103 protein-coding genes and 3 riboswitches (2 of these 106 running past the window's edge) are annotated in these 114,783 nt (G+C 75.5%); of the genes, 60 read left to right on the top strand and 43 right to left on the bottom strand.

Annotated elements, in window-relative coordinates:
- Nucleotides 1-703, top strand: partial view of a CAP domain-containing protein gene (locus tag BJP59_RS00240; protein WP_194521846.1) — the 3' portion only. 323 nt of this gene lie to the left of the window's left edge; 703 of the gene's 1,026 nt are visible here — the last part of the coding sequence; the start codon falls outside the window, past its left edge; its stop codon occupies nt 701-703.
- Nucleotides 704-835: 132 nt separating this feature from the next.
- A complete protein-coding gene (locus BJP59_RS00245; protein WP_194521847.1) occupies nt 836-1,384 on the top strand; it encodes a DoxX family membrane protein in 549 nt (182 codons plus the stop codon).
- Nucleotides 1,385-1,411: 27 nt separating this feature from the next.
- Here BJP59_RS00245 and BJP59_RS00250 read toward each other — a convergent pair whose 3' ends face one another.
- The 3 genes from BJP59_RS00250 to BJP59_RS00260 all read right to left on the bottom strand — a co-directional run bounded on the left by BJP59_RS00250 (nt 1,412) and on the right by BJP59_RS00260 (nt 4,634).
- Nucleotides 1,412-1,990 carry a methylated-DNA--[protein]-cysteine S-methyltransferase gene (locus BJP59_RS00250; protein ID WP_194521848.1) on the bottom strand — a complete coding sequence of 193 codons (579 nt, stop codon included), beginning with the start codon at nt 1,988-1,990 and terminating at the stop codon, nt 1,412-1,414.
- Entirely contained in the window at nt 1,987-3,591 is a 1,605-nt protein-coding gene (locus BJP59_RS00255) for an AlkA N-terminal domain-containing protein (protein WP_194521849.1), read from the bottom strand. Before BJP59_RS00255 ends, BJP59_RS00250 begins: the two co-directional genes overlap by 4 nt.
- Nucleotides 3,592-3,656: 65 nt before the next feature.
- The gene (locus BJP59_RS00260; protein ID WP_194521850.1) at nt 3,657-4,634 is read right to left on the bottom strand and encodes an alpha/beta hydrolase; all 978 of its coding nucleotides are present in this window, start codon (nt 4,632-4,634) and stop codon (nt 3,657-3,659) included.
- Nucleotides 4,635-4,731: 97 nt separating this feature from the next.
- On the opposite strand from BJP59_RS00260, the gene BJP59_RS00265 reads away from it, so the two are divergent.
- Nucleotides 4,732-6,063 (top strand): 3-hydroxyisobutyryl-CoA hydrolase, encoded by a 1,332-nt coding sequence (locus tag BJP59_RS00265; protein WP_194521851.1) that lies wholly within the window; start codon nt 4,732-4,734, stop codon nt 6,061-6,063.
- On the opposite strand, the gene BJP59_RS00270 is transcribed toward BJP59_RS00265, so the two are convergent.
- Complete coding sequence (locus BJP59_RS00270; protein WP_194521852.1) at nt 6,047-7,516, bottom strand: LppM family (lipo)protein; 1,470 nt, start codon at nt 7,514-7,516, stop codon at nt 6,047-6,049. The two genes, BJP59_RS00265 and BJP59_RS00270, sit on opposite strands and share 17 nt — an antisense overlap.
- 295 nt (nt 7,517-7,811) lie before the next feature.
- On the opposite strand from BJP59_RS00270, the gene clpB reads away from it, so the two are divergent.
- The 10 genes from clpB to BJP59_RS00315 all read left to right on the top strand — a co-directional run bounded on the left by clpB (nt 7,812) and on the right by BJP59_RS00315 (nt 17,890).
- The gene (gene clpB / locus BJP59_RS00275; RefSeq protein WP_085386655.1) at nt 7,812-10,433 is read left to right on the top strand and encodes an ATP-dependent chaperone ClpB; all 2,622 of its coding nucleotides are present in this window, start codon (nt 7,812-7,814) and stop codon (nt 10,431-10,433) included.
- Between the two features lie 628 nt (nt 10,434-11,061).
- A complete protein-coding gene (locus BJP59_RS20100; protein ID WP_255541862.1) occupies nt 11,062-11,187 on the top strand; it encodes a hypothetical protein in 126 nt (41 codons plus the stop codon).
- 25 nt (nt 11,188-11,212) lie between these two features.
- Nucleotides 11,213-11,737, top strand: a complete 525-nt coding sequence (locus tag BJP59_RS00280; protein ID WP_194521853.1) for a hypothetical protein — start codon at nt 11,213-11,215, stop codon at nt 11,735-11,737.
- Complete coding sequence (locus BJP59_RS00285; RefSeq protein WP_194521854.1) at nt 11,701-12,228, top strand: hypothetical protein; 528 nt, start codon at nt 11,701-11,703, stop codon at nt 12,226-12,228. Before BJP59_RS00280 ends, BJP59_RS00285 begins: the two co-directional genes overlap by 37 nt.
- 50 nt (nt 12,229-12,278) lie before the next feature.
- Nucleotides 12,279-13,322 (top strand): peptidoglycan-binding protein, encoded by a 1,044-nt coding sequence (locus BJP59_RS00290; protein WP_194521855.1) that lies wholly within the window; start codon nt 12,279-12,281, stop codon nt 13,320-13,322.
- A 56-nt stretch (nt 13,323-13,378) separates the two neighbouring features.
- Nucleotides 13,379-14,020, top strand: a complete 642-nt coding sequence (locus BJP59_RS00295) for an ATP-binding cassette domain-containing protein (protein WP_228485201.1) — start codon at nt 13,379-13,381, stop codon at nt 14,018-14,020.
- Entirely contained in the window at nt 14,017-15,186 is a 1,170-nt protein-coding gene (locus BJP59_RS00300) for a hypothetical protein (protein ID WP_194521856.1), read from the top strand. Before BJP59_RS00295 ends, BJP59_RS00300 begins: the two co-directional genes overlap by 4 nt.
- A 99-nt stretch (nt 15,187-15,285) precedes the next feature.
- Entirely contained in the window at nt 15,286-16,269 is a 984-nt protein-coding gene (locus BJP59_RS00305; protein WP_083711277.1) for a diacylglycerol/lipid kinase family protein, read from the top strand.
- A gap of 62 nt (nt 16,270-16,331) precedes the next feature.
- Nucleotides 16,332-17,087 carry a UdgX family uracil-DNA binding protein gene (locus BJP59_RS00310; RefSeq protein ID WP_194521857.1) on the top strand — a complete coding sequence of 252 codons (756 nt, stop codon included), beginning with the start codon at nt 16,332-16,334 and terminating at the stop codon, nt 17,085-17,087.
- 74 nt (nt 17,088-17,161) lie between these two features.
- Nucleotides 17,162-17,890: a YqjF family protein gene (locus BJP59_RS00315; protein ID WP_194521858.1), complete on the top strand. Its 729-nt coding sequence runs from the start codon at nt 17,162-17,164 to the stop codon at nt 17,888-17,890.
- A gap of 2 nt (nt 17,891-17,892) precedes the next feature.
- On the opposite strand, the gene BJP59_RS00320 is transcribed toward BJP59_RS00315, so the two are convergent.
- From BJP59_RS00320 to BJP59_RS00335, 4 genes are all read right to left on the bottom strand, one after another.
- Complete coding sequence (locus tag BJP59_RS00320; protein ID WP_085386651.1) at nt 17,893-18,552, bottom strand: response regulator; 660 nt, start codon at nt 18,550-18,552, stop codon at nt 17,893-17,895.
- The gene (locus BJP59_RS00325) at nt 18,549-19,856 is read right to left on the bottom strand and encodes a sensor histidine kinase (RefSeq protein ID WP_194521859.1); all 1,308 of its coding nucleotides are present in this window, start codon (nt 19,854-19,856) and stop codon (nt 18,549-18,551) included. The genes BJP59_RS00320 and BJP59_RS00325 overlap by 4 nt, the downstream gene beginning before the upstream one ends.
- 144 nt (nt 19,857-20,000) lie before the next feature.
- A complete protein-coding gene (locus BJP59_RS00330; protein ID WP_194521860.1) occupies nt 20,001-20,894 on the bottom strand; it encodes a hypothetical protein in 894 nt (297 codons plus the stop codon).
- Nucleotides 20,894-21,607, bottom strand: coding sequence for an ABC transporter ATP-binding protein (locus BJP59_RS00335; protein ID WP_076403655.1), 714 nt, complete (start codon nt 21,605-21,607; stop codon nt 20,894-20,896). The genes BJP59_RS00330 and BJP59_RS00335 overlap by 1 nt, the downstream gene beginning before the upstream one ends.
- A 292-nt stretch (nt 21,608-21,899) precedes the next feature.
- Here BJP59_RS00335 and BJP59_RS00340 point away from each other — a divergent pair, with 292 nt between their 5' ends.
- Complete coding sequence (locus tag BJP59_RS00340) at nt 21,900-22,709, top strand: peptidoglycan-binding domain-containing protein (RefSeq protein ID WP_194521861.1); 810 nt, start codon at nt 21,900-21,902, stop codon at nt 22,707-22,709.
- Nucleotides 22,710-22,797: 88 nt separating this feature from the next.
- A complete protein-coding gene (locus BJP59_RS00345; RefSeq protein ID WP_194521862.1) occupies nt 22,798-23,469 on the top strand; it encodes a TetR/AcrR family transcriptional regulator in 672 nt (223 codons plus the stop codon).
- A gap of 21 nt (nt 23,470-23,490) precedes the next feature.
- Here BJP59_RS00345 and BJP59_RS00350 read toward each other — a convergent pair whose 3' ends face one another.
- The 5 genes from BJP59_RS00350 to BJP59_RS00370 form a co-directional block, all read right to left on the bottom strand.
- Complete coding sequence (locus BJP59_RS00350) at nt 23,491-24,153, bottom strand: DUF4190 domain-containing protein (protein ID WP_194521863.1); 663 nt, start codon at nt 24,151-24,153, stop codon at nt 23,491-23,493.
- A 170-nt stretch (nt 24,154-24,323) separates the two neighbouring features.
- Entirely contained in the window at nt 24,324-24,974 is a 651-nt protein-coding gene (locus BJP59_RS00355) for a DUF4190 domain-containing protein (protein WP_194521864.1), read from the bottom strand.
- A 76-nt stretch (nt 24,975-25,050) separates the two neighbouring features.
- Nucleotides 25,051-25,836, bottom strand: coding sequence for an exodeoxyribonuclease III (locus tag BJP59_RS00360; RefSeq protein ID WP_194521865.1), 786 nt, complete (start codon nt 25,834-25,836; stop codon nt 25,051-25,053).
- Nucleotides 25,837-25,895: 59 nt separating this feature from the next.
- Nucleotides 25,896-26,636, bottom strand: a complete 741-nt coding sequence (locus tag BJP59_RS00365) for a response regulator (RefSeq protein ID WP_228485202.1) — start codon at nt 26,634-26,636, stop codon at nt 25,896-25,898.
- Nucleotides 26,633-28,327 (bottom strand): sensor histidine kinase, encoded by a 1,695-nt coding sequence (locus BJP59_RS00370; RefSeq protein WP_228485203.1) that lies wholly within the window; start codon nt 28,325-28,327, stop codon nt 26,633-26,635. Before BJP59_RS00370 ends, BJP59_RS00365 begins: the two co-directional genes overlap by 4 nt.
- A 183-nt stretch (nt 28,328-28,510) precedes the next feature.
- On the opposite strand from BJP59_RS00370, the gene BJP59_RS00375 reads away from it, so the two are divergent.
- The 7 genes from BJP59_RS00375 to BJP59_RS00405 all read left to right on the top strand — a co-directional run bounded on the left by BJP59_RS00375 (nt 28,511) and on the right by BJP59_RS00405 (nt 38,332).
- Nucleotides 28,511-29,581, top strand: a complete 1,071-nt coding sequence (locus BJP59_RS00375) for a Bug family tripartite tricarboxylate transporter substrate binding protein (protein WP_194521866.1) — start codon at nt 28,511-28,513, stop codon at nt 29,579-29,581.
- Nucleotides 29,578-30,291, top strand: coding sequence for a tripartite tricarboxylate transporter TctB family protein (locus BJP59_RS00380; protein ID WP_194521867.1), 714 nt, complete (start codon nt 29,578-29,580; stop codon nt 30,289-30,291). Before BJP59_RS00375 ends, BJP59_RS00380 begins: the two co-directional genes overlap by 4 nt.
- A complete protein-coding gene (locus BJP59_RS00385) occupies nt 30,284-31,843 on the top strand; it encodes a tripartite tricarboxylate transporter permease (protein WP_043653871.1) in 1,560 nt (519 codons plus the stop codon). Before BJP59_RS00380 ends, BJP59_RS00385 begins: the two co-directional genes overlap by 8 nt.
- Nucleotides 31,843-32,241 carry a universal stress protein gene (locus tag BJP59_RS00390; RefSeq protein WP_061267146.1) on the top strand — a complete coding sequence of 133 codons (399 nt, stop codon included), beginning with the start codon at nt 31,843-31,845 and terminating at the stop codon, nt 32,239-32,241. Before BJP59_RS00385 ends, BJP59_RS00390 begins: the two co-directional genes overlap by 1 nt.
- Before the next feature lie 58 nt (nt 32,242-32,299).
- A complete protein-coding gene (locus BJP59_RS00395) occupies nt 32,300-33,064 on the top strand; it encodes an SDR family NAD(P)-dependent oxidoreductase (RefSeq protein ID WP_061267145.1) in 765 nt (254 codons plus the stop codon).
- Nucleotides 33,065-33,094: 30 nt separating this feature from the next.
- Nucleotides 33,095-33,682 (top strand): orotate phosphoribosyltransferase, encoded by a 588-nt coding sequence (pyrE, locus tag BJP59_RS00400; protein WP_021483023.1) that lies wholly within the window; start codon nt 33,095-33,097, stop codon nt 33,680-33,682.
- 231 nt (nt 33,683-33,913) lie between these two features.
- Entirely contained in the window at nt 33,914-38,332 is a 4,419-nt protein-coding gene (locus BJP59_RS00405) for an HtaA domain-containing protein (RefSeq protein WP_194521868.1), read from the top strand.
- A gap of 105 nt (nt 38,333-38,437) precedes the next feature.
- Here BJP59_RS00405 and BJP59_RS00410 read toward each other — a convergent pair whose 3' ends face one another.
- Together BJP59_RS00410 and BJP59_RS00415 are read right to left on the bottom strand one after the other, a co-directional pair.
- On the bottom strand, nt 38,438-39,211 hold the full coding sequence (locus BJP59_RS00410; protein WP_021482670.1) for an HAD-IIA family hydrolase: 774 nt from the start codon (nt 39,209-39,211) through the stop codon (nt 38,438-38,440).
- Between the two features lies 1 nt (nt 39,212).
- On the bottom strand, nt 39,213-39,920 hold the full coding sequence (locus BJP59_RS00415; protein ID WP_137280052.1) for a VTT domain-containing protein: 708 nt from the start codon (nt 39,918-39,920) through the stop codon (nt 39,213-39,215).
- A gap of 205 nt (nt 39,921-40,125) precedes the next feature.
- Between BJP59_RS00415 and BJP59_RS00420 the strand changes: the two genes are divergently transcribed.
- On the top strand, nt 40,126-40,842 hold the full coding sequence (locus tag BJP59_RS00420) for a TrmH family RNA methyltransferase (RefSeq protein WP_194521869.1): 717 nt from the start codon (nt 40,126-40,128) through the stop codon (nt 40,840-40,842).
- 109 nt (nt 40,843-40,951) lie between these two features.
- Nucleotides 40,952-41,974: a class II fructose-bisphosphate aldolase gene (gene fbaA, locus BJP59_RS00425; protein ID WP_021482032.1), complete on the top strand. Its 1,023-nt coding sequence runs from the start codon at nt 40,952-40,954 to the stop codon at nt 41,972-41,974.
- Nucleotides 41,975-42,099: 125 nt separating this feature from the next.
- Here the strand turns inward: fbaA and BJP59_RS00430 are convergent, their stop codons facing one another.
- Nucleotides 42,100-42,525 (bottom strand): STAS domain-containing protein, encoded by a 426-nt coding sequence (locus tag BJP59_RS00430; RefSeq protein ID WP_021482033.1) that lies wholly within the window; start codon nt 42,523-42,525, stop codon nt 42,100-42,102.
- Between the two features lie 139 nt (nt 42,526-42,664).
- Between BJP59_RS00430 and BJP59_RS00435 the strand changes: the two genes are divergently transcribed.
- On the top strand, nt 42,665-44,884 hold the full coding sequence (locus BJP59_RS00435) for a SpoIIE family protein phosphatase (RefSeq protein ID WP_086149270.1): 2,220 nt from the start codon (nt 42,665-42,667) through the stop codon (nt 44,882-44,884).
- A 15-nt stretch (nt 44,885-44,899) separates the two neighbouring features.
- Here BJP59_RS00435 and BJP59_RS00440 read toward each other — a convergent pair whose 3' ends face one another.
- Both BJP59_RS00440 and BJP59_RS00445 read right to left on the bottom strand, forming a co-directional pair.
- Complete coding sequence (locus BJP59_RS00440; protein WP_043653881.1) at nt 44,900-45,262, bottom strand: STAS domain-containing protein; 363 nt, start codon at nt 45,260-45,262, stop codon at nt 44,900-44,902.
- 72 nt (nt 45,263-45,334) lie between these two features.
- On the bottom strand, nt 45,335-45,769 hold the full coding sequence (locus tag BJP59_RS00445) for a DUF3151 domain-containing protein (protein WP_031316448.1): 435 nt from the start codon (nt 45,767-45,769) through the stop codon (nt 45,335-45,337).
- A 235-nt stretch (nt 45,770-46,004) separates the two neighbouring features.
- Between BJP59_RS00445 and BJP59_RS00450 the strand changes: the two genes are divergently transcribed.
- Both BJP59_RS00450 and purD read left to right on the top strand, forming a co-directional pair.
- Complete coding sequence (locus tag BJP59_RS00450; protein WP_021482868.1) at nt 46,005-47,291, top strand: adenylosuccinate synthase; 1,287 nt, start codon at nt 46,005-46,007, stop codon at nt 47,289-47,291.
- A 73-nt stretch (nt 47,292-47,364) separates the two neighbouring features.
- A complete protein-coding gene (gene purD, locus BJP59_RS00455) occupies nt 47,365-48,687 on the top strand; it encodes a phosphoribosylamine--glycine ligase (RefSeq protein ID WP_194521870.1) in 1,323 nt (440 codons plus the stop codon).
- Between the two features lie 20 nt (nt 48,688-48,707).
- Here purD and BJP59_RS00460 read toward each other — a convergent pair whose 3' ends face one another.
- The 3 genes from BJP59_RS00460 to BJP59_RS00470 all read right to left on the bottom strand — a co-directional run bounded on the left by BJP59_RS00460 (nt 48,708) and on the right by BJP59_RS00470 (nt 51,699).
- Nucleotides 48,708-49,943: a S1 family peptidase gene (locus BJP59_RS00460; protein WP_194521871.1), complete on the bottom strand. Its 1,236-nt coding sequence runs from the start codon at nt 49,941-49,943 to the stop codon at nt 48,708-48,710.
- Between the two features lie 248 nt (nt 49,944-50,191).
- Entirely contained in the window at nt 50,192-50,950 is a 759-nt protein-coding gene (locus BJP59_RS00465; protein WP_194521872.1) for an AAA family ATPase, read from the bottom strand.
- Nucleotides 50,926-51,699 carry a hypothetical protein gene (locus BJP59_RS00470; RefSeq protein WP_194521873.1) on the bottom strand — a complete coding sequence of 258 codons (774 nt, stop codon included), beginning with the start codon at nt 51,697-51,699 and terminating at the stop codon, nt 50,926-50,928. The genes BJP59_RS00465 and BJP59_RS00470 overlap by 25 nt, the downstream gene beginning before the upstream one ends.
- Nucleotides 51,700-51,795: 96 nt before the next feature.
- Here BJP59_RS00470 and BJP59_RS00475 point away from each other — a divergent pair, with 96 nt between their 5' ends.
- On the top strand, nt 51,796-52,710 hold the full coding sequence (locus BJP59_RS00475; RefSeq protein ID WP_228485468.1) for a phosphoribosylaminoimidazolesuccinocarboxamide synthase: 915 nt from the start codon (nt 51,796-51,798) through the stop codon (nt 52,708-52,710).
- Between the two features lie 18 nt (nt 52,711-52,728).
- Here BJP59_RS00475 and BJP59_RS00480 read toward each other — a convergent pair whose 3' ends face one another.
- Nucleotides 52,729-52,908, bottom strand: a complete 180-nt coding sequence (locus tag BJP59_RS00480; RefSeq protein WP_194521875.1) for a hypothetical protein — start codon at nt 52,906-52,908, stop codon at nt 52,729-52,731.
- A 367-nt stretch (nt 52,909-53,275) separates the two neighbouring features.
- Here BJP59_RS00480 and BJP59_RS00485 point away from each other — a divergent pair, with 367 nt between their 5' ends.
- From BJP59_RS00485 to BJP59_RS00510, 6 genes are all read left to right on the top strand, one after another.
- The gene (locus BJP59_RS00485; protein WP_228485204.1) at nt 53,276-53,647 is read left to right on the top strand and encodes a PadR family transcriptional regulator; all 372 of its coding nucleotides are present in this window, start codon (nt 53,276-53,278) and stop codon (nt 53,645-53,647) included.
- Nucleotides 53,644-54,264 (top strand): hypothetical protein, encoded by a 621-nt coding sequence (locus BJP59_RS00490; protein WP_194521876.1) that lies wholly within the window; start codon nt 53,644-53,646, stop codon nt 54,262-54,264. Before BJP59_RS00485 ends, BJP59_RS00490 begins: the two co-directional genes overlap by 4 nt.
- 177 nt (nt 54,265-54,441) lie before the next feature.
- The gene (gene purS / locus BJP59_RS00495; protein ID WP_021483374.1) at nt 54,442-54,729 is read left to right on the top strand and encodes a phosphoribosylformylglycinamidine synthase subunit PurS; all 288 of its coding nucleotides are present in this window, start codon (nt 54,442-54,444) and stop codon (nt 54,727-54,729) included.
- Nucleotides 54,729-55,448, top strand: a complete 720-nt coding sequence (gene purQ / locus BJP59_RS00500; RefSeq protein ID WP_034654359.1) for a phosphoribosylformylglycinamidine synthase subunit PurQ — start codon at nt 54,729-54,731, stop codon at nt 55,446-55,448. Before purS ends, purQ begins: the two co-directional genes overlap by 1 nt.
- The gene (locus BJP59_RS00505) at nt 55,445-56,602 is read left to right on the top strand and encodes a GNAT family N-acetyltransferase (RefSeq protein ID WP_228485205.1); all 1,158 of its coding nucleotides are present in this window, start codon (nt 55,445-55,447) and stop codon (nt 56,600-56,602) included. The genes purQ and BJP59_RS00505 overlap by 4 nt, the downstream gene beginning before the upstream one ends.
- A gap of 57 nt (nt 56,603-56,659) precedes the next feature.
- On the top strand, nt 56,660-56,974 hold the full coding sequence (locus BJP59_RS00510; protein WP_114553694.1) for a hypothetical protein: 315 nt from the start codon (nt 56,660-56,662) through the stop codon (nt 56,972-56,974).
- Here BJP59_RS00510 and BJP59_RS00515 read toward each other — a convergent pair.
- The 4 genes from BJP59_RS00515 to BJP59_RS00530 all read right to left on the bottom strand — a co-directional run bounded on the left by BJP59_RS00515 (nt 56,961) and on the right by BJP59_RS00530 (nt 60,558).
- Nucleotides 56,961-57,833, bottom strand: coding sequence for an LLM class flavin-dependent oxidoreductase (locus BJP59_RS00515; RefSeq protein WP_114553693.1), 873 nt, complete (start codon nt 57,831-57,833; stop codon nt 56,961-56,963). The two genes, BJP59_RS00510 and BJP59_RS00515, sit on opposite strands and share 14 nt — an antisense overlap.
- Nucleotides 57,834-57,862: 29 nt before the next feature.
- On the bottom strand, nt 57,863-58,870 hold the full coding sequence (locus BJP59_RS00520) for an MBL fold metallo-hydrolase (protein ID WP_194521877.1): 1,008 nt from the start codon (nt 58,868-58,870) through the stop codon (nt 57,863-57,865).
- A gap of 1 nt (nt 58,871) precedes the next feature.
- The gene (locus tag BJP59_RS00525; RefSeq protein WP_194521878.1) at nt 58,872-59,360 is read right to left on the bottom strand and encodes a DUF7832 domain-containing protein; all 489 of its coding nucleotides are present in this window, start codon (nt 59,358-59,360) and stop codon (nt 58,872-58,874) included.
- Nucleotides 59,361-59,505: 145 nt separating this feature from the next.
- A complete protein-coding gene (locus BJP59_RS00530) occupies nt 59,506-60,558 on the bottom strand; it encodes an LLM class flavin-dependent oxidoreductase (RefSeq protein ID WP_194521879.1) in 1,053 nt (350 codons plus the stop codon).
- A 71-nt stretch (nt 60,559-60,629) separates the two neighbouring features.
- Here BJP59_RS00530 and BJP59_RS20105 point away from each other — a divergent pair, with 71 nt between their 5' ends.
- Nucleotides 60,630-60,752: a hypothetical protein gene (locus tag BJP59_RS20105; protein ID WP_021483523.1), complete on the top strand. Its 123-nt coding sequence runs from the start codon at nt 60,630-60,632 to the stop codon at nt 60,750-60,752.
- Here the strand turns inward: BJP59_RS20105 and recD are convergent.
- From recD to BJP59_RS00560, 6 genes are all read right to left on the bottom strand, one after another.
- Entirely contained in the window at nt 60,728-62,776 is a 2,049-nt protein-coding gene (gene recD, locus BJP59_RS00535; RefSeq protein ID WP_194521880.1) for an exodeoxyribonuclease V subunit alpha, read from the bottom strand. The genes BJP59_RS20105 and recD overlap by 25 nt on opposite strands.
- A complete protein-coding gene (locus BJP59_RS00540) occupies nt 62,773-66,321 on the bottom strand; it encodes a UvrD-helicase domain-containing protein (protein ID WP_194521881.1) in 3,549 nt (1,182 codons plus the stop codon). Before BJP59_RS00540 ends, recD begins: the two co-directional genes overlap by 4 nt.
- A complete protein-coding gene (recC, locus tag BJP59_RS00545; protein WP_228485469.1) occupies nt 66,318-69,770 on the bottom strand; it encodes an exodeoxyribonuclease V subunit gamma in 3,453 nt (1,150 codons plus the stop codon). The genes BJP59_RS00540 and recC overlap by 4 nt, the downstream gene beginning before the upstream one ends.
- Nucleotides 69,771-70,466: 696 nt before the next feature.
- On the bottom strand, nt 70,467-71,189 hold the full coding sequence (locus BJP59_RS00550) for a class I SAM-dependent methyltransferase (RefSeq protein ID WP_021482693.1): 723 nt from the start codon (nt 71,187-71,189) through the stop codon (nt 70,467-70,469).
- A gap of 152 nt (nt 71,190-71,341) precedes the next feature.
- A complete protein-coding gene (locus tag BJP59_RS00555; protein ID WP_409141290.1) occupies nt 71,342-72,592 on the bottom strand; it encodes an O-succinylhomoserine sulfhydrylase in 1,251 nt (416 codons plus the stop codon).
- Nucleotides 72,589-73,080 (bottom strand): rhodanese-like domain-containing protein, encoded by a 492-nt coding sequence (locus BJP59_RS00560; RefSeq protein WP_085386624.1) that lies wholly within the window; start codon nt 73,078-73,080, stop codon nt 72,589-72,591. Before BJP59_RS00560 ends, BJP59_RS00555 begins: the two co-directional genes overlap by 4 nt.
- Before the next feature lie 301 nt (nt 73,081-73,381).
- Nucleotides 73,382-73,497: riboswitch (SAM riboswitch) on the top strand.
- Between the two features lie 33 nt (nt 73,498-73,530).
- Here BJP59_RS00560 and BJP59_RS00565 point away from each other — a divergent pair.
- Nucleotides 73,531-74,964 carry an aminotransferase class V-fold PLP-dependent enzyme gene (locus BJP59_RS00565; protein WP_194521883.1) on the top strand — a complete coding sequence of 478 codons (1,434 nt, stop codon included), beginning with the start codon at nt 73,531-73,533 and terminating at the stop codon, nt 74,962-74,964.
- Between the two features lie 112 nt (nt 74,965-75,076).
- Complete coding sequence (locus tag BJP59_RS00570) at nt 75,077-75,724, top strand: GNAT family N-acetyltransferase (RefSeq protein WP_009866994.1); 648 nt, start codon at nt 75,077-75,079, stop codon at nt 75,722-75,724.
- Nucleotides 75,725-75,853: 129 nt separating this feature from the next.
- Here the strand turns inward: BJP59_RS00570 and BJP59_RS00575 are convergent, their stop codons facing one another.
- Entirely contained in the window at nt 75,854-76,027 is a 174-nt protein-coding gene (locus tag BJP59_RS00575; protein WP_009866995.1) for a CsbD family protein, read from the bottom strand.
- A gap of 92 nt (nt 76,028-76,119) precedes the next feature.
- Here BJP59_RS00575 and BJP59_RS00580 point away from each other — a divergent pair, with 92 nt between their 5' ends.
- A complete protein-coding gene (locus BJP59_RS00580) occupies nt 76,120-76,710 on the top strand; it encodes a GNAT family N-acetyltransferase (RefSeq protein ID WP_194521884.1) in 591 nt (196 codons plus the stop codon).
- Between the two features lie 100 nt (nt 76,711-76,810).
- Here BJP59_RS00580 and BJP59_RS00585 read toward each other — a convergent pair whose 3' ends face one another.
- From BJP59_RS00585 to BJP59_RS00595, 3 genes are read right to left on the bottom strand one after another with little or no spacing between them, the layout of a single operon-like run.
- The gene (locus BJP59_RS00585) at nt 76,811-77,878 is read right to left on the bottom strand and encodes a MaoC/PaaZ C-terminal domain-containing protein (protein ID WP_194521885.1); all 1,068 of its coding nucleotides are present in this window, start codon (nt 77,876-77,878) and stop codon (nt 76,811-76,813) included.
- Nucleotides 77,875-79,251, bottom strand: coding sequence for a 3-oxoacyl-ACP reductase (locus BJP59_RS00590; RefSeq protein ID WP_194521886.1), 1,377 nt, complete (start codon nt 79,249-79,251; stop codon nt 77,875-77,877). The genes BJP59_RS00585 and BJP59_RS00590 overlap by 4 nt, the downstream gene beginning before the upstream one ends.
- Nucleotides 79,252-79,276: 25 nt before the next feature.
- Nucleotides 79,277-80,659 (bottom strand): acetyl-CoA C-acetyltransferase, encoded by a 1,383-nt coding sequence (locus BJP59_RS00595; RefSeq protein WP_043654485.1) that lies wholly within the window; start codon nt 80,657-80,659, stop codon nt 79,277-79,279.
- Between the two features lie 228 nt (nt 80,660-80,887).
- On the opposite strand from BJP59_RS00595, the gene BJP59_RS00600 reads away from it, so the two are divergent.
- Together BJP59_RS00600 and BJP59_RS00605 are read left to right on the top strand one after the other, a co-directional pair.
- Nucleotides 80,888-81,688, top strand: a complete 801-nt coding sequence (locus BJP59_RS00600) for a TetR/AcrR family transcriptional regulator (protein ID WP_228485206.1) — start codon at nt 80,888-80,890, stop codon at nt 81,686-81,688.
- The gene (locus BJP59_RS00605) at nt 81,685-83,817 is read left to right on the top strand and encodes an acyl-CoA dehydrogenase family protein (protein WP_043654482.1); all 2,133 of its coding nucleotides are present in this window, start codon (nt 81,685-81,687) and stop codon (nt 83,815-83,817) included. The genes BJP59_RS00600 and BJP59_RS00605 overlap by 4 nt, the downstream gene beginning before the upstream one ends.
- A 280-nt stretch (nt 83,818-84,097) precedes the next feature.
- Here BJP59_RS00605 and BJP59_RS19610 read toward each other — a convergent pair whose 3' ends face one another.
- The 4 genes from BJP59_RS19610 to BJP59_RS00625 all read right to left on the bottom strand — a co-directional run bounded on the left by BJP59_RS19610 (nt 84,098) and on the right by BJP59_RS00625 (nt 88,339).
- Nucleotides 84,098-85,216 (bottom strand): DUF2599 domain-containing protein, encoded by a 1,119-nt coding sequence (locus tag BJP59_RS19610; RefSeq protein WP_228485207.1) that lies wholly within the window; start codon nt 85,214-85,216, stop codon nt 84,098-84,100.
- Entirely contained in the window at nt 85,213-85,653 is a 441-nt protein-coding gene (locus BJP59_RS00615; protein WP_194521887.1) for an NUDIX hydrolase, read from the bottom strand. The genes BJP59_RS19610 and BJP59_RS00615 overlap by 4 nt, the downstream gene beginning before the upstream one ends.
- Before the next feature lie 23 nt (nt 85,654-85,676).
- Nucleotides 85,677-87,152 carry an APC family permease gene (locus BJP59_RS00620; RefSeq protein WP_228485208.1) on the bottom strand — a complete coding sequence of 492 codons (1,476 nt, stop codon included), beginning with the start codon at nt 87,150-87,152 and terminating at the stop codon, nt 85,677-85,679.
- 62 nt (nt 87,153-87,214) lie between these two features.
- The gene (locus tag BJP59_RS00625) at nt 87,215-88,339 is read right to left on the bottom strand and encodes an EamA family transporter (RefSeq protein WP_194521888.1); all 1,125 of its coding nucleotides are present in this window, start codon (nt 88,337-88,339) and stop codon (nt 87,215-87,217) included.
- Between the two features lie 91 nt (nt 88,340-88,430).
- Between BJP59_RS00625 and BJP59_RS00630 the strand changes: the two genes are divergently transcribed.
- The 3 genes from BJP59_RS00630 (at nt 88,431) to BJP59_RS00640 (ending at nt 90,386) form a co-directional block, all read left to right on the top strand.
- Nucleotides 88,431-89,384, top strand: a complete 954-nt coding sequence (locus BJP59_RS00630) for a LysR family transcriptional regulator (protein ID WP_194521889.1) — start codon at nt 88,431-88,433, stop codon at nt 89,382-89,384.
- Nucleotides 89,381-89,929 (top strand): hypothetical protein, encoded by a 549-nt coding sequence (locus BJP59_RS00635; protein ID WP_194521890.1) that lies wholly within the window; start codon nt 89,381-89,383, stop codon nt 89,927-89,929. Before BJP59_RS00630 ends, BJP59_RS00635 begins: the two co-directional genes overlap by 4 nt.
- 70 nt (nt 89,930-89,999) lie before the next feature.
- Complete coding sequence (locus BJP59_RS00640; protein WP_194521891.1) at nt 90,000-90,386, top strand: DUF1304 domain-containing protein; 387 nt, start codon at nt 90,000-90,002, stop codon at nt 90,384-90,386.
- A 52-nt stretch (nt 90,387-90,438) separates the two neighbouring features.
- On the opposite strand, the gene BJP59_RS00645 is transcribed toward BJP59_RS00640, so the two are convergent.
- Complete coding sequence (locus BJP59_RS00645) at nt 90,439-90,714, bottom strand: hypothetical protein (RefSeq protein WP_021482313.1); 276 nt, start codon at nt 90,712-90,714, stop codon at nt 90,439-90,441.
- A gap of 163 nt (nt 90,715-90,877) precedes the next feature.
- On the opposite strand from BJP59_RS00645, the gene purL reads away from it, so the two are divergent.
- Entirely contained in the window at nt 90,878-93,250 is a 2,373-nt protein-coding gene (purL, locus tag BJP59_RS00650; RefSeq protein ID WP_194521892.1) for a phosphoribosylformylglycinamidine synthase subunit PurL, read from the top strand.
- A gap of 234 nt (nt 93,251-93,484) precedes the next feature.
- The gene (locus tag BJP59_RS00655) at nt 93,485-94,492 is read left to right on the top strand and encodes an endonuclease/exonuclease/phosphatase family protein (RefSeq protein WP_194521893.1); all 1,008 of its coding nucleotides are present in this window, start codon (nt 93,485-93,487) and stop codon (nt 94,490-94,492) included.
- 84 nt (nt 94,493-94,576) lie between these two features.
- Here the strand turns inward: BJP59_RS00655 and BJP59_RS00660 are convergent, their stop codons facing one another.
- Both BJP59_RS00660 and BJP59_RS00665 read right to left on the bottom strand, forming a co-directional pair.
- A complete protein-coding gene (locus tag BJP59_RS00660; protein ID WP_194521894.1) occupies nt 94,577-97,285 on the bottom strand; it encodes an MMPL family transporter in 2,709 nt (902 codons plus the stop codon).
- A gap of 93 nt (nt 97,286-97,378) precedes the next feature.
- Complete coding sequence (locus BJP59_RS00665; protein ID WP_228485209.1) at nt 97,379-98,101, bottom strand: TetR/AcrR family transcriptional regulator; 723 nt, start codon at nt 98,099-98,101, stop codon at nt 97,379-97,381.
- Nucleotides 98,102-98,270: 169 nt separating this feature from the next.
- Nucleotides 98,271-98,378, top strand: a riboswitch (SAM riboswitch).
- Between the two features lie 345 nt (nt 98,379-98,723).
- Here BJP59_RS00665 and BJP59_RS00670 point away from each other — a divergent pair.
- The 15 genes from BJP59_RS00670 to BJP59_RS00740 form a co-directional block, all read left to right on the top strand.
- Nucleotides 98,724-99,878 carry an LLM class flavin-dependent oxidoreductase gene (locus BJP59_RS00670; RefSeq protein ID WP_043657610.1) on the top strand — a complete coding sequence of 385 codons (1,155 nt, stop codon included), beginning with the start codon at nt 98,724-98,726 and terminating at the stop codon, nt 99,876-99,878.
- Nucleotides 99,879-99,895: 17 nt separating this feature from the next.
- On the top strand, nt 99,896-101,293 hold the full coding sequence (locus BJP59_RS00675) for an NtaA/DmoA family FMN-dependent monooxygenase (protein ID WP_194521895.1): 1,398 nt from the start codon (nt 99,896-99,898) through the stop codon (nt 101,291-101,293).
- A gap of 59 nt (nt 101,294-101,352) precedes the next feature.
- Nucleotides 101,353-102,252, top strand: a complete 900-nt coding sequence (locus tag BJP59_RS00680) for a DUF1684 domain-containing protein (protein ID WP_194521896.1) — start codon at nt 101,353-101,355, stop codon at nt 102,250-102,252.
- Nucleotides 102,249-102,842, top strand: coding sequence for a GNAT family N-acetyltransferase (locus tag BJP59_RS00685; RefSeq protein WP_374990517.1), 594 nt, complete (start codon nt 102,249-102,251; stop codon nt 102,840-102,842). Before BJP59_RS00680 ends, BJP59_RS00685 begins: the two co-directional genes overlap by 4 nt.
- A complete protein-coding gene (locus BJP59_RS00690; RefSeq protein WP_194521897.1) occupies nt 102,839-103,930 on the top strand; it encodes an amino acid ABC transporter permease in 1,092 nt (363 codons plus the stop codon). Before BJP59_RS00685 ends, BJP59_RS00690 begins: the two co-directional genes overlap by 4 nt.
- Complete coding sequence (locus BJP59_RS00695) at nt 103,927-104,706, top strand: amino acid ABC transporter ATP-binding protein (protein WP_194521898.1); 780 nt, start codon at nt 103,927-103,929, stop codon at nt 104,704-104,706. Before BJP59_RS00690 ends, BJP59_RS00695 begins: the two co-directional genes overlap by 4 nt.
- Before the next feature lie 173 nt (nt 104,707-104,879).
- Complete coding sequence (locus BJP59_RS00700; protein ID WP_194521899.1) at nt 104,880-105,845, top strand: ABC transporter substrate-binding protein; 966 nt, start codon at nt 104,880-104,882, stop codon at nt 105,843-105,845.
- Between the two features lie 7 nt (nt 105,846-105,852).
- Nucleotides 105,853-107,046: an FAD-dependent oxidoreductase gene (locus tag BJP59_RS00705; protein ID WP_194521900.1), complete on the top strand. Its 1,194-nt coding sequence runs from the start codon at nt 105,853-105,855 to the stop codon at nt 107,044-107,046.
- The gene (locus BJP59_RS00710; protein ID WP_168944800.1) at nt 107,043-107,984 is read left to right on the top strand and encodes a nitroreductase family protein; all 942 of its coding nucleotides are present in this window, start codon (nt 107,043-107,045) and stop codon (nt 107,982-107,984) included. The genes BJP59_RS00705 and BJP59_RS00710 overlap by 4 nt, the downstream gene beginning before the upstream one ends.
- Before the next feature lie 60 nt (nt 107,985-108,044).
- On the top strand, nt 108,045-109,304 hold the full coding sequence (locus tag BJP59_RS00715; RefSeq protein ID WP_194521901.1) for an LLM class flavin-dependent oxidoreductase: 1,260 nt from the start codon (nt 108,045-108,047) through the stop codon (nt 109,302-109,304).
- A gap of 27 nt (nt 109,305-109,331) precedes the next feature.
- Nucleotides 109,332-109,742: a rhodanese-like domain-containing protein gene (locus BJP59_RS00720; RefSeq protein ID WP_194521902.1), complete on the top strand. Its 411-nt coding sequence runs from the start codon at nt 109,332-109,334 to the stop codon at nt 109,740-109,742.
- Between the two features lie 82 nt (nt 109,743-109,824).
- A complete protein-coding gene (locus tag BJP59_RS00725) occupies nt 109,825-110,937 on the top strand; it encodes an LLM class flavin-dependent oxidoreductase (protein WP_194521903.1) in 1,113 nt (370 codons plus the stop codon).
- Between the two features lie 134 nt (nt 110,938-111,071).
- The gene (locus BJP59_RS00730) at nt 111,072-112,169 is read left to right on the top strand and encodes an LLM class flavin-dependent oxidoreductase (RefSeq protein WP_144681951.1); all 1,098 of its coding nucleotides are present in this window, start codon (nt 111,072-111,074) and stop codon (nt 112,167-112,169) included.
- A gap of 179 nt (nt 112,170-112,348) precedes the next feature.
- Nucleotides 112,349-112,462, top strand: a riboswitch (SAM riboswitch).
- A gap of 104 nt (nt 112,463-112,566) precedes the next feature.
- Nucleotides 112,567-114,195, top strand: coding sequence for an ABC transporter substrate-binding protein (locus BJP59_RS00735; RefSeq protein WP_194521904.1), 1,629 nt, complete (start codon nt 112,567-112,569; stop codon nt 114,193-114,195).
- 70 nt (nt 114,196-114,265) lie between these two features.
- On the top strand, nt 114,266-114,783 hold the 5' portion of the coding sequence (locus BJP59_RS00740) for an ABC transporter permease (RefSeq protein WP_074805478.1). Its footprint extends 436 nt past the window's final position; 518 of the gene's 954 nt are visible here — the first part of the coding sequence; the start codon lies at nt 114,266-114,268; the stop codon falls past the right edge of the window.

Raw genomic sequence — 114,783 nt, forward strand, 5'->3', positions numbered from 1 at the left:
CGACGACCGCGCGTCGCGCACCCTGGCCGACGCGCGCGGCGACCTCCCCGCGGACGGCCCGACGGCGCCCGGTGCGCCCGGGGCCGACGACGCGCCGCCCGCGGCGACCGCGCCCGCGCCCGCGGCGACCGAGGAGCCTCCCGCCGACCCGGTGCCGACGCCCACGCCGGAGGACGTGCCGCCCGCCGAGGGCGCGGCGGACCCGGCCGGCCCGGACGGCGCGACCGCGTCGGGCCCGACGCCCGGCACCGGAACGGCCGACGGCGCCGCGCCGGCTGCCGGGACCGCCTCGGCCGCCGGGGCGGCGGCGCCCGGCGGAGCCGGTCCGGCGGCAATCACGGCGGAGGGTGCTGCGGTCGTCGAGCTGACGAACGCGGAGCGGGCCGCCGCCGGGTGCGAGCCGCTCGCCGTCGACGAGCGGCTCACCGCCGCGGCGCAGCTCCACAGCGAGGACATGGACGCGCAGGGGTACATGGACCACACGAGCCTCGACGGCCGCTCGCCGTGGGACCGGGCGCACGCGCAGGGCTACCCGAACCCGGGCGCCGAGAACGTGGCGAAGGGCTACCGGACCGCCCAGGACGTGGTGCGCGGGTGGATGGACTCGCCGGGCCACCGCGCGAACATCCTCGACTGCGGCCTGCGGGAGATCGGCGTCGGGCACGCGAACGGGGCCTGGACGCAGGTCTTCGGCTGGGGCTGATCCCCGCCCCTCTCTTCGGCGGCGCACCGCCCGTCCCGCGTCTCGCGGGAAAGGCCCACGCGCGGTGAATATCGCAGGTCCGCTATCTTATCGCCGGAAAGTGGAACGCTACTGCTCGACGAGGAGTTCAGAATGGCCCCCACCGGACCCGCCGCACCGACCCCGTCCACCGCCGCCCCCGTCGCGGAGGAGCCGCGGCGCGCCGCTGCCCGGCGGCTCCGCGAGGGGCTCTGCGAGCGCCTCGCCGCCTGGTCCGTGCCGGCCCTGCGGGTCGCCCTCGGCCTCGTCTTCCTCGTCTTCGGGGTGCTCAAGTTCTTCCCGGGCGCGAGCCCGGCGGAGCAGATCGTGCGCCGCACGGTCGAGGCGCTGACCTTCGGCCTCGTCGACGGCACCGCCGCCGTGGTCCTCACGGCGGTCGTCGAGACGGCGGTCGGGCTCGCGCTCCTCACCGGTCGCGCGCTGCGGGCCGGGCTCGGCGTGCTCGCCGTCACGCTGGCCGGCGTCCTCTCCCCGGTCGCGCTCTTCCCAGGCGACCTGTTCGGCGACGGCATGACCCTCATGGGTCAGTACGTGCTCAAGGACGTCGTGCTCGTCGCCGCCGCCGGGGTGGTGGCGGCGGCGACGCTCGGGGCCCGGTTCACGCTCGCGGCGGCGGAGCCGGCGCGCGCTCCGGCGGCGTGATGCCGGGGCGGGCCGTCCGCGGCGGGCTCAGCGCGCCGGTGCCGTGACGGTCGCCCGGGCCTCGCGGTCGAGGAGGCTGCGCTTGACGTCCAGTCCGTAGCGGAAGCCGCCGAGGCTGCCGTCCGTGCGCAGCACGCGGTGGCAGGGCACGAACAGGGCCGCCGCGTTCATCGCGCAGGCGCCCGCGGCGGCGCGCACGGCGGCGGGCCGCCCCGACAGCTCGGCGTACCGGGTGTAGGTCACCGGGTCGCCGGGCTCGACCGTGCGCAGCACGTCCCACGCGTGCGCGCGGTAGGGGCCCGAGGCCTGCCGCACCGGCACGGCGTCGATCGCGCGCACGTCGCCCGCGTAGTAGGCCCGGACGGCGGCGACGGTGGTCGCGACGGCGGGGTCGTCGTCGGGCACGGGGGAGACCGTCGCCGGGCGCAGGCCGGGGTGCACGAGCGCGACGAGGTCCGCGGGCTCGTCCGTCCAGCCGGACGCGAGGACCGCGCCGCCGGCGTCGACGACGACCGTGAACGGGCCGTCGGGCGTGGTGAGCGTCGTGGTGACGGCCGGGCTCGTGCCTGCCGTCGTGGTGGTGGTCGGAGCGGGTGCGGTGGTCACGGGGTCTCCTTCGCAGGGGTCGGGGCAGGCGCGGAGGCGCGCCACAGGTGCATCGCGGCGTACGAGCGCCACGGCGCCCAGCGCTCGGCGCGGGCGGCGAGCGCGCGGCGGTCGTCGGGCAGGCCGAGCGCGGCGGCACCGGCGCGGAGCGCGAGGTCGCCGTCGAGCAGGACGTCGGGGTCGTGCAGCACGCGCATCGCCACGTACCCGGAGGTCCACGGCCCGACGCCGGGCATCGCCTCGAGCGCCGCGCGCTGGGCCGCGGGGTCGTCGGCCGGGGAGAGGGCGAGCGACCCGTCGGCGAGGGCGTGCGCGACGCCGAGCACCGCGGCCGTGCGCCGGGCGGGGCCGCGCAGGTGGTCCGCGCCCCCGGCGGCGAGCTGCGCGGGGGTCGGGAACAGGCGTGTCGGGCCGAACCGCGACGCGAAGGGCGTCCCGAGCGCGACGGTGAGCCGCGACAGGTGCGTCCGCGCGGCCGCGACCGAGATCTGCTGCCCGACGAGCGCGCGCACGAGGATCTCGGCAGGGTCCACCGCTCCCGGGACGCGGATGCCCGGCACCGCGCGCACCGAGGCGGCGAGCGCGAGGTCCGCCGCGAGGGCCGCGTCCACGGCCGCCGGGTCGGCGTCGAGGTCGAACAGCCGCCGGACGCGTGCGATCGCGGCCGGCAGGTCGGCCACGGACGTCAGCTCGAGCTCCACGTGGAAGCGCGGCGCGCGCCGTCGGCTCCCGGGCGGCGGCCCGTAGGTGGCCCGGAACGCGCCCGGCCCGTGCGGCAGCGCGAGCGTCCGCGCGTAGGAGAGCAGCGGGCCGTCGAGGTCGACGACCTCGACGCCGTCGACGGCGCGCGCCGCGAGGAACGCGAACACGCCGCGCGCGTCGAACGGCTCGCGCAGGGGGAGGGTGAGGTCGAGCGCGGCGGTGGCGCCGCCGTCGTCCGCGGTGGACCCGGCGGGAGCGGCGGCGGGCGGGCGGCGCGGATCACCGGTCGACGGCGCCCGGTCGGGCCGGGCCCGACGCCGCAGCTCGCCCGGCGTCGTGTCGAAGACCTCGGTGATCGTGTCGTTGAACTGGCGCACGCTCCCGAAACCGGCGGCGAACGCGACGTCGGCGAGCCGCAGGTCCGTCCCCGTGAGCAGCGCCCGCGCCGTCTGGGCGCGCAGCGCGCGGGCGAGCGCGACCGGGCCGGCGCCGAGCTCCGCGACGAGCACGCGGTGCACGTGCCGGGCCGAGTACCCGAGGCGGGCGGCGAGGCCGTCGACGCCCTCGCGGTCCACGACGCCGTCCGCGACGAGCCGCATGGCCCGGGCCGAGAGGTCGTGCCCGAGGTCCCAGCTCGGCGTGCCCGGCACCGCCTCCGGGAGGCAGCGCTTGCACGCGCGGTAGCCGGCCTCGTGGGCGGCGGCCGAGGTGAGGTAGAAGGTGACGTTCTCGGGCTTCGGGGTCCGCGCCGGGCACGACGGCCGGCAGTAGATGCCGGTGCTGCTCACGGCGGTGATGAACTGCCCGTCGAAGCGGCGGTCGCGCGACGCGATGGCGCGGTAGCGCTCGGCGAACACGGGGTCCGTGGTCGCCGGGGGCGTCGCGAGGGTCGTCGTCATGACTCGATCCTCACCCGACGGAGCACGCCCTGGCTAGCGGGATTCGGACACGACGGTGGGCGCCGTCAGACCCGCGCGTCGAGCCAGTCGAGGACCTCGCGCAGGTACGTCGACCGGGCGGGCTCGGGGGAGAGCGCGAGGTCGTGCGCGCCGCCCTCGACCGTGACGACCGTGACGTCGTCGCCCAGCCGCTCGGCGCGCGACGTGATGTGCCCGACGTCGAGCACGCTGTCCGTCGTGAGCAGGGCGTCGTGCCAGCCCGACGCCGGGCCGCTGCGCGCGGACGCGAGCACGAGCACCGGGCAGTCGACGTGCAGCCCGCGCGCGACGCGGGCGTGGCCCCGGCGCACCGCGCGCAGGAACCCGGCGCGCACCGGGAACCCCTCGATCGGCTTCCACGCGAGGTCGAAGTCCCACTCGCCGCCCGTGCTCGCGTGCAGCGCCTCCGCCCAGTGCGGGTCGAGCGCGCCCACGACGAGCCGCGGCGCGACCCGCCCGACGACGTCGACCACCCACGTCACCGGGCCGCGGAACACCCACGGCTTGTTGAGGTCGAACCACGGGCTGTTGAGCACGAGCGCCGCGAGCCGGCCGGGCCGCGCGTCGGCCCACAGGCTCGCGAGGAGACCGCCGGTCGAGTGCCCGAGCACCACGAGCCGGTCGTGCCCCTCGGCGCGCACCGCGCGCGCCGCCGCGTCGAGGTCCTGCGCGTAGACGGCGAGGTCGGTGACGAAGTTCGGGTCGTCGTCGGGCCGCGACGGCGCGCCCGAGCCGCGGCCGATCGAGCGCCCGTAGCCGCGCAGGTCGACGGCGTAGAACCGGTACCCGCGCGCCTCGACCGCCTCCGCGACGTGCGTCTGGAAGAAGTAGTCGATGAACCCGTGCACGTACAGCACCGCGGGCCGGTCGCCCGCGGGCGCCGCGGCGTCGCGCCGCACCAGGGTCGCCACCGCGCCGTCCGGGAGGTCGAGGTCGCGCGCGACCCAGTCCCCGCCCAGCACGTCGGGCCGCCAGGGCCCGTCCGTCCGCGTCGCCTCGTCCACCGCCGCCTCCTCGCTGCCGCCGGCCCGACCCGTCTGCCGTGCCAGGGTCCCACGTCCTGCGTGCTCGCGGCCGCCGACGGGCGGTAGCGTGACGCGGATGACGAGCGAGATCCTCGCCCGCGTCGACGACGGCGTCGGGCACCTCACCCTGGACCGGCCCCGCGCGCTCAACGCGCTCGGGTACACGATGCTCGGCGAGATCGCCGACGTGCTGGACGAGTGGCGCGTCGACCCGACCGTGCGGCTCGTGCTGCTCGACGGCGCGGGCGACCGCGGCCTGTGCGCGGGCGGTGACATCCGCGAGCTCCACGCGTCGGTCGTCGCCGGGCGGCAGGCCGACGCGCGCCGGTACTTCCGGCGCGAGTACGCGGTCGACGCGGCGCTCGCGGAGCTGCCCGTGCCCGTCGTGACGATCATGGACGGCATCACCATGGGCGGCGGCGTCGGCCTCGCGGCCCACGCGCCGGTCCGCGTCGTCACCGAGCGCTCGCGCGTCGCGATGCCCGAGACGCGGATCGGCTTCACGCCCGACGTCGGCGGGTCGTGGCTCCTCGCCCGCGCGCCCGGGCGGCTGGGGGAGATGCTCGCGCTCGGTGCGGTGACGACGGACGCCGCCGACGCGATCCACGCCGGGCTCGCCGACCACTACGTGCCGAGCGAGCGGCTGCCCGTGCTCGGCGCGGACCTCGCCGCGCTCGCGAGCGCGGGCGTCGACCCGCTCGACGTCGAGGCCGTGCGCGACGTCGTGCGGCGGCACGCCCTCCCGGCGCCGGTGTCCGGGCTCGTCGCGCGCCGCGCCGCGATCGACGCCGCGTACGCCGCGGACACGGTGCCGGAGATCGTGGCCCGCCTGCGCGCGGCCGCCGCGGACGGCGACGAGCGTGCGGGCGCCGAGGCGGACGAGCTCGACCGGCTGTCGCCCACGGCGGTCACCGTCGCGCTCGCGGCCGTCCGCAGCGCGCGCGACCTGCCCGACCTCCGGGCAGCGCTCGCCCAGGAGTACGGGCTCGTCTGCTGGTTCGTCGACACGCAGCCCGACCTCGTCGAGGGGATCCGCGCGCAGGTGGTCGACAAGGACCGCGACCCGTCGTGGCGCCCCGCGACGCTCGCGGAGGTCGACCCCGCTCTCGGCGCCGAGGCGCTCGCCTACGTGCCCGCGGAGGCGCTGTGGGACGACGCCCTCGGCCCGCGGCTCGCGCGCCGCGCGGTCGAGGCCGTCGTGCGCCGCTTCAGCGAGGGGGAGCCGACGCCCGACGAGCTCGCCGCGGCGCACGACGACCTCGTCGTCGAGCTCGTGGAGCGGCACGAGGACGGGACCGCCGTCGTGCACCTCGCCGACACGTGCGGCGAGCACTTCCTCGACGGCTACTGGCCCGCGGTGCGGCTCGACGCCGTCGGCGACGTCGTCGAGGTCACCGTCGAGTCCTGAGCGGCCCCCGGACGCGCGACGGCCCGCCCCGGTCTCCCGGGGCGGGCCGTCGTGTCGTGCGGGGTGCGGACCGCTCAGTCGGTCGGCGGGCGCAGGCGCGTCGCGTCGTCGATCTCGTCGTCGGGACCGGCCTGCGCGCCCGGGCCGTCCTGGCCCGCGGGGCCCGGCTGCGGCGGGAGCGGCTGGGTCGGTGCCGGCGGCTGGTGCGGCGGCAGCGGCTGGGTCGCGCCCGGGGGACGGGCGGCTGGGCGGGCAGCGGCGTCGTCGGGGACGACTGGGGGTGCGGCGCGCCGGGGGGCGCGAACGGCGCGGCGCCCGGGTAGCCACCCTGCTGCGGCGGCGCCGGCGGCTGGCCGCCGTACGGGCCACCCTGCTGGCCCGGACCGGACGGCGTCCCGTAGCCCTGCGGCTGGCCGGGCTGGCCCGGGTGCTGGCCCTGCTGGCCGGGGTACTGGCCGGGCTGGCCGGGGTACTGACCCTGCTGGCCGGGGTGCTGGCCGGGCTGACCGGGGTACTGACCCTGCTGGCCGGGGTGCGCGCCGGGCTGGCCGTACTGGCCCGGGTACTGGCCCTGCTGGCCCTGCCCGGGGTACTGGCCCTGCTGGCCGGGGTGCTGGCCGGGCTGACCGGGGTACTGACCCTGCTGGCCGGGCTGGCCCGGGTACTGACCCGGCGCGCCGTAGACGCCCTGCTGTCCGGGCTGGCCGGGGTACCCGCCCTGCGGGAAGCCCGTGCCCTGGCCGTCCTGCGTGCCGGGCTTCGAGCGGAGCACGAGCCACAGCACGAGGCCGATGATGCCGAGCAGCACGAGGCCGCCGACCAGGAACCAGATCCACGCCGACGAGCCGGACCCGTCGGAGCTGTCGGTGTCGGGCGCGGTCGCGCCGTCGTCGGTCCCCTCGTCCGTGCCCTCGTCGGAGCCCGAGCCCGAGCCCGCGGAGCCGCCGGGCACGGCCGAGCCGCGCGCCGTCATCTCGTTGACCTCGCCGACCACCGGGGTCCACGTCACGGTGTTGCCGTCGACCTCGCCGTTGGACTCGGCCACCTCGCCGGGGAACGTGATGGCGATCTTGATGTCGAGACCCTCCATCATCTGCCGCGACATCTCGTCGGTCGCCGCGTCACCCGTGTCTGGGTTGAACTCCTCGCCCGTCATGTCCATCGAGCCGCTCACGACGTACTCGTCGCCCTCGCGGGTGACGGAGATCGAGTCGGCGGCGCCGGTGTCGAGCTGCGCGATCGGCTGGTCGGCGTAGGTGATCTTGGTGCCGGTGTAGCCGTCCTGCGCGTACGGCTCCTGCGTCGCGCCCTCCGGCATCTCGGACTCCATCTCGGAGCCCATCTGGTCCCAGAGCTCCTGGGGGTCCGAGCCCATCGACTCGGCGACCTCGTCCGAGAACGCCATGACGACGCTGCCGTCGAACGTGTCGTCCTCGTTGAGGGTGATGGCCATGTCCATCCTCATGCACCCCGTGAGGAACAGTGCGAGGGTGGCGAGGAGGGCACCGAGGCCGAGTCGTCTGCGCAAGGGTGAGGAGTTCACCCGCCCAGCATGTCGCGGATCGTCGCCCGGGGCGAGGGTCGATGCCGTTTTGAGACGGAATGCGGCCGGACTTCATCCGCTCCGGGGACGCGGGCGAGCGAGGAGAGGCCGCACGGGGGTGCCGATCGAAGTTGAGCGGAATACACTCAACTTAGGAGTCGTTCCACTGGTCAGACCATCTTTTCGAGCAGCACACGGAGCACCTATGGAAACGAAGTTCACCACGATGTCGCAGCAGGCGATCGGCGAGGCGATCCAGACCGCGTCGGCCGCCGGCAACCCCCAGCTCGAGCCGACCCACCTCCTGGCCGCGCTGCTCACACAGGAGGGCGGCGTCGCCGTCGGGCTCCTGGACGCCGTCGGCGCCGACAAGCAGGCCGTCGGGCAGAAGGTGCGCGCGGCGCTCGTCGCGCTGCCCACCGCGAGCGGCTCGGCCGTCGCGCAGCCGACGCCGTCGCGCGCCACGTCCGCGGCGCTCGACGCCGCCGCGAAGGAGGCCCAGGCGCTCGGCGACGAGTACGTCTCGACGGAGCACCTGCTCCTCGGCATCGCCGCCGGGTCGTCGCAGGCCGCGACGATCCTCCAGCAGGCCGGCGCGACCGCCGAGGCCCTGCGCTCCGCGCTGCCCGCCGTCCGCGGGAGCGCGCGCGTGACGAGCCCCAACCCCGAGGGCACCTACAAGGCGCTCGAGCAGTACGGGACCGACCTCACGGCGCGCGCCGCCGAGGGCAAGCTCGACCCCGTCATCGGGCGCGACTCCGAGATCCGGCGCGTCGTGCAGGTGCTCAGCCGCCGCACCAAGAACAACCCGGTGCTCATCGGCGAGCCGGGCGTCGGCAAGACCGCCGTCGTCGAGGGCCTCGCCCAGCGCATCGTCGCGGGCGACGTCCCGACCTCGCTCCAGGGCAAGCGCCTCGTGTCGCTCGACCTCGCGAGCATGGTCGCGGGCGCGAAGTACCGCGGCGAGTTCGAGGAGCGCCTCAAGGCCGTCCTGGAGGAGATCAAGTCCTCCGACGGCGAGGTCGTCACGTTCATCGACGAGCTGCACACGGTCGTCGGGGCGGGCGCGGGCGGCGAGGGCGCCATGGACGCGGGCAACATGCTCAAGCCCATGCTCGCGCGCGGCGAGCTGCGCCTCGTCGGCGCGACCACGCTCGACGAGTACCGCGAGTACATCGAGAAGGACCCGGCGCTCGAGCGCCGGTTCCAGCAGGTGTTCGTCGGCGAGCCCTCGGTGGAGGACACGGTCGCGATCCTGCGCGGGCTCAAGGAGCGGTACGAGGCCCACCACAAGGTGACGATCGCCGACTCCGCGCTCGTCGCGGCGGCGTCGCTCTCCGACCGGTACATCACCGGGCGCCAGCTCCCGGACAAGGCGATCGACCTCGTCGACGAGGCGGCGTCGCGCCTGCGCATGGAGCTCGACTCCTCGCCGATCGAGATCGACGAGCTGCAGCGCGCCGTCACGCGCCTCGAGATGGAGGAGGTCGTGCTGTCCGAGTCGACCGACCCCGCGTCGCTCGAACGCCTCGAGAAGCTGCGCGCCGACCTCGCGGACCGTCGCGAGGAGCTCGCGGCCCTCACCGCGCGGTGGGAGGCCGAGAAGGCGGGCCACAACCGCGTCGGCGACCTGCGCGCGAAGCTCGACGAGCTGCGCGTCCAGGTCGAGCGCGCGATCCGCGAGGGCGACCTCGAGACCGCGGGCCGCCTGCAGTACGGCGAGATCCCGCAGGTGCAGCGCGAGCTCGACGAGGCCGAGGCGGCCGAGCAGGCCGACGACGCGTTCGCCGCGTCCGGCCCCGAGGCAGCGCCGATGATCGCGGACAAGGTCGGCGCCGACGAGATCGCGGAGGTCGTGTCCGCGTGGACGGGCATCCCCGCCGGCCGCATGCTCCAGGGCGAGAGCGAGAAGCTCCTGCACATGGAGGAGGTCATCGGGGAGCGCCTGATCGGCCAGCAGGCCGCCGTCCGCTCGGTGTCCGACGCCGTCCGCCGCTCGCGCGCGGGCGTCGCCGACCCGGACCGCCCCACGGGCTCGTTCCTCTTCCTCGGCCCCACGGGCGTCGGCAAGACGGAGCTCGCGAAGTCGCTCGCCGACTTCCTCTTCGACGACGAGCGCGCCATGGTGCGCATCGACATGTCCGAGTACTCCGAGAAGCACTCGGTCGCCCGGCTCGTCGGCGCGCCCCCGGGGTACGTCGGCTACGAGGAGGGCGGCCAGCTCACCGAGGCCGTCCGGCGTCGGCCGTACTCGGTCGTGCTGCTCGACGAGGTCGAGAAGGCGCACCCCGAGGTCTTCGACATCCTCCTGCAGGTGCTCGACGACGGCCGTCTCACCGACGGCCAGGGCCGCACGGTCGACTTCCGCAACGTCATCCTCGTGCTGACGTCGAACCTCGGCTCGCAGTTCCTCGTGGACCCGATGCTCGACGACGCGGAGAAGCGCGAGGCCGTCATGAGCACGGTGCGGGCGTCCTTCAAGCCCGAGTTCCTCAACCGGCTCGACGACGTCATCGTGTTCGAGCCGCTGACGATCGAGGAGCTCGGCCGGATCGTCGACATCCAGGTCGCCGCGCTCGGCCGGCGCCTCGCGGACCGGCGCATCACGCTCGACGTGACGACGGCCGCCCGCGAGTGGCTCGCGCTCGAGGGCTTCGACCCGGCGTACGGGGCGCGCCCGCTGCGCCGCCTCGTGCAGCGCGAGATCGGCGACCGCCTCGCGCGGATGCTGCTCTCGGGCGACGTCGCCGACGGCGACGTCGTGCGGGTCGACCGCGACCCCGAGGGCGACGGTCTCGCCCTCGGCACGGAGATCCTCACAGCCTGATATCCCGCTCGGCTGCCCCCGCGCCACGTGCCGTCGTCGAACGGCTGGCACGTGGCCTGGGGCGGGGTCGTGCCCTGCCCGCCCTGCGGCAAGGGCCGCGCTCTCGAGCCTTGCGGAGCGGGTGCGGCCGGGTGCCCGGGACGACGTCCGTGGCCCCGCCCGGACCGGCGCCGTGAGGCATCCTGATCCTCGAATCGCTTTCACGCGGACCTGCGCACCGATCCGTCATCACGGTCACGATGCGTCACGTCCATGGCTTGCCAGAGGCGACCCCCGGGGAGTCGCGCCGTCCCAGGTAACGCTGCCCGTCCGCGTCCCCGGCGGCTCTTTGTTAGCACCTCAGATTTAGGTCTTGTGGCGCGCGCACTGGTGTGCAATCCTCGAGCCAGCCGCCCAGGGGGACGGCAAGACAGGGGAAATCGCGATGAAGCGAAGATTGGTCTCAGCCATCGCGGCGTCAGCCCTCGTGATCGGTGCAGTCGTGGCAGTGCCTGTCACAGCTGCGGCGACACCCGGGATCAACAGCTGCCACTTTCAGATCTACGACTGGGCGACATACACCGAGACCTTTCGTGGAAACTGTGGGCTGACGCGTGCGCGGTTCGACTATCGCACCACCAACGGTGGGGTGTTCCAGGACATCGCCTACTGGCACACATGGTCCAAGACGAGTCGTTACCCGTCGTCCTGGAGAGTCGCGAACTACGGCCAGGTGTGGGACCGCAATCAAACCAGCGGGTGGAAGGTGCCGTGATCGTATGACGGTGCCGGGACGATGGTTGTCGACCGTCGTCGCTGCGGTTGCTCTCCTGTCCGGCTGTTCCCAGAACGCCGGGCAGGAGGGCCCGTACGCAGCAGAGTTCGATGCTGCATACGAGGCATCGACGTCCGATTTCGAACGGGGCGTGCTGCGCGACGGAACCATCTCGGACGCGGAGATGGTCGAGGCTCGGAGCCGACTCGTCGCGTGCTTGGAAGACCGTGGCGTCCCGGTGGAAGCTCTCGGTGACCGGTATCGGCTCGGACCGTTCGAGGACGAAGCGGAGTCCCGAGGCGCGGACTCGATCCTCGCAGAGTGCGAGACCGGGACGACAGCGCTCATCGAGCCTCTCTATGCGGCTGTCCTCGGGAATCCTCAGGACGAGGACGTGACCACCGCCGTCGCAGAGTGCATGGTCCGGCACGGTGCGCGAGGGGCCGACTACTCCGCCGACGACGTCGTCCGTGAGATCGATGAGGGGGCTTTCGACGGGCTCGAGCCGGACGCATGGGAAGTGCGCTGCATGAGGAATCCGGATTCGTGAGAAGAGGTGCCCGCCGTGCCGCGGTATCGCTGCTCGTCGCGTGCGCCGTCGCGTCCGGGGGCGCGTGCACGGCTCGTCCGGCGGTTCCTCCCCTGACGCCCGAGGAGAGCCGTGAGCTCGAGGACGCCGCAGAAGCTGGGACGGTCGATCTGCCCGAGGGTTTTGCCTCTGACGGGGTCGTCCGAGATCGGGTGCTCGACGAGTCGCTCAACGATGTCCCGATCGGTTTCTCCCGCGAGTGGGGGCAGGCCTTGGGGAGGCCCGTGTTCGTTGTCTATGAGTTTGTCGGCTCGTGCGGGGGCGAGCCGGAACGCGGATGGACCTACGTCTTCGACGCCGACTCGGAACCGGAGTGCATTGTCGAGCCGACGCCCGATGAAGCTCTCGGGAAGGTCGTGGACCTTGCCGATCGCTCGGTCGGCTCGCGTGGTCCCGTCGTCGTGGTGATGGACCGCGACCGCTCGCTGGTCGTCGATCTCGCGAAAGACTGATCCAGGCAGGAACCTCTCGGAGTGCCTGGGTTCGAAGAAATGCAGGGGTGATGACGGTGAGCAAGAGTGACGGGCCCGGGGTCGCGGTGGCCACGATCATGCTGGGCGTGGTGACGCTTCTTGCGGGTGGCGTGGCCGCAGGTGTGGTACTGGCGCCGGATCGTGTCCCACAGGCCGTACGGTCACCGGAGGCGGTGGCTACGGCGCCGGTGTCGTCGCAGGTGTTCGACGACGTCCGGCGCGTCAAGGTGACGCCGCAGGTCGCGCAGGAGGCGCCGCTGCCGTTGTCGGACTCGGGGCGGGTGACGGCGTCGTCGTGCGTGCCGGGCGGGGTGATCGAGTCGGGGTCGAGCCCCGCGACGATCGACGACCGGCCGGTGCTGGCGCTGGCGACGTCGGTCCCGCTGTGGCGCGACCTCGCCCCGGGCGCGAAGGGCGACGACGTGCATGCGCTCCAGGCCGAGCTTGCGCGGATCGGGTTCCCTGTTCGTGCGGACGCGGAGTACGGGAACGCGACGAAGACGGCGGTGACGCGCCTGTTCAAGGATGCGGGAGTCGCGAAGCCGTCGGGTGACCTTCCGGCGGCGTCCGTGCTGTGGTTGCCGGCGCCGTCGGTGGCGGTGAAGGAGTGCGGGGCGCCGTTGGGCGCGGTCGCGGGCGACGAGCCGTTCGTGACCGTTGCGGGCGCGCTGTCGTCGTTGCGGCTCGCTGACTCGGTCAGGGACGGCGCCCCGGGCGCGCGGGTGGTGCAGTACGGAGAGCTGACCGCACCGGTGGGCGAGGGCGGCGTGGTGACGGACCCGACGTTCCTGGAGGAGGTGCAACGTGGCCCGGAGCTTGCGGCGTGGCAGCGTTCGGGGGGCTCGGAGCCGGTGACGCTGGAATACGTGCTGGCCGAGCCGCTGGACGTGGCAGTGGTGCCCCCGGGCGCGTTGTTCGCGCTGTCGGGCAGTTCGGGGTGTGTGGTGGGAGACGGTAAACCCCGGCCGGTGACGGTGGTGTCGTCGTCCCTGGGGCAGACGTTGGTGACGTTCGACGGCGCCGCGCCGTCCGTCGTCGACCTCACGCCGCAGGGGCAGTCATCGTGCGCGTGAGGCCGAGCAGAGCGGGCCGACTGAGCTCAGACACAGGAGCGCCGGGAGCCAAGTACGTGCGCACGTCCGGGTTGTCACACGCGTTCGACGGGACGGGCACCCTGTTCACGGGCTTGGACATGGTGCTGCGACCTGGGGAGGTCGTGGGGCTGGTCGGCCCGTCGGGCTCGGGCAAGTCCACGTTGCTCAGCCTGCTCGCAGACTGGGTGACGCCTCGGGCGGGCACGATCGAGCGGGTCGGGGTCGATCACACGGGGTGGGTGTTCCAGAATCCGCACGGGGTGGCAAGGCGCGCGGCCCTGGACCACGTGGTGCTGCCGTTGCTGGCGCGGGGGGCCCGGCGCCGCGATGCGGAGACCGAGGCGCTGGAAATCCTGGACCGGTTCGCGCTCGCGCCGGTCGCGGGCCGGCCCTTCCGCGCGCTGTCGGGCGGGGAGGCGCAGCGGCTCATGCTCGCACGTGCGGTGGCGATCGCTCCGGACCTGCTGCTCGTGGACGAACCGACCGCGCAGCTCGATCTCGCGACCGCCGCGACCGTGAACGGTGTCCTCGAGGGGATCGCGCAGCAGTCCTCGATCGTCGTCGTCGCGACGCACGACCCGAACACGCGCGACGCGTGCACGCGCATCGTCGACCTCGCGGACTACCAGGAGGAGACGTCCAGCCTCGCGGGGCAGCGGGCCGGAGGGGCGCGATGAGCACCACCCCGCCCGCAGCGACGGCTCCGCCCACGACCCTGCCTGCCTCCACGCCTGCTGGTATACCCGACCAGACCCCGCCGCGCCGTCGTCGGTCGATGCGGGCCGGGTCGACGATGTCCGAAGCGTGGCGCAACGTCCTGACCGGCACCACACGTGCGGCGCCGTACGCCGTCGTGCTGCTGCTCGCCGTCGGCGTGCTCGCCGCGGTGGATGTGCGTGCGGTGGTCGACGTCGTCCGCGGCGCGCAGGACTTCCGCGACGCCGGTGCGAGCGTGCAGGTGCTCGAGTCGCCCGAACACGTGGACGCGGTGCGGTGCGAGGCGCTGACCCAGATCGCCGGGGTGCGCGCCGCCGGTGCACTGCGTGCGGGCGAGCCGGTTCGTGCTCTGAACCTCCCGGGGTCAGAACTCTCCACCTACGAGATCACTCCCGGCCTGGCGCGCGTTCTCGACCCGTCGGCCACGACCGCCTCCGGCGTGTGGCTGGCGAGCGATCTCGCGGACGCGCTCGGCATCCGCGCCGACGACCAGGTCGCGACCAGCACGGGGACGGCCGTCGTCGCGGGCGTCTATTCCTACCCCGACGACGGCCGGGTCCGCACCCTCGGCTACACCTTGCTCACCCCGGTACCGGCCACCGGGCCCTTCGACGCGTGCTGGGCCGAGATCTGGCCCGCCGATGCGACCACGGCCGCCTACCTACGCACCGCTCTCGTGCCCGATCCGTCCGGTGAGATCAGGCCCACTCAGGGCCAGCTCAACGCTCGCCTCGGCACCAGCTACGACGCGCCGGCCCTGCTCGCCGAGCGCCTGACCCGGCACGCCCCGGTCGCCGCGCTCGCCGTCGGGATCGCCTTGGGCTACACCGCGATCCGCTCCCGTCGCCTCGAGCTCGCCGCCGCCCTGCACGCCCGCGTCCCACGACCCGCCCTCGCTTGGCAGGTTCTGCTCGAAACGCTCGCCTGGGCCATCGCCGCGACCATGATCGCCGCTACCACCCTGTGGTGGGTCGCCGCCTGGGACAACCCTGACCCTGGCATCGAGACCTGGGCCACGGGCGCTCGGTCCCTGGCCGCCGGCGCGGTCGGCACCTTCCTCGGCGCCCAGACCGCCGTCCTCACCACGCGAGAGAAACACCTCTTCCGCTACTTCAAGGAGCGCTAGGCGGCCGCAGCCCGTCCCACCGCCCCTGCTCCCGCTCGTCATCGAGCAGTCTCGGCCGGAGCCCGGGCGGACAGCGCGCCGCCAGGACATACTCGGTCCGTGCCGACCGACGAGACGACCTCTTCCGCGACCACCTCCGCGCAGCGGCGGCCCGACGACGTCCCGCGCCGCTCCGCGGTCATCGTCAACCCGAACCGCGTCGAGGGGCTCGACGCGCTGCGCGAGCTCATCGTCGCGCGCCTCACGGACGCCGGGTGGCCCGAGCCCGCGTGGCTCGAGACGACGGCCGAGGACCCGGGGACGGGCCAGGCGCGCCAGGCCGTCGAGGACGGCGCCGAGGTGGTCTTCGTGAGCGGCGGGGACGGCACGGTCCGCGCCGTCGTCGAGGGGCTCGCGGGCACCGACGCCGCGCTGGCGATCCTGCCGGGCGGCACGGGGAACCTGCTCGCCGCCAACCTCGGGGTCCCGTCGGACGCCGAGGAGGGCATCCGGCTCGTGCTGCGCGGCGGCCGGCGCACGATCGACGTCGGGGTGGCCGACGGGCAGACGTTCGCGATCATGGCCGGCATGGGCCTCGACGCCGCGATGATGCAGGACGCGCCGACGGCGCTCAAGGCCCGCGCGGGCTCGATCGCGTACGTCTTCTCCGCGCTCAAGCACCTGGCCGACGACGAGATGCACGTCGAGGTCACCGTCGACGGGCGGACGCGTCGGCGCCGGGCACGCACCGTGGTCATCGGGAACGTCGGGCGGCTCCAGGCCGGGACGAACCTCCTCCCGGACGCGGAACCCGACAACGGCCAGCTCGAGGTCGCGATCTTCGCGCCCCGGAACCTCAAGCACTGGGTCCAGCTCCTGTGGGGCGTGGTGCGCGGCAAGAGCCGGGTGCCGAGCCGCGAGGTCGTGCGGGGGCGTGAGGTGTCCGTCGTGTCCGACCGGCCGCAGCCCCGCCAGCTCGACGGCGACGTCATCGATCCGGACGAGCGCCTCGACGTCAGCGTGCGGCCGGACGCCCTGCACGTGTGCGTCTACCACCCCGAGGAGTCCGAGGACCTCACGCGCGGCGCTCCCGGCAACCGCTGAGCCTGTTCTGACCGGTGCGCCGACCTCGTGCGAGGGCGGGCGCGCGGGAGCACCGTAGGGCCATGAGCCCACGACCGCCCGAGCGTCCCGGCGCGCAGGAGTGGCTGCCCCGCGGCCGCGCCGTGCACGACGTCGAGGCGCTCGACCGGGCGGCGCACGACTGCCACGGGTGCGAGCTCTGGGCGGACGCGACGCAGGTCGTGTTCTCGCGCGGGCCGCACGACGCGCGGCTCGCCCTCGTCGGCGAGCAGCCCGGCGACCACGAGGACCGCGAGGGCGAGCCGTTCGTGGGCCCGGCCGGGCGCCTCCTCGACGACGCCCTCGACGCGGCCGGGCTCGCGGCCGACGACGTGTACCTGACGAACGCCGTCAAGCACTTCCGGTTCGAGCAGCGCGGCGGGCGCCGCCTGCACAAGAGCCCGGACGTCGCGCACGTCCGCGCGTGCCTGCCGTGGCTCACCGCCGAGGTCGCCGCCGTGGGGCCGCGCGTCGTCGTCGCGATGGGCGCGACCGCGGGGCGCGCCGTCCTGGGGCGGCCCGTGCGCGTGACCGCCGAGCGGGGACGGGTCCTCGACCTCGGCGACGCGGAGCCGGCGTCGCCGTTCTCCCCGGGCGCGCCCGGCGACGGTGGGCGCTCCGAGCCGTCCGACGGCGCCCGCCTGCCCCGGCCGACGGACGCGCCGCGCGTCGTCCTCACCACCCACCCGTCCGCGCTGCTGCGCGTACGCGACCGCGCCGAGCGCGAGGCGGCGTTCGCCGCGCTCGTCGACGACCTCCGCCTCGCGGCCGACGCGGCCGACGCGGCGGGAACGCGGTGAGCGCCCACCCGGCCCCGCCCGGTGCGGGGCCGGGCACGCCGCCGCACGGTGCGTCGCCGCACCCGGCACCGCGGGTGGTGGTGAACGCCCAGCGCTGGGAGGCCCTGACGTTCCTGCACTGGCCCGTCGACCCGGCCGTCGTGCAGGGGTGGCTCCCGCCCGGCCTCACCGTGCAGGAGGCGGGCGGGACGACGTGGCTCGGGGTGGTCCCGTTCCGCATGGCGGGCGTCCGCGTCCCGCCGCTGCCGCCGCTGGGCGCGTGGTCGGCGTTCCCCGAGCTCAACGTCCGCGTGTACGTGCGCGACCGTGCGGGCGCCGAGGGCGTGTGGTTCCTCGGCCTGTGGGCGACGTCGCGCGCGTTCGTCGCCGCGACACGCGCGGCCGGCGTCCCGTACCACCCGGCCCGCGCGGCGGTGCACGCGCGCGGCGACCGGGCCGGGGCGCCGTCCGCGGTGCGCTACCGGTTCTGGTCCGACGGCCGCGGGCCCCTGCGCGTGCCGCACGAGCACCCGGGGCTGCGCGACCTCTCCCTGCACGCCGAGGTGCGCGCGCACGAGGAGGTGGACGCGTCCTCGGGCCTCGTGCGGTGGCTCACGGCACGGTGGTCCGCGTACGGCGCGCGGGCCGGGCGGCTGTGGCGTTTCCCCGTGGTGCACGAGCCGTGGACCCTGCGGCGCGGCACCCTCGACGTCCTCGACACCGACCTGCTCGACCGCCTCGGGCTGCCGCCCGCCGACTCGCCGCTCGTGCACGTCGCCGCGCCGGTGCACGCCCGGTTCGCGGCCCCGCGGCCCGTGCGCTGAGGTCAGGCGGCCGGGTCGACGATCCCGTGCCGGAACGCCCACACGACGAGCTGCACGCGGTCGCGCGCGCCCGTCTTCGTCATGGCCCGGCTCAGGTGGGACTTCACGGTGCTCGGCTCGAGGAACAGCGCCGTCGCGATCTCCGCGTTCGACGACCCCCGGCACAGCAGCGCCACGATGTCGAGCTCGCGCGGCGTGAGGAGCGCGGCCGCGTCGTCGTCCCGCGACACCGGGGCACGACGCCGCGCGAACTCGCCGAGCACGCGGCGCGTGAGCGACTGGTCCACGAGGCCGTCGCCCGACGCGACGCGGCGGACGGCGTCCACGAGCACCTCCGGCTCCGCGTCCTTGAGCAGGAACCCGCTCGCCCCCGCCTCCAGCGCCCCGAACACGTAGTCGTCGAGGTCGAACGTGCTCACCACGAGGACGGGCACCGGGTCCGTGACGTCGGGCCCGGCGAGCGCGCGCGTCGCCGTGATGCCGTCGCCGCCGGGCATGCGCACGTCCATGCACACGACGTCGGGGCGCTCGCGGCGCGCGACCCGCACGGCGTCCGCGCCGTTCGACGCCTCGCCGACGACCTCCAGGCCCTCGCTCTCGAGGATGACGGTGAAACCGGCGCGGACGACGGCCTGGTCGTCCACCAGCACGACGCGTGTCACGAGGCCTCCTGGGCGGGGGTGCGAGGGTCGCGCGCGGGGGCGCGGGGGACGGTCAGCCGGACGAGCCACGCGCCGTCGGGCGTGCGCCGCGCGTCGAGCGTGCCGCCGAGCACGGCCGCGCGCTCGCGCATCCCGACGAGGCCGTGGCCCGGTCGCGCGTCCTGCGGGGGAGCGGCGCGACCGGCGGGGTTGCGCACGGTCACGACGACGGCCGCCGGGCTCCACGCGATCCGCACCGCGACCGGTCGCCCGGGTGCGTGCCGCCGCGCGTTCGCGAGCGCCTCCTGCAGCACGCGGTAGACGGCGATCTGCGCGGTGGGCGTGGGCTCCCAGGGCTCGCCCTCGGTCTCGACGGTGACCGTCGTGCCCGCCGCGCGGGCCGTCTCGAGGAGCGCGGGGAGGTCGGCGAGCGTCGGCTGCGGGGCCTCGCGCTCGTCGCCCTCGTCGTCGCGCCCGCGCAGGATGCCGACCACGAGGCGCAGGTCGTCGAGGGTCTCGCGGCCCTGCGACCGGATCCAGCGCACCGACTCCTTGGCGCGCTCCGGGTCGGCGTCGACGAGCCGTTCCGCCGCGGACGCCTGCACGACGATGCCCGAGAGGTGGTGGGCCGCGACGTCGTGCAGCTCGCGCGCCATGCGGGCACGCTCCTCGAGCACCGCCTGCGCGGCGAGCGCCTCGCGCTCGCGCTCGGCGCGCACCACGCGGTCGCGCAGCTCGGCGACGAGCTCGCGCCGCGTCGCGACGTACGAGCCGACGAGCGCCGCGCCCACGAACGTGAGCACCGCCGAGAGCAGCGCGCCGCCCACCTGGAGCGCGTGCTGCGCGGGCCCGGCCCCGGCGGGGACACCGAACCCGCCGAGCGCGAAGACGAGCAGGACCTGCGCGAGCGCCGCGAGCGCCGGCGCCCCGAGGCGCGCGCGGCGGGGCGCGTAGGCCCCGGCGGAGTAGGCGGCGACGAGCGTGGCCGGGGCCTGGAACCCGACGTACGGCGGCAGGAGGGCGGTGATCGCCACCTGCGCGACGACGGTCAGCGCGAGGCAGACCAGCGGTGCCCGACGGCGGAGCACGAGCGCCGCGGCCTGGCCGACGACGAGCGTGAGCACGGTCGCGCGCACGCCCGGGCCGATCACGCTCTCGCCCGGGCCCGCGCCGAACGTGGCGCCGACCTCTGTCGCGAGGACGCGCTCGATGCCGAGGAACAGCGCGACGGTCGCGAGGGCGACGACACCGGCCAGCACGGCGTCGCGGCCGGTGTCGGTGCGGACGCCGACCCGGTCGAGCGCGCGGCGCAGGGTCTCGGTCACGGTCCTCCTCCAACGGGCGACGGGTGCGGGGACGGGGTGCGCCGTCGGGCCCGCCCACCCTACGGGGCGGGCGGGCCGACGGCGCCGTGCGGCTCCCGGCCTGTGGACGACGGGTCGTCGCGTCGGGAGCCGGACGGGCTGTGGTCAGACGAGGTCGCGCCGGCGCAGGCTCACGGCGCCCCCGCCGAGCAGGAGCGCGGCCCACGCCGCGAGCCCGGCGAGGGCGGCGAGCGCGCCGAGCGGGGCCGCGCCGCCGAGGAGCGTCGCGGCGGACCCGCCGGTCGACGCGAGCGCGCCCAGCCCGAGCGGGAGCCACTCGGCCGCGGCCGAGTCGCCGCCGGACAGGAGCGTCACCGCGCCGCGGACGATCGGCTCGGCGAGCGCGAGCGCGGCGACCGTGACGACGCCCGCGACCTGGCCGCGCACGAGGGTGCCGATGCCGAGCCCGAGCCACGCGAGCAGGACGAGCACCGCGAGCCCGCGGGCCCAGACGCCGAGGACGTCCCCGGGGCCGAGCGCGAGGCCCGCGCCCGGCGTCGTGAGGATCGCGACGAGCAGGCCCAGGGCGCCCAGGAGGGCGAGGACGACGCCGACGCCGAGCGCGACGGTCGCCGTCGCGCCCGCCTTCGCGCCGAGGATGCGCAGCCGCGACGGCTGGACGAGCGCCGTGGGCACGATGCCGCCCGTGCGGAAGTCGGTCGTCACGGCGAGCACCCCGAGCAGGAGCATGCACACGGTCGCGACGCCGACGGAGCCGGAGCCGCCGAGGCCGGTGCCGAGGAGGTCGAGCATCGAGCGCTGGAACGCGGGCTGCGAGACGTCGGCGAGCGCACCGAGGTCCGGCGCGAGCTCGGCCACCATCTCGGGCGGCGCCTGGAGCCCGACGGTCGTGCCGCCGCCGGCCGCGTCGGCGCTGCGCAGGATCGTGGGGAGCAGCAGGGTGAAGGCCTGGACGACGAGCATCCCGGCGACGGCGACGGCCGCGACGACCCACGTCGCGCGGGTCGTGCGGAGCTTGAGCATCTCGGCGCGGTACATCAGCGCACCCCTTCGGTCGTGGCGGTCAGGTCGAGGTAGAAGTCCTCGAGGGACTCCCCGTGCAGCAGCTCGTCGAGCGGCCCCTCCGCGACGACGCGCCCCTGCCCGACGACGACGAGGTCGTCCGCGACCTGCCGCACCTCGGACAGCACGTGGCTCGCGAGGAGCACGGTGCCGCCGTCGTCGGCGAACGCGCGGACGAGGTCGCGCAGCCAGCGCATCCCGGCGGGGTCGAGACCGTTCGCGGGCTCGTCGAGGACGAGGACCTCCGGGTCGCCGAGCAGCGCGGCCGCGATCCCGACGCGCTGCCGCATCCCCAGCGAGTACGTCCGCACGCGGCGGTCCGCGGCGGGCGTCATGCCGACGAGCGCGAGCACCTCGTCGACGCGGCGCGCCGGGATCCGGCCGGCGGACGCGAGCACGCGCAGGTGGTCGCGCCCCGTGCGTCCCGGGTGCAGGCCGCCCGCGTCGAGCAGCGCGCCGACGGTGCGGGCCGGGTGCGTCAGGTCCGCGAACGCGCGGCCGTCGAACGTCGCGGTGCCCGCGGTCGGGGCCGCGAGGCCGAGCAGGACGTGGAGCGTGGTCGTCTTGCCGGCGCCGTTCGGGCCGAGCAGCCCGACGACGCGGCCCGGCGCGGCGGTGAACGTCACGTCGTGCACGGCGTCGAACGCCCCGTACGCCTTGCGCAGCCCGGAGACGTGGATGGTGGTCATGCCGGTCCCTCCCTCGTGCGTCCCGCACGGGCCTCCCGTGCGGTGCCCCACCAGGCTGTCGCGCGGGCCCCCGCCGGGTCTTGCGGCGCAGGGCGGAACCTGCGTTGCGACCTCCGTGGGAGGCGCGGCGCCGCCCCGCTGGACCGGGGGAGCCGTGGCGGGTATCGCCGCAGGTGAGGGCGTCGGGCGTGACACACGAGCCGGGATGGGGCAGGGTGGACGTCCACCCGACCGCCCCGGCGGGCAGCGTGTCGCGCCGTCCGCCCCCTCGACAGCCCCGGAAGGAGGCGACGTGCGCCGACGCCACGACCGGTCCGGACCCGCCGAGCGGGACCGCACCGCCCCCCTCCAGCGGCCCGCGCGCCGCACCGCCACGCCGTGGGTCACGGTCGCCGCCGGCGCCGGGGCGGTGACGCTCGTCGTCGCCGTCGCGGGCATGGTCGGTGCCGCGACGGGCGGTGGCGAGGCGGTCGTCGTCGGCGGGGTCTCCGCCGAGGGCGGCGCGAACGGCGAGGACGCGGTCCCCGCGGTCACGCCGCGCCCCGACACCCCCCGCCCCGAGGTGACCCGCATCCCTCCGCCCGACGCGGCGGACGGCACGTCCGACGACGCGCGCCCGGCCCCGTCCCCGCGCCCGTCCGCGAGCGGCCCGGGAGAGCAGGCCGCGCCCGGCGCGCCCTCGCCCACCACCGAGCCCGCGCCCGCTCCCACCGCGTCCGAGCCGACCCCGGCGCCGACCGCGCCCACCCCCACGCCCTCCCCGACGACCGACCCCGGCACGGCGTCCGTCTCGTGGGTCCAGGAGCGGCTCCGCGTGCACGGTGCCGACGTCGCCGTCACGGGGACGATGGACGACGCCACGCGCACCGCGCTGCGGTCGTTCCAGAAGGCGCACGGCCTCACGCCCGACGGCACCGTCACCGCGGCGACCGCCGAGGCCCTGCGCGCCGCGCCGCCCGACGTCGAGGACCCCACCGGACCTGGCCCGACGCCCCCGGCCGAGCTCGCGCCGACGCCCTCCACCGACCGGCCGTCGGTCGCGGTGCCCGGGCCGTCGTCGAGCGCCGACGAGCCCGCCCCGACGCTCGCCCCCGCACCCTGAACCTCCTCCGCCCGGGCGCGGGCACCCCGCCGGGCCGCACCGCGGTCGGTAGGGTGTGCCCTCGTCGGACGACGGACGGAGCAGTGCCATGACGAGCGCGGCCATCGGCGCCGGGCAGGACCCTACGGGCTCCCGCCGCGCCGCGGCGCCCGACCCCGCCCGCGGATACGCGAAGGGGCGCGCCAAGCGCGAGGAGATCCTCCAGGCGGCCGTCGTGCTCTTCGGCGAGGTCGGCTTCCACGCCGCGTCGCTGCGCGAGCTCGCGTCCCGCGTGGGCATGTCCCACCCCGGGCTGCTCCACCACTTCCCGACGAAGGCGGCGCTCCTCGAGGCGGTGCTCGACCACCGGGAGACCGTCGACCGCGCCGACCTCGAGGAGGACCTCGCGCGCGGGACCGACTTCTTCGACGCGCTGGTGCGGCTCGTCGAGCGCAACGCCCTGCGCCGGCCGATCGTCGAGCTGTTCACGGCGCTCGCGGCCGAGGCGACGTCGCCCGACCACCCGGCGCACGCGTACTTCGTCGAGCGCTACGAGTCCACGGTCGCGCGCATCGGCGAGCAGCTCTCCCGCCGCGCCCGGGCGGGCGGCCTGCGCGACGGCGTCGAGCCGGACGTCGCGGCCCGCCAGCTCGTCGCGCTCATGGACGGTCTGCAGGTCCAGTGGCTGCTGTCCCTCGACCGCCCGCGGCCCGAACGCGTGGACATGGCCGCGGACCTGCGCGCGTACCTGCGCCTCGTGCTGTCCGACGCCGAACGCTGACGGCGCGGTCCGCCCGGGACGTCAGCCGATCAGGTCCGCCGGGAGCGGGGCCTCGCTGCTCGCCAGGCACAGCCCCGTGCGGTCGCCGCCGCGCCAGGACGCCTCGGTCGGTGCCCACACCACGAGCCGCACGTCCTCCGGGGCATCCGGACCGAGGGTCTCGGGCGTGCACACGCGCGCCACCCGGCGGTCCACGGCGTCCTGGCCGGGCCAGACCTCGTCCGCGCCCAGATCGGTGCGGCCGACGACCTGCGCCCGGTGCTCGTCCGCGCACGGGACGGCGCGCACGCGCGTCACCTCGCCGTCGGGCGGGAGCTCGTCGAGGCACGTCCCCAGCACGAGCTGCACCGCGCTCACCGTGCGGGGCGCGTCCACGTCGCCCGCGAGCGGCGTGCGCGCCTGCTCGCCCTGCCACCAGGCGATCCCGCCCACCACCCATCCGAGCGTCGCGACGGCGCCGAGCACCATCCCGGTCACGGCCAGGCCGCGTCCGCGGGTGCCGCGGGAGCGGACGCGCGACAGGGCCGCGGCGCCGAGGCCGACCCCGACCGGTCCGAGCACCACGCCCGCCGGCACGCTCGCGACGGCGAGCGGCTCGACGCCGGGCGCCGCGGGCTGCCACCCGGGTGCGTAGTACGTCTCGGGGGCGAAGCCGGGCCGGTCGCCGGGCCCGGGCGGCGGCACGGGTGCCGCCGCACCCGAGGGGTCGTGCGGCGTCGGGCCGGACCGGGGCGCGCCGGCGTCCGCGGCGCGAGGCTCCGAGGCCCCGGGCGCTGCCGCGGGAGGCGGGACGGGCGGGCCTCCCGAGGGTCCGGACGTGCTGCCGCCGGGCGGGGCAAAGAGGTCGTCGTCGCTCACGGTGCCGAGTCCCCGAGCGTCCCGGCGAGGACCACGAGCATCGCGAACGCCGTGCCCACCGCGCCGACGACGATCCCGGTCACCGCGAAACCGCGCCCGCGCGTGCCGTCGCGCATGACCTGGTTGAGCGCCACGATGCCCAGCACGAGGCCGACGAGGCCGGGGAAGCCCGCGCAGAGCACGAGGCTCGCGATCGACACGATCATGGACGCGAGCGCGAGCCCGTTCGTCCGTGGCGGGGGCGCGTAGGGCGCGCCGTACGGCGGCGGGTAGCCCCCGTAGCCGGGCGCCGGGTACGCCGCGGGTCCGGGCGGCGCCGCGTACCCGGGCGTCCCGCCGTACGACGGCGCCGCCCCGGGGGCGTAGGGGGAGCCGGGGCCGTAGGGCGACCCGGCGGGCGCGGCCGGCGCGCCGTACGGGGCGCCGGCGCCCGACGTGCTCCCGTACCCGCTCCCGCCGCCCGGCGTGCTCCCGTACCCGCCTCCGGCGCCCGACGGCGCGACGAACCCGCCGTCGTCCGGCGCGGCGGGGGCGTCCTCGGTGGGCGGGTGGTACGGCGTGAGCGGCGGCTGGTGCGGACGCCGCGGGGCGTACGGGTCGGCGGGCTCGTCGGGGGACCCGTACGGAGGGACGGGTGGCGTCGTCATGGACACACCGTAGCGAGGGGACGCGCCCCGCCCGGCCCGGACCCGCGGCCCGAACCGACGGCGGACGCCCCGGAGGTCAGCCCGCCAGGTCGACGACGACCGGCACGTGGTCCGACGCGCCCTTGCCCTTGCGCTCGTCGCGGTCGATCGTCACGCCCGTGACGCGCGCGCGGGCGGCGGGCGACAGGTACGCGAAGTCGATGCGCATGCCCTCGTTCCGCGGGAACCGCAGCCGCTGGTAGTCCCAGTAGGTGTAGGTGCGCTCGGCGGGGATCGCCTCGCGCGTGGCCTCGGTGTACCCGGCGGCGCCGAACGCGGCGAAGGCGTCCCGCTCGGCGGGGGTGACGTGCGTCTTCCCGGCGAAGTACGCGACGTCCCACACGTCGGTGTCGAGCGGCGCGACGTTCCAGTCCCCGACGAGCGCGACCTGCGCCGCCGGGTCGGCGGCGAGCCAGCCCGCGGCCTGCGCGCGCAGCTCGTCGAGCCAGCGCAGCTTGTAGGCGTAGTGCGGGTCGCCGACCTCGCGCCCGTGCGGCACGTACAGGCTCCACACGCGCACGCCCCCGCACGTCGCGCCGAGCGCGCGCGCCTCGACCTTGTCGCCGAACGCGGGCTGGCCGGGGAACGAGGTCTCGACGTCGTCGAGGCCCACGCGCGAGACGACGGCGACGCCGTTCCACTGGTTCACGCCGACGTGCGCGACCTCGTACCCGGCCGCCTCGAACGGCGCGACGGGGAACTGCGCGTCCGTGCACTTGGTCTCCTGGAGCGCGAGGACGTCGGTCCCCGTCCGCTCGAGGAACGCGACCGCGCGGTCGACGCGGGCACGGACGGAGTTGATGTTCCAGGTCGCGAGGCGCACGGGCCCCACCGTACGGCGTCGCGGGCGCGACCCGCAGCGACCCGCAGCGGCCCCGACGGTCAGGCGGGCCGGTAGCCGTTCTCCGGCCGCCCGGCCGCGCCGTACCGGGGTGCGACGTCGGCGCGCCCGGTCGCGACGAGGTGCTCGAGGTAGCGGCGCGCGCTCACGCGCGACATCCCGGTCCGCGCGGCGACCTCGCCCGCCGACGCGTCGCCCGCGTCGGCGCACGCGGCCGCGAGCGCCTCGACGACGAGCCGCAGGCTGCGCTCGGACAGCCCCTTCGGCAGCGCCGCGGCCTCCGGCGTCCCGCGCCGCACGAGGCGGTCGACGGCGTCCTGGTCGAGCTCGTCGCCCGCGGTGCGCAGCGAGTCGCGCAGCCGGGCGACCTCGTCGAGCCGGCCGCGCAGCGCCGCGGCCGTGAACGGCTTGACGAGGTAGTGCTGCACGCCGCCCGCCATGGCCTGGCGGACGCTCTCCAGCTCGCGCGCGGCGGTCGTCGCGACGACGTCCACGGGCGGGGACGGCCGGCGCCGGATCTGGCGCAGCACGTGCAGCCCGGTCGCGTCCGGCAGGTAGATGTCGAGCAGCACGACGTCCGGGTCGAGCACGGCGAACGCGCGCAGCGCCTCGGCCGCCGTGCGCGCCTCGCCCACGACGACGAAGCGCGGGTGCGACTCGACGAAGCCGCGGTGCAGGCGCGCGATCGTCGGGTCGTCCTCGACGACGAGGACGCGCAGCCGGTCGCCCGGCGGCGCCGTGGGCGCGCCGGTGGGGGCGGGGGAGCGGCCGGCGGGGGTCACGACGCCGTCTCCGGCGTCCGGGCCCGGGCACCCGCGGCGGCGTCGACGGGCTGCGCGGGGAGGGCCACCGCGACGCGCGCCCCGCCGAGCACGGAGGTCGTCACCTCGACCGTCCCGCCGCGCCGCGCGGCGACGCGCCGCACGAGGGCGAGGCCGATCCCGCGCCCGTGCGGGCCCGCCTTCGTGGTGTACCCGGCGGCGAAGACGTCGGCGCGCGAGCCCGCGGGGATGCCGGGCCCGTCGTCCTCGACGACGACGACCACCCGGTCGCCCGGCGTCGGGCCGGTGCCGTCGGGCGCGCGGTCGGTCACGAGCACGCGGACGCGGCCCCCGGGCCCGACGGCGTCGACCGCGTTGTCCACGAGGTTGCCGAGCACGGTGAGGGCGTCGCCGTGCAGGGCGGCGTCGTCGGGCCCCGCGGGCGCGGCGAGGTGCGCGGACGGCGACACCTCGAGGCGCGAGCCGCGCTCGCGCGTCGTCGTGGCCTTGACCAGGAGCAGCGCCGCGACCTCGGGGGAGTGGACGCCGGGCGCGACGCCCGACGCGGTGAGCAGCCCGCCGTGGCCGGCGCGCTCGATGAACGCCACGGCCTCGTCGGCCTGCCCGAGCTCCAGCAGGCCCGAGACGACGTGGAGCTTGTTGGCGAACTCGTGGGACTGCGCGCGCAGCGCGTCGGTGAGGCCGCGCGCGCCGTCCAGGTCGCGCAGGAGCGCGTGCAGCTCGGTGTGGTCGCGCAGGAGCAGCACGGTCCCGACGGCGCGCCCGTCGACGCGGGCCCGGTCGGCGCGCGCGAGCAGCACGCGCTCGCCCGCGAGGACGAGCGCGCCGCCCTCCTCGGGCCCGGCGGCGGGCGCGTCGGCGTCGTCGGCGGGCCCCGCGGCGTCGGGCACGAGCGCGAGGAGCTGCGGGTCGAGGACGTCGTGCGCGGGCCGCCCGACGGCGTCGGCCGCCGCGATCCCGAGGAGGCGCTGCGCCTCGTCGTTGACGAGCACGACCGCGCCGTCGCGGTCGAGCGCGACGACGCCCTCGGAGATGCCGTGGAGCATCGCGTCGCGCGTCTCGAGCAGCCGGCCGATCTCCTCGGGCTCGAGCCGGAAGATGCGGCGGCGCACGGCACGCGTGACGAACGCCGCGCACACGACCCCGAGGGCCGCCGCGACGCTGAGGGCCGCGAGCAGCCACCCGAGGTCGTCGGCGAGGTCGTCGGCCAGGTCGGACTCGAGGATGCCGACGCTCGCCGTGCCGACGACGTCCCCCTCGGGCCCGAACACCGGGACCTTGACGCGCCACGACTCGCCCAGCGTGCCGGTCTGCGTGCCCGTCCACACCTCGCCGGAGAGCGGGACCGACGGGTCCGTCGAGACCCTCTCGCCGATGCGGGTCGGGTCCGGGTGGGAGTACCGCACGCCCTCGTCGTCCGTGACGACGACGTACGTGACGTCGGAGGCCTCGCGGATGACCTCCGCGATCGGCTGGATCGTCGCGGCGGGGTCGTCGTCGTCGAACGCGTCGATGATCGCGGGCAGGCGCGCGACGGAGAACGCGACCGCGGTCATGCGGTCGAGGTAGGCGTCGCGGAGCTGGCGGTGCTGCAGGGTCGAGGCGACGGCCCCCGCCGACGCCACGACCAGGAGCACGATGGCGACCTGCAGCACGAGGAGCTGCACCCGGAGCGACACTGCTCGACCCACCGCACCAGTGTGCCCCAGGTCCGCCGCACCCGGGCCTCGGTCGTGACCACAACGACCGCAACCACCGGATCGACCACAACGTCCAGTACGACCGCAGCCCTCGCCGCGCCGCCCCGCGCTCCTAGGCTCCCCGGATCAGGTCGTGAGGCCCGCGCCGTTGCGGGTCCCGCTCAAGGAGGAGACATGCGATCCGTCGTCCGCCCGCGCTCCGGGCACACCGTCAGCCCGCGGCACGCTCTCACCGCGACGCTCGCCGCAGGACTCGTCCTCGGTCTCGCCGCGTGCTCGGGCCTCGAGCCCGGCGCCCCCACGACGGGCGGCTCCGGCGACGCGTCCGGCGAGGCCGCCGCGTCCGTCGACGAGCTCGCGATCGTCGTCCCGGCCGACCCCGGCGGGGGCTGGGACCAGACCGGCCGCGCGATGCAGCAGGACCTCCAGGGTTCCGGGCTCGTGCGCACCGCGACCGTCACGAACGTCGGCGGCGCCGGCGGCACGGTCGGCCTCGCGTCGCTCGCCAACACCACCGACCCCCACACGCTGCTCGTCATGGGCCTCGTCATGGTCGGCGCGGTCGAGACCAACGAGTCGCAGGCCCGCATCGAGGACACCACCCCGATCGCGCGCCTCACCGAGGAGCCCCTCGTCGTCGTCGTGCCCGCGTCGTCGCCGTACCAGACGCTCGAGGACCTCGTCGACGACGTCGTGGCGAACGGCAAGTCCGTCTCCATCACCGGCGGTTCCGCCGGCGGGGCCGACCACATCCTCGCGGGGATGCTCCTCCAGGCGGCCGACGTGCCGTCGGCGGAGGTGGGCGGGCTCCTCAACTACGTCGCCTACTCGGGCGGCGGCGAGTCGCTCGCCGCGCTGCTCGGCAACAAGGTCAGCGCCGGGATCTCGGGCGTCGGCGAGTACGCGGAGCAGGTCAAGGCCGGGACCGTCCGGGCGCTCGCGGTCTCGGGCGCCGAGCGCACGGACCTGCTGCCCGACGTGCCGACCATGACCGAGGCCGGGTACGACGTCGAGCTCACGAACTGGCGCGGCGTCGTCGCGCCGGGCGACCTCTCCGACGAGGACCGCCGCGCCCTCGAGCTGCTCGTCAGCGAGATGGTCGCGTCCGACGAGTGGCAGGCGACGCTCGAGGAGAAGGGCTGGGACGACGCGTTCCTCGTGGGCGAGGAGTTCGACGGCTTCCTCACGGAGAACATCGCCGACATCCAGATGACGCTCACCGACGTCGGCCTGGTCACGCCGTGACGAGGCGTCGCGCCTCGCGCGACGCGCCACCCGACGCGTCGCGCGAGCCGGGGTCGTCGGAGGCTCCGTCCGCGGGGTCGTCCGCCGCGGCTCCCGAGCCAGGACCGTCCGACGCCGAGCCCCGCCCCGGGCCGGCGCCGGCGACGGCCGTCGGCGACCCCGCCGACGGCCAGGCCGCCGGGGACCCCGCAGGCGCCACCCCCGCCGCGGGTCCCCGGCGGCGACCCGGCGAGCTCGTCGTCGCCGGCGTCACCGCCGCCCTCGGGGTGTTCGTGCTCCTCGACGCCGGGACGATCGTCGTGCCCGGCTCGGCGAACACGCTCGGTCCCCGAGCGTTCCCCTACCTCGTGGGCGCGATGCTGCTCGCCACCGGCCTCGTGCTGCTCGTCGCCGTCTGGCGGGGGCACGGCGGCCAGGAGGAGGACGGCGAGGACGTCGACCCCGACGCCCGCACCGACTGGCTGACCGTCGGCCTGCTCGGCGCGGTCCTGTTCGTGCACGTCTACGCGATCAACCTCGTCGGGTGGCCGCTCGCCGCGACGCTCCTGTTCGCCGGGGCCGCGATCGTCCTCGGCGCCCGCCCGTGGTGGCGCGCCGCCGTGCTCGGCCTCGTCCTGGCCCTGGTGATCCAGGTCCTGTTCGGGGGCGTGCTGGGGCTGTCGCTCCCGCCCGGCCCGCTCCTGGAGGGGGTGACCTGGTTCCGTGGATAACCTCACCGCGCTGCTCGACGGGTTCGCGACCGTCGTCCAGCCCGTCTACCTGCTCTACGCGCTGTTCGGCGTGTTCGTCGGGACCGCGGTCGGAGTGCTCCCCGGCATCGGCCCCGCGATGACGATCGCGCTGCTCCTGCCGCTCACGTACTCGCTCGACGCGACGGCCGCCATCATCGTGTTCGCCGGCATCTACTACGGCGGCATGTACGGCGGGTCGACGACGTCGATCCTGCTCAACACGCCCGGCGAGTCGTCGTCGATCGTCACGGCGCTCGAGGGCAACAGGATGGCCCGCATGGGCCGAGGGGCGGCGGCGCTCGCGACCGCCGCGATCGGCTCGTTCGTCGCGGGCACCATCGCGACCGTCGCCCTGACGTTCGTCGCGCCGTACGTCGCGCGCTGGGCCGTGCAGCTCGGCGAGCCCGACTACTTCGCGCTCATGGTCGTCGCGTTCGTGACCGTCGGCGCCCTGCTCGGGTCGTCGGTGCCGCGCGGCATGGCGTCCCTGTCGCTCGGCCTGTTCCTCGGGCTCATGGGCACCGACACGCTCACCGGCCAGCAGCGGTTCACGTTCGGCGTCCCGACGCTCGCCGACGGGATCGACGTCGTCATCGTCGCCGTCGGCCTCTTCGCGGTGGGCGAGGCGCTGTACGTCGGGTCGCGCCTGCGGCACGGTCCCGTGCACGTCATCCCCGTCGAGAAGGGGTGGCGTTCCTGGATGAAGCGCGAGGACTGGCGGCGCTCGTGGAAGCCGTGGCTGCGCGGGACGGCGATCGGGTTCCCCGTCGGCACCATCCCGGCGGGCGGCGCCGACGTCGCGACCTTCCTGTCGTACGCCGCCGAGCGCAGGTCCGCCGGGAAGCACAAGGACGAGTTCGGCAAGGGCGCGATCGAGGGAGTCGCGGGCCCGGAGGCGGCGAACAACGCCGCGGCGTCCGGCGTCCTCGTGCCGCTCCTCACGCTCGGCCTCCCGACGACGGCGACCGCCGCGATCATCATCGTCGCGTTCCAGTCGTACGGCATCCAGCCGGGCCCGCTGCTCTTCGAGAGCCAGTCCGCGCTCGTGTGGGCGCTCGTCGCGAGCCTCTACGTGGGCAACCTCATGCTCATCGTGCTCAACCTGCCCCTCGTGGGCATGTGGGTGAAGGTGCTCCAGATCCCGCGGCACTACCTCTACGCGGGCATCCTCCTGTTCGGCGCGCTCGGCTCGTACGCGCTGAACTTCTCCCCGGTCGACGTGCTCATCCTGCTCGTCATCGGCGCGATCGGGTTCTTCATGCGGCGCTACGGCTACCCCGTCGCGCCCATGGTCGTCGGCATGATCCTCGGCCCCATGGCCGAGGACCGCCTGCGCCGCTCGCTCGCCATCAGCCAGGGCGACCTGACGACCCTCGTCACCAGCCCGTTCGCCGCGACGGCCTACGCCCTCGTCGCCGTCGTGGTCCTCGCGGGCCTCTGGCTGCGCCGGCGCGAGCGCCGCACCGGCGCCGAGCTCGCGGCGCTCGCGGAGGACGTCCGCGTCGAGGCCCAGGACCAGGAGGTGCGCTGATGACCGTCGTCCTCGCCTACGCGCCCGGCGAGCTCGGGACCGCCGCGACGCGGGCCGCGGCCCGGGCGGCCGTCCTGCTCGGTGCCGGCGTCGTCGTGGTCAACACGACGCGCGGCGACCGGCTCGTCGACCCCCGCTGGGCCGACCACGACCAGCTCGTCGAGGTCGGCACGATCCTCGAGGAGGCGGGCGTCGAGCACGAGGTGCGGCACCTGCAGTCCTCCGCGCTGCCCGCGGAGGTCGTGCTCGGCGTCGCGGCCGAGGTCGACGCCGACCTCGTCGTCGTGGGGGTGCGGCACCGCACCCCCGTGGGCAAGCTCGTGCTCGGCTCCACCGCCCAGCAGATCCTGCTGGGCGCCGCGTGCCCCGTGCTCGCCGTGAAGCCGCCGGCCCGGTGACGCGACTCCACCCCGCCTGCGGGCGCCCGGGTCACCCGGGCGCCCGTAGGCTGTGACCATGGCGACAGCACTCATCACCGGCGCGAGCGCCGGCCTGGGTTTGGAGTTCGCGTGGCAGCTCGCCACGGCGCGGCACGACCTCGTCCTCGTGGCGCGCGACGAGGCGCGCCTCGAGGAGACCGCACGGCAGATCCGCGCCGCGGCCGGGGTGCGCGTCCAGGTGCTGCGCGCCGACCTCTCCGTGCCCGACGACGTCGCGCGCGTCGCGGAGCGCCTCGCCACGACCGGCGGCCCGGACGAGCGCCCGGTCGGCCTGCTCGTCAACAACGCGGGCTTCGCGACGCACCAGCACTTCGTCGGGGGCGACCTCGACGTCGAGCTCGAGGCGCTCGACGTCATGGTCCGCGCCGTCATGGTGCTGTCGCACGCTGCGGCGGGCCAGATGACGGAGCGCGGGCGCGGCGCGATCCTCAACGTCGCGTCGGTCGCGGCCCTCACCGCGGGCGGCACGTACGCGGCGGCGAAGGCGTGGGTGCGGTCCTTCACGGAGGGGCTCGCCGTCGAGCTGCACGGCACGGGCGTCACCGCGACCGTGCTGTGCCCCGGCTTCACGCACACCGAGTTCCACGACCGCGCGGGCATCGACAAGTCCGTGCTCCCCGACCTCGCGTGGCTCGACGCCGACCGGGTCGTCGCCGAGGCGCTCGCGGACGTGCGGCGGGGCGTCGTCATCTCCACGCCGTCGGTGCGGTACCGGGTCGCGTCGGCGGCCCTGCGCGCGATGCCGCGCTCCGCCGTCCGCGCGATCGGCAAGTACCGCTAGGCACGGGGCGGGCCCGATACCCTGGCGGTCGTGACTACCGACCCCGCCTCGACGCTCGCCTCGACCCCCCGCGAGCAGCTGCTCGGCCTCATCCGTGAGCTCGCCGTCGTGCACGGCCGCGTGACGCTCTCCTCGGGCAAGGAGGCGGACTACTACGTGGACCTGCGCCGCGTGACGCTGCACCACCGCGCGGCGCCGCTCATCGGCCACCAGCTCCTGGACCTCCTCGAGGAGCAGGGGCTCGGCACGGCCGAGATCGACGCCGTCGGCGGCCTGACGCTGGGTGCCGACCCCATCGCGACCGCCCTCCTGCACGCCGCCGCGTCCCGCGGCCAGGACCTCGACGCGTTCGTGGTGCGCAAGGCGGCGAAGGCGCACGGGATGCAGCGCCAGATCGAGGGCCCCGACGTCGCGGGCCGGCGCGTCGTCGTGGTCGAGGACACCACGACGACGGGCGGCTCGCCGATCACGGCGATCGAGGCCGTGCGCGCGGCCGGGGGCGAGGTCGCGGGCGTCGCGACGATCGTCGACCGTGCCACGGGTGCGGGCGCGAAGATCGAGGCGCTCGGCGTGCCGTACCACTACCTGTTCAGCCTGGAGGACCTCGGCCTCGCCTGAGCCCCTCCCGCTCCGTCTCCCGCCGCTCGACGCGGCGCACCGCCCCGCGGCCTCCTGGGCCGCGGGGCGTCGTCGTGGAGGGAGGAGGCGCGCGTCACATCTCGATAGGTCAGGCTTACCTTGCTTTGGTGAGGCGACCCTTATATGGTCCGTCTCGGCGGAGCGTGAGCACGCTCCCTTCTCGGTCCCGCTCCCCGCCGGGACCTCGCCCGGACCAGCACGGGAGACCTTGTGCGCACTTCATCGTCGAGACGCGTCCGACGCGCCCTCGCCTCGTTCCTCGCCGCGGCGCTCGCCGCCGGCCTCACCGTCGCCGGCACCGGCGCCCCGGCCCAGGCGGCCGCGGCCGACGTGACCGGCGGGTCGGCCACCTGGAACTTCGTCGACTCGTGGACGTCGTACGTCACGGGCGGCATCGCCCAGGGCACGATCACCCCGCCGCTCCAGGGCGGCCAGGCGTACTACGGCCCCGCGTCCGGCAGCTACGACGCCGCGTCCGGGACGGGCTCCGTCCGTCTCGGCGGCTCGACCCGGTACGAGGGCCACCACGGCGCGCTCGACGTGACGATCTCCGACGTGCGGCTCGACCTCACCGGCCCGACCACGGGCGCGGTCTACGCGGACTTCGCGGGCACGGTGAACCCCGGCGCGGGGGACGACGTGAAGGTCGCCGACGTCACGGTGTCCGCGACGCGGGCCGGTGACGAGGTCACGTTCGTGGCGGACGGGACCGTCGTCGGGACGCTCGGGAACGTCTCGCCGTACTTCGCGTCGTACGCGGGCAAGCCCCTGTCGACCCTGACCGCCCGCGTCGTGTCGCCCGAGCCCGTGGCGCCCGCGCAGGCGACGACGACCACGCTCGCCGCAGCGCCCGCGGGCACGTCCGCGGCCGGGGCGAGCGTGACGCTCACCGCGACCGTCGCGCCCGCCGCCGCGGGCACGGTCGAGTTCCGCGACGGCGGCACCGCCCTCGGCACCGCTCCCGTGGCCGACGGCGTCGCGCGCCTCGAGACCGCGGCCCTGGCCCCGGGCAGCCACCAGCTGAGCGCCGCCTTCGCGCCCGCCGACCCGGCCGCGTTCGTCGCCTCGGCCTCCGCGGCCGTCGCGCACACGGTGACCGCCCCGGAGCCCGAGCCCGAGCCCGAGCCCGAGCCCGAGCCCGAGCCGGAGCCCGAGCCGGAGCCCGCCGTCGACCCCGCGGTCACGGTGTCGCCGTCGACGCCCGTCGACCCGGCGGTGGAGAACACGTTCACGATCCAGGGGACCGGGTTCGTCGGCGCGGGCGCCGCGAACGGCGCGTACGTGCTCCTCGGCGACGCCTCGATCTGGGACGGGAGCGGCCCCCTCGTCGCGAACGGCTGGCTCGCCCAGGGCTGGGTCATGCCGCAGGAGGTGCGCGACGGCGCGTTCACGACGACGCTGACCGTCCCGGCCGGAAAGCTCGACCCGGCGAAGCAGTACGTGGTGGCGACGTCCGCCGCGCACGGCCTCTCGGCGACCGACCGCAGCCTCGACACGTTCACGCCCGTCGCGGTCCAGGGCGGCACGACGCCCGAGCCGGTCTGGGAGCCGCGGATCACCCTCTACGCCGCCGACGGCACGACGCCGCTCGGGGACGCGCCCGTCCGCCCGGACGACAGGATCGTCGTCAAGGGCTCGGGCTTCGACCCGGCCGCGAACGTCGCGCCGGCGGGCAACCGCCCGCCGATCTCCGGCGGCATCCCCGCCGGCACCTACGTGGTCTTCGGCAGCTTTGCGGCCGACTGGCGCCCGTCGGAGGGTGCCCCGTCGAGCGCGCGCACGGCCGGCTCGCAGCGGTGGGCCCTCTCGTCCGCGGCGCTCGACCAGGTGGACCCGCGCTACCAGTCCGCGATCCGCGGGCAGTGGGCCGAGCTCGCGCCGGACGGCACGTTCACCGCCGAGCTCGTCGCGAGCGAGCTCGAGCGCGAGGGCGGCCGCTACGGCGTCTACACGTACGCCGCGGGCGGCACGGTCAACGCCGCGCAGGAGCTGTACGCGCCCGTCGCGTTCACGACGGAGCCCGAGGCGCCCGTGTGGGAGCCCGAGATCTCGGTGCTCGCCGCGGACGGCACGACGCCCCTCGGCGACACCCCGGTCACGGCGGGCGACACGATCGTCGTCCGGGGCACCGGCTTCGACCCGGCGGCGAACGTCGGCGGGCGCGGCGTCCCGATCCCGGCGACGCTCCCGCAGGGCACCTACGTCGTGTTCGGGAGCTTCGCCGAGCAGTGGCGCCCGTCCGAGGGCGCCGCGGCGTCGACCCGCAAGGTCGGCTCGCAGGTGTGGGCCCTCGCCGAGCCCGTGCTCGACCAGGTCCCCGCGCAGTACCAGTCGGTGGTCCGGGCGCAGTGGGCGGACATCACGCCGGACGGCACGTTCGAGGCGCGTCTCGTCGTGAAGAACCCCGCCGCGCTCGAGGGCGGTCGCTACGGCGTCGCCACCTACGGCGCGGGCGGCGTGAGCAACGCCGCGCAGGAGCTCTTCGTCCCGGTCGCGTACGACGCACCGGGCACGCTCACCGTCACGCCCGCGTCCACCACGGTGGAGGCCGGCTCGACGGTCCGCGTCACCGTGCGCGGCCTCGCTGCGGACGACGCGGTCAAGGCCGTGACGCTCGGTGGCACCCCGGCGTCGTACTCCCGCGACGGCGCGACGCTCGTGCTCACGGTCCCCGCCGACACCGCCGCCGGGCCCGTCCCCGTGGTCGTCACGTCGGAGCTCGGCCTCACCGGCAGCACCACGCTGACCGTGACCGCCCCGGTCCCCGGCGGCGAGGCGAAGGCGACCACGACGACGCTCGCGTCGTCGGCGACGTCGGTCGTCGAGGGCACGGCGGTGACGCTCACCGCGACGGTCGCGCCGAAGGCCGCCGGCACGGTCCGGTTCGTCGAGGGCGGCACGACCCTGGGCACCGCGACCGTCACGGACGGTGTCGCGACGTTCCGGACGGCTCCGCTCGCCGTCGGGTCGCACGCCCTGAGCGCGACCTTCGTCCCCACGGACACCACCGCCTACCGCGGCTCGACGTCCGCGCCGGTGACGGTCGCGGTGACCGCCACGCCGGTGACCCCGGCGCCGACGACGGCCGGCAGCCTCACGTGGGGCGTCAAGGAGTCGTTCCGCAGCTACATCGTGGGCCCGGTCGCGAAGGGCGGCGCGACGGCGACGAGCGGCGCGAGCGTCGTCGACGGCGTCTTCCGCTTCGGCCAGGCCGACGGCGGCACGTGGACCGCGGCGAGCGGCCGGGGGACGGTCCGGTACGCCGGGACGGTCCGCTTCACCGGCCACGCGGGCGCGCTCGACCTCACCCTGTCGAACCCGGTGGTCGAGGTCACCGGCCCGGGCACGGGTCGCCTGCTCGTGGACGCGCGCTCCACGGGGCTGGACGGCTCGACGTTCGACCGCACGGGCGTCGCCGTCGCGACGCTCGCGCTCGGCACGCCGACGACGGGCGCGGACGGGGCCGTGACGTTCCGGGACGCGACCGCGACGCTCACGGCGGACGGCTCGCTCGCGTTCGTCGGCTTCTACCCGGCCGGGACGGCGCTCGACCCCGTGACGTTCACGGTCGGCGCGAAGGCGACCGCGCCCGGGGGCGGCGGCACCATCGGCGCCCCGGGCGACGGCTCGACCGGCGGGTCCGTGGACCCGGCGAAGGCGACGCTCTCGGTGGCGCAGGCACGCCCGGGCGACGAGGTGACGATCAGCGGCGTCGGGTTCGGTGCGCGCGAGTCCGGCATCCGCACGGAGCTCCGCTCGACGCCGCGCACGCTCGCGACGGGCACGACCGCGAACGCCGGCGGCGCCGCGACCTCGACCGTGACGATCCCGAAGGACGTCGCCCCGGGCGAGCACACGCTCCTCCTCGTCGGTGCGGACCACACCGCGTCCGCGCCCATCACGATCGTGGGCGCCGGCACGACCGGCACCGGCACCGGGTCGGGCGGCGCGGCGGAGCAGTGCTTCGCGCAGGGCGTCAACGGCGCGACCCTCTCGTGGGGCGTGAGCGACCGGTTCCGGTCGTACGTCACCGGCCCGATCGCGAAGGGCTCGGTCTCGACGGACGGCGTGCGGGACGGCGGCTCGGCGTTCACGTGGAGCGGCGGCAAGGGCTCGTTCAACACGGACCTCGGCAAGGGCCGCGCGAGCTTCGGCGGGTCGGTGTCGTTCTCCGGGCACGAGGGCATCCTCGACCTGCGGATCAGCAACCCGCGGGTGGTCGTGGACGGGTCGTCGGGCACGCTCGTGGTCGACGTGCAGAGCAGCGACATGGAGGGCAACAAGTCCTCGTCGACCGGCGTCGCGTTCGCGAGCCTGGACCTGTCGGGGAAGAAGGCGACGTCGGGCTCCACGATCACGTGGAGCGGCGTCCCCGCGACCCTCACGGCCGCCGGAGCGAAGGCGTTCGCCGGGTTCTACGAGGCCGGGACCGCGCTCTCGCCGGTGACGGTGAGCTTCCCGGTCGGCGGCGACGTCGAGTGCGACGCCTACTCGGGGGCGCTCGCCACCACCGGCTCCGATGCCGGGAGCCTCGCGCTCCTGGCCGGGACGCTGCTGCTCACCGGTGCGGCCCTCCTGGCGGTGCGCCGCCGTCGCGCAGGTCGCGTGGAGGTGGCCGCGGCCGGCTGACCCCGGTCCCCGGCACGACGACGCCCGGTCACCTCGCGGTGACCGGGCGTCGTCGTGCGTGCGGGGCCCGCGGGAGCTGGACCGGCCGGACCGGCCCGGCGTGCCTCAGACGAGGTCGACGAGGTCCGCGACGGAGTCGACGACCTTGCTGGGCCGGAACGGGTAGCGGTCGACGTCGGACATCGTCGTGGAGCCCGTCATGACGAGGTAGGTGTACAGGCCCGCCTCGATGCCCGCGACGACGTCGGTGTCCATCCGGTCGCCGATCATCGCGGTCGTCTCGGAGTGGGCGTCGATGCGGTTGAGCGCGGAGCGGAACATCATCGGGTTGGGCTTGCCGACGAAGTACGGCTTGCGGCCCGTCGCCGAGGTGATCATCGCCGCGACGGCGCCCGTGGCGGGCAGCGGGCCCTCCTGTGAGGGCCCGGTCGTGTCGGGGTTGGTGCAGATGAACCGCGACCCGCCCAGCACGAGGCGGATCGCCTTGGTGATCGCCTCGAACGAGTACGTGCGCGTCTCGCCGAGCACCACGTAGTCCGGGTCGGACTCGGTGAGCGTGTAGCCGGCCTCGTAGAGCGCGGTCGTCAGCCCGGCCTCGCCCACGGCGTACGCGCTGCCCTGGGGGATCTGGTCGGTGAGGAACTGCGCCGTCGCGAGCGCCGACGTCCAGATCGACTCCTCCGGCACGTCGATGCCCGACGTCGCGAGCCGCGCCCGCAGGTCGCGTGCCGTGAAGATCGAGTTGTTCGTGAGGATGAGGAACGGCCGGCCCTTGTCGCGCAGCGCGCGCACGAACTCCGGGGCGCCGGGGATCGCGTGGCCCTCGTGGACGAGCACGCCGTCCATGTCGGTGAGCCAGCTCGTGATCTCTCGGGTCATGTCAGGCGTCCTTCCCGTCCGTGTCGGCCTGGCCGACGGCGGTCGCGTCCTCCGCGACCCCGGTCTTCTGCTGGGCGTCGGCCGCGATCTGCGCCTCGAGCGCCGCCGCCCGCTTCTCCGCCCGCCGCCCGCGCCAGACCTCGACGACCATGGGCAGCACGGACAGGAAGACGATGAGGAGGACGAGCGCCTCGATGTTCTCCTTGACGAACGTGATGTTCCCCAGGAGGTAGCCGAGCCACGTGAGGCCGACGGCCCAGAGCAGCGCGCCGAGCGCGTTGAAACCGACGAAGTGCCGGTAGTGCATCTTGCCGACGCCCGCCGCGACGGGGGCGTACGTGCGCACGATGGGCACGAACCGCGCGATGACGATCGTCCGGCCGCCGTACTTCTCGAAGTAGGCGTTCGTCTGGTCGATGTACTTGCGCTTGAAGAACCGGGAGTCGGGCCGGTCGAACACCTTGGGCCCGACGGTGCGTCCGATGAGGTACGCCGTCTGGTCGCCGAGGAACGCCGCGGCGAACAGCAGGACGAGCAGCACGGGCAGGCTGATCTGCAGCGACTCCTGCGCGACGAGCGCGCCCGCGGTGAACAGCAGCGAGTCGCCCGGGAGGATCGGGAAGAGCAGGCCCGTCTCGATGAAGATGACGACGACGATCCCGACGAGCGCGGCGTCGCCGAAGCGCTCGATGAGCGTCATCGGGTCCATCCAGTCGGGGCCCAGGGCGGCGACCGGTCCGGCGGCGCCGAGGCCCGCGGCGTGCGCGGCCCCCGGGAGGGCGGAGGCGAGCTCGGCGAGGGTGTTCACGGGTCACCAGCGTAGCCGGGCGGGGCAGCGCGGCCCGGCGGTCGGCGTGCACCCGCCGTGGAGGTCCGGCGACGACGGACCTGCGGGTCCCGGCAGAATGTGCGCCATGGCGAGCAGCGCGGGCGAGTCGGGCGAGCGGGAGGCGGACGAGCGCGAGGTCGGCGTCGGCCCGTGGCCCGGCGGCCCGGAGGCGTGGCCCCGCGTCCCGGACCCCGCCGGACCGCCCGGGGCGACGCGGCTCGACCCCCGGTACGACCCCGAGCTGCTCGCGCACGGCGACCGCCGCAACGTCGTCGACGCCTACCGGTACTGGACGGTCGAGGCCGTCGTCGCCGACCTCGACGCGCGCCGCGACCCGGCCCGCCGGCTCCACGTCGCGATCGAGAACTGGGCGCACGACCTCAACATCGGCTCCGTCGTCCGCACCGCCAACGCGTTCAACGCGGCCGGGGTGCACGTCGTGGGTCGACGGCGGTGGAACCGCCGCGGCGCCATGGTCACCGACCGCTACCTGCACGTGCACCACCACGCGTCGGTGGAGGAGCTCGCGGGCTGGGCCGCGGGGGAGGGCCTGCCGCTCTTCGGGGTCGACAACGTCCCGGGGTCGGTGCCGATCGAGGGCTACGCGCTCCCCGCGTCGTGCGTGCTGCTCCTCGGCCAGGAGTCGGCCGGGCTGACGCCCGAGGCTGTCGAGGCGTGCCGCGCGGTGCTCCACATCACGCAGCACGGGTCGACCCGGTCGATCAACGCCGGCGCCGCCGGCGCGATCGCCCTGCACGCCTGGGCGGCGCAGCACCTGGGGCCCACGGGGCCGCCGAGGTAGAGGCGTGGTCATCCGGGGACCACAGGTCGAACGGCCCTGACCTCGCGCTGTCATCCATGCCAGACTTTGACCTGACAGTCCACCCCGCACGACTCCACAGGAGCTCCGCATGCCCATCGCAACCCCCGAGGTCTACGCCGAGATGATCGACCGGGCGAAGGCAGGCTCGTTCGCCTACCCGGCCGTCAACATCACCTCGTCGCAGACCATCACCGCCGCGCTCCAGGGCTTTGCCGAGGCCGAGTCCGACGGCATCATCCAGGTCTCCGTGGGCGGCGCCGAGTACGGCTCGGGTTCGACGGTCAAGGACCGCATCGCCGGTTCGCTCGCGCTCGCGGCGTACGCGCGCGAGGTCGCGAAGAACTACCCGGTGCAGATCGCGATCCACACCGACCACTGCGTCAAGAAGAACCTCGACTCCTGGGTCCGCCCGCTCCTGGCCATCGAGGCCGAGCAGGTGAAGAACGGCGGCCTGCCGACGTTCCAGTCGCACATGTACGACGGCTCGGACGTCCCCCTGGACGAGAACCTCACCATCGCGGCCGAGCTGCTCGAGCTCTCGCAGGCGGCGCGCACGATCCTCGAGATCGAGGTCGGCGTCGTCGGCGGCGAGGAGGACGGCCACGAGGCCGAGATCAACGAGAAGCTCTACACGACGGTCGAGGATGGCCTCGCGACGATCGAGGCGCTCGGCACGGGCGAGAAGGGCCGCTACCTGACGGCCCTCACGTTCGGCAACGTGCACGGCGTGTACAAGCCGGGTGCGGTCAAGCTCCGCCCGGAGATCCTCAAGGAGATCCAGGAGGCCGTCGGCGCGAAGGTCGGCAAGGAGAACCCGTTCGACCTGGTCTTCCACGGCGGCTCCGGCTCCACGGCCGAGGAGATCTCGGCGGCGGTGGACTTCGGCGTCATCAAGATGAACATCGACACCGACACGCAGTACGCGTTCACGCGCCCCGTCGTCGGCCACATGTTCTCGAACTACGACGGCGTCCTGAAGATCGACGGCGAGGTCGGCAACAAGAAGGCCTACGACCCGCGCGCCTGGGGCAAGCTGGCCGAGGCCGGCATGGCCGCGCGCATCATCGAGGCGTCGCAGCAGCTGCGCTCCGCGGGCAACAAGATCCGCTGACGCCGCACGGCCCGGCGTCGCTCCGGGCCCGCGTCGCACGAAGGCCCCCGGTCCGTGAGGACCGGGGGCCTTCGTCGTGCTGCGGCCGCGCGCGCCCGACGACGGGCGTCAGGCGGCCACGGGCGTCAGTCGGTGGTGCCCGCGCCGTTGCCGGGAGGCTCGTCGAGGTCGAAGCCGGGGTCCACGTCGACGATGTCCAGCAGCTCGCCGATGCGGGTCACCTCGAGCAGGAACCGCACCGTGGGCGGGGCGCGGAGGACGCGCACGCGGTGCGGGCCGCGCGACGCGAGACGTGCGAGGAACGCCACACCCGACGAGTCCATGAAGGTCACGTGGTGGGCGTCGATCTCGACGGGCAGGCCGGAGTCCTCCGCCGCGGCGGTCGCCTCCTGGAGGTCGGCGCCGAGGTCGGCGTCGATCTCGCCCGAGAGCACGATGCGGGCTCGCGTCGTGCCCACGATGACGTGCACGCTCGCGGGGTCGCCCGCTCCTGCGGGGTCGCCGGCGACGCCGACCGGGCGGTCTGCGGCCGGGGGTGTACCTTCGCGCACCGGCGCTCCTCTCTGGCGTGGTCCGGACCGGTTCCGGTCTCGGGAAGCACCAATCTACGGTTGAATGTCCAGTCGGGACAGTAACGCGACCGTGGCGTCCGTTTCCAGACGATCGACGCTCGGACCGTCGGAGGTGACGATGGGCAGCTCGCCGGAGCTCGGCACCGACCTGCCCGCGCACGTCCAGGAGTTGTGCACGCGCGCGATGGACGCCACCGGGGTCGCGATGTTCGTCACGGGCCCGCGGTCGGCGGAGATGCCGATCGTCTGGGTCAACCGCGCGTTCGAGCGGCAGACCGGGTTCACCGCCGCCGAGGTGCTCGGCCGCAGCCCCCAGGTCCTCGAGTCGCTCCTCGCGAACCCCGTCGACGCGCAGCAGCTCCGCGCCGCCGTGGCCGACGAGCGCGAGCTCACCTACACCGTGCGCACCTTCCGGCGCGACGGGGTCGCGGTGTGGACGCAGCTCTCGCTCGCGCCCCTCACCGGCCCCGACGGCGCGGTGACCCACTGGGTCGGTGCGCAGGTCGACGTCTCCGAGCACCTCGACCGGTACGCCGCCCAGGTCGCGTCGCTCGCGCTCGAGCGGCGCGAGCGCGCGGTGCTCGACGTCGTCGCCCGCAGCTCCGACCTCCTCGCCGACCTCGACCAGCCGTACGCGCTGCGCGACATCACGGCGCTGCTCGCGGGGTACGTCGTCGACTGGGCGGGCTTCTACCTCAACGACGACGGGCTGCGGTACGCGGAGGGCGTCGACACGGCGGCGCCCCCGAGCGGTCGTGGCCAGCGGCACGGCCGCTACACGCCCGGCGTCCTGCCCCTCGCCCCGGGCGTGCACACGACCGACGCGCTCGGCGACTCGGCCTCCGTCACCGGCTCGGTGCCGCGCGTCCGCGTGGACGTGCCGGACCGCGTCCAGGACGTGCTCGACGGGCGCATCGAGGGGCCGGTGACGCTCGACCTCTCCGCCACGTACCCGCAGTGGTCCGCCTCGGGCTGGCTCCAGCGCGACCTCCACCACCGGCTCTCCGGGCTGCCGCGGCGGCCGGGGTCCGTGACCGTGTCCGCCGTCCCGGGGCGCCGGCGCATCCTCGGCCTGCTCGTCACGGGAGACCTGCCCGACACTCCGCCGCAGGGGTTCGGCACCGACGCGGAGGCCCGCGAGGGCGTGCGCACGCTGCTGCAGGTCATCGCGCGCCGGGCCGGCACCGCGATCGACAACGTGCGCCTCTACGCGCGCGAGCACCGCCTCGCCGAGACGCTCCAGCGCGCGATGCTCCCCGAGCAGGCCGACGTCACGGGCCTCGACGTGTGGACGTACTACGCGCCGAACTCCGAGCACGCCCAGGTGGGCGGCGACTGGTACGACGTCCTGCAGATCGCGCCGGACGTCGTCGGCCTCGTCATCGGCGACGTCGTGGGGCACGACGTCGAGGCGGCGGCCGCCATGGGCCAGCTCCGCTCGGTGGTGCGCTCGTACGCGTACGAGCTCACGACGCCCGGCCCCGTGCTCGAGCGCGTCGACCAGCTCGTCCAGGGCATGCGCATCCCGCGCTCCGCGAGCCTCGTGTACGCGGCGCTCACGCAGCCGGACGCCGCGCAGCCCGAGGACGCGTGGCGGATCGAGTACTCGCGTGCCGGTCACCTGCCGCCGCTCCTGCTGCGCGACGGCACCGTGACGCAGCTCGACGACGCCGGGGGAGCGCTCGTCGGCTTCGGCGGCCGCAGCCGCTCGACGGGCGTCGCGACGCTCCTGCCGGGCGACACGCTCGTCTTCTACACCGACGGCCTCATCGAGCGCCGCGACCGCGCCCTGCGGGTCGGGCTGGAGGCGCTCGTCGCGGCGTCCGAGGCGGTCACGGCCGTCGACGCCGCGGGCGTGGGCGAGGAGCTGCTGTCGCGCCTGGCCGACGCCCCCGAGGACGACGTCGCGCTCGTCGTCGTGCGCATCCCCGACCCGCAGCGGGACGCGTCCGCCGTCGTGCTCAGCCCGCGCAGCCGCCGCTGGCTCCTGCCGAGCGAGCCGGCGTCGATCGGGCGGGCGCGGCACGCCGTCGTGCGCACGTGCCAGGCGTGGGGCGTGCGGGAGAGCGCGAACGCGGAGCTCGTCGTCTCGGAGCTCGTCGCGAACGGCGTGCTGCACGGGTGGGGCCACCTCGCGCTGCGCCTGTTCGACACGGGCGACGGCATCCGCGTCGAGGTCGAGGACTCCAACCCCGCGCCGCCCGTCCCGACGGACGGGCACCCGAACCGCATGGGCGGCTTCGGCATGCAGATCGTCGAGCGGCTCGCCGACTGGGGGTGGCGCCCGACGGCGTCGGGCAAGCTCGTGTGGGCGACCCTGCGGCCCTCGGGGCGCTAGGACGGCCTGCGGGCGTCAGGCCGGGGGCTCGACCTTGGCGAAGCCGGACGGCGGCGTCGCGGGCTCGCAGCGGTGGTCGTTGTCGATGCGGAACAGCTCGAGCGCGCCGCACACCTCGAGCACGAACAGGTCCCGGTCGTCGCAGCCGCGCAGCACCGTCGCACCGCCGCGCTTGCGACCGGCGTCGGCGAGCGAGATGAGGAACGCCGCGCCGGTGGAGTCCATGAACGTCACGCGGCACATGTCGATGACGAGGAGCTGACGGCGCAGCCCGACGACGCGTGCCGCGATCTCCGGGAACTGGTCGCGCTCGGCGAGATCGAGGTCTCCGGCGATGACGAGGGTCGTCGTCGCGGGGGACGTGGCGATCTCGATCATGCCCACGACTCTAGACGCCGCCCGGGTGCGTCGCGCGCCCACCCGGTGGTCGCCGGGCGGACGCGCGGCCGGTCAGCGCAGCGCGCGCACCTCGTCGGCCGAGGTCCCGGCGTCGCGCAGGAACTGCTCGCAGCGCTCCGCCTCCTCGACCTCGCCGAGGTACGCGGCGCACTCGGCGAGGGCCAGGAGCGCGCGCAGGAAGCCCTGGTTCGGCACGTGGTCGGCCGGGATCGGTCCCTGGCCGCGCCAGCCGGCGCGCCGCAGGGAGTCCAGCCCGCGGTGGTAGCCGGTGCGCGCGAACGCGTAGGCCGTCACCGCGCCGCGCGAACCGTTCTCGTGGAGGAAGTCCTCGGCGAGGTAGGCCCACGCGAGCGAGCTCGCGGGCGAGCGGCCCGCGATCTCGTACGGGTCGCCGTCGGCCGCGATGGCGTCGCGGACGTGCGCGTAGTCGTCGGGGAGGCGGACGGGTGCGGGGCCGTCGAGGAGGTTCGGGTGGGTGTCGCTCATGAGGCCATTCTGCCCATCCCGGGCGTGACGCGGTCGATAGCCGCCTCGAAGGTCAATTTCCGTCATCCGACCGGTAAACTCGGCGCCGGTCCCCGGGTCTCTGCCGCCCGGGTGACGCCTCGGGCCCGCGGGCCCGGCGCCGTCGGGCACGCCGTGCCCGCTCCGCTCCGGACGCCGGTGCGCGCCCACGACCATGACCGGCCCGAGGAACAGGCAGCGCGAAAGTGGGGATTCCATGCCAGGCGTGGTGCTCGTCGGTGCCCAGTGGGGCGATGAGGGCAAGGGCAAGGCGACCGACCTCCTCGGGTCCCGGGTCGACTACGTGGTCAAGTTCAACGGCGGCAACAACGCCGGCCACACGGTCGTCATCGGGGACGAGAAGTACGCGCTCCACCTGCTGCCGTCGGGCATCCTGTCCCCGGGGGTCACGCCGGTCATCGCGAACGGTGTCGTCGTCGACATCGAGGTGCTGTTCCAGGAGCTCGACGACCTGATCTCGCGGGGCGTGGACGTCTCGCGCCTGCTCGTCTCGGGCTCCGCGCACGTCATCGCGGGCTACCACCGCACGATCGACAAGGTGAGCGAGCGGTTCCTCGGCAAGCGCCGCATCGGCACGACGGGCCGCGGCATCGGGCCGGCGTACGCGGACAAGATCAACCGCGTCGGCATCCGCATCTGGGACCTGTTCGACGAGAAGATCCTCGCGGAGAAGATCGAGGGCTCGCTCGACCAGAAGAACCACCTGCTGGTGAAGGTCTACAACCGCCGTGCCATCACCGTGGACGAGACCGTGGCCGAGCTGCTGCAGTACGCCGACCGGCTCAAGCCGATGGTCGCGGACACGGCGCTCGAGCTGAACAAGGCGCTCGACGCGGGCAAGAACGTCCTCTTCGAGGGCGGGCAGGCCACGATGCTCGACGTCGACCACGGGACGTACCCGTTCGTCACGTCGTCCAACGCGACCGCGGGCGGCGCGCTCACGGGCTCGGGCGTCGGGCCGACGCGCATCAGCTCCGTGATCGGCGTCATCAAGGCGTACACGACGCGCGTGGGCGAGGGCCCGTTCCCGACCGAGCTGTTCGACGCGAACGGCGAGTACCTGCTCAAGCAGGGCGGCGAGTACGGCGTCACGACGGGCCGCGCGCGCCGCTGCGGCTGGTACGACTCGGTGATCGCGCGCTACGCGACCCGCGTCAACGGCATCACCGACATGGTGCTCACCAAGCTCGACATCCTCACCGGCTTCGAGAAGGTGCCGGTCTGCGTCGCGTACGACGTCGACGGCGTCCGGTACGACGAGATGCCGCTCGACCAGACCGCGTTCCACCACGCGAAGCCGATCTACGAGGAGCTCGACGGCTGGTGGGAGGACATCTCCGGCGCCCGCACGTTCGACGACCTGCCGGTCAACGCGCAGCGCTACGTGCACGCGCTGGAGGAGATGTCGGGCACGCGGATCTCCGCGATCGGCGTCGGCCCGAGCCGCGACGCGATCATCCCGCGCCACGACCTCATCCACTGAGCCGACGACGCCCGCCGACCACGGCCCGGACGCCCCGCGGGGCGTCCGGGCCGTCTCGGTAGACTCGGCGCCCGTGAAGATCCTCGTCGTCGGGACCGGTGCCCGCGAGCACGCCATCGTCCACGCCCTCGCGCACGAGGCCGACCGCCCGGGCGCGGAGCGGCACGAGCTGCACGCCGCCCCGGGGAACCCGGGCATCGGGGACCTCGCGACGCTGCACGCGGTGGATCAGAACGACGGCGCCGCGATGGCCGCGCTCGCGACGGACCTGGGCGTCGACCTCGTCGTCATCGGCCCGGAGGCGCCGCTCGTCGCCGGCGTCGGGGACGCGGTGCGCGAGGCCGGCGTCCCCGTGTTCGGGCCGAGCGCCGAGGCGGCGCGGCTCGAGGGCTCCAAGGCGTTCGCGAAGGACGTCATGGCCGCCGCGTCGGTCCCCACGGCGCTCGCGCACGTGTGCACCGACGTCGACGAGGTCGCGGCCGCCGTCGACGCGTTCGGCGCGCCCTACGTCATCAAGGACGACGGCCTGGCCGCGGGCAAGGGCGTCGTCGTCACGGAGGACCGTCAGGCCGCGCTCGAGCACGCCGCCGCGTGCTTCGCGACGCCCCGCCGTGCGGCGGACGGCACGCCCGAGGACCCGTGCGTCGTCGTCGAGGAGTACCTCGACGGTCCCGAGGTCTCCCTCTTCTGCGTGAGCGACGGCGCGACGGTCGTGCCGCTCGCGCCCGCCCAGGACTTCAAGCGTGCGTTCGACGCCGACGCGGGCCCGAACACGGGCGGCATGGGCGCGTACAGCCCGCTGCCGTGGGCGCCCGACGGCCTGGTGGAGGAGGTCGTCACGCGCGTCGCGCAGCCGACGATCGACGAGATGGCGCGGCGCGGCACCCCGTTCGTCGGCGTGCTCTACGTGGGCCTCGCGCTGACGAGCCGCGGCACGCGCGTCGTCGAGTTCAACGCGCGCTTCGGCGACCCGGAGACGCAGTCCGTGCTCACGCGCCTCGCGACGCCGCTGTCCGCGGTCATGCTCGCGGCGGCCCAGGGGCGGCTCGCCGAGGTCGGCCCGCTGCGCTGGCACGACGACGCGTCCGTCACCGTCGTCGTCGCGGCGCACGGCTACCCGGGCGCCGTCCGTGGCGGCGACCCGATCACGGGGATCGACGCGGCGGAGGGCGTCGAGGGCGTGCACGTGCTGCACGCGGGCACGTCGCGCGCGGACGACGGCGGCCTGGTCGCCTCGGGCGGCCGCGTGCTGTCGGTCGTGGCGCGCGGCGCGGACCTGGCCGAGGCGCGCCGCCGGGCGTACGCCGCGGTCGACCGCATCGTGCTCCCGGGCTCGCACCACCGCACCGACATCGCGGCGAGGGCCGCCGCGGGCGAGGTCACGCTCGCGGGCTGACGGCTCACCGGGCGCCGTCGCTACCCGCGGAACCAGGGGTTCCGGTTCACGGTCCCTGCCAGGCCCGCGAGCGCGGCGCCCGACGTGCCTCCCGTCGTGACGAGCGACAGACCGTAGGCGGACAGGATCGGGTTGACGGGCTGGTAGACGAACGAGCCGCCGTTCGAGCAGTCCTTGACGCGGCCGGACGTGACGCCCTGCGCCTGGTCGCCCGAGACCACGGAGCCACCCGAGTCGCCGCCCTCCGCGCACGCGCTGCCACGCGCGAGGCCCGAGACGGTGCCGGTGCCGTAGTTGACGGTGATGTTCTTCTGCTCGATGACGCCGCAGCGCCAGCCGGTCGTGGCGCCCGAGCGACACACCGAGGCACCCACGGGCGCCTCGACCGAGCCGGCGACGCCGACCGTGCCGCCCGCGTAGTCGTTCACCCGGGGGACGGGAGAGAATCCGGCGTCGACGCGCACCCACGCGTAGTCGTGGCCGGGGAACGACGCCGCCTGGACCATGCCCATGCGCGCCCAGCCCGCGGTGAGCACCTCCTTGCCCGCCGCGCCGCAGTGCCCTGCCGTGACGAACCCGCCCTGGACGGCGAAACCGATCGAGCAGGCCGACCCCGACCACCCGCCGGGGTCCCGCGAGATGTAGCGGTCCCCGCCGCGCACGTCGGCCACCGGCTCGTACGGCGCGTCGACGACCTCGGTGCGCACGGCGGACCCGTCCGTCCCCGACGCCTCGACGAAGGCCTCCGCGGCCGCGGGGTCGAGCGCCTCGACGACGACCTCGTTCGTGGTGACGTCCACGTACCACGCCTGGACGGCGTCGGGCGTCCTGGCCGCGTCGAGCTGCGCCGCGACGTCGTCGAGCTCGGCCTGGCTCCGGTCCACGACGACGGCCGTGGCGCCGGCGGCCTCGACGTCCGCGACGGCCGCAGGGTCGGTGACGGCGACGACGGGCGCACCGGCCTCGGCGTCGACCCACGTCCCGGCGTAGACGGCGCCGAGCTCGCCGCTCAGGGCGCGCTCGACCGTGGCCGTCGCGGCGTCGAGGGCGAGCCGGTCGTCGACCTCCGCCGGGTCGAGCCCGAGGTCGCGCTCGAGCGCGCGCAGCTGCCCCGACGGGAGCCCGCCGCTGGTGCGCCCCGTCGCGTGCCCGGTCGCACGCCCGGAGGCGGCGCCGGGCGCGGAGACGGAGGTCGACTCGGGCCGCGGCGTGCTCGCCCGTGCGGCCTCCGTGAGCCCGGCGCTCGCGACCAGCACCACCAGTCCTGCCGCTAGCGCTGTCCTGGGGTGGTGCATCGGTGTGTCCTCCGTTCCGGTGACGGCCGCCGCCGTCGGCGCAGCCGGGACGGACGTGTGCACGCAGGAGGCGCTCCGGAGCGGGCCCCCGACGGTGGGGGAGCGTGCCCACGGTCGTCCTCAGGGGACACTAGCCGCCGGCCGGAGGTTCGGCGCGGGCTGGGACGTCGGTCCGGGCGCGAAGCGCCCGGGCGACGGCCGGGCGCCGGTCAGGGCTCGAACGTCTCCGCGTCGAGGAGGTCCGGCGACGAGCCGAGCAGCGAGCGCGTGATGCGCTCGGCGTCCGCGGTCATCTCGTGCACGGCGGACCCGAGGTCCTCGTCTCCCACGTCGTGGCTCGCCTCGACCGCGCGCAGCACGGCGCGCCGGACCACCTCCTTGACGAACGAGGCGGTCACGCCGTCCGTGCGGTCGGCGGCGTCGGCGAGTGCACCGGAGGTGAACGGCAGCTCGCCGCGGTAGAGCTCGAACAGCCGGAGCCGCGCCGACGCGTCGGGCAGGGGGATCTCGACCGCGAGGTCGACCCGGCCGGGGCGCTGCGCGAGCGCGCGCTCCAGGAGGTCGGCGCGGTTCGTCGTCAGGACGAACGCGACGTCGGAGTCGCTGGCGAGGCCGTCCATGGCGTCCAGCACCTCGAACAGCAGGGGCTGCGGGCCGTCGTGGAACGAGCGGTCCTCGGCGATGAGGTCGCAGTCCTCGAGCACGATGATCGCGGGCTGGAGCGCACGGGCCGTCTCCGCGGCGAGCCGGACGAGCCGGAGCGCACCCCCTGCGAGGACGATCACCGTCGTGCCCGGGCTCTCGCCGACGAGGTGGCGGACGGTGTGGGTCTTGCCCGTCCCCGGCGGACCGTAGAGCAGGACGCCGCGCTTGAGGTGCTGACCAGCCGCGAGGAGCTCCGTGCGGTGCCGCGCGACGCCGAGCACCTGACGCTCGATCCTGCTCAGCGTGCCGTCCGGGAGCACCACGTCGTCGCCGGGACCCGGTCTCGCGGCAGGAACGTCATGCCGCCGGCCTGCGCGCCGTAGTCCGACGCCGTGAACGTCACGACCTGGCCGCGCAGCACGCTGTGCTCGACCATGGCCGCCCGGAGCTCGGCGAGGAGCGACAGGGCGGCGTCCTCCTGGGGGCACATGACCTCGACGCTGCCCTCGTCGCCGTGCCGCGGGTTCGCCGCGCGCTGCAGGAGCGCGACGGGCGTGCCCGCGTACGCGAAGAGGTGCAGACCGAAGGAGACGGTGCGGCGCTCGCTCTCGGGGCCCGTCGCCGCGCGCGCGTAGTCCACCGCGCCGACGGGAAACTGGCGCCACAGGGCGGAGTGCTCGACGATCTCGGAGAGGGACGTGTGCATCCGCTGCTCGCCGCCACCGACGCCGACGACGCGGCCACCGCCGTGACGGGCGACGACGGCCTCGATCGCGACGTCCGCGTCGACGCTGCGCAGAGCGGACACCGTCTCGGTGACGACCGCGATCGAGCGCGGGTCGGTGCCGAGGTGCTCGCGCAGCACGTCCGCGACGGACGGCCCGGCGTCGGTCCGCTGCCGCTGGGCCTGCTCGTTGGCGGTCTCCATGAAGGCCGAGAAGGTGGCGAGGAAGTCGCGCACCCCCGGGTCGTGCGTCGCGCGCCCGGCGTCCTCGCCCTGGTCGGGCGTGCCGTCGAGCGCGCCGCCGGGGGCGGCTCCCGAGGTGGACGAGGGGCCGGGTTCGCGTCGCATGGTGCGACACTAGGGGCCGTGACCCACACCCCGCAGGACCCCGGCTCGGCCCTCTCGCTCGGCGAGGCCGACGCCCTCGACACGGCCGCGCTCGACCTGCCCGGCTGGACGCACGCGTACTCCGGCAAGGTGCGCGACCTGTACACGCCGGACCTGCCGGCCGTCGGGGGCGTGCACCCCCTGGGCGACGTCGTCCTCGTCGTCGCGAGCGACCGGGTGAGCGCCTACGACCACGTGCTGTCGCCCGGTATCCCGGACAAGGGCGTCGTGCTCACGCAGCTCAGCCTGTGGTGGTTCGAGCAGCTCGCCGACCTCGTGCCGAACCACGTCGTCTCGACCGCCGTCTCGGCGGTGCCGGGTGACGGCCTCGTGCCGGACGTCGTCGCCGGGCGCGCGATGATCTGCCGCCGCCTCGACATGTTCCCCGTCGAGTGCGTGGCGCGCGGGTACCTGACGGGCTCCGGCCTCGTGGAGTACCGCGCGGGCGGCGAGGTCTGCGGCGTGCCGTTGCCCGACGGCCTCGTCGACGGGTCGCGCCTGCCCGAGCCGATCTTCACGCCGGCGACGAAGGCTGCCGTGGGCGAGCACGACGAGAACGTCTCGTTCGACGTCGTGGCCGAGCAGATCGGCATCGACGACGCCACGCGCCTGCGCGACCTCACGCTCGCCGTGTACGCGCGCGCCGAGGAGATCGCGCGCGAGCGCGGCGTGATCCTCGCGGACACCAAGCTCGAGTTCGGTGTGGACCCGGCGACGGGGGAGACGGTGCTCGGCGACGAGGTGCTCACGCCCGACTCGTCGCGCTTCTGGCCCGCGGACCAGTGGGAGCCGGGTCGCGCGCAGCCGAGCTTCGACAAGCAGTTCGTGCGCGACTGGCTCACGTCGCCCGCGTCGGGCTGGGACCGCGCCGCGGACACCCCGCCGCCGTCGATCCCGGCCGACGTCGTCGCACGTACCCGCGCGCGCTACCTCGAGGCGTACGAGCGGCTCACCGGGTCGACGCTCGCCTGACGCCTGACGCCTGACGCCTCACGCCGTCCGCAGGGTGCCGGGTCGGAGGTAGGTGTGCCCGCTCGGCGCGGTCCACCGGACCGACCCGTCGGCGAGCAGCGCCGGGCGCCAGCCGTCGCGTGCGCGGACGACCCGGTGGTGGCGGCACAGGGCGACGAGGTTGTCGGCCCCGTGCGCGGGCTCCGCGTCGTCGTCCATACCGGTGCCTGTGCCTGTGCCTGTGACCGGCCGCGGGGCGACGACGTGGTCGAGGTCGCAGCGGAACGCCGGTACGCGGCAGCCCGGGAAGACGCACGTCCCGTCGCGCGCGAGGACGCGCGCCACGGTGGCCGGCGCGGGCCGTGAACGGCCGCGGTCGATCGTCGGGACGGGTGCTGCCGGTGCGTCCATGGGGAGCCTCCGTGCGTCGTCGGGCGAAGTGTCGTGCGAGGGCGGGGAAGGGGCAGGACCCCGCCCTCGCACCGTGCTCGAGCGTGCGCCTCGAACACGTGTTCGAGCCTAGCCCCACCCTCCGACACGCGCCCAGAGATTGCGCGTATAGGTCGTCGGGCGATATATATCGACCATGGTCTCCTCGGCCCCGTTCCGCATGACGGAGCAGGCGTATCTCGTGCTCCTCGCCCTCAGCGGGGAGCCGCTCCACGGCTACGCCGTCATCCGGTCGGTGCGCGACCTCTCCGACGGCCGCACCCGCCTCGGCGCGGGCACCCTCTACGGGAACCTCGACCGTCTCGTCGCGGCCGGTCTCGTGGAGCCGACGGGCGAGGAGGTCGTCGACGGCCGGCTGCGTCGCTACTACCGCGCGACCGACGACGGGCGCCGCGCCGCCCGCGCCGAGACCCTCCGCCTCGCCGAGCTCGCGGAGCGCGCGCGCCGGTCGCTCACCCGCGGTGCCGGTCGAGGTCCCGCCGACGGTCTCGCCGGGAGCGGCGCGTGACCGGGCGACGGGCCGCCGCCGACGGCGCGCAGCCCGGCCGCCCTGCCCGCGGGGCGCGCGGCACAGACCGGTACGAGCGGTCCGCGCGGTTCTGGCTGCGCGCCTACCCCCGGCGCTGGCGCGACCTGCACGGGGACGAGGCGCTCGCCGTCCTGCTCGACCTGGCGCCCGAGCCGGACGACGGCGCCGCTCCCCGCGCCATCGGCGCCCGGGAGGCGTGGGGGCTCGTGCGCGCAGGGTGGGCGCTGCGATGGCGCGAGCACCCGCCGCTCGGGCGCTGGCTGCTCTACCGGTCGCTCGACCTGCGGCTCCCCGCGCGGTACTGGTGGTGGGTCGCCGACGACATCCACGGGGCGCTCTACCCCTGGCGCGTCACCCTGGGCAGCCTGGGGACCGCGTTGGCGGTGTTCTACGGGTGGCCCGTCCTGGGCCATGTGCTGTTCTCGTACGACGTCACCCGGCCGGACCTCTGGTTGGGTGCGCTGTGGTGCGCGGCTGCGTTCGCGAGCGGGTTCCTGTTCCGGCGGTCCCACGTCGACCGGGCCTGGCGCAAGCACGTGCTCGACGGGAACATCCCGGTCGACACCCCGGACCGGCGCCGCACCGCGGGCGGCTGAGCACGCCCGCTCACCGTGCGGACGCCCGACCGGGCGGGTGCGCGCGCCCGCTAGACTGAGCGCGGAATCCCGCCGTCGGCTCCCGCTCGTCCCGTCCTCCCGGGCGTCCTCGACGCCCGTGACGTGGCCGGGATCCCGGAGCCCCGGCCCTCCCAACACTCTCGCCAAGGAGCCCCCGTGGGACGCGTCGTCGTCGAGGTCATGCCCAAGCCCGAGATCCTGGACCCGCAGGGCAAGGCCGTCGTCGGGGCGCTGCCGCGCCTCGGCTTCACCCAGTTCACGTCCGTCCGCCAGGGCAAGCGGTTCGAGCTCGAGGTCGAGGGCCCGGTGACGCCGGAGGTCCTCGCCGCCGCCGAGGAGGCCGCGGTGAAGCTCCTGTCGAACCCCGTCATCGAGGACGTCGTGCGCGTCGCCGACATCGAGACGGACGCCGCCGCGACGATCACGTCGCAGGGTCTCGCCTGATGACCGCCTCGGCTCTCGCGACGGCCACGGTCGGCGTCGTCACCTTCCCCGGCACGCTCGACGACCGCGACGCCGCGCGCGCGGTGCGCCTCGCGGGCGGCGAGGCCGTGTCGCTCTGGCACGCCGACGCCGACCTCCACGGCGTGGACGCGGTCGTCCTGCCCGGCGGCTTCTCCTACGGCGACTACCTGCGCGCGGGCGCGATCAGCCGCTTCGCGCCGGTCATGGAGTCGATCGTGGACGCCGCGAAGGGCGGCATGCCCGTGCTGGGCATCTGCAACGGCTTCCAGATCCTCACCGAGGCGCACCTGCTCCCGGGGTCGATGGTCAAGAACGACCACCTGCACTTCGTGTGCCGCGAGCAGGTCCTCGTGGTCGAGAACGCCGACACCGCCTGGACGCGCGACTACACGGCCGGCCAGCGCATCACGATCCCGCTGAAGAACCAGGACGGGCAGTTCGTCGCCGACGAGCGGACGCTCGACGAGCTCGAGGCCGAGGGTCGCGTCGTCTTCCGCTACGACGGCTGGAACCCGAACGGGTCGCGCCGCGGCATCGCGGGCATCTCGAACGCGGCGGGCAACGTCGTCGGGCTCATGCCCCACCCGGAGCACGCCGTCGAGCCCGGCTTCGGCCCGGCCGCCGAGGCCGGCCCGCGTGCCGGCACCGACGGCCTCGGGTTCTTCACGTCCGTCCTGGGCGCGCTCGTCCGCGCGTGACGCTCCCGCGCGTCCTGCCCGACGCCGTCGGGCGCCCCGGGACCGGGGCCGTCACCGTGGCGACGGTCCCGGCGGACGACGCCGCGGCCGAGCGGCTGCGGTCGCGGCAGCAGGCGGAGCTCGCGGTGCGCTACGGCGAGCCCGACGCCGGCACGTTCGCCCCCGAGGCGGCGCTCGCGAACGTCGTGGTCCGGGAGGACGGCGAGCCGGTCGCGTTCGTCGCGCTGCGCGACGTCTCCGGCACGCCGGACGGACGCGGCGGCACGCACCCCGCGCGGACCGGCGAGGTGAAGCGCCTGTACGTCGAGCCCGCCCACCGGGGCCGCGGGCACGCCCGCACCGCGATGCGCGCGCTGCACGAGCGCGCGGTCGCCGCGGGCCTCGACCGGCTCGTGCTCGAGACGGGCACGCTCCAGCCGGAGTCCATCGACCTCTACCTCTCGCTCGGGTACGTGCCGATCGAGTCGTACGGCCACTACGCCGGGCAGCCGCTCTCGCGCTGCTTCGCGCTCGACCTGCGCGTGTCGCCCGCCGCTGCGTCGGATGCCGCCGGAGCGCGGACCGCCGCGCCGGATGCCACCGGACCACGGGGCGCTGCGCTGGACGGCACGAGGTCGGGGTCCGGCGCCGCGGCGGGCGGCCTGGTCGTCGGGGGCGCGGCGGTCGAGCTCCGAGCCGTCCCGTGGGACGACCCCGACGCGGCAGCGCTGCGCCGCGAGATGCACGAGACGTCGTCCGCCGTCCTGTACCCGGAGCTCTTCGGCGGCCTCGACTCCGCCGGAGGCTTCGAGGGCGTGGACGCGCGCCTGGGAGCGGACGTCGTGGTCACCCTCGTGGCGTACCGGGACGGCGAGGCCCTCGGGTGCGCGTCGCTGCGACGGCCCGAGCCCGGCGCGCCGCAGGACGCGCTCGAGGTGAAGAAGGTGTTCGTGCGCGAGAGCGCGCGCCGCACGGGGACCGCGCGTCGGCTCCTCGACGGGCTGGAGACGGCGGCGCGTGAGCGCGGGGCCTCCACGCTCCTGCTCGAGACGGGCATCCGCCAGCCCGGCGCCATCGCGCTCTACCGCTCGCTCGGCTTCCGTGCCGTCGCGCACTTCCCGCCCTACGACGGCGACAACCACGTCGCGCTGTGCTTCGCCAAGCCGCTGACCTGAGGCGATACCCGCCGTGCCGCATATGACCGCGCTGTCCGGTTCCGCTAGGGTGGACCGGTGATCCCCCTCGCGTCCGGCGCCCACTCCGTGGCCTCCGTCGTCCTCGAGCTGCTCGGGTGGGTCTCCGCAGCCGTGACGCGGGTGCCCGGAAGGATCGGTGCGCTCGCGGCGGAAGTGCGGGAGACCGCGGCGGGCTGGGGCCTCCCGGTCGGCGAGGTGACCGACCTCTACGCCGACTTCCCCGTCCGCCTCGCGCTCGCCGTCGGCGCCGTCGCGCTGGTGTGCGCGGTGGTCGCCCTCGTCCACGGCCTGCGGCAGCGGCCCGGCGCCACGGGCACCGAGGGCGACACCGGGCACGTCACCGGGAGCTGAGCAGCGGCGCGACCTCGTGGCCGAGGAAGCGCACGAACGCCTCGACGTCGGGCTCGTCCGCGGTCGGCTGGACCGCCACGGCCGTCGCGCCCGCCTCCGCGAGAGCCAGGACGCCCGCCGCGACCGCGTGGGCGTCACCTGCGGCGCCGATGCCCCGACCGGGCTCCGCGCCCCACACCGGCAGCTCGCGGTCGACCCGTGCCTGCGCGTCCGGCCCCGTCGCGGCGATGAGCGTCGCGTGGACGTCGAACCCCGGGCCCGCGCCGCCCTCGCGCGCGACGGCCGCCGCGCCCCGCACGTCCTCGGGGGTCAGCGCGTTCGTGAGGATGAGACCGTCGCCGAGCTCGCCGGCCAGCGCGAGCGTCCGCGGCCCGGACCCGCCCAGCCACAGCGGGACCGGCTCCGTGGGCGGCCAGTCGAGCCGGACGGCGTCGAGCGTGACGTACCGGCCGTCCGTCGTGAGCTCCTCGCCCGCGAGCAGGCTCCGCAGCGCCGTCGCGTGCTCGCGCAGGAGCGTCAGCGGCGACGCGACGCGCACCCCCGCCTGCCCCATCCACTCCTGGACGCCGTGCCCGACCCCCGCGACGAGGCGACCGGGGAACATCCGCGCGAGCGTCGCCACCTCCATCGCCGTGATCGCCGTGCTGCGCAGCGGGGCGGGCATGAGCCCGATGCCGACGCGCACGCGCTCGGTCCACGCGAGGGCAGCGGCCGCCGAGGCGAGGCCGGACTGCTTGAAGCAGTCCTCCCACACCCAGAGGTCGTCGAGGCCGGCGTCCTCTGCCGTCGTCGCGAGCCGCCGCAGGCTCTCGGGTGCGTGGGTGGGCACGAACGCGATACCGAGCCGTGGTGTCGTCATCCCGTCATCGTGCACCGTGGCACCGACAGTCAGCCGTCGCGGCTCGGGGTGCCGGGGGTGTCGTCGGCCGCGTCCGCTCCGATGTCGGCGATCGTGCCGGTGCCGGTGCCCGCGTCGGTGTCTGGGCCGGCGAGGAACGCGAGCTGCGCGGCGACGGACTGCCGGGCGGCTCCTCGCACCGCGGGGTCGACGTCGGCGTAGACCCGCGCGACCACCTCGTCGACCGCGCCCGGCGCGTCCGGGGCCAGGCCGAGCGTGGTCAGCGCGGCCCGCACCTGGGCGAGACGCTCGTGACGGTGCTCCCGGTACGCGCGCACGCGCGCCGCGAGGTCGTCGACGAGCGGTCCGTGGCCGGGGAGGCCGGTCACCGGTCCCGGGCCGCCCGTGACGGCCTCGATCGCGTCGAGGCTCGCGATGTAGGCGCCGAGCGACCCGTCGGGCGCCGCGATCACCGTCGTCCCCGTCCCGAGCACCGTGTCACCCGTGAGGACGGTCGTGCCCGACGGCGTCCGCGCGCCCTCGTCCGCCGCGGTCCCGGAGCCTGCGGCGACGGGGCCCGCGGTGCCGGAGCCCGCCGAGCCCGGGTCCGCCGTGCGGCGGGCTCGGTCGTCGGTCGAGGCGACCGGGCCGTCGTCGGGCAGGACGAGGCAGACCGAGTCGGCGGTGTGGCCGGGCGTGGCGAGGACCGCGACCCGCAGGCCTGCGGCCTCGATCACCTCGCCGTCGCGCAGCGGCGCGCCGCCGTGGCAGTGGTCCGGGTCGGCGGCCCGCACCGGGGCGCCGGTGCGCGCGTGCAGCCCGGGGGACCCGGCCGTGTGGTCGGCGTGCCGGTGGGTCACGAGCACGAGCTCGACCGGCCCGGCGGCGGCGAGCGCGTCGAGGTGGGCCGCGTCGTCGGGCCCCGGGTCCACGACGACGCACGACGCCGAGCCCGGCGCGCGCAGCACGTACGAGCGCGTGCCGTCGAGCGTCATGGGGCCGGGGTTGTCGGCGCGGAGGACGGCGGCGAGGCGCGTGACGGGCGTCGGGGCGCTCATGTCACGCGCGATGCCGCAGGACCGCCGGGCGGCCCTCGTCGTCCCACTGGGCGAACCGCGCGTCGATCAGCGGCGCGACGAGCTCGTACGTCTCCCACGTGTCCGGGACGCGGTACACGTCCTCGGGCTCCCCGTCGCCGGGGCTCACGGCGTCCACGTAGTCCTCGAGGTAGAGGCCGCCGTCGCCCTCGTCCTCGTCGTCGCCCGCGTAGTAGGCGCTCGCGAACGCAATGCCGACGTCGTCGAGGTCGTGGTCGACGAGCTTGCCGTCGCACGACTCGTGCACGAACGCGCCCGGCGTGACGGTGCGGTCGCGCAGCGCCGCGAGCTCGTCCTCGGATTCCTCCTCGAGCTCCGGGGACGCGTGCCCCGCGAGCACCGCCCACGCGAGGAACATGCCGATGTGCGTCGCCCCCGCCTCGGGACCGGCCTCGGGCGGGTAGCCCTCGCCGCCGGAGTGCCAGGACGCGTCGTCGTACTTCGTGGTCATGCGCGCGACGCTACCGCCTCCCACCGACGCCGCCGCGCCCCCGCCACGACGCCGCCGCCGACCACGACGTCGCTCCGCGTCGAGCACGACGTTGCTGTCATGACGGGCGCCCTGGCGACAGCGACGTCGTGCTCGGCGGGGAGGGTCAGACGGCGAGCTTGCCCGCGAGGAGCTCGAGCGTGCGCGCGCGGCCCGGCGTCGCGTCGAGCGCCTCGTCCGCCCGGGACGCGGCGACGGGCACGACCATGACCTCGTCCACGCCATGGCGCTCGGCGAGCCGACGGACCTCGGCCGCCGCGGCGTCGGGCGTGCCGACGGCCCAGCGGCGCAGGCTGTCCTCGACCATCTCCCCGGCCGCACCGGCGAGCGGCGCGGCCTGCGCCTCCTCGACGGTCTCGAGCGCGGTGAGCGCCTGCCCGGTGCGCAGGCGCGCCATCATGCGGGCCTGGGGGAGCGCCCGGGCGCGCGCCTCGTCATCGGTCTCCGCGACGACGGCGTTGAGGGTGAGGAACGTGCGGGGCTCGGGGTACGCCTCGCTCGGGCGGTAGCCCTCCCGGTACAGGGCGAGGATCTCGTCGATGCCCTGGCCCGAGAAGTGGTTCGCGAACACGTACGGCAGGCCGAGCTCGGCCGCGAGGCGCGCGGAGTAGTCGCTCGACCCGAGCAGCCAGACCGTCGGGGTGCCGTCCGCGGCGGGCGTCGCGTGCACGTCGTAGACCTGCCCGCTCGTGAGGCGCAGCGTCGCGCCCTGCGGGCTCATGAGCGCGAGGATGTCCGTGACGTGCTGGGGGAAGCGGTCGACGTCGGCCGTCGGGCCGGTGATGCGCAGGAGCTGCGTGACGACCGGGTCCGAGCCGGGGGCGCGGCCGAGGCCCAGGTCGACCCGCCCCGGCGCGATCGCCTCGAGCGCGGCGAACTGCTCGGCCACGACGAGCGGTGCGTGGTTGGGCAGCATGACGCCGCCCGAGCCGACGCGGATCCGGTCCGTCACCGACGCCGCCGCGGCGATCATCACGGGCGGGGTCGAGGCCGCGACCGCGGGCATGTTGTGGTGCTCGGCGAACCAGTAGCGCTCGAAGCCGAGCCGGTCGGCGAGGCGGACCAGGTCGAGCGACGCTCGCACCGCCTGGGTGCTGGACTGGCCCGAGCGGACGGGCACGAGGTCGAGGACGGACAGGCGGGGGGTCTGGGTGCTCACCCTGATGCCAACCGGGCACCCCCGTGCCTCATTCCCCGGGGCGACCGCGCACGCCTGCCAGGATGGTCGCCATGGACGTCCCCTCGATGATCATGGGCGCCGCCGTCGCGTCCGTCGCCTGGATCGTGCTCGTGCCCTGGGGCCGCCTCAAGGAGCTGCGCGAGCGGGATCAGGCGGAGCGCACCGAGGACTGACCGCCGGGCAGCGGAGTCCGCAGCCCGCTCGCCCGGTGGACCGGGCTCGTCACCGCGGTGCGTACGGCGTCCTCGGAGCCGACGACGCGCACGAACGACTGCGCGCGCGTCACCGCCGTGTACAGCAGCTCGCGCGTGAGCAGCGGCGAGGTCGCGGGCGGCAGGACGAGCGTGACGCGGTCGAACTGGCTGCCCTGCGCGCGGTGGACCGTCATGGCGTGCACGGTCTCCACGGGCGGCAGCCGGTGCGTGCGCACGCGCAGCGGCGCGCGCGGGTCCCCGAACACGGCGACGACCCCGCCCGAGGGCTCCGCGACGAGCACGCCGGTGTCGCCGTTGTAGAGCCCGACCTCGGCGTCGTTCGTCGTGACGAGCAGGGGCCGCCCGGCGACCCACGGGGAGTCGGTCGCGTGGTGGCCGGTCGCCTCCTCGACCCACGCCTCGACCTGCGCCGCCCACCGGCCGCGCCCCGCGGGCCCGCGCCGGTGCGCCACCATGACACGGTGCCGCGCGAGCGCGTCGAGCGCGGCGGCCGCGTCCCCGGCGCGCGCGGCCTCGACGAGCAGGGTCCCCGCCGCGACGGCGTCCGCGCGGACCGCGGCCAGCACCGCGTCGTCGGGCTCGTCGTCGGGCGTCTCGAGGAACTCCACGGACCCGTGCCCCGCGCGCAGCAGGGCGAGCGTCGCCTCCGCGTCCTCGGCCCGGACCGCGGCGGCGAGCGGCAGGATCTCCGAGTCGCGGTCCTGACGGTGGACGGTGCGCAGCCGGACGACGCCGTTGCCGAGCACCGCCCGGTCGTCGACCTCGCCGTCGGCGGGCGGCGGCGCGTCGGCCAGCGCGGTCTCGGCCGCCGCGAGCACGACCGGTGCGGTGGCCGGGGGCGTGACGGGCTCGCGGTGCACGAGGTCGCCGAGCACGGCACCGGCCTCCACCGAGGCGAGCTGGTCCGGGTCCCCGACGAGCACGAGCCGCGCGTCGGGCCGCAGCGCCTCGAGCAGCCGCGCCATGAGCGGCAGCGCGACCATCGACGTCTCGTCGACGACGACGACGTCGTGCGGCAGGTGGTGGTGCGCGTCGTGGCGGAACCGCGTGCTGCTGCCCGGCCGGTACCCGAGCAGGCGGTGCAGCGTCGTCGCGACGGGCGTCCCGACGCGCGCGCGGTCGGCCGCGTCCTCGAACCCGGCGACGACCTCGCGCACCGCCTCCTGGAGCCGTGCGGCCGCCTTCCCGGTCGGGGCGGCGAGCGCGACGCGCAGCGCCGTGCCCTGGTCGGCCGGGACGTTCGCCCCCGCGCGCGACGGAGCGGGCGCTGCGGCGGTCGCGGGGCGGGCGGCGTCGTGCAGGACGGCGAGCAGCCGCGCGACCGTCGTCGTCTTGCCCGTGCCGGGGCCACCCGTGAGGACGGTGAGCCGGCGCGTGGCGGCGTGCGCGGCGGCGAGCCGCTGGCGCGTGTCCTCCGCCGCGGGGAAGAGGCGGGCCAGCGCGGCGTCGAGGCGGTCGGCGTCGACCGGCAGGTCGGGTGCCGCGAGCCGGCCGTCGACCTCGTGCCGGACCGCGAGCTCGTCGCGCCAGTAGCGGTCGAGGTACAGCGCGCCCCCGACCCAGCGCGCAGGGCGGTCGGGCGCGCCGTCGACCCCGACGGCGACGAGCGGGCTGCGCGCGACGGCGTCGGCCCACGCGGTGCGGTCCGGCCACGGCAGGTCCGCGGCGTCGGTCCGGGCGGCCTCCTCGTCCTCGGGCAGCGCCAGGGAGCCGAGGTCGTCGAGGCGCACGCACACGGAGCCGCTGCGCACGGCACGGACGGCGAGCGCGACGGCGAGAAGCACCCGGTCGTCGTGCTCGCCCGTGAGCCGGCCGAGCCGCAGCGCGACGCGCACGTCAGCGGCCGAGACCACGCGCGCGACGTTGAACGGCGCCAGGCCCGTCGGCACGCCGACGGCGAGCCGCGGGTCGCCCTCGTCGACCGCGTCGCCCGCAGGAGGAGCGGTGGGCCGGAGCGCCGACCCGGGAGTGGTCGTGGTCATGCGCGACCTCCGTCGAGCAGGGCGGACAGGGCGACGACGAGCCCGGGCGGCGGGCTCCAGGCGACGACGCCGTACGGGGTGCCGTCAGGGCCGCGGGGCGTGTCCGGGCCGGCCATGCCGCGCACGAAGAGGTACGCCCCACCGGCGAGGTCGCGGTCCGGGTCGTAGTCGCGCACGCGCCACCGCAGGTAGCGGTGGAGCGCGACGAGGTAGAGCACGAGCTGCAGCGGGTAGTGCGAGGCGAGCATCGCGTCGCGCATGGCGTCGGGGTGGTAGTCGCCCACGGCGAGCGGGACCCCGGGCGGCCCGACGCGGTTCGTCTTGTAGTCGACGACCAGGTACCGGTGGCGGCCGCCCGGATCCCCGTCCGGAGCGCCGTCGGGACCCGGGGCGGGCACGCGCAGCACGGCGTCGATCGAGCCCGTGAGGTAGCCGCGCAGCGGGACGCCACCGGTGCTCGTGCCGGTCTCGGACTCGTCGGCAAGCGCCGCGAGCAGGTCGGGGTAGCGCGCGAACGCGTCGTCGGCGGGCAGGTAAGCCCGCAGGACGTCCGCGAGGTCGCGCAGCGTCGCGGGACGCACGCCCTCCGTCTCGTCGCCCCCGGCGAGCGGGAGCTCGAACTCGAGCTCGGGCAGCCGGTCCCGCGGGTCGACGTCGGCGAGCGTGAGCCCGCCCGCGATCGGGCCGAGCGGCGTGCGCAGCGACAGGCCGAGCGCCGTCGCGAGCGCGACGGGCTCGACGCCCGGCACGCGGACCGTCGCCGCCTGCGCGCAGCGGGCGCGCACCTCGGCGTCGAGGTCGTCGGCCGCGGTGTCGACGTACTCGAGGATCTCGTGCACGAGCGTGCCGAACGCGGTGCCGCCCGGCTGCCCCTCGTACGGGGACGGCACGTCCGCGCCGGGTCGCGGGGCCGAGGCCGGGGCCGAGGGCGCGGCGGTGTCGTCGTCGGCGGTCTCCTCCGGCTCGTCCTGCACGCCCGGGTCCTCGGGCTCGCTCTCGATCCCGCCGACCGGGCCGTGGTGCGCGGCCGCGGTCAGGGCCGAGTACGACGCCCGCCGCCATTCGCGGTCCGGGAGGTGGGCCGCGGTCGCGAGCGCGAGGTCCGTGCCCGACCGGGTGCCGGGCGACCAGGGCTCGCCCTTCGGCCGGGCGTCGACCTGCTCGACGACGACCGTACCGCCCGACCGCGCCGCGACCGCCTCGAACGTGGACCGGACGGCGTCGTCGCGCATCGCGTCGGGCCGTGCGTGGCGCCCGGGCTCGCCGCCGAGCATCCGGTCGGCGAGCAGGAGGCGGGTGAGCGGTCCCGATCCCGTGCTGCGCTTCGTGGGGGTCCAGTGCACGACGACCTGGTGCCGAGCCCGGGTGAGCGCCACGTACAGCAGGCGCAGGTCCTCGCCCAGCTCCTCGTCGCGCCAGCGCGCCTTGGCGTCCACGAACCCGGGGGAGCCGACCCCGCCGAGGTGCAGCACGCGCTGCCCGTGGTCGTCGTGGAACGCGAACAGCTCCTGGTCGTCGGGCTCGAACCGCTCCCACCCGAACGGGACGTAGACGACGCCGAACTCGAGGCCCTTCGCGGCGTGCACGGTGACGACCTGCACGGCGGCGGCGTCGGTCTCGAGACGGCGGGTGCGCTCGTCGGTGAAGACCGTCCCGACCTCGGCGATCCGGGTCCGGAGCCAGGCCGTGAGCGCGGCCGTGCCGAGCCCCTCGGTCGTCGCGGCCTCGTGCAGCGCCTGCGTGACGTGGCGCAGGTCGGTGAGGTAGCGCTCGCCGTCGGCGCGCGCCATGACACGGGCCGTCGCCCCGCGCCGTGCGGCGACCTCCGCGACCGCGGCCACGCCCCGGTCGGCGAGCAGGTGCGCCCAGGCCCGGACCGTGTCACCGAGCTCGTCGTGGTCCGCGTCGTCCGCCGTCGCGAGGCGCTGCGCGTCCCAGCCGACGAACGGGGTGAGGGCGAGCGCCGTCGCGCGCCGGTGGAGGCCCGGCTGCTCCAGCGCCGCGAGGAGCGTGAGCCAGTCCTGCGCCGCGGCCGACCCGAACACGCTCGACGGCCCCGAGACGACCGCGGGCACGCCCAGCGCGACGAGCGCCGAGCGCACCGCCTCGGCCTGCGCGTTCGTGCGCGTCAGCACGGCGACGTCGCGCGGCTCGAGCGGGCGCCAGCGCGCCGCGTCGCCCGCCGCCCCGCCGACGTCGTCGCGCACGCGGTCGCCCCCGCCGGACGCGGTGCCGAGACGGCTCGCGACGTCGGCCGCGACGTCCTTCGCGAGCAGGCCGCGCGCGTCCGGGGCCGACGGCGCCGACGAGGCGCCCAGCCGGTAGGCGCGGCGCGTCACCTGCCGCAGCCGCACCGGCGCGCCGCCGGAGAACCGCGCCTCGGGGTGCGCCGCGTCGACCGGGCGCACGACGATGCGCGGGTCGCCGAGCGCCGTCTCGCCGAGCAGCGCGTGCAGGCCTGCGAGGAGCGGGCCGTCGCTGCGCCAGCTCGTGCTGAGCGTCGCGGTGTCCGTCGCGTCCTCGACGGCCTGCAGGTACGTCACGACGTCCGCGCCGCGGAACGCGTAGATCGCCTGCTTGGGGTCCCCGATGAGGACGAGCGCGCTGCTCTCGTCGGGCCGCCCGTGGAACGCGGTGCGCAGGATCGCCCACTGCTCGGGGTCCGTGTCCTGGAACTCGTCCACCATGACCACGCGGAACCTCGACCGGACGCGCTGCGTCGCCGTCGCACCGTGCTCCGGGTCGGTGAGGGCGCGTCGCAGCAGGACGAGGAGGTCGTCGTAGTCGAGCAGGTGCATCGCGCGCTTGCGCGCCTCCACCTCGCGGCGGGCGGCGACGGCGACCTCGTACCGCGCCGCGGCCACCGAGCCCTCGGCCGCGTCCGACGGCGCGACCACCGCCCCGTGGTCGCTCACCGCCGCGCGGGCGACCGCGCGCACGTCGCGCGGCGAGAGGATCGGCTCGCTCTGGTCGGCGAACCGCCGCACGTACAGGTCGTCCGTGACCTCCTCGACGAGGTCGGCCACGTCGGGCAGGAAGCTCGTCGCGAGGTCGACGTCGGCCGCCGTCCCGAGCGCGGTGAGCATCTGCTGGCAGAACCCGTGCGTCGTCGTGATGGTCGCGGCGTCGAGCTGGGACAGCGCGACGCGCAGGCGCTCACGACGGCGGGCGAGCTCGTCGGCGTCGACCGCGGCGAGGAACGCGACGAGCTCGTCGGTGCTGTGCGCCGGGTCGGTGCCCCGCAGCGCGCGCTCGGTCGCGACGAGGCGCTCGCGCACGCGGTCGCGCAGCTCCGACGTCGCGGCCCGGCCGAACGTCACGAGCATGATCTCGGGCAGCGCCGCCACGCCCTCGGCGACGTAGCGCGTGGTGAGGGTCGCGATGGTGTGCGTCTTGCCCGTGCCGGCGCTCGCCTCGAGCACGACCGTCCCGCGCGGCAGGTCGCCGAACGGGTCGAAGCGCCGCGGGCTCCCCGCGACGGGTCCGGGCACCGCGGGTCCGGACGCCGCGGCGGGAGTGGCGGGTGCGGACGTCGGGCCGCTCATCGCGCACCTCGCAGCTCGTGCTCCAGCAGGGGGTCCCACACGCGGCGCGCGAGCGCGCCGAGGCGGGTCGGGTCGTCGGGGAAGCGGCCCAGGTCGGCGGTCGTCGCGTGGCCCGCGAGGTCGGGGAGCGCCGGGTCCTGGCCCCACGCGAGCACGACGTACGGGTCCTTGCGCTCGAAGCCCTTGTTCCACGCCCACCCGGCGCGCATCAGGGCGTCGCGCGCGTCGGTGGTGCGCCGCTCCTCGGCGTAGCGGAGCGCGACCTCGGGCAGCAGCGGCAGGGGCTCGCGGGCGGCCTCGTCGCGCAGGGCCACGAGGTCGGCCAGCACGGCGGCCGCCGTGTCGCGGTCGGGCGGCGTGAGCGTCGACCACGCGACCCCCGGGCCGCGGGGGGACCGGCCGATCGCGACGGCGTCCCACGGGCGGTCCGGGTCGCTCACGCGCAGCGCGAGCGCCTGCACCCAGGCGCGCAGCCGGTGCTTCGGCCCGAGCCGCGAGTACTCCGTACGCACCACGCGCGCGCCGTGCACGCCCGGCACGCTGCCGACGAGCGCGCCGCCGTCCGGGAGGGTCGCTCGCACGTCGACCGTCTCGGCGGAGCTCAGCACGTCCTGGCTCACGGGACGACCGGCCGCGACGTCGGCCTCGCGCGCGGCCTCGACGGACGCGACCCGGAGCGGCCCCACGGCCCGGACGACCTCCTGGAGCGCCGACCGGCCGAGCTCGCGCGGCGGGACCTGGCCGCGGCGCCACTCGGCCTGCATCGCGCGGTTCGGGTCGACGCCCGCGAGCGCGGCCCGCAGCACGCGGTCGCCCACGCCCCAGCCCGCGAGCCCCGTGAGGGAGAGGGGCAGCCGGTCCTCGACGTCCTCCTCCTCCAGCACGAGACCCACGTCGAGCGTGTGCTGCGCGAACCAGCGGGGTGCGTTCTCGAGCAGGCGGACCAGGTCGTCGAGCTCGACGTCGGCGCGGCGCCCGGTCGCCGTGGGCGACCCCGGTCCTTCCACGGAGCCGACGGCGGCACCGTCCGGCAGCGAGAGCGGTGCGCCGACGAGCGCCCCGACCGGCTCACGCTTCTCGCGCGCCTGGCGGGCCCCGGCGAACGCCGCGTCGTCGTGGCTGAACGGTCCGGGGACGCCGAGCGCGCCCGGCGTGAAGTTCCGCTCGTCGACCGTCTGGAGCGGGTGCTGCACGACGACGTGCTCCCGCGCGGGGCGCCCGTCGGCCGTGGTGGCCACCCGGTCCAGCGCGTCGAGCAGCTCCGCCACGGGCACCGCGGGCGGGCGCGGCGCCCCGGTGCGCTCGTCGGCACCCGTGTGCACGACGACGAGGTGGTCGCCCGCCGCGGCGACGGCGTCGAGGAAGATCTGCCGGTCCTCGCTGCGCGCGTCGCGCTCGCCGATCTCGGGGTGCCGGGCGAGCAGGTCGTCGCCCGCGGGCGCGGCGGTGCGGGGGAACACGCCGTCGTCGAGCCCGAGGAGGCACACGACCCGGTGCGGCACCGAGCGCATCGGCTCGAGCGAGCACACGGTGAGCGCGCCCGTGCGGAACCCGGCGCGCGTCGGGCGCCCGGCCAGGCGGTCGTCGAGCAGCGCCCGCACGTCCGCGAGCCGCAGCGCGACCCCGCCGTGCGCGGCACCCGCCGCCCGGACGTCGCCCAGCACGCGGCGCGCAGAGCCGATCTGCCACGCCTCCGTCGGCGGCGCCTCCGCCAGGAGCGTGAGCGCGCGGTCGAGGGTGTCGAGCCAGTGCGCGAGCGGGTGCACGCCGTCGAGGCCGCGCAGGATCTCCGTGAGCCGCGCGACGAGCTCCGCGAGCCGGCCCGCGAGGTCCACGTCCGTCGAGCCGACGTCGTCCAGCGGGAGCGCAGGCCCGACGAACCGGGCGTCCTCGTCGGCCATCGCGGCGCCGAGCAGGATGCGGTCGAGCGCCGCGTCCCACGTGCCCTGCCGCACGTGCCCGTCGATCCCGAAGCGGGCACGCCGCTCGCCGTCCTCGCCCCAGTGGACCCCCGCCTCGACGGCCCACTGCCGCAGGCGGTCGACGTCGTCGTCGGAGAAGCGGAACCGGCGGCGGACCGGGCCGCTCGCCGCGAGGTCGAGCACCTCGGACGCCGTGACGCGGCCGTCCGCGAGGCGCAGCAGCGTGGCGAGCAGCGCGAGCACGGGGTTGGTGGTCCCGGCGCCGCGGTCCGCGAGGCTGACCCGCAGCCGCTGGCCCGGGTGCGCGTCGTCGCCCAGCTCAGGGACGGCGCCGAAGGTCGCGGTGACGAGCGGCGCGAACGTCTCGACGTCGGGGCACAACACGATGACGTCGCGCGCCTGGAGCGTCGGGTCGGCGGAGAACAGGCCGACGAGCGTCTCGCGCAGCACCTCGACCTGCCGGGCGCGGCCGTGGCACGCGAGCACCTGCACGGAGCGGTCCGTCGGGTCCAGCGCGTGGGTGCCGTCCGGTGCGTCGGCCCGCAGCGCGGACTGCAGCGCGCCGAGCAGGGTCGGTGGCGGGGGCGCCGCCTCGTGGTGGGTCTCGCGCGCCTCGCCCGCGGCCAGCCGGAGCTGCAGCTCGACCGTGTCCCGGCCGGTGGACGCGAGGAACGGGTGGCGCGCGAACGTCGGCAGGTCCGCGCGACGCCAGACGGGCGCGCCCGCGTGGTCTGCGCTCGCGCCGCCCGTGAAGGGTTCGCCGGCGGACGCGGCGACCGTCGCCCACAGCGCCGGCGAGGGGTGCACGAGCCACAGGTGGACGTCGCGGTGCGCGGCGAGCGCGCGCAGGACCCGGAGCTCGTCCTCGGGGAGCCGCGTCGGTCCGAACACGGACAGCCGCGGCGGCAGGTCGACGGCCGCTGGGTCCGCGCGCAGCGCCGCGACCGCCTCCGTCACGCGCCGCGCCGGGTCCGTCGCCGGGACGCGCTCCACCAGGCGGCGCCACAGCTCGGGCTGCCACGCGAGGTCGTCCGGCGCGACGGCGGTCCCCGCGACCGGGGGCGACCACGCGAGCACGACCTCGGGCCGCTGGCGGGCGTAGTCGACCAGGAGATCCGCGAGCCGTCGCGCGAGCGTGAGCCGCCGGCCCCGCCGCACCTCGTCGCTCGGGTCGCCGACGTAGCGCGCGAGCGGCGCCGCCCACGGCTCGGCGAGGTGCGCGTCGAGCACCTCGAGCACCGACCACGCGAGCCGCTCGGGCCGCCACGGGTCGTCGTCGGGGTCGAGGTCCGTGAGGTCGGCCACCACCTGCTCGACGAGCCGCCGCGGGCCCCGGAAGTCCACGTTCGCGCAGATCCCCGCCGTCTCGCCCGCGCCCAGGTGGTGCGAGAGCCGCTGCGCGAGCCACCGCTCCACCCCGCGCGTCGGGACCGCCACGACGTCCGGTGTGAACGGGTCCGCCGGGACCTCCGCGAGCACGGCGGCGAGCGGCGCCACGAGCGCCTCGGCACGCTCGGAGCGGTGCACGTGCAGCAAGAGGACCCCTGTCGGTGGTGGTGGCGTGATCATGTGCCCGGCCCGTGGCCGTGCGCTACGAGGAATCTACGAGGTGCGACCCACACCGTCGAACCGCCGTCCACAGGCGGACCGGGGACTACGGTGTCCGCACCGCACGCGCGCGGAGGCCGCGGCGGACCGGCACCCGAGGGAGGCCCGATGCGGCAGCGGAGGACGACGGCCGTGCTGTGCACGATCGCCGACGGCGCCGCGGCCGGCACCGTCGCGGCCGCGTGCCGCGGGGCGCTCCTGGCGCTGCGCGACCGGGTGGCACGGCTCCAGCTCGACGTGTACTCCGACGAGCCGTGGCCACCGGACACGACGGACGCGGTGCACGCCTTGGACGAGCTGCGCCGCGCACGACGCGGACGCCTCGCCCGGCGCTTTGGGTGGGAGCCCCCGATCTCGCTCGAGCTCGACCCACGCGACGACCGCGAGCTCGACCTCGCCCTCGTCGTCGCCCCCTTCACGATCTGCGGCTCGGGCTTCGACGAGGACGGGACGCTGCTCTGGGACGTGAACGACACCGGGACGTCGGTGACCTTCCTCCTGCTCCCGGAGGAGCTGGACGCGGTCCGGTCGCACGTCGCACGGTCGGGCGGCCGCCCGGAGGACGTCGTCGTGCTGGGCGACCGTCGCGGCTCACGCGAGAGCGCTTCGCGCGGCTCAGCCGCGCCGTGCCACGAAGACCCACTCGCGACCCGGGCGGTCGGGCGCGTCCCGGACGTCCACGACCTCGAACCCGCACGCCACGAGCGACGTCTCGACCTCCTCGCGCTCCCGGAAGCGCAGCGTCGAGTCGGAGTGGAGCGTGGTGCCGTCGGGCAGCACGGTCGTGTCGTGGAAGGACACGAAGGGGAGCGACACGTCGGTGAGGTCGGTCCAGGACTCGACCGGGCCGACGTCGGGCACCTCGACGCGCGTGACCGTCGCCTCGCGGACCCACCCCTCCCAGGCCCGACGGGCGGGGACACGGGTCTCGAGCACCAGCCACCCGCCCGGCACGAGCGCGTCGTGGACGCCCCGCAGCGTCGCGGCCCACGCGTCGTCGGTGAGGAACACCTGCGCGACGTTCGCCGTCATCGTCGCGAGGTCGGCCTGGAGCGGGGGAAGGGTCGTCGCGTCGCCGTGCAGCCAGCGCACGCGCTCGGCGCCCGGCTTCGTGCGGGCGACGTCGAGCGACGCACCCGCCGGGTCGAGGCCGACCACCTCGACGCCGCGCTGCGCGAGCAGGCACGCGAACGTCCCGGTGCCGCACCCGACGTCGAGCACACGGCGCGCGCCGAGCTCGTCGACGATCGCGACGTAGGCGTCGAGGTCGGACCGGTCCGGGTCGAGCGGGTCGTAGAGGGCGGCGAGGCGGGGGTCGTCGAAGAGGGCGTCGGGCACCCGATGACGCTACGAAAGCTCACGCGACCGGTCCACCCGATCCTGGGAAGCCCCCGGTGCCGACCAGGCCCCTGCTGCCCGCCGAACAGGTGGTTGTGGCCCGTCCCGACGTCGGGACGGGCCACAACCACCTGTTCGGTGGGAGCCGGGGGTCAGGAGTTCAGCGCCTGGGCGACGTCCTCGATGATGTCTTGCGGGTCTTCCAGGCCCACCGACAGGCGCACGGTCGTCTCCGCGATCCCGACGGCGGCGCGACCCTCGGGGCCGAGCTTGCGGTGCGTCGTGGTGGCCGGGTGCGTGACGAGGGACTTCGCGTCGCCGAGGTTGTTCGAGATGTCGACGACCTGGAGCGCGTCGAGGAACGTGAACGCGCGCTTCTTCGCCGTCTCGGGGTCGGTGCCCTCGGGCACGGCGAGGTCGAACGTCACGACGGTCCCGCCACCGCTCTGCTGCGACCGCGCGAGCTCGCGCTGCGGGTGCGAGGCGAGGAACGGGTAGCGCACGCGGCCGATCCCGGGGAGCTGCTCCAGCGCCTCCGCGACCTGCTCCGCGGCGGCGTTCTGCGCGGCGACGCGCACGGGCAGCGTCTCGAGGCCCTTGAGCAGCACCCACGCGTTGAACGCCGAGAGCGACGGCCCGGTGTTGCGGATGAACGTCTGCACGGGACCGGTGACGTACTCCTCGGTGCCGAGGATCGCGCCGCCGAGCACGCGGCCCTGCCCGTCGATGTGCTTGGTCGCCGAGTAGACGACGACGTCGGCACCGAGCTCGAGCGGCCGCTGCAGCAGCGGGGTCGCGAACACGTTGTCGAGCACGACGACCGCGCCGGCGGCGTGCGCGAGCTCGCTCACGCGCCGCGCGTCGACGATGTCCTGCATGGGGTTGGACGGCGTCTCGAAGAAGACGACGTCCGCGGGGGTGGACAGCGCCTCCTCCCACTGCGACAGCACGTGGCCGTCGACGTAGTCCGTCCGCACGCCCCACTTCGCGAAGATCTCGTCGAAGATGACGAGGCTCGACCCGAAGAGCGCGCGCGCCGCGACGATGCGCGACCCGGACCGCACCAGCGCGGCGAGCGCCGTGAACACGGCGGACATGCCGGACGCCGTCGCGTAGCACGCCTCCGCGCCCTCCAGGAGGCGCAGGCGCTCCTCGAACGTGTGCACGGTCGGGTTGCCGTAGCGCGAGTAGACGAACCGGTCGAGCTCCCCCTTGAACGCGGCCTCGGCGTCGGCCGCGCGGTCGTACGTGTAGCCCTGCGTGAGGAACAGCGCCTCGGACGTCTCCTGGAACTCGGTGCGCGCGTGGCCGCCGCGCACGGCGAGCGTCGCGGGGCGGGCGCTCGCGGGCAGGGGCTTGCGGCCGGAGCCGCCGGGCACGCTCCCGGGCACGACCGCGCTCACCGGGCGGCCTCGTCGAACGTCGTGGTGGGCAGCCCGCGGACCTTCCAGCCCTCGACGTCCCGCAGGCCCGAGAACCCCTGGGCGCCCTCGAAGCCCTCGAGCACGTTGTACGACGGCCCGAGCCCGGCGGCCGTGGCCGCGCGCGCCGCGCCGATCGACCGCTGGCCCGAGCGGCACAGGAACACGACAGGACGCTCGTCGCCGGGGGTCAGGCCCGCCTCGACGAGCCGGTCGAGGAACCGCGGGTTGGGGCCCGCCGGGGTCACCCACTCGTCGAACAGGACGTCGCGGCCGAGCTCCGTGGCGTCGGGCACGCCGATGGTGCGCCACTCGCCCTCGGTGCGGACGTCCACGAGCACGGCGCGCTCGTCGTGCGCGAGCAGGTCCCACGCCTGCTGCGGGGTGAGGTCGCCGGCGTAGCCGACGGCGGGACGTGCCTCGGGGGGTGCCGGCCGGGGTGCCGACGCCTGCTGGGACTGGTCGCTCATGAGAGTCCTCCTCCATCGATCGTGGCAGTAGCACCCTGCGCCCGGCCGCCGAGGCGGTCCGGGGGGTTGCTGCGGCGTCGACGTGCCACGTCACTCGGCCGCTCCGGATGGTTGGCTCGGATCGTACGCCACGCGTCCGACGTGCGGAACGCCCGTCTCGGGGAGCGGCCCGGGGTGGAGGTGCCCGACGCCGCGTGGCTCCGACGCGCGGGCCTATGACGCGGAGCGCCGCGTCCCGCCATCCGAGACGCCGTGACCACCGGTTGACACGCCACCGTCCGCGCGGACATCCTGGTCCGCAGGTCATGAGTGCCAGCGCGAAACCCCGGTTTGCTGGCCGGCAACCCTCCTCTCGCGGCGGGGTGCCCCGGGTGACGACCAGGCCGCACGCCGACCGGCGGGCGGCAAGCGCGGGGAGGTTCTCCCCGGACGACCCTGGAGGACTGTGCCATGACTGCTCTCGCGGACGTCTCGTGTCCCACCGACGCCCCGGCCCCTGACCTCGCGGCGCTCGCCGACGCGCCCGCGCTCCTGCCCGTCGTCGGCGGGGACACGCTCGTCCCGCTCGTCGACGGCCGCAGCGTGCCGTACGCGAACCTCGACGTCGCGGCCTCGGCCCCGGCGCTGCGCTCGGTCGCGGACCGCGTGACCGAGGTGCTGCCGCTCTACGCGAGCGTGCACCGCGGCGCGGGCTACCTCTCGCAGGTCTCCACGGCGCTCTACGAGGCGTCGCGCCGCACGATCGGTGCGTTCGTCGGCGCACGCGAGGACGACGTCACGGTCGTCACGCGCAACACGACCGACTCGCTCAACCTGCTCGCGGGCTGCGTCCCGGCGAACGCGGACGGCACGCCCGGGCGCGTGCTCGTCCTCGACGTCGAGCACCACGCGAACCTGCTGCCGTGGCAGCGCGCCGGCGGCGCGACGGTCCTCGCGGGCGGCGCGTCCGTCGCGGAGACGCTCTCGGGCCTGCGCACCGAGCTCGCGCGCTTCCCGTACGCGCTCGTCGCCGTGACCGGCGCCTCCAACGTCACGGGCGAGTCCCTGCCCGTCGCCGAGGTCGTCCGCGCCGCGCACGACGCCGGGGCGCGCGTCGTGCTCGACGGCGCGCAGCTCGTCCCGCACCGCGGGTTCTCGCTCGCCGCGTCGGGCGTCGACTACGTCGCGTTCTCGGGGCACAAGACCTACGCGCCGTTCGGCGCGGGGGCGCTCGTCGGGCGGCGCGACTGGCTCGACGCGGGCACCCCCTACCTCGCGGGCGGCGGCGCCGTGCGCCAGGTCGCGGTGACCGGGACGCAGTGGCAGACGGCGCCCGCACGCCACGAGGCCGGCTCGCCGAACGTGGTGGGCGCAGCGGCGCTCGCGGCGGCGTGCGACGCGCTCGCCGCGCTCGACCCGGCCGACCTGCACGCGCACGAGGCGACGCTCCGCGCGGCCCTCGTCGCAGGCCTGGAGGCCGTCCCGGGCGTCCGGGTCGTGCGCGTGTGGGACGACGCCGTCGACCCGGTCGGCGTCGTGACGTTCGCCGTCGAGGGCCACGACCCGGGCCTCGTCGCCGCCTACCTCTCGGCCGAGCACGGCATCGGCGTGCGCGACGGCCGGTTCTGCGCGCACCCGCTGCTCGCGCGCCTCGGCTACGACGCGGGCGCGATCCGCGCCTCGGTGGGCGTCGGGACGACCGGTGCGGACGTCGTGCGCCTCGTCGAGGCCGTGCGCGCGTACGTCGAGCAGGGACCGACCACCCGGTACGAGGTCGTCGACGGCTGCTGGGCCGTCGTGGACGACCCCCGCCCGGTCCCCGCGGGGTCCGGCCTGGAGGGGCTCTTCGCGACCGCGGCGGCGGGCTTCCTCGCCGACGCGGCGGGCTGCGGACCGGCCGTCTGACCGGCGTCGGCGGCCGACGCGGGAGCCTGTTCACCGGACCGTCGCCGAGCGTTGTCCACCGCGTCGCCGGACCCTCTTGGCGCGGTGTTCCGCGTGTGCTCTGATATGCGCTGTGCTGCACGACGTCGTCCTCTCGGGGCACGGTTTCCGGCTGGAACCGCTGGCCCTGGAGCACGCTGAGACGCTGGCCGGCCTCGTCGACGAGGCGATGTGGTCAGGGATGAGCATCCCCCTGCCCTACGGGGTCGCGGGGATGGCCGATCTCGTGGCCGCGACCCGCGCGGCCCCGGACCTCACGGGCTTCGTCGTGCGCGCCCTCGACCCCGACGGCGCGCCCGGCGCCGTGCTCGGCAGCACCGCGTTCCGCGACCTGTCGCTCGTCGACCGCCGCGTCGAGGTGGGCCGCACGTTCTACGCGCGCTCCACGTGGGGGAGCCTCGTCAACCCCGTGACGAAGTGGCTCCTGCTGCGCCACGCGTTCGAGACGTGGGACGTGCACCGGGTCGGCTTCCGCGTCGACACGCGCAACGAGCGCTCGCTCGGTGCGATGCGCCGTCTCGGTGCTCACGAGGAGGGCGTCATGCGCGGCCACCGCACCGCGCCCGACGGGACGCGCGCCGACTCCGTGCTGTTCTCGATCCTCGCGCCCGAGTGGCCCGGGGTCGAGGTGGGCCTCCTCGCGCGGATCACCGCCCCGCGCGTCGTCCCGGTGCTCGCCCCGGCGCCGTCGGCCGACGTCCGGCCGCTCGCCGCGTCCTGACCGTCGCGGCTCCCGCTCGTCGAGTCCTGGTCGTCGCATCCCGGTCGTCGCGTCCCGGTCGAACGGTCCCGGAGACGCCACGAGGGCCCCGCCGGAGCGGAGCCCTCGTGAGCAGAACGGTGGAGCACGTCAGCGGTCGAACGCGTCCTTGACGTCGTCGCCCGCCTGCTTGACGTTGGCCTTGGCCTGGTCAGCCTGGCCCTCGGCCTCGAGCCGCTCGTTGTCCGTGAGCTTGCCCGCGCCTTCCTTGAGCTTGCCACCCGCCTCTTCGGCGGCGTGCTTGGCCTTGTCTCCGAGTCCCATGGGTGCTCCTCTCGTCGGTACCTCTCGACCGTAACCACGGTCGGCCGGGTTCGCACGCGGTCGGAGCACCGGTGGTGTGGTGGGATGTGCGGGTGCAGCACGAGACCGTCCTCGAAGGCTTCGGCGTCCGCCTCGAACCGCTCGCCGCGACCCACGCGCCGGCGCTCGGCGCCCTCGTCGACGACGGCATCTGGGCGGGCATGTCCAGCGCCGTCCCGCGCGGCACGGAGGCGATGGAGGGCTACGTGCGCGACGCGGTCGCCGCGCCGGGCCGGCTCGCGTTCGCGGTCGTGGGCGCTCCCGGTGCGGACGGCGCGACCGCCGACGCCGTGGTCCGCGGCTCGACGTCGCTCTACGAGTGGGTGCCGTCGCAGGGCCGGGTCGAGCTCGGGTCCACGTTCTACGCGCGCGAGTGGTGGGGTGGGACGACGAACCCGGCCTGCAAGTACCTCCTGCTGCGGCACGCGTTCGAGGACCTCGGGGTCGCGCGCGTCGCGCTCCGCGCCGACGCCCGCAACAGCCGGTCCATCGGGGCGATCCGGCGCCTGGGCGCGGTGCCGGAGGGCGTCCTGCGCAGCCACCGCGTGGCGCCCGACGGCTCCCGCCAGGACACCGCCTACTTCTCGGTCCTCCGCGACGAGTGGCCGACCGTCCGCGACGGCCTGCTCGCCCGCCTGCCCTGACGGACCGGCACGCCGAGCACGAGCCTGCGTGGCGTCGAGCACGGGGTAGGTGTCGTCATGCGCTCCAGAACGACATCGACCCCGTGCTCGGCGGCGGGGGTCAGGGACGCGGGGTGACGCGGCCCGCGAGGTGGAGGCGGCCCTTGCCGTCCCACGCCTGGTAGGCGACGCCCGTGCCCGGGTCGCCCGCGCCGTCGGGCACGGCCGCCGCGACCTGCCCGACGGCGTCCCGCACCTCGGCGGGCACGTCGCCCGCCGGGCGCAGCGCGACGTCGACCGTGCCGGGCAGCAGCACCGGCTTGGCGAACGTGACGGTCCAGTCGTAGGCGTCGCCGCGACCGGGACCCGCCTCGGCGAGCGCCCGCGCCGCGGTGTGCATGCCGTGCGCGATGGCCCGCGGGAACCCGAACGCCTTGGCGCCCAATGCCGAGGTGTGGATCGGGTTGCGGTCGCCCGACACCGCCGCGTACGCGCGGCCCGTCCCCGCCCCGAGCGCCCACCGCGCGGTGGGCAGGGGCGGGACGAACGCGGCGGGGCCGTCGGCGTCGGCCGGGGCGGGGCCGCCCGGGAGGGAAGCGCCCTTCGCGAGGTACGTCGAGACGCCCCGGTAGGCGAGCGTCGTCGCGGCGAGCCCGCTCCCCGCGGCGCGCTCGTCGTCCGTGCGCAGCACCGAGACCTCCGTGACGAGGTCCACCTGGACCCCGCGACGGTGCGGGCGCAGGTCCTGCGCCCACGCGCGGACCTCGAGCGCGTCCCCGAGCCGCACCGGGCGCAGCACGGACACCGAGTTCGCGAGGTGCACCATGCCGAGCAGCGGGAGCGGGAAGTCGGCCCGCACCATGACGGCCGTCGCGAGCGGGAACCCCAGCACGTGCAGGTACCCGGCGGGCAGGACGTCCGACGGCGCCTCGCCCACGAGCCGCGCGTACCGCGCGAGGTGCGCGGCGCTGCCGACGTGGCCCGACGCCGCGTCGTCGCCCGTCGGGACGGCCGCGACCCGGTAGGTGACGTCCGGGAGCGTGAGCTCCGTCCGGTCGCCCCGGACGGGCAGCCGGTGCGCCGCCGCGATCCGGCCCGACGCCGCGAGCCCGCGCACGTACAGGCCGCCCAGACCCGGGACGGCAGGCAGCGTCTCGACGCGCGCCGGGGCGCCCGCGGGCGCCGTCACCGGCCCACCACGTTCTGCCCGCACACGCGCAGCACCTGCCCGTTGACGCCCCCGGCCGCGGGCGACGCGAGGAACGCGATCGCCTCGGCGACGTCCACGGGCTGGCCGCCCTGCTGGAGCGACGCGACGCGGCGCGCGACCTCGCGCTGCACGAACGGGATCGACGCCGTCATGTCCGTCTCGATGAAGCCCGGCGCGACGGCGTTCGCCGTCCCGCCCGGGCCCCCGGGCGCCGCGAGCAGGCGGGCGAACGCGCGCGTGTGCCCGATGACGCCCGCCTTGGAGAACGCGTAGTTCGCCTGGCCGCGGTTGCCCGCGATCCCGCTCGTCGAGGCGAGCGACACGACGCGCGGCGCGGAGGAGAACCCGTTCGCGCCGAGCAGGTACTCCGTGATCCGCAGCTGCGCGGCGAGGTTCACCGCGACCACCGCGTCCCACTTGTCGGGCGACATGTTGGCGAGCAGCTTGTCGCGGAGGATGCCGGCGTTGTGCACGAGGACGTCGAGCCCGCCGTGCCGTGCGCGAGCGTGCTCGAGGATCCGGGCGCCCGCGTCGTCGGCGGTCACGTCGAGCTGCAGCGCCGTGCCCTTGATCTCGTTCGCGACCCGGGCGAGCGCCTCGCCCGCCGCGGGCACGTCGACCACGACGACCTTCGCGCCGTCGCGCGCGAGCGTCCGGGCGACCTGCGCCCCGATGCCGCGGGCCGCGCCCGTGACGACCGCGACCTTGCCGGCGAGCGGCTGGTCGAGGTCGGCGGAGCTGTTGCCAGAGGCGCCGTCGGTCGCGCTCGGGCCCACCCGGAGGAGCTGGCCGTCGACGAACGCCGACTTGGCGGACAGGAAGAAGCGGAGGGTCGCGAGGACGCTCGGGCTGTCGACGGGGGCGTCGTCGGTCACCTGGATGCCGTTGGCGGTCGCGCCGTAGCGCAGCTCCTTGGCGACGGACCGCAGGAACCCGTCGACGCCCTCGCGGGCGGCGGCGAGCTCGGGGGAGTCCGTGTCGGCGGGGGCCCGGGAGATCGTCACGACGCGGCCGTTCGGCGCGAGACGTCGGAGCGTCGCCGAGAGCGCCATGACGGGCGCGGACGCGTCCTGCGGCCGCTCGATCCCGCTGAGCACGACGACGACCGCGCCCCAGCGGGTCGTGTCGTCCGGGGTCTGGCGGACGTCGAGGTCCCAGCCGAGCAGGGCCTCGGCGACGAGGTCGGCGTCGTCGCGCACGCCGGGCGTGCCGCCGAGCACGAGCACGGGCCCGACGGTGAGCGGGTCGCCCGCGCGGAAGCGGCGCAGGACCGCGGGGCGCGGGAGGCCGAGCTTCTTGGCGAGCGTCTTCGTGAAGCCGGAGTTGACGGCCTGGACGTAGGAGTCGGTCACGGTGTTCCTCTCGGTCGTCGGGGCGTCAGGCGGCGTCGGTCGCGGGGACGGACTCGAGGATCGCGGCGACGCCGAGGCCCCCCGCGGCGCACACGGAGATCAGCGCACGCGCGGGCGCCCCGGTCTCGGCGGTGCGCTGCGCGAGGAGCTTGGCCGCCGTCGCGACGATGCGCCCGCCGGTCGCGGCGAACGGGTGGCCCGCGGCGAGCGAGGAGCCGTTGACGTTGAGCCGCGAGCGGTCGATCGAGCCGAGCGCGCCGTCGAGCCCGAGCTCGGTGCGGCAGTACTCGTCGTCCTCCCAGGCCTTGAGCGTCGTGAGCACGGTCGACGCGAACGCCTCGTGGATCTCGTAGAGGTCGAAGTCGCCGAGCGCGAGCCCGTTGCGGGCGAGCAGGCGGGGGACCGCGTGCGCGGGGGCCATGAGCAGGCCCTCGTGGCCGTGCACGAAGTCGACGGCGGCGGTCTCCGCGTCGACGACGCGCGCGAGCAGCGGCAGGTCGCGCTCGCGCGCCCACTCGGCCGAGGCGAGGAGGACGGTCGACGCGCCGTCGGTGAGCGGGGTCGAGTTGCCCGCCGTCATGGTCGGGGTGACGCCTTCCAGACGCTTGCCGTACACCGGCTTGAGCGCGGCGAGCTTCTCGAGCGACGAGTCGGCGCGCAGGTTGTCGTCGCGCACGAGCCCGCGGAACGGGGTGACGAGGTCGTCGAAGAACCCGGCGTCCCACGCGGCCGCGAGGTGCTCGTGGCTCGCGAGCGCGAGCTCGTCCTGCGCCTCGCGCGAGATGTCCCAGCGGGCCGTCGTGATCGCCTGGTGCTCGCCCATCGACAGGCCGGTGCGCGGCTCGTCGGTCGCGGGCGTGAGCGGCGCGAGGTCGGCGGGGCGGACCTTCGCGAACGCCTTGACGCGCTGGCCGAAGGTCTTGGCGTGGCTCGCCTCGAGCAGCGCCCGACGCAGGCCCTCGCTCACGGCGATGGGGGCGTCGGACACGGTGTCGGAGCCGCCCGCGACGCCCGACTCGACCTGGCCGAGACGGATCTTGTTCGCGACGGCGATGGTCGCCTCCAGGCCGGTCGCGCACGCCTGCTGGAGGTCGTAGGCCGGGGTCTGCGGGGAGAGCGACGACCCGAGCACCGACTCGCGCACGAGGTTGAAGTCGCGGGAGTGCTTGAGCACGGCGCCGCCGACGACCTCCCCGAGCCGCTCGCCCTGGAGGCCGAAGCGCGCGACGAGCCCCTCGAGCGCGGCGGTGAACATCTCCTGGTTGCTCGCGGACGCGTACTTCTTGCCGGCGCGGGCGAACGGGATGCGGTTCCCGCCCACGACCCACGCGTCGCGGGGAGCGCCCGCAGGGGCGTCTTCCCGGGGGGACTGCTCGGGGGTCGGGCGGGGGCTGGTGCTGGTGGCCACTGTGCCTCACTTCCTGTCCGTGCTCGCTGCGCTGCGTTCGGTGCCGGCCCGGGAGAGCGCCTCGGCACGGCGTGCGCGAGGCGGGGGAGAGGGCCGGTTGGTGTCCAATACCAAGAGTACCTGATACTCTCGGTTTCGTGAGTCGGGTCACAGGGCTGTGCCCTGCCCCGGCACGGCACCCGTGACGAGGTGCCGACGACATCGAGGTCGGGCGCAACGGAGGACGACGTGAACGCAGGTGCCGACGCGCGACCGGTCACCCGAGGGCGGGTGCAGCCGGCCGCCGTGGTCGACGGTCGGTCGACCCGCTGGGACGAGCACCGGGCGGCTCGCCGCGCGGAGCTCATCCGGGCGGCGAGCAAGGCGGTGCACCGGGGAGGCCCGGGGGTCTCCATGGACGAGATCGCGGCGGCGTCGGGCACGTCGAAGTCGATCATCTACCGCTACTTCGACGACAAGACCGGGCTCCAGGTCGCCCTGGGCTCCGCCGTGGTGGGGCAGATGCACGACGCCCTGACCCAGGCGGCCGAGGCCGCCGAGACGCCCAAGCGCGCGCTGCGCGCGATGGTCGGCGTGTACCTCGAGATGATCGAGAGCTCGCCCAACGTGTACTACTTCGTCACCCGGACGAGCGCCGTCGCGGGGACGGAGGAGCCCGCCGCCCAGCTCGCGGCGAGCGGCCTCACCCAGGGCGCGGGCGGCGCCGACCGCGCCCCGCTCGCCGCCTTCCTCGACTCGGTGATCGAGCTCGTCGCCGAGCCCTTCGCCCGGGTCACCGACGTCTCCCCGGCCGACGCCGCGGCGTGGGCCGCGGGCGCCGTCGGGTTCGTCCGGGGCGCCGGCGAGTGGTGGCTCGCCCACCGCGACCGCGCCGACGTCCCCGACCGCGAGCAGCTCACCGAGCGCGTCGCCGCGTGGCTGTGGGCCGGCCCCGTCGGCGTCCTCTCCCACAACCCGGGCACGACCCGCCCCGACGCCGTCCGCCCTCCGCACCCGGCGACCGCCTCAGACCCCAAGGAGAAGCCATGACCGCCACGTCCGACCGTCCCGCGCTCGCACCGCGCACGACGAGCGCCGGCGACGCGGGCCCGACGTCGCAGGGCGACGCCCGCGTCGACGTCGCCGCCCTCGAGAAGCTCCTGCTCGGCCGCTGGGCCGACCTGCGCGCGGCGGCGCGCGCGACCGCGGGCGAGGAGGCGTTCCAGCGCATCGAGGGCCTGGGCCTGCGGGAGCACCGCGAGCGCGTGCTGGAGCAGATGCACCTGCTCGTGGGCAAGGGCCAGGTGTGGCGCGGGTACCCGGAGCGCCTCGGCGGCGCGGACGACGCGGGCGGCAACCTCGCCGGGTTCGAGGAGCTCGTCGCGGCCGACCCGTCGCTGCAGATCAAGGCGGGCGTGCAGTGGGGGCTGTTCGGCTCGGCGATCCTGCACCTGGGCACGCCCGAGCAGCAGGACCGCCTCCTGCCGGGCGCCATGGACCTCTCGGTGCCGGGCGCGTTCGCCATGACGGAGATCGGCCACGGGTCCGACGTCGCGAGCATCGCCACCACGGCGACGTACGACCCGGAGACCGAGGAGTTCGTCATCCACACCCCGTTCCGCGGGGCGTGGAAGGACTACCTCGGGAACGCGGGCGTGCACGGCGTCGCCGCGGTCGTGTTCGCGCAGCTGATCACGAAGAACGTCAACCACGGCGTGCACGCGTTCTACGTGCCGATCCGCGACACCGCGGGCGAGCGCGACGAGCTCGGCCGGCTGCCCTTCCTGCCCGGCGTGGGCGGCGAGGACGACGGCCAGAAGGGCGGTCTCAACGGCATCGACAACGGGCGCCTGCACTTCGACCACGTGCGGGTCCCGCGCACCGACCTGCTCGCCCGCTACGGCTCGGTGGACGCCGACGGCACGTACTCCAGCCCCATCGACAGCCCCGGACGCCGCTTCTTCACGATGCTCGGCTCGCTCGTCCAGGGTCGCGTGTCGCTCGACGGCGCCGCGGTGACCGCGGCGAAGCTCGGCCTCGCGATCGCGGTGCGGTACGCGAACGAGCGCCGCCAGTTCACGGGCGCGACGCCGACGGAGGAGGTCGTGCTCCTCGACTACGGCACGCACAAGCGTCGCCTCATCGTCCCCATCGCGGAGACCTACGCGGCCCACTTCGCGCACGACCGCCTGCTCGACCTGTTCCACTCGGTGTTCTCCGGCGAGGAGGACACCCCGGAGCAGCGCGAGGACCTCGAGACGACGGCGGCCGCGCTCAAGGCGACGAGCACGCGGTTCGCGCTCGACGTGCTCCAGGAGACGCGCGAGGCGTGCGGCGGGGCCGGGTTCCTCACGACCAACCGCATCACGAGCCTGCGCGCGGACCTCGACGTGTACGCGACGTTCGAGGGCGACAACACCGTGCTGCTCCAGCTCGTCGCGAAGCGCCTGCTCGCCGACTACGGCAAGCAGTTCAAGGGCATCACCCCGGGCCAGATGGCGCGCGTCGTCGTCGAGCGCGCGGGCGACATGGCGCTGCACCGCACGCCGCTCAAGCGGGCCGCGCAGGCGCTCGCGGACGTCGGCGACCCGCGCCGCGCGGCCGGCCACCTGCGCGACCCCGAGACGCAGCGTGCGCTGCTCACCGACCGGGTCGAGACGATGGTCGCGGACGTCGCGCAGGCGCTGCGCCCGGCGCAGAAGGCCGACCCGGAGACGGCGACGAACCTGTTCAACGCCCACCAGGTCGAGCTCGTCGAGGCGGCCCGCGCCCACGCGGAGCTGCTGCGCTGGGAGGCGTTCACGCAGGCGCTCGGCACGATCGAGGACGCGGGCACGCGCGAGGTCCTCACCACGGTGCGCGACCTGTTCGGCCTGAGCCTCGTCGAGCGGCACCTCGCCTGGTACCTGCTCAACGGGCGCCTCTCGACGCAGCGCGCGCGCACGGTGACGAGCTACCTGGACCGCCTCATCGACCGGCTGCGTCCGCACGCGCAGGACCTCGTGGACGCCTGGGGCTACGGCCCCGAGCACCTGCGCGCGACGATCGCGACGGGCATCGAGAAGGAGCGCCAGGACGAGGCGCGCGACTACTACCGGCGCCTGCGCGCGAGCGGCGACGAGCCGCGGAGCGAGAAGTCGCTGCGCAAGGCCGCGAAGGGCGGCCCGCAGGCCCGCTGACCACCCCGGCGCCGTCCCCGGCGCCACCCCGGAACGTCCTCGGCGTCGCAGGCGGAGCGGTACCGCTGCCGAGGGTCAGGCCCGGGCGGCACGACGTCCACCAGCCGTCGTGCCGCCCGGGCCGTTGCCGTCTCGGTCTCCGTCTCCGTCTCGGTCGCCGAGAACGAGGTTCCTGTCGTTCCGAGGCGGATGCCGACAGGAACCTCGTGCTCGACGGGGAGGGACGTCGTGCTCGGCGGCCGAGCCGGTGCACGGGCCGCAGTCGGGTCGACGGCGGTGGTCAGGCGGGATTGCAGCGCGCGGACATCGTGGCGAGCAGCCCGACGTCGGGCCGCCAGGGCTCGAGGTTCCACGTCGCCTTGTCCGGGGCGCCGACGGCGTGGCACACGAGCTGGTCGTGCATCGTCGAGGTGTCGGCCTCCGGCTCGGCGGCGACGACCTGCGCCCACACGAGCTCCCGGCCCGCCTGCCCCGCGGCGCGGGCCCACGCCGTCGGGTCGACGGCGAGCGACCGCCCGCCCTCGCGCTCGCCCCAGTCGGTGCTCCGCACCGCGCGCGTACCGAGCGGGACGACGACGTCCCACGCCGCGGCGTCGTCCGTCGTCGCGGCCCCGTCCGCGTCCCCGGCGGGAGCGCCCGCCGCGTCGTCCGCGTCCGACGTCGTCCCCGCACTCCCCGCTGTCGCCGTCCCCGCCGTCCCCACGAGCGTCACCTCCGCGCGGTGGGCGTCGACGAGCGCGACCCGGACGCGCGGGGTCCCGGGTGCGGGGGTGCCCGCCGTGGGGCCGGCGTCCGTGCCGTCGAGCGTCCCGCTCGCCGTCCCGCTCTCCGCCTCGCTTGCGCTGTTTGCGCCGTCCGCGCCGTCCGCGCCGTCCGCGCCGGGCGTGCCCGGCGCGCCGTGCCGGCCCACGACGCGCGGGGCGCCGAGCCCGCCGACGGGCGTGCCGCCGTCGTCCAGGACGGTGAGCGTGCCGTCCGCGTGGCGCACGAGCGAGCCGCCCTCCACCGAGACCACGGCGGGGGCGCCCGCGAGGGCGAGCGTGACGTCGGACGCACCCTCGGCGTCGGCCGTGACGTGGGGAGGCGTGGCCCCGCCCGACGCCGGCGGGGGCACGGCGATCTCGACCGTCGCCGTCCCGACGGGGACGCGCACGGACGCGGGCTCGGCGTCGCCGCTCCGGTCGCCGTTCGGGGCGCCCGCGGCGCCGCCGTCCTCCGTGGTGGCACCGGGGCCGGGGGACGGGACCTGCGCCGGTGCGGACGTCGCCACGTCGGGGTCCGGCGGCGGGGTGCCGGGCGTGCACGCGGCGAGCGCGGCCGGGACCAGGACGGCGACGGCGATCGCGCCCAGCACCGTCGTCCCGGGCCGCCCGCGGGCCACCCGGCGCGGGCGGGTCACGACGGCACGGGGAGCAGGCCGGCCCAGCGGCGGGCCACGTCGACGAGGCCGACGCGGTCCAGCGCGTCGACCTCGTCGGGCGTGAACCAGCCGACGTCGTCGGTCGACTCGTCCTCCTCGACGCGCAGCTCGCCGCCCACCACGTGGGCCCGGTAGACGATGCGGATCGCGTGCAGCGACCGGTCGCGGTCCTCGGGCCGGATCCGGTCGGTGGCGTCGATCACGAGGCTGTCGACGCCGAGCAGGCCGTCGAGCTCGACGTCGTAGCCGGTCTCCTCGCGCACCTCGCGGACGGCCGCGGCGGCGGGGTCCTCGCCCGGGTCGATACCGCCGCCGGGCAGCGTCCAGCCGCCGCGGTCCCCCTCGCTCCAGTGGGGGAGGAGCATCCGGCCGTCCTCGCGGACGACCACGGCGTAGGCGGCGACACGGGTCTGCATGGACCCATCATGCGCGACGGCGGTCACCGCCCCGGGCCGTCGTCGTCGACGTCGTCCTCCAGGCGCGACACGTCGGAGAACGCGATCCGGCGGTGGCGCACCGAGCGGTTGTAGAGCCACGTGACGAACGAGAGCACGACCCCGAGGGCCACGAGCGCGCCCGCGATGACGTACTGCTCCTGCTGCTCGGCGCTGCGGGCCCACGGCCCGGCGAGGTACGCGCACGTGAGGGCGCCGAGCACCGCGAGCCAGGTGCGGGTGCGGAAGTGCTCGTGGTCGACGCGGTCGCGGCGCAGCACGAGGAGCGCGATGTTGACGATCGTGAAGACGACGAGCAGGAGCAGCGACGTCGTCCCGCCCAGCAGGGCGATCGCGTTGGTGCCCGCCGCGGTCCCGGACTGCCGCACGACGTAGACGATGAGCGCGAACGCGATGGCCGTCGTCACGAGGATCGCGACCCACGGCGTGCGGCGGAACGGGTGCACCTGGCCGAACGCGCGCGGCAGCACGCCCTGGTTCGCCATGCCGTAGAGCAGGCGGGACGCCATGAGCATGTTGATGAGCGCGGAGTTCGCGACGGCGAACATCCCGATGAACGGGAAGATCGTGTCGAACGGCAGGTTCGGCGCGCCCGCCGCGACGACCTGCGTGAGCGCCGACCCCTTGGCGTCGTCCGTGAGGTCGCCCACGGGGACGAGCGCGACGGCCGTGATCGCGACGAGCACGTAGATCGCGCCCGTGATCGAGAGCCCGGTGAGCATCATGCGCGGGAAGTCCCGCACGGGGTTCTTGCACTCCTCGGCCATGTTCACGGAGTCCTCGAACCCGACCATCGCGAAGAACGCGAGCGTCGTCGCGGCGGTGACGGCGAGAAACACGCTCTTGTCGTCGGCGCTCTCGAACACGACGACGCGCGAGAAGTCGGCGCGGCCCTGCGTCGTCGCCCACAGCCCCACGAAGATGACGAGCAGGAGGCCGGACAGCTCGACGAGCGACAGCACGACGTTCGCCTTGACGCTCTCCCCGACCCCGCGCAGGTTGACGAGCGCGACGAGGGCCATGAAGGCGAGGGCGATGAGCAGGCGGCCGTCGCCGCCCGTCGGCAGCCCGAGCCCGAACCCGTCGGAGACGAACCCCGCGAACGCGTTGGACGCCGTGGAGGCCGACGTGATCCCGGAGCTCATGACCATGAACGCGACGACGAACGTCAGCAGGTGGATGCCGAACGCCTTGTGCGTGTAGAGCGCGGCGCCCGCGGCGCTCGGGTACTTCGTGACGAGCTCGAGGTAGGAGAACGCGGTGATCGTCGCGACGACGAACGCGAGCAGGAACGGCAGCCACGCCGCCCCGCCGACCTCGCCCGCGACCTGGCCGGTGAGCGCGTACACGCCCGTGCCCAGGATGTCCCCGACGATGAACAGCAGGAGCAGCTTGGGCCCCATGACGCGCTTGAGCTCCGGTTGCTGCCGTTCCTCCGTGCGGCCCGCGGTCTCGCTCATGAGAGGCTCCCTCGCGTCTCGGACGTCCCGGACTCCCATGGAACCCCCGCGCGGGCGTCCTGTCAGCGCGAACGCGCGCGTGTCGCGGTCGGACCGTCGGTCGCGGTCGCGTCGGGGCGCCCGGGAGCGGAGGGCGGGTCGGTCGCGACGAAGGACGCCGCCGCGTCGGGCGCGACCGCCGTGCCGGGCGAGCGCCGCCCGAGGACGCCCGTCGTCGTCGCGACGCCGAGGAGCAGCACGACGCCGCCCACCACCTCGGCCGCGTTCGGCACCTCGTCGAGCACGAGCCACGCGGCGAGCATCCCGACCGGCGGCACGAGCATCGTGAACGGCACGACCGCCGACGCCGGGTACCGCGCGAGGAGCGTGTTCCAGATCCCGTAGCCCACGAGACTCGCGAGCCAGGCGGTGTAGAGGGTCGACAGGACCGGCGCGAGCGTGAGGTGGGTGAGCGCGTGCCCGACGGCGTCCGGCCCGTCGAGCGCGAGCGACAGCCCGAGCATGGGGACCGGCACCACGAGCGCCGACCACACCGTCATCGACAGCCCCTCCAGCCCGGGCCGCGAGGGAGATCCCTGCCTACGCGAGGTAGAGCCGCGGTCCGGCGAGATAGCTCCCTGATCACCCGGGGTAGAGCCCTGGTCACCCGGGGTAGAGCCCTGGTCACGCGAGGGAGAGCCCAGGTCGCGGCGGATGCCGGCGCGTCGGGCGACGACGTTCCCCACCGCCCACGACGCCGCTGCGGCGAGCGTCACGACGAACGCGAGGGCCGGCGTCGGGGCGCTGCGGCCCACGCCGACGACGACCAGCCCGGCCGCCCCGACCAGCACGCCCGCGAGCTGCGCGCGCGTCGGGACCTCGCGCAGCGCCGCGGCGGCGAACAGCACGGTGAGCCCGACCTGGGCCTGGAGCACGAGCGACGCGAGCCCGGCGGGCATGCCGAGCGCGAGCGCGGTGTACAGCAGGCCGAACTGGCCGAGGCTCATGAACGTGCCGACGAGCAGCACGTCCCGCCACCGCGCGCGGGGCCGCGGCACGAGGAACACCGCCGGGACCGGGACGACGAGGAAGCGCAGGGCGACGAACAGCGTCGGCGGCATGTCGCCGAGCCCCAGGTCGATGACGACGAAGTTCACGCCCCAGACGACGGCGACGAGGCCGGCGAGGAGGGACGGGCGCAGCGGCATGGCATCGAGGGTGCGCCCGCGGCATCGTGCACGTCCAGCGCACAGTCGTGCACGGTTCCCGGTAGCCACGCTTCCGGATAGCATCGGTCGCATGATCGACCTCGCCGCCGTGGACGCCCTGCTCGCCGTCGAGCGCACCGGCACCGTGCACGCCGCGGCGCGCGACCTCGGGTACACGCCGTCCGCCGTCTCGCAGCAGGTGAAGCGCCTCGAGCGCGACCTCGGCGCGCGCCTGCTCGACCGCGAGGGGCGGGGCGTCGTCCTCACGGCCGCGGGGCGGCGCGTCGTCGAGGAGGGCCGCGCGCTGCGCGAGCAGGTCGAGTCGCTGCGGGCCCGCCTGCACGACGCCGGGGCGCGCCCCACCGGGACCGTGCGCCTCGGCTCGTTCTCGACGGCGGTGCGCGGCGTCGTCGCCCCGCTCCTCGCGCGGGTGCGCGACGACGTGCCGGACCTGCGCCTCATCGTCGAGGAGACCGAGCCGTGGGACGCCGTCGAGGCCGTCGCGGCGGGCACGCTGGACCTCGCGCTCGTGCACCACTGGGAGGGCGTCGGCCTCGCGCTCCCGCCGAGCCTGCGCGCCGAGGAGCTGTTCCGCGACGAGGCCGACGTGCTCGTGCACGCGTCGAGCCCGCTCGCGGGGCGGGCCGCGCTCACGCCGTCGGACCTGCTCGACGAGACCTGGGTCTGCACGCCCGACGGCACCATCTGCTACGAGTGGTTCTGCCACATGTTCGCGCGCGAGCCGCGCGTCCCGCGCATCGACTTCCGGTGCCTCGAGTTCGCGTCGCAGGTCGAGGTCGTGGCCCAATGCCTCGCCGTCGCGCTCGTGCCGCGCCTCGGGCGCGGCCCGCTGCCGGCCGACGTCGTCGCGGTGCCCGTGCGCGAGCCCGTCCCGACCCGCCCGGTCACGGTCGTGTGGCGCGCGACCATGACCGACGCCCCCGCGGTGCGCTACCTGCGCGAACGCCTGCGCGCCGCAGGAACCCGGCACGGGCGCGAGCCGTTAGGCCCCCTGAGCACACCTGCCGACGAAGGGGCACGATGACCGAGCACGCGCCGACCCGACGGGCCGCCGACCCGCGCACCGTGGCGATCGCGGGGCTGTCCACCGTGGCGTGGTACGCCGTGCCCGACGCCGTCCGCCCGCGCTGGGCGCGCGCGCTCGTCAAGACTGCGGTCGCGACGGCCGCCGTCGTGCTGACGTTCACCTCGACGACCGAGGGGACCGAGGCGCGCGAGGGCCTGCGCTCCCTGCGCGACGCCGCCCGCGAGGCGGACGTGGGCGAGACCGGCGCGACGCCCGGGACCACGACCGCCGACGGCGCCCCGCGGGAGGACAACACCTGGGCGACGACCGACGACGACACCACGCCGGTGCCGGCGGGCGTCGCCGTCGCGGGCGCGGCGGCCGGGCTCGCGCTCGCGACGACCCTCGTCGTCGCGGGCGAGAAGTGGGTCTACCGGCGCGGGGAGCGGCTGCGCGACCGCGGCGTGCGGCTCCCGCACACGCGCGTCGGGCTCGTTGTCGGCGCGCTGGCCGTGGCGCTCGCGGCGGCCGAGCCGCTCCTGTGGAACGCTGAGGAGCGCTGAGGCAGCGACACCCGGTCGGTACGCCGGGGTCCGCGCACCGTGCGGCCTCGCGGACCGGGAGGGACCGACGATGATCGGGTTCGGGCTGGCGCTCGCGGGGGTCGCCGCGGCGATCCACGTGTACATCTTCGTCATGGAGTCGCTCACGTGGACGAGCGACCGGACGCGCGCCACGTTCGGCACGTCGCCGCAGGAGGCGGCGGCCACGCGCGAGATGGCCTTCAACCAGGGGTTCTACAACCTGTTCCTCGCGGTGCTCGTCGTGCTAGGCATCGTCCTGTACGCGGCGGACCGGCAGGACGTCGGCCTGACGCTCGTGGTCGCGGGGGCCGGTTCCATGGTCGCGGCGGGGCTCGTGCTCCTCGTCTCGTCGCCGTCGAAGGCGCGGGCGGCGCTCGTCCAGCTCGTCCCGCCCGCGCTCGGCATGCTGGGGGTCGTGCTGGGGCTGACGCTCTGAGCCGTCCCGCGCCCCGCGGTGGCCCCGCTCGGAGTCGCGGTCGGGAGCCTCGTCAGCAGGACGCCGCGACGCGCATGGCGCTGAGCATCTCGAGGCGCGACAGGATGCGCTCGCGCTCGGCCTCGAGCTCGTCCCGGTAGCGGCCCTCCGCCGGTTCGACGGTCTCGACGGCCCCGTGGCCCACGTAGGAGCCCGTGCGCCGGGAGTAGCCGTTGAGCTGGCGCTCGACGAGCGTGAGCTCGTGGCCGAGCCGCTCCAGGTGCGGGTCGAGGAGGTCGCTGGTCCTGCTGCGGTCGGTGCCGGACGTCGGTTCGAGAAGGGTGGTCACCCCTCCATCGGAACCCGGAAACCGGGTTTCCGCACGGCGAGACGCTCGTCTCACTTCTCGGCCGCCCGCGACGCGAGACGCGCGGACGGCCTCTCCGCGGGCGCCGGTAGACTGGTCGCGCGCCGTCGTGCGCTCCCCGCTCAGCGCCCACCCGAGGGAAACGATGACCGCCCCCGCACCCCAGGCTTCCGCACGCTCCGAGGCTCGTCCCGCCGCGTCGACGCTCGACACCGTCGAGCACGCCGCCGCCACGCCCGACGAGGTCCAGCCGTTCGCCGAGCTCGGCCTCAAGCCGGACGAGTACCAGCGCATCCGCGACATCCTGGGGCGCCGCCCCACGGCCGCGGAGCTCGCGATGTACTCCGTCATGTGGTCCGAGCACTGCTCGTACAAGTCGTCCAAGGTCCACCTGTCGAAGTTCGGCGCGGCGACCACGGACGAGATGAAGAAGCACCTGCTCGTCGGCATCGGCGAGAACGCGGGCGTCGTCGACATCGGTGACGGCTGGGCCGTGACGTTCAAGGTCGAGTCGCACAACCACCCGTCGTTCGTCGAGCCCTACCAGGGCGCCGCGACGGGTGTCGGCGGCATCGTGCGCGACATCATCTCCATGGGCGCGCGCCCCGTCGCCGTCATGGACCAGCTCCGCTTCGGCGCCGTCGACCACCCGGACACGGCGCGCGTCGTGCACGGCGTCGTGAGCGGCGTCGGCGGGTACGGCAACAGCCTCGGCCTGCCGAACATCGGCGGCGAGCTCGTCTTCGACTCCTCGTACCAGGGCAACCCGCTCGTCAACGCGCTGTGCCTCGGCGTGCTGCGCCACGAGGACATCCACCTCGCCAACGCCTCGGGCGTCGGCAACAAGGTCGTGCTGTTCGGCGCCCGCACGGGCGGCGACGGCATCGGCGGCGCCTCGATCCTCGCGTCGGAGACGTTCGAGGACGGCGTGCCCGCCAAGCGCCCGAGCGTCCAGGTGGGCGACCCCTTCATGGAGAAGGTCCTCATCGAGTGCTGCCTCGAGCTCTACGCGGCGCAGGTCGTGGAGGGCATCCAGGACCTCGGTGCCGCCGGCATCTCGTGCGCGACGTCGGAGCTCGCCTCGAACGGCGACGGCGGCATGCACGTGTGGCTCGACGACGTCCTGCTGCGCGACCCGACGCTCAACGCGGGCGAGATCCTCATGTCGGAGTCGCAGGAGCGCATGATGGCGGTCGTCGCGCCGGAGAAGCTCGACGAGTTCCTCGCCATCACCGCCAAGTGGGACGTCGAGACCGCCGTCATCGGCGAGGTCAACGACTCCGGGCGCCTGACGATCGACCACCACGGCGAGCGCATCGTCGACGTCGACCCGCGGACCGTCGCGCACGAGGGCCCGGTGTACCACCGCCCGTACGCGCGCCCGTCGTGGCAGGACGGGCTCAACGCCCGCACCGTGGACGCCGACGCGCTCGCCCGCCCCGAGACCGGCGACGAGCTCCGCGCGACGGCCCTGCGCCTCCTCGCGTCGCCGAACCTCGCGTCCAAGGAGTGGGTGACGAACCAGTACGACCGGTTCGTCCAGGGCAACACCGCGCTCGCGCAGCCCGACGACTCGGGCGTGGTCCGCGTCGACGAGAGCACGGGCCTCGGCGTCGCGCTCGCGACGGACGCGAACGGCCGCTACGGCAAGCTCGACCCGCGCACGGGCGCCCGCCTCGCGCTCGCCGAGGCGTACCGCAACGTCGCGACGACGGGCGCCCGCCCGCTCGCCGTGACCGACTGCCTCAACTTCGGCTCGCCCGAGGACCCCGACTCGATGTGGCAGCTCGTCGAGGCGATCGAGGGCCTCGCGGACGCGTGCCGCGAGCTCGGCGTCCCCGTGACGGGCGGCAACGTGTCGCTCTACAACGGGACCGGCGAGCCGGGGCAGATCGACTCCTCGATCCACCCGACCCCGGTCGTGGGCGTGCTCGGCGTGCTCGACGACGTCGCGCACGCCACGCCGTCGGGCTGGCGCGAGACGGGGGAGAGCATCTACCTCCTCGGCACCACGCGCGCGGAGCTCGACGGCTCGGCGTGGGCCGACGTCGAGCACGGCCACCTGGGCGGCGTGCCCCCGCGGGTGGACCTCGCGGCCGAGAAGGCGCTCGCCGGCGTCCTCGTCAACGCGAGCCGCGACGACCTCGTGTCGGCCGCGCACGACCTCTCCGAGGGCGGGCTCGCGCAGGCGCTCCTCGAGGCGTCGCTGCGCTTCGGCGTCGGGGCCACCGTGTCGCTCGACGCGCTGACCGAGCGCGACGGCGTCACGCCGTTCGAGGCGCTGTTCTCCGAGTCGACGGCCCGCGCGCTCGTCGCGGTGCCCCGCGGCGAGGAGTCCAAGCTCGTCGACGCGTGCGTCGCGCGCGGCGTCCCCGTCCTGAAGATCGGCGAGACGGGCACCGAGCCCGGCGCCGCCGCCGAGTCGGGCGAGGCGCTCGAGGTCGCGGGCCTGTTCACCGTCCCGCTCAGCGAGGCGGACGCGGCCTTCCGCGGCACGCTGCCGGCCATCTTCGGCTGACACCCGCTCCACCGACGCCCCGGTCACCGCACGGTGACCGGGGCGTCGTCGTCTCGTCTCCCGGTCCAGCCCCCGGCCGAGCACGAGGTTGCCGTCGCCATGGACCGCGGAACGACAGCAACCTCGTGCTCGGCGGGCGGAACGGGTGGGCGGGTGGGCGGGTTCCGTGGAGATCGCCGGGCGGGCCGGTGGGGCGGGTCGCGGCGGCGGGGCCGGCGCTGCGAGAGTCCGGGCATGACCTCGGCCATCACGCGCCTCCCGCCCGCGCGCGTCACGACGCGGCGCCGACCGGGCGGCCGACCCCTCACGGTCGTGCTCGCCACGGGCGTCGTCGCCGTGCTCCTCCTCACGCTCGTGCGCATGCTGCCCGACGACGCGTGGACGCCCGTCGCGCAGCTCGTCGGCTTCACGCCGTTCGTCGCCCTGGGCGCCGCCGTCGGGCTCGTGCTGACGCTGCTCGCGCGCCGGTGGCTGCACGCGGCGCTGCTCGCGGTCTGCGTCGCCGTCCAGGCGGTGTGGCTCGTGCCTGCGTTCGTGCCCGGCCCCGCGCCGCCCGACGACGCGGTGACGCTGCGCGTGATGGGCGCCAACACCTGGTACGGCGCGGCGGACGCGGAGGGGCTCGTCGACCTCGTCCGCACCGAGGACGTGCAGGTGCTCGCCGTCCTGGAGCTCACGACGGACCTGCGCGAGCGGCTCGTCGCGGCCGGGATCGAGGACGTGCTGCCGTACAGCGCCGACGGCAAGGTCGGGCGCGGCGCCATGGGCAGCGGGCTGTGGAGCGCGCTGCCGCTCCGCGACGTGGACGTCGAGCCGTTCTCGAACGACGCGATGCCGTCGGCGACGGTGGAGGTCGACGGCGTCCCGGTGCGGGTCACCGCGGTGCACCCGATCCCGCCGATCCCGGAGTACGTCGACATCTGGCACGAGGAGACGGACGCGCTCGCCGAGCGCGCGCACGGCGACCCGCTGCCCCAGGTGCTCGTCGGCGACTTCAACTCCACCCACGACCACGCGACGTTCCGCCGGCTGCTGGGCGACCGGTTCCACGACGCGTCGCGCGCCTCGGGCGGCGGGCTCGACCTGTCGTGGTCGCCGCGCCCCGGCGCCGTGCCGCCGGTGCTCAATCTCGACCACGTGGTGACCGACCGCGAGAACGTCGTGACCGACGTCGGCTCCCTGCACGTCGTGGGCAGCGACCACCGCGCGATCGTCGCGACGGTGCACGTGCCCCGCCCCTGACGACGACGGACCCGGCGCCACCGGCCGGCGAGCGGGCTCGCTCGTCGACCGATGGCACCGGGTCCGGTGCGGGGCTCCGCGGCCTCAGCCGCGCGCGGTCTCCGGCTCGGTCGCGTCCGGGCCGGTCGTGCCCGGCTCGGTGCCGTCGTCGGGCGCGACGCCCTGAGCCGCCGGGTCGGTCGACCCGTCGAGGTGGTGCGGGTGCCGGCGCTCGAGCGCGGCGCCCTCCACGTCGACGTCGGGCAGGATGCGGTCGAGCCAGCGGGGGAGCCACCACGCCTTGTCGCCCACGAGGTGCATGAGCGCCGGGACGAGCAGCATCCGCACGACGAACGCGTCGACCAGCACACCGAACGCGAGCGCGAACCCGATGGGCCGGATCATCGCGCTGTGCGAGAAGACGAACCCGCCGAAGACGGAGATCATGATGATCGCCGCGGCCGTCACCACGGCCCGGCCGGCGCGGACGCCCTGCACGATCGCGACGCGCGCGGGGGCGCCGTGCGCGTACGCCTCGCGCATCCCCGAGCCGAGGAATAGCTGGTAGTCCATCGCGAGGCCGAACAGGATGCCGACGAGGATCGTGGGCAGGAAGTTGAGGATCGGGCCCGGCGTCTCGACGCCGAACACCCCCGCGAGCCAGCCCCACTGGTAGATCGCGACGACCCCGCCGAGCGCCGCGAAGTACGACAGGATGAAGCCGAGCGTCGCGACGACCGGCACGAAGATCGACCGGAACACGAGCACGAGGATGACGAGCGACAGCCCGACGACGACCGCGAGGTAGATCGGCAGCGCCTGCGCGAGCTTCTCCGAGATGTCGATGTTGCCGCTGGCGGAGCCCGCGACGCCGAGCGTGACCTCGCCGTCGAGCGGCTCGAGGGCGCGCAGCGCGTGCACGAGCTTCTCGGTGGACTCGCTCGTCGGGCCCTCGGCCGGGATCACCTGGAACGCCGCGACCGTGCGGTCCTCGGACGTCCCGATCGGCGCGACGGCCACGACGTCGTCCTGCGCGAACAGCTCCTCGGCCACGCCCACCTGGTACTCGAGCGCCTCCGCCTCGGTCGGCTCGCCCGGCAGGTCGGCGACGACGAGCAGCGGCCCGTTCGTCCCCTCGCCGAACTCCTCGGCGACGGTCGAGTACGCGCGGTACTGCGTGGAGTCGTGCGCCTCGGACGAGCCGTCCGGCAGGTTGGTCCGCAGGTCGAGCGCGGGCAGGGCGATCACGCCGAGCGCGACGACGGCGAGCAGCGCCGTCCCCACCGCGCGGACGGTCGACATGGGGCGCACGGGCTCCGCGGCGGGCAGGCCGCCCGCGGCGCCCGGCTCCGACGACGCGGTCCCGGCCGACGCGCCCGTCGAGGCGCCCGACGACGCGGCGGGCCCGGCGAGCGCGGCGCGCTCGCGGCGGCTGAGGATCCGCGGGCCGATCATCCCGAGCAGGGCCGGCGTGAGCGTGACGGCGATGAGCACGGCGATCGCGACGCACAACGCGCCGACCGTGCCCATGAGGCCGAGGAACGGGATGCCGGTGACGTTGAGCGCGAGCAGCGCGATGAGCACCGTCGCCCCGGCGAACACGACCGCGTTGCCCGACGTGCCGTTCGCGAGCGCGATCGACTCGTGCAACTCGTCGCCCTGCTTGAGCTGGCGCCGGTGCCGGTTGACGATGAACAGCGAGTAGTCGATCCCGACGGCGAGCCCCAGCATGAGGCCGAGCACCGGCGTCACCGACGACATCTCCACGACCCCGGACAGCGACATCGCGGCGAGCGCGCCGATCCCGACCCCGATGAGGGCCGTGAGGATCGGCAGGCCGGCGCCCACGAGCGTCCCGAGCATGACGACGAGCACGATCGCCGCGACGACGAGGCCGACGGCCTCGCCCACGCCGAACACCTGCGGCACGCCCTGGGCGATGTCGGACGAGAAGTCGGTCTGGACGCCGTCGACCGGGTCGTCGGCGAAGACGGCCACGAGGTCGTCCTTCGTCTGCTGGTCGATGCTCATGTTCGGCTCGGTGAACGTCACGTTCGCGACCGCCGCGCTCCCGTCCGTGGACACGAGGCGGATGTCGGACGCCATGTCGAGCAGGGGAGCGGAGAGCTCGAGCTGCGCGGACTGCTCCTCGAGCGTCGCGCTCTGGTCCTCCAGCGCGGTGACCTGCTGGTCGAGCGTCGTGGCCTGCGACTCGAGTGTGGCACGGCCCGCGTCGATCTCGGCCTGCTGCGCGTCGAGCTGCGGCGCGGCCTGCTCCAGCGCGCCCGCGGCCTCCGCCTGGGCACGTGCGGCGTCGAGCTGGGCCTGGCCGGCGTCGAGCTGGGCCCGCGCGGCGTCGACCTGCTCCTGCGCGGCGGCGAGCTGCGCGCGGCCGTCCTCGATCTGCTCGCGTCCCGCGGCGATCTGGGTGCGGCCGTCGTCGATCTGCTTCCGCTGGTCGGCGAGCTCCTCCTGCGTCGCGAACGGGTCGACGACCGACGCGACGCCGTCGACTTCCTCCGCCGCGGCGAAGCGGTCCGCGATCGCCGCCTCCTGCTCGGGCGTGAACGGGGCGCCGTCGTCCGTCGCGAAGACGATCGTGCCGCTCCCGCCCGACGCCTCGGGCAGCGCGGTCTGGAGGCGCTCGGTGACGTCGGCGGTCGGGGTGCCGGGGATCGAGAAGCTGCTGGCGAGCGTGCCGCCGAACGCGACGAACGCCGCCCCGGCGAGCACGAGCACCGCGAGCCACGCGGCGAGGACGGTCCGCGCGCGGCGCGCGCACGCGCGGCCGAGGCGGTAGAGGAGTTCAGCCATGAGGGTCCTTCGGTGGGAGTCCGGTGGCGGGTGTGCCCGGGGTGGCGGGGTGATGCTGCGGGAGAGGTGGTCGCGGGGAGGGTGCGGCTCGCGTCAGGCGGGGTCCGCCCAGCCGGCGCGGATCCGTTCGACGAGGCGGTCGAGCAGGCCCGACCACACCGCGCGCGAGGCGTCGTCGTCGGCGGCGCCGGTCTCGGCCCACCAGCGCCGCTGGATGACGAGGACCCCGGCCATGAGCGCGCCCACGAGCATCTCGATCTCGAGCGGGTCGACGTCCGGGTGCCGGCGCGTGGTCGCCGCGACGAGGCGCTCGGCGAGGTGGGTGAAGGTGCGCACGACCATCGTCGTGACGCGCGGCGTGGGCTCGGTCGCGGTACCGCCGAGGGCGCGCGTGAGGTAGGCCATGGGGCCGACGAGGTCCGTGCCGCGCAGCGCCGCGGTGACGTCGTCGAGGGGCGTGGGGCGGTCGGTGCCCGGCTCGGCCGCGCTCGCCCCGAGCGTCTCGACGACGGTGCCCAGCACGTCCTCGCAGACCTCGACGACGACGTCGTCGAGCGACGCGAAGTGGTTGAAGATCGTGCGGCGCGCGACGTCGGCGCGGGCCGCGAGCTCGTCGACGGTGAAGCGCGCGCCGCCCTTCTCCTCCATGAGCGACGCGGCGGCGGCGACGATCGCGCGGCGGTGGCGCGCGCGCAGGGCTGCGCGACGGTCCGGAGCCGCGGCGTCCGGGCCGGGGACGTCCGCGCTCGGCGCGTCCGGGGTCACGGCGTGCGTCGCGGGCGCGGTCGGGCGCTCGGGTCCGGGGAGGAGAGGCACCTCTTGACACTAGGTGCATCGATGCACTCGGTGCAAACGAGGGCCTCTGCCGCTCAAAGTTGACCGATCGAGTCCAGTATGTGGGAAGGTCCCGGCGGTGCGTTGACACCCTCTCCGACCGCTCGTAGGTTCCCGGCAACCGAGGTCCACGGACCCCGGCACAGGACATGGTCATGAGCTCCGACGCGAAGCCCCGGCTCGTCGGACGGCAACCCTCCCGCGCGGCGGGGTGCCCCGGGTGAGGACCAGGTCCCGCGTCGCGCGACCTGCGCGGTGCGGGGCAACACGCGGCGCCCGGAGACGGGCACGAAGGAGACGGACGATGGACCGGCGAGAGTCGAGCACCGCGGTGAGCACCCCGCACGCGCCGACGTGCCCCTGTCCGGTCAACGCTGCGGCCGCCGTCTCCTGTCCGGTCGGCGCCCCCGCGCGCGTCACCTGTTGTCGCTGACGACGCCCCGCTCCTGACGCCGCGCGCCCTCGCGCGCACGCCCTGACGGGCCTCCCTCCGGCCTCCCCGGCCCCGCCCTGCCGTCCCGCGGCGGGGCGACCCTGCCCACCCCCGGCACCCCGCCGCGCCCTGAGCGCGCGGCCGGCGCCTGTCCCAGAACGGATCCTCGCGATGCCCGACCCCCGCCCCGCCCGCACCGTCCACCTGGGCGTCGACCTCACCGACGCCGGTGCGCACCCCGCCGCCTGGCGGACCGTGGGCTCCCAGGCCCAGCGCCTGTTCGACGCCAAGCGCCTCGTCGAGCTCGTGGCCACCGCCCAGCGCGGCCTGCTCGACCTCGTCACGCTCGACGACGCGTTCACCCTCCAGCCGGGCCGCAACGGGTCCGTGCGCGGCCGGCTCGACGCCGCGCTCGTCGCGTCCCGCCTCGCGCCGCGCAGCGCGGGCATCGGCCTCGTCCCGACCGTCACCACCACGCACACCGAGCCGTTCCACGTCTCCAAGGCGGTCGCGACGATCGACCATGTGAGCTCCGGCCGCGCGGGATGGCAGGTCGGGTGGTCCACGACCCCGGCCGAGGCCGCGGCCTTCGGGCGCAAGGGCGCCCAGGACGAGCCCGACGCCGTGGCCGAGGCCGACGAGGCGGTCGAGGTCGTCACGCGGCTCTGGGACTCGTGGGAGGACGACGCCGAGATCCGCGACGTCGCGACGGGCCGGTTCGTGGACCGCGAGAAGCTGCACTACGTCGACCACGAGGGCATCCGGTTCGCGGTCAAGGGGCCGTCGATCACGCCGCGCCCGCCGCAGGGCCAGCCGCCCGTCGTCGTGCGGGCGAGCACGCCGGCGTCGCTCGACCTCGCGGCCCGGCGGGCCGACGTCGTGCGGGTCCGCGCGGCGACGCGGGACGAGGCGGTCGCGCTGCGGGCGCAGGTGCGCGACGCCGCCGCGGACGCCGGCCGCGACCCCGACGGGCTGCGGGTCCTCGTGGACGCGTACGTCGTCGTCGGGGACACGCGCGCGAGCGCGCAGGCCCGCCTCGACCTGCTCGAGGACCTCGAGGGCGTCTCGTGGGACACCGACTCGCTGACGCACGTCGGCACGGCGCGCGACCTCGCGGCGACGGTCGAGGAGTGGGCGCACGCCGGTGCCGCCGACGGCTTCCTGCTGCGGCCGTCGTCGCTGAGCACGGACCTCGACGCGATCGTCGACGGGGTCGTGCCGCTGCTCCAGGGCGTGGGGCTGTTCCGCACCGCGTACCCGGGCACGACGCTGCGCGACACGCTCGGCCTCCCGCACCCCGCGAACCGCTACGCGGCGATCGCCTGAGCCCGGACGGACCCGACATGAGCACCCGACCCCGCAAGCAGATCCACCTCGGCGCCCACTTCCCGGGCGTCAACAACACCACCGTGTGGAGCGACCCCCGCTCGCGCAGCCAGATCGACTTCGCGTCGTTCGAGCACCTCGCGCGCCGCGCCGAGGACGCGAGGCTCGACTTCTTCTTCCTCGCCGAGGGCCTGCGCCTGCGCGAGCACAAGGGCCGCATCCACGACCTCGACGTCGTCGGCCGCCCCGACACGCTGCCCGTCCTCGCCGCGCTCGCCGCCGTCACGGAGCGGCTCGGCCTCGCGGGCACGATCAACACGACGTTCAACGAGCCGTGGGAGCTCGCGAAGCAGTTCGCGACCCTCGACCTGCTCTCCGAGGGCCGCGCGGCGTGGAACCTCGTGACGAGCCCCGACGCCTTCACGGGCGCCAACTTCCGCCGCGGCGGGTACCTGCCCTACCCCGAGCGGTACGCGCGGGCGGCCGAGGTCGTCGAGGTCGCGCGCGCCCTGTGGGACTCGTGGGACGACGACGCGGTGCTGGCCGACCGGATCGCGGGCGAGTTCCTGCGGCCCGGCGCGGTGCGGCCGGTCGCGCACCACGGGACGTACGCGGACGTCGTCGGGCTGTTCGAGACGCCGCGCGGGCCGCAGGGCCACCCCGTCCTGTTCCAGGCGGGCGACTCGGCCGACGGGCGCGACTTCGCCGCCGCGACGGCCGACGTCGTGTTCTCCGCGCACTCGACGTTCGACGCCGGGCGCGCGTTCTACGAGGACGTCAAGGGGCGGCTCGCGGCGCACGGGCGCGAGCGCGACTCCCTGAAGATCCTGCCCGCGACCGTCGTCGTGCTGGGCGACACGCCCGCCGAGGCGGAGGAGCGCGCCCGCGAGATCCGGCTCCAGCAGGTCTCGGGCCCGACGGCGATCGCGTTCCTCGAGCAGGTCTGGGGCCGCGACCTCGAGGCGTACGACCCCGAGGGCCCGCTGCCCGACGTCGACCCCGACACCGAGAACCTGTCGATCACGCGCGGCCGCGTGCGGCACGCGAAGGACCCTGCGGCGGTCGCCGCGGCGTGGCGCGAGCAGGCCGAGGCGAACGGGTGGTCGATCCGCGAGCTCGTCATCCAGGTGACGTCGCGCGGCGGGTTCGTCGGCACGCCGCAGCAGGTCGCGGACGACATCGACCGGCACGTCCAGGAGGACGCCTCCGACGGCTTCATCCTCGTGCCCCACCTCACGCCGGGCGGGCTCGACGACGTCTTCGACCAGGTCGTCCCGCTGCTCCAGGAGCGCGGCTCGTTCCGCACGGAGTACGCGGGCACGACCCTGCGCGAGCACCTCGGCCTCGCCCGCCCCGGCGCGACGCGAGGCGACGGCGAGCCCACGACGGCGCACCCCGCCGAGCTCGTCGGCTGACCGCCGCCGGCACCGCGGCGACCACCGCACCGACCACCCGCACCGACCTCGGAGGACCCATGAGCACGAGCACGCCGACCGCCACGGGCGCCGTGGCCACCGCACCCGCCGACCCCGTCGCGTCCGCGTCGCCCGACGCCGCCGCGTGGGCCGCCTGGCACGCCGAGCGCGAGGACGGGCTGCGCCCGCCGCACGGCTGGCTGAGCCTCGTCGCGTACCACGCGCTCCCGGCCGAGCCCGCCGCCCTCCCGGGTGTCCCGGGGCTCTGGTGGGCCGACGCCGACGGCGCGCACCACCGCGCGGACGAGGGCGGCGCCGTCCGGACGACGACGGGCAGCGTCGTCGGGACCGTCGTCGTCGCGGAGGGCGGGTCGACGCTCGCGGGCACGTTCCTCCCGGACGGCCGGGACGCGGGCGACCCGTCGGACGGCGGCGAGACGCGCGAGGTCGCGGTGGAGGTCGTGCGCCGCACGGGCCGCTACGCCGTCCGCGTGCGCGACCCGCTCACCCCGGCCCGGACGGCGTTCGACGGCGTCCCGACGTTCGCCTACGACCCCGCCTGGGTCGTCGACGCGCCGGTGCGCTGGTACGACGCGCCGCGGCCCGTCGTCGTCGGCGCCGCCCGGCCCGGCCTCGTGCACCACGTGCGCACGGTCGGCGAGGTCGACCTCGTCGTCGAGCGCGACGGCGCCCGGCGCGGCGCGACGCTCGCCCTCACCGGCGCGCCGGGCGGTGCGGTGACGCTGCTCTTCAGCGACGAGGCGGACGGCGTCGCCCCCTGGCGGGTCCTGCGCGTGGACGCCGACGCGGTGCCCGGCACCGCGGGCAGCGTGCGCCTCGACCTCAACCGGGCCGTCAACCTGCCGTACGCGTTCAGCGACTTCGGCACGTGCCCGGCGCCGGTCGAGGGCAACCACGTGCCGTTCGCCGTCACCGCGGGCGAGAGGGCACCCCGGTGACCGCCGTCGCCGCGCGCCCCGCCGGGCAGGGGACGCGCGAGGTCCGGTCCGTCGCGATGCACGACCCGCTCGTGCGGCCGCTGCTCGACGAGCTCTCCCACGAGTACTGGACGCGGTACCAGCGCGTGCTCAGCGCCGAGGAGCTCCGCGCCGAGATGGAGCACTACCCCGCGCAGGACTTCGCCGCGCCGCACGGCGAGCTCGTGCTGGTGCTGGAGGACGGCGAGCCCGTCGCGGGCGGCGCGTTCCGCCGTCGGGCCGAGCCGGAGCTCGGCGACCCGGCGCGCCTCACCCGGCCGGCCGCGCGCCGCGCCGACGGGACGCCCGCCGTGCGCACCGCCGAGCTCAAGCGGATCTGGACGCACTCGGCGCACCGGCGCCGCGGGCTGGCGCGCCTCGTGCTCGCCGAGCTCGAGCGCCGGGCCGTCGAGCGCGGCTACCGGCGCGTGTACCTCACGACGGGCCCGCGCCAGCCCGAGGCCGCCGGCCTGTACCTCGCGACCGGCTACACGCCCCTGTTCGACACCGGGACCGATCCCGAGGAGATCGGCCCGCTCGCCTTCGAGAAGTGGTTGGAGGTCGCGCCATGAGCACCGTGTCGCTCCCGCAGGACGAGTCCCGGCAGCTCGCGCCGCCGTCGGGCCGGCACCCCGCCGACCCGCGCGGCGGCATCGAGGACGCGCTGCCGCTCGAGAGCCTGCGCATCGTCCCCGCCCGGCACCCGGGCCGCTGGGTCGCGACGGCCGGCGTGGCCGTGCTCCTCGCCATGGTCGTCAGCTCGCTCGTGACGAACGACCGCTGGGAGTGGGGCGTCGTCGCGCAGTACCTCACGTGGCCCTCGATCCTCGAGGGCGCGTGGGCGACGATCCGGCTCACGCTCGTCGCGTCGGTCGTCGGGTTCGCGCTCGGCACCGTGCTCGCGCTCATGCGGCTGTCGCGCTCCCCGCTCCTGCAGTCGGTCTCGTGGACGTACACGTGGGTGTTCCGGTCCGTGCCGCTGCTGCTGCAGCTGCTGCTCTGGTACAACCTCGCCTACCTGTACCCGTACCTGAGCGTCGGCATCCCCTTCGGGCCCGAGTTCCTGTACTTCGACACGCTGTCCGTGATCGACAAGTTCTGGGCCGCGATCCTCGGGCTCGGGCTCTCGCAGGCCGCGTACTCGGCCGAGATCGTGCGGGCCGGGATCCTCTCGGTCGACCAGGGGCAGCAGGAGGCCGCCGCGTCGCTCGGCATCCCCAAGCGCCGCCAGGTGAGCCGCATCATCCTGCCGCAGGCGATGCGCTCCATCATCCCGACGGCCGTCAACGAGGTGATCGGGCTGCTCAAGGGCACGTCGATCGTCTACGTGCTGGCGTACGGCGAGCTGTTCTACATCGTCAGCGTCATCTACGGCCGCAACGGCCGCGTCGTGCCGCTGCTCATCGTCGCGTCGATCTGGTACCTCGTGCTCACCACGCTCATCACCGTCGTGCAGTACTACGTCGAACGGCACTACGCGAAGGGCGCGGTGCGCACGCTGCCCCCGACCCCGCTGCAGAAGGCGCGGTGGACCGTGCTCGTCTGGGCGTCGCGGCTCTCCGGCCGCCCCGTGCCCGACGCCGTCCCGCCCGCGTACGCGGCCCGCGCCCGGGTGGGCGTGCTGACCCGCACCGCGCGCACGTCGGGAGGTGCCGCATGACCGCCGACGTCGCGACCGCCGGGCTCGTCGAGATCCACGGCGTCCACAAGAGCTTCGGCACCCTCGAGGTGCTGCGCGACGTGTCGCTCACCGTCCCGCCCGGGTCCGTGACGGTCGTGCTCGGCCCGTCCGGCTCCGGGAAGTCGACGCTGCTGCGCGCGATCAACCACCTGGAGAAGGTCGACAAGGGGTTCATCTCGCTCGACGGCGAGCTCATCGGGTACCGCCGCAAGGGCAGCACCCTGCGCGGGCTCAAGGAGCGCGAGATCCTCGGCCAGCGCACCCAGATCGGGTTCGTCTTCCAGAACTTCAACCTCTTCCCGCACCTCACCGCGCTCGAGAACGTCGTCGAGGCGCCGGTCTCGGCGCAGCGCCGCCGCCGCGAGGACGTCGAGCCCGAGGCCCGCGCGCTGCTCGAGCGCGTCGGGCTCGCGGACAAGGCCGACGCCCGGCCGCGCCAGCTCTCCGGCGGGCAGCAGCAGCGCGTCGCCATCGCCCGTGCGCTCGCGCTGCGGCCCAAGGTGCTCCTGTTCGACGAGCCGACCTCGGCGCTCGACCCCGAGCTCGTCGGGGAGGTGCTCGAGGTCATCAAGGACGTCGCGAGCACCGGCACGACGCTCGTCGTCGTGACGCACGAGATCGGCTTCGCCCGCGAGGTCGCCGACACCGTCGTGTTCATGGACGACGGCGTCGTCGTGGAGCAGGGCACGCCCGCCGAGGTGCTCGACCACCCGCGCCACGACCGCACCCGGGCCTTCCTCCAGAAGGTCCTCTGAAACCCACCCGACGTCCACCGACGCCCACCGCCGTGACCCGCGACCGGCCGCCCGGCCGTCCCGCACACCCGCACTCCCCGCGTCACCCCGACGCACCACCCGGGAGGTAGGACACCCGTGACCGCAACGACCACCCGCGCCCGCGCCCCCGCGCGCTCGCCGCCCTCGCCGTCGTGCCCCTGCTGGCGCTCGCGGCCTGCTCCGGGGTGAGCACCGAGGCCCCGGCCGCGGCGGACGAGGGCGCGGCGACCGACGAGAGCACGACGTCCGTCTCGGACGCCCTCGACGTGAGCACGAGCCCGGACCAGGACCGCATCCGCACCACCGAGTCGGCCGAGGCCGTCGCGCTCCTCCCGGACGCCTGGAAGGACAAGGACGAGCTCGTCGTCGCGATCTCCGCGGGCGCGGCGCCACCGCTCGGCTTCCTCGCCGACGACGACGAGACGCCCATCGGCAACGAGACCGACATCGCGCAGCTCGTCGCCGACGCGCTCGGCAAGGACCTGCGCCTGGAGGTCAAGGCCTGGGCCGACTGGCCGCTCGCGCTCGGCTCGGGCGACGTCGACGCCGTGATCTCCAACGTCACGGTGACCGAGGAGCGCAAGGAGACGATCGACTTCTCCACGTACCGCAACGACGAGCTCGGCTGGCTCGTGGGCGCCGACTCCGACATCACGTCGATCGCGAAGCGCGAGGACATCGCGGGCAAGGTCGTCGCCGTCGGCTCCGGGACGAACCAGGAGAAGATCGTGCTCGAGTGGGACCGCCTCAACCAGGAGGACGGCCTCGAGCCCATCCAGGGCCCCGAGTACTACGAGCAGTTCTCCGACGTCCTGCTCGCGCTCCAGTCCGGGCGCATCGAGACGTACGTCGGCCCCAACGCGTCGCTCGCGTACCAGGCGGCGATCTCCCCGCAGGACTTCAAGGTCGTGGGCACGCTCAACGGCGGCTGGCCCGACACGGCGCAGATCGCCGTCGCCACGAAGAAGGGCAACGAGGCGGCCCCGGCCATCACCGCCGCGATCAACCACGCCATCGAGGACGGCACGTACCTCGAGGTGCTCCAGCGGTGGGGCCTGGAGTCCGAGGCCGTCGAGGAGTCGCAGACCAACCCGCCCGGCCTGCCGAAGACCGAGTGACCCGCGCATGACCACCAGCACCCAGCACGTCGACCACCTCGTGGTCGGGGGCGGCGTCATGGGCTCGGCCGCGGCGTGGCAGCTCGCCCGGCGCGGGCGCGACGTCGTGCTGCTCGAGCGCTTCGCGCCCGGGCACGCGCACGGCGCCTCGCACGGGACGTCGCGCATCTACCGCACGACGTACGCCGAGCCCGAGTACCTCGACCTCGCGCAGGAGGCGCTGCGCCTGTGGCGCGAGGTCGAGGACGAGACCGGGACCGAGCTCCTCGACGTGACCGGCGGCGTGAGCCACGGGCGTCGCGACGGTGCGGCCGAGCGCCGCGTCGACGCGATCGGCGCCGCGTTCGCGGCACGCGGGATCGAGCACGAGTGGCTCGACCCCGCGGCCGCGGCCGAGCGCTGGCCGGGGCTGCGGTTCGAGGGCCGGGTGCTGCACGAGGTCGCGACGGCTGGCCGGCTCCACGCCGACCGGGCCGTCGCGGCCCTCCAGGGGGCCGCGGCCGCGCGGGGCGCCGACGTGCGGCACGAGGTCGCCGTCCGGCACGTCGAGCGCGTCCCCGAGGGCGTGCGCGTCGTCACCGACGGCGCCGACGTCGTCGCGCGGGTCGTCGTCGTGACCGTCGGGGCGTGGAGCGCGGGTCTGCTGGGTTCCCCGGCGGGCGGCCTGCTCGGGCAGGAGCTCGCGCTCGTCGTCACGCAGGAGCAGCCCGCCCACTTCGCGCTCGCCCCCGGCACGTCGCCCGCGGGGTGGCCCGCGTTCACGCACGACGTCGGTCCCGGCACCGCGTGGCCGAGCGGCGTCTACGGGCTCGCTACCCCGGGCGAGGGCGTCAAGGTCGGCTTCCACGGCGTCGGCCCCGTCGTCGACCCCGACCGGCGCTCCTACCGGCCGGAGCCGGGCCAGCTCGCCGCGCTGCGCGACTACGTGCGCACCTGGCTGCCCGGCCTCGACCCCGACGCGTACGTCCCCGTGAGCTGCACGTACACCACGACGCCGGACCACGACTTCGTGCTCGACCGGCGCGGCCCGGTCGTCGTGGGCGCCGGGTTCTCCGGCCACGGCTTCAAGTTCGCCCCGGCCGTCGGGCGCGTGCTCGCCGACCTCGCGACCGCCCCCGGCGCCCTGCCCGACGGCGGCACCGCCGCCGAGCGGTTCGCGCTCGCCCGCCTCGCCGCACTCCCCGAGAGGACCGCCTCATGACGATCGCTCCCGCACCCACCGCCGGGGACGCTCCGGCCCCGGCCGCGGACCCCGGGACGCTCCCCGCGCCGTCCCGCGACACCGACGGCGCCCGCGCCGCGCTCGCGGCGCGGTACGGCGTCGACCCCGCCGGGGTCGAGGACGTCGCGCCCGGCGCGGCCGCGGGCCTGGCACCCGCCGCGGACCGTCCCGGCACCGTCCTCGCGACGCAGCTGGGCCACCGGACGGTGCGCCGCTACCGCACCGACCCGCTGGCCCACCACGTCGTGCCGACGCTCGTCGCCGCCGCGCAGTCCGCCCCGACGTCGTCGAACCTCCAGCTCTGGAGCGTCGTCGCCGTCACCGACCCCGCGCGCAAGGCGCGGCTCGCCGCGCTCGCGGGCGACCAGGAGCACGTGCGCACCGCGCCGCTGCTGCTCGTCTGGCTCGCCGACGTCGCGCGGGCCCGCGCTCTCGGCGAGCGCGAGGGCGTCCGGCTCGAGGCGACCGACTACCTCGAGACGACGGTCGTCGCGTTCCTCGACGCCGCGCTCGCCGCGCAGAACGCCGTCGTGGCGGCGGAGTCGCTCGGTCTCGGCACCGTGTACATCGGCGCGCTGCGCAACCACCCCGCCCAGGTCGCGGCCGAGCTCGGCCTGCCCGAGGGCGTCGTCGCGGTCGTGGGGCTCGTCGTCGGGCACCCCGACCCCGCGGGCGGGGAGCGGGTCAAGCCGCGGCTGCCGCAGGCGGCCGTCCTGCACGCCGAGCGCTACCGCGCCGTCGGGCAGGACCAGCACGTCGCGGCGTACGAGGAGCGCATCGCGCCCTTCTACCGCGAGGAGGGGCTCGACGGCGGCTGGCGCGACCGTGTCGTCGACCGCCTGCGCGTCCCCGGCGCCCTGCGCGGGCGCGCCCACCTGCGCACCACGCTCGCCGCGCTCGGGTTCCCGTCCAAGTAGCCCGGCGGGCCCGCACGCGACCGCGTCGCCCCGAGCCACCGCACCCCACCAGAGGAAGCCATGTCCCACCAGCACCCGCACCCGACCGCCACCCCCGGCGGGCCGCGACCGGCGTCCGGCCGCGTCCCGCTGTCCGTGCTCGACCTCGCGATCGTCCCCGAGGGGGCGACGGGCCAGGACGCGGTGCGTCGCGCCGTCGGGCTCGCGCGCGACCTCGACCGGCTCGGCTACCACCGCGTCTGGTACGCCGAGCACCATCTGTCGCCCGGCGTCGGCTCCGCGTCGCCCGCCGTGCTCGCCGCCGCCGTCGCGGCACGGACCGAGCGCATCCGCGTCGGCAGCGGTGCGGTGCTGCTCAGCACGACGAGCCCGCTCGTCGCCGCCGAGCAGTTCGGGACGATCGCCGCGCTCCACCCGGGCCGCGTCGACCTCGGGCTCGGCCGGGCGTTCACGCCGCCGACGGGGGAGAAGGGGGCCGGGGCTCCGCGGCGGGCCCGGCCGGCCACCGGGCCGCGGGTCGTCGACGGGCTGTACGTGCCCGGCGCGCCGCCGGCGGACGTCAACGACTCCGTGCTGCGCGAGCGGATCCTCGCGCAGAAGCGGATCGTCGGGGCGTCGCGCACCCCGGCGAGCTTCCGCGACGAGCTCGAGCTCGTGCTCGGGCTGCGCGCGGGGACCTACCGCGACGAGCGCGGGACGTCGTACGTGAGCCCGCCCGTCGAGGGCGCCGACTGGGACCTGTGGGTCCTCGCGTCGAGCGCGGGCGAGAGCGCGCGCGTCGCGGGCGAGCTCGGGCTGCCGCTCGCCGCGAACTACCACGTGGCGCCGTCGGCGACGCTCGACACCGTCGCCGCGTACCGCGAGGCGTTCCGGCCGGGCGTGCTCGACGAACCCTACGTCGTCGTGTCCGCCGACGTGCTCGTCGCCGACACCGTCGAGCGGGCCCGCGAGCTCGCGACGCCGTTCGCGGACTGGGTGCTCTCCATCCGCAGCGGCGCCGACGGCGCGATCGCCTACCCGGAGCCGGGCACGTCGCCCGCGTGGGAGGACCGCCCGGAGGCGGAGCGCGCGCTCGTCGCCGACCGCGTCGACACGCGCATCGTCGGCGACCCCGAGACCGTCGTGCGGCGGCTCGAGACCCTGCGCCGCGCGACCGGCGCGGACGAGCTCCTCGTCACCACCGCGACCCACGACGCCGACGACGCCCGACGCTCGTTCGCGCTGCTCGCCGAGCACTGGTTCGCGGACGCCGACGCCGACGCTGCCGCACGCGCCGCCGTCGCCCCCGACGTCGCACCCGCGCTCGCCGCCACCCACTGACACCACCACCCCGCGAAGGAGACACCCATGACCACGACCCCGCCCCTGCGGGCCGCGACCGACGCCGCCGCCCAGGTCGCCGACGGCGCGCTGCTGATCGACGTGCGCTCGGCCGGCGGTCGCGCCGCGCACGGCGAGATCCCCGGCGCCACGCTCGCCGACCGCGACGACCTCGACGCGCTGTTCGGCCCCGCCGACGCCCCGGTGATCTCGCTCGACACGCCCGTCGTCGTCGTGTGCGGGTCGCCGAACGGCTCCGGGCCGGTGGCCGAGGTGCTCGCACGCCGCGGGTACACGCACGTGTCCCACGTCGACGGCGGCTTCCCCGCGTGGAAGGAGGCCGGCCTCCCGGCGTCCGAGCCCGTCGGGGCGGCACCGGAGCCCGCGCCCTCGGGGTCCGCGGCGCCGCCGGAGCCGACGGCACCCGCCCGGCCCTGAGCCTGCGGCCGGACCGTGCCCCGCACGTCCGGTCCGCGACCCCGCACCCCGAACCACCCGCACCGACACCACGGAGACCTTCATGCCCGTCGAGTTCCTCGGCATCGCCACGACCAACGACGCGTCGGAGACCGCCGACCGCACGACCGCCGCCTTCGACCCCGCCTACCTCGAGCGTCTCGTGCGCGCGCACGAGGACAACGGCTGGACGCGCGTCCTCTTCGCGTACGGCTCCTCCGGCCCCGAGCCCGCCGCGCTCGCCGCCTACACCGCCGCGCGCCTGCAGTCGATCGAGCTGCTGCTCGCGCACCGGCCCAACGTGTCCTACCCGACGTACGCCGCCAAGACGTTCGCGACGCTCGACCAGCTCTCCGGCGGGCGGCTCTCCGTGCACTTCATCACCGGCGGCAACGACCACGAGCAGGGCCGCGAGGGCGACACGCTGACCAAGGACGAGCGGTACGCGCGCACCCACGAGTACATCCAGATCGTCAAGCAGGCCTGGTCGAGCGCCGAGCCGTTCGACCACCACGGGCCGTTCTACGACTTCGACGACTTCGTGCTCGACGCCAAGCCCTTCGAGGGCCGCACCCCGACCATCTCGTTCGGCGGGTCGTCGGACGCCGCGTTCCGCGTCGGCGCGGCCGAGGCCGACATCTACGCCGCCTGGGGCGAGCCGCTCGACCGCACCGCCGAGCAGATCGCGCGCGTGCACGCCGAGGCCGCCGCCGCGGGCCGCGCGACGCCGCCGCGCATCCACGCCGCGTTCCGGCCGATCGTCGCGCCGACCGAGGAGCTCGCCTGGGAGAAGGCGCACCGCATCCTCGACCGGATCGAGGCGCGCAAGGCCGCCGCCGGGGGGCAGCTCAGCCGTCGGCACCCGATCGACAAGCCCGAGAACGCAGGTTCCCAGCGCCTGCTCGAGATCGCCGCCCAGGGCGAGCGCTTCGACACCGCGCTGTGGACCGCGACCGCGAAGGCCACCGGCGGCGCCGGCAACTCCAACGCGCTCGTCGGCACGCCCGAGCAGGTCGCAGAGGCGCTGCTCGCGTACTACGACCTCGGCGTCCGCGTCATCTCCGCGCGCGGCTACGACCTGCTGGACGACGCGGTCGACTTCGGTCGCTACGTCATCCCGCTCGTCCGCGAGGAGGTCGCGAAGCGTGACGCCGCCGCCGAGGCCGCCGCGGCCTGACAGATCGGCAACCCCGCCCCGGGTCGGCAGCTCCGGTCGGGTTCGGCACCTGCGCGTGCCGATCACGACCGGAGCTGCCGAACGCGCGGGTACCGGGGCCCCGGACGACGACACCGACAGCAAGGAGCAGGACCGTGCGGTTCCAGGTACTCGACATCGTGTTCAACCCGCCCCACCCCGTGACCGGGGAGGCGGTCGCGCCGTCCGACCGGTTGAACCGGGTCGTCGAGACGGCGGTGCTGGCGGAGGAGCTCGGGTTCGACTCGTTCGCGGTGGGGGAGCGGCACGCGGGAGAGGTGCTGTCGTCGGCACCGACGGTGATCCTCGGCGCGGTCGCGGCGCGGACGTCGCGCATCCTGCTGAGCACGGGCGTCACCGTGCTGTCGCTGCTCGACCCGATCCGTGTCGCCGAGGACCTCGCGACGGTCGACCAGCTGAGCCGCGGACGGCTGGAGATCGTCATCGGCAAGGGCAACGAGGTGCTGCAGTACCCGCTGCTCGGGCTGGACCTCGACAAGCAGTACGAGTACCTCCAGGAGAACTACGAGCTGCTGCGCCTGCTGCTGTCGGAGGAGGACGTCAGCTGGAGCGGGCGGCACCGCCACGCGCTGGAGCACGCGACGACGCTGCCACGGCCGTTCGCCGGGCCGTTCCGGATCTGGCACGGGTCGGCGACGTCGCGCTTCGCGGTCGACCTCGCGGCCCGGTACGGGGACCCGATCGTCAGCGCCAACGCGCTGCAGCCGCGCGAGAACTACCAGGTGCTCATCGACCGCTACCGCGAGCAGTACGCGGCGCACGGGCACGACCCGGCGTACGGGTTCGTCGGGTCGGGCTCGGGCGGGCTGTTCCTCGCCGACACGACGGAGGAGGCGATCGAGCAGTACCGCCCGATCTACGAGGGCCAGGTCGCGGCGGCGGCGCGCCGGGGGTACGGGCCCGACGCCGTCGGGAAGGCACCGAGCTTCCGGACGGTCGAGGACGCCGTCGAGCGCGGGCCCGCGCTCGTGGGGTCGCCGGAGCGCGTGGCCGAGAAGATCCTCGACTACCACGCCTCGTACCGGCACGACCTGCAGTCCGTCTCGGTGAACCACCTAATCCCCGCGGCGCAGCAGGAGGACGTGCTGCGCCGGTTCGCGGAGGAGGTCGTGCCCGTCGTGCAGGCCGAGGTGAAGACGGACCTGTGGAGCCCGGCCGACGCCCGCCGCGCGGCGGGCTTCACCGCGGCCTGAGGTAGCCCGCCGGACCGGAGGGGAGGGGCCGGTCTCGCCTGGCGAGGCGGGCCCTCGCCGTGCTCGTGGCGGCCTGCCGGCGGGTCACGACGTCGCGGAGCAGGAAACAACCGTCCGTCTGGCGGGACGGCCGTCTCGATACTTGACTCAACCGGTCGAGATTGTCTTTCCTGCTCCCAGGTGACGAGCGTCAGCACGCAGGCCCGGCTCGCTGACCAGCAACCCTTCGACGTGACGGGGTGCTCCGGGAACGACCTGACCGCGCCGCTCCCGCGGCGCGGTAAGCACGGCACCCCGGTGGGCACCCCCGCCGCGCCGGCCCTGGGCCCGGCGCGGACGACCACCGGCGCCGGACGACCGCCGGTCCTCAGCCGGCACACGAGGAGAGCAGCACGACATGATCCCCACACCTCACCGACGCCGGTCCCTGACCGTCGCCGCGGCGGCCGCCGCGACGGGCCTCCTGCTCAGCGCGTGCGCGGGCGGCGGCTCCGGCGCGTCCGACGGCGACGGGTCGCCCAGCCCGTCCGGCGAGCCCGTGGCGGGCGGCGACCTGACGTTCGCGCTCACGGTCGACTCGCACTGCATCGACCCGCAGCAGGTCGGCAACAACGACGCCATCGCGGCGGCCCGCCAGACGGTCGCGTCGCTCACGGCACAGGACCCGGACTCGGGCGAGATCCTGCCGTGGCTCGCGGAGAGCTGGGAGGTGAACGACGACGCGTCGAGCTACACGTTCCACCTGCGCGACGACGCGACGTACGCCGACGGCACGCCGATCGACGCCGAGTCGGTGAAGACGAACTTCGACGCGATCGTCGCGCTCGGCGCGACGGCGTCGCTCGGGTCGCAGTACCTCGTCGGCTACGAGGGCACGACCGTCACCGACCCGCAGACCCTCACGGTGGACTTCGCGGAGCCGAGCGCGCAGTTCCTCCAGGCGACGTCGACGTTCTCGCTCGGCCTCCTCGCCCCGTCCTCGGCCGACCTGAGCGTCGAGGACCGCTGCGCCGGGAAGTTCGTCGGCTCCGGCCCGTTCTCCGTGAAGTCGTACACGCAGGACCAGGAGATCGTGCTCGAGAAGGTCGCGGGCTACGCGTGGGGCTCGGAGGCGAGCGACCACCAGGGCGAGGCCTACCTCGACACGGTGACGTTCAAGGTCATCCCCGAGGCGAGCGTGCGCAGCGGCAGCCTGCAGTCGGGGCAGATCGACGCCACGGCCGCGATCTCGACCGTCGACCTGCCGCAGTTCGACGGGAACGGGTTCTGGCTCGAGTACCGCGCCAACCCGGGCGTCGTGTTCAACCTCTTCCCCAACGAGTCGAGCCCGCTCGCGGGCGACGAGGCCGTGCGGACGGCGATCCTCCAGGGCATCGACCGCGAGCAGATCGCGGACACCGTGCTCAGCGCCCAGGACGAGCCGGCCACGAGCGTCCTGTCGCACTCGACGCCGCTCTACGAGAGCGTCGCGGACGAGCTCGCCTACGACCCCGAGGGCGCGAAGAAGATCCTCGACGACGCGGGCTGGGTCGAGGGCGCCGACGGCGTGCGGGAGAAGGACGGCCAGAAGCTCTCCACGACCGTGACGTTCTGGCAGGTGCCGGAGCCGCTCGAACTGGTCCAGCAGCAGCTCGCGCAGATCGGCGTGGACCTCCAGCTCCAGCACGTGACCGTCGCCGAGTCGCAGGCGATCAAGGAGAGCGGCGACTTCGACTTCGACTACTACAACCTCACGCGCTCCGACCCGGACGTGCTGCGCACGATCTTCTCGGCGAACGCGCGCAACATCAACCAGCGCGACGCGGAGGAGGTCGACGACCTGCTCGACGCGTCGGCCGCGGCGACCGACCCGGCCGAGCGCCAGAGGCTCGTCACGGAGGCGTCACGCCTCCTGGTCCAGAAGGGGCACGCGATCCCGGTCTACGAGCTCTCGACGACCATCGCGGCCGCCGACACGGTCCACGGCCTGACGTTCGAGGCGTCGTCGCGCCTCGACTTCTACGACGCCTGGGTCACCCAGGGCTGACCCGCCGGGCCCGCCTGCCCGACGCCGCGGCGTCGGGCAGGCGGGCATCCCCCACGGAAGGAGGCCGACCATGGGCCGGTACGTCCTGCGTCGCGCCGGGCAGGGCCTGTTCGTGCTCTGGGCGGCGTTCACCATCTCGTTCTTCGTCCTCTACCTGCTGCCCAGCGACCCGGCCGCGCTCATGGCGAGCGGCGGTGGCGAGGCGGACCAGGTGGACCCCGCGCTGCTCGACGCCCTGCGCGCCCAGTACGGCCTCGACCGGCCCGTGCTCGTGCAGTACGCCGACGCGCTGTGGCACGCGCTGCGGCTCGACTTCGGGACGTCGTACGCGTCCGGGGCGCCCGCGACGCAGCTCGTGCTCCAGGCGCTCCCGGAGACGCTCCGGCTCACGGCCGCGGCGCTCGTCCTCGCCGTCGTGGCGGGCGCCGGCATCGCGATCGCGAGCACGTTCCCGCGCGCGGCCTGGCTGCGCCACGCGCTCGCGTCGCTCCCTCCGCTCGGCGTCGCCCTGCCGCCGTTCTGGCTGGGCCTCCTCCTGCTGCAGTGGTTCTCCTTCCAGCTCCCGCTGTTCCCCGCGATCGGCAACCA

Origin of the sequence: Cellulosimicrobium sp. JZ28, assembly GCF_015327065.1 — a bacterium.
Lineage (GTDB): Bacteria > Actinomycetota > Actinomycetes > Actinomycetales > Cellulomonadaceae > Cellulosimicrobium > Cellulosimicrobium funkei.

Bases quoted from the DNA above. Each gene is read 5' to 3' on its own strand.
- BJP59_RS00540 (WP_194521881.1), bottom strand. From the start codon at position 66,321: ATGAGCGGCCCGACGTCCGCACCCGCCACTCCCGCCGCGGCGTCCGGA.
- purL (WP_194521892.1), top strand. From the start codon at position 90,878: ATGACCGCCCCCGCACCCCAGGCTTCCGCACGCTCCGAGGCTCGTCCC.
- BJP59_RS00735 (WP_194521904.1), top strand. From the start codon at position 112,567: ATGATCCCCACACCTCACCGACGCCGGTCCCTGACCGTCGCCGCGGCG.
- BJP59_RS00480 (WP_194521875.1), bottom strand. From the start codon at position 52,908: ATGGACGACGACGCGGAGCCCGCGCACGGGGCCGACAACCTCGTCGCC.
- recD (WP_194521880.1), bottom strand. From the start codon at position 62,776: ATGACCACGACCACTCCCGGGTCGGCGCTCCGGCCCACCGCTCCTCCT.
- BJP59_RS00265 (WP_194521851.1), top strand. From the start codon at position 4,732: ATGACGAGCGAGATCCTCGCCCGCGTCGACGACGGCGTCGGGCACCTC.
- BJP59_RS00345 (WP_194521862.1), top strand. From the start codon at position 22,798: ATGACGAGCGCGGCCATCGGCGCCGGGCAGGACCCTACGGGCTCCCGC.
- BJP59_RS00715 (WP_194521901.1), top strand. From the start codon at position 108,045: ATGTCCCACCAGCACCCGCACCCGACCGCCACCCCCGGCGGGCCGCGA.
- BJP59_RS00440 (WP_043653881.1), bottom strand. From the start codon at position 45,262: ATGATCGAGATCGCCACGTCCCCCGCGACGACGACCCTCGTCATCGCC.
- BJP59_RS00625 (WP_194521888.1), bottom strand. From the start codon at position 88,339: ATGCCGCTGCGCCCGTCCCTCCTCGCCGGCCTCGTCGCCGTCGTCTGG.
- BJP59_RS00445 (WP_031316448.1), bottom strand. From the start codon at position 45,769: ATGAGCGACACCCACCCGAACCTCCTCGACGGCCCCGCACCCGTCCGC.
- BJP59_RS00485 (WP_228485204.1), top strand. From the start codon at position 53,276: ATGGTCTCCTCGGCCCCGTTCCGCATGACGGAGCAGGCGTATCTCGTG.
- BJP59_RS00375 (WP_194521866.1), top strand. From the start codon at position 28,511: ATGCGATCCGTCGTCCGCCCGCGCTCCGGGCACACCGTCAGCCCGCGG.
- BJP59_RS00310 (WP_194521857.1), top strand. From the start codon at position 16,332: ATGAGCCCACGACCGCCCGAGCGTCCCGGCGCGCAGGAGTGGCTGCCC.
- BJP59_RS00670 (WP_043657610.1), top strand. From the start codon at position 98,724: ATGCCCGACCCCCGCCCCGCCCGCACCGTCCACCTGGGCGTCGACCTC.
- BJP59_RS00390 (WP_061267146.1), top strand. From the start codon at position 31,843: ATGACCGTCGTCCTCGCCTACGCGCCCGGCGAGCTCGGGACCGCCGCG.
- BJP59_RS00290 (WP_194521855.1), top strand. From the start codon at position 12,279: ATGACGGTGAGCAAGAGTGACGGGCCCGGGGTCGCGGTGGCCACGATC.
- BJP59_RS00710 (WP_168944800.1), top strand. From the start codon at position 107,043: ATGACGATCGCTCCCGCACCCACCGCCGGGGACGCTCCGGCCCCGGCC.
- BJP59_RS00680 (WP_194521896.1), top strand. From the start codon at position 101,353: ATGAGCACGAGCACGCCGACCGCCACGGGCGCCGTGGCCACCGCACCC.
- fbaA (WP_021482032.1), top strand. From the start codon at position 40,952: ATGCCCATCGCAACCCCCGAGGTCTACGCCGAGATGATCGACCGGGCG.
- BJP59_RS00725 (WP_194521903.1), top strand. From the start codon at position 109,825: ATGCCCGTCGAGTTCCTCGGCATCGCCACGACCAACGACGCGTCGGAG.
- BJP59_RS00720 (WP_194521902.1), top strand. From the start codon at position 109,332: ATGACCACGACCCCGCCCCTGCGGGCCGCGACCGACGCCGCCGCCCAG.
- BJP59_RS00335 (WP_076403655.1), bottom strand. From the start codon at position 21,607: ATGACCACCATCCACGTCTCCGGGCTGCGCAAGGCGTACGGGGCGTTC.
- BJP59_RS00285 (WP_194521854.1), top strand. From the start codon at position 11,701: ATGGGAAGTGCGCTGCATGAGGAATCCGGATTCGTGAGAAGAGGTGCC.
- BJP59_RS00655 (WP_194521893.1), top strand. From the start codon at position 93,485: ATGACCTCGGCCATCACGCGCCTCCCGCCCGCGCGCGTCACGACGCGG.
- BJP59_RS00705 (WP_194521900.1), top strand. From the start codon at position 105,853: ATGACCACCAGCACCCAGCACGTCGACCACCTCGTGGTCGGGGGCGGC.
- BJP59_RS00255 (WP_194521849.1), bottom strand. From the start codon at position 3,591: ATGACGACGACCCTCGCGACGCCCCCGGCGACCACGGACCCCGTGTTC.
- BJP59_RS00330 (WP_194521860.1), bottom strand. From the start codon at position 20,894: ATGTACCGCGCCGAGATGCTCAAGCTCCGCACGACCCGCGCGACGTGG.
- BJP59_RS00575 (WP_009866995.1), bottom strand. From the start codon at position 76,027: ATGGGACTCGGAGACAAGGCCAAGCACGCCGCCGAAGAGGCGGGTGGC.
- BJP59_RS00515 (WP_114553693.1), bottom strand. From the start codon at position 57,833: ATGACGACACCACGGCTCGGTATCGCGTTCGTGCCCACCCACGCACCC.
- BJP59_RS00630 (WP_194521889.1), top strand. From the start codon at position 88,431: ATGATCGACCTCGCCGCCGTGGACGCCCTGCTCGCCGTCGAGCGCACC.
- BJP59_RS00605 (WP_043654482.1), top strand. From the start codon at position 81,685: ATGACCGCCACGTCCGACCGTCCCGCGCTCGCACCGCGCACGACGAGC.
- BJP59_RS00450 (WP_021482868.1), top strand. From the start codon at position 46,005: ATGCCAGGCGTGGTGCTCGTCGGTGCCCAGTGGGGCGATGAGGGCAAG.
- BJP59_RS00560 (WP_085386624.1), bottom strand. From the start codon at position 73,080: ATGAGCGACCAGTCCCAGCAGGCGTCGGCACCCCGGCCGGCACCCCCC.
- BJP59_RS00435 (WP_086149270.1), top strand. From the start codon at position 42,665: ATGGGCAGCTCGCCGGAGCTCGGCACCGACCTGCCCGCGCACGTCCAG.
- BJP59_RS00660 (WP_194521894.1), bottom strand. From the start codon at position 97,285: ATGGCTGAACTCCTCTACCGCCTCGGCCGCGCGTGCGCGCGCCGCGCG.
- BJP59_RS00675 (WP_194521895.1), top strand. From the start codon at position 99,896: ATGAGCACCCGACCCCGCAAGCAGATCCACCTCGGCGCCCACTTCCCG.
- BJP59_RS00635 (WP_194521890.1), top strand. From the start codon at position 89,381: ATGACCGAGCACGCGCCGACCCGACGGGCCGCCGACCCGCGCACCGTG.
- purQ (WP_034654359.1), top strand. From the start codon at position 54,729: ATGACCGCCTCGGCTCTCGCGACGGCCACGGTCGGCGTCGTCACCTTC.
- BJP59_RS00690 (WP_194521897.1), top strand. From the start codon at position 102,839: ATGAGCACCGTGTCGCTCCCGCAGGACGAGTCCCGGCAGCTCGCGCCG.
- BJP59_RS00270 (WP_194521852.1), bottom strand. From the start codon at position 7,516: ATGGCCATCACCCTCAACGAGGACGACACGTTCGACGGCAGCGTCGTC.
- BJP59_RS00395 (WP_061267145.1), top strand. From the start codon at position 32,300: ATGGCGACAGCACTCATCACCGGCGCGAGCGCCGGCCTGGGTTTGGAG.
- BJP59_RS00415 (WP_137280052.1), bottom strand. From the start codon at position 39,920: ATGGACCCGATGACGCTCATCGAGCGCTTCGGCGACGCCGCGCTCGTC.
- BJP59_RS00245 (WP_194521847.1), top strand. From the start codon at position 836: ATGGCCCCCACCGGACCCGCCGCACCGACCCCGTCCACCGCCGCCCCC.
- BJP59_RS00525 (WP_194521878.1), bottom strand. From the start codon at position 59,360: ATGACCACGAAGTACGACGACGCGTCCTGGCACTCCGGCGGCGAGGGC.
- BJP59_RS00615 (WP_194521887.1), bottom strand. From the start codon at position 85,653: ATGCAGACCCGTGTCGCCGCCTACGCCGTGGTCGTCCGCGAGGACGGC.
- clpB (WP_085386655.1), top strand. From the start codon at position 7,812: ATGGAAACGAAGTTCACCACGATGTCGCAGCAGGCGATCGGCGAGGCG.
- BJP59_RS00470 (WP_194521873.1), bottom strand. From the start codon at position 51,699: ATGCGACGCGAACCCGGCCCCTCGTCCACCTCGGGAGCCGCCCCCGGC.
- BJP59_RS00410 (WP_021482670.1), bottom strand. From the start codon at position 39,211: ATGACCCGAGAGATCACGAGCTGGCTCACCGACATGGACGGCGTGCTC.
- BJP59_RS20105 (WP_021483523.1), top strand. From the start codon at position 60,630: ATGGACGTCCCCTCGATGATCATGGGCGCCGCCGTCGCGTCCGTCGCC.
- BJP59_RS00300 (WP_194521856.1), top strand. From the start codon at position 14,017: ATGAGCACCACCCCGCCCGCAGCGACGGCTCCGCCCACGACCCTGCCT.
- BJP59_RS00420 (WP_194521869.1), top strand. From the start codon at position 40,126: ATGGCGAGCAGCGCGGGCGAGTCGGGCGAGCGGGAGGCGGACGAGCGC.
- BJP59_RS00695 (WP_194521898.1), top strand. From the start codon at position 103,927: ATGACCGCCGACGTCGCGACCGCCGGGCTCGTCGAGATCCACGGCGTC.
- BJP59_RS00520 (WP_194521877.1), bottom strand. From the start codon at position 58,870: ATGAGCGCCCCGACGCCCGTCACGCGCCTCGCCGCCGTCCTCCGCGCC.
- BJP59_RS00565 (WP_194521883.1), top strand. From the start codon at position 73,531: ATGACTGCTCTCGCGGACGTCTCGTGTCCCACCGACGCCCCGGCCCCT.
- BJP59_RS00640 (WP_194521891.1), top strand. From the start codon at position 90,000: ATGATCGGGTTCGGGCTGGCGCTCGCGGGGGTCGCCGCGGCGATCCAC.
- BJP59_RS00355 (WP_194521864.1), bottom strand. From the start codon at position 24,974: ATGACGACGCCACCCGTCCCTCCGTACGGGTCCCCCGACGAGCCCGCC.
- BJP59_RS00620 (WP_228485208.1), bottom strand. From the start codon at position 87,152: ATGAGCGAGACCGCGGGCCGCACGGAGGAACGGCAGCAACCGGAGCTC.